Annotated in this window: 101 protein-coding genes (2 of these 101 cut by a window edge); 54 read left to right on the forward strand and 47 right to left on the reverse strand. The window is 44.2% G+C overall.

Going from position 1 to position 115,343, the window contains the following annotated elements:
• Positions 1-520, reverse strand: the 5' portion of a protein-coding gene (locus tag IHV80_RS04990; RefSeq protein ID WP_192890263.1) for a nuclear transport factor 2 family protein. Its footprint begins 497 nt before the window's first position; 520 of the gene's 1,017 nt are visible here — the first part of the coding sequence; it begins with the start codon at positions 518-520; its stop codon lies off the left edge, out of view.
• Between the two features lie 127 nt (positions 521-647).
• Positions 648-1,943 carry an MFS transporter gene (locus IHV80_RS04995; RefSeq protein ID WP_192890264.1) on the reverse strand — a complete coding sequence of 432 codons (1,296 nt, stop codon included), beginning with the start codon at positions 1,941-1,943 and terminating at the stop codon, positions 648-650.
• A gap of 348 nt (positions 1,944-2,291) precedes the next feature.
• Here IHV80_RS04995 and IHV80_RS05000 point away from each other — a divergent pair, with 348 nt between their 5' ends.
• On the forward strand, positions 2,292-3,833 hold the full coding sequence (locus tag IHV80_RS05000) for a sodium:solute symporter family transporter (protein ID WP_192890265.1): 1,542 nt from the start codon (positions 2,292-2,294) through the stop codon (positions 3,831-3,833).
• Positions 3,834-3,965: 132 nt separating this feature from the next.
• Here IHV80_RS05000 and IHV80_RS05005 read toward each other — a convergent pair whose 3' ends face one another.
• Positions 3,966-4,451 (reverse strand): Lrp/AsnC family transcriptional regulator, encoded by a 486-nt coding sequence (locus IHV80_RS05005; RefSeq protein WP_086712276.1) that lies wholly within the window; start codon positions 4,449-4,451, stop codon positions 3,966-3,968.
• Positions 4,452-4,573: 122 nt separating this feature from the next.
• Here IHV80_RS05005 and IHV80_RS05010 point away from each other — a divergent pair, with 122 nt between their 5' ends.
• Positions 4,574-5,173, forward strand: a complete 600-nt coding sequence (locus tag IHV80_RS05010) for a LysE family translocator (RefSeq protein ID WP_192890266.1) — start codon at positions 4,574-4,576, stop codon at positions 5,171-5,173.
• Between the two features lie 404 nt (positions 5,174-5,577).
• Here the strand turns inward: IHV80_RS05010 and ahpF are convergent, their stop codons facing one another.
• Together ahpF and ahpC are read right to left on the reverse strand one after the other, a co-directional pair.
• On the reverse strand, positions 5,578-7,170 hold the full coding sequence (gene ahpF / locus IHV80_RS05015) for an alkyl hydroperoxide reductase subunit F (RefSeq protein ID WP_192890267.1): 1,593 nt from the start codon (positions 7,168-7,170) through the stop codon (positions 5,578-5,580).
• 200 nt (positions 7,171-7,370) lie between these two features.
• Entirely contained in the window at positions 7,371-7,928 is a 558-nt protein-coding gene (ahpC, locus tag IHV80_RS05020) for an alkyl hydroperoxide reductase subunit C (RefSeq protein WP_016798107.1), read from the reverse strand.
• A 484-nt stretch (positions 7,929-8,412) separates the two neighbouring features.
• On the opposite strand from ahpC, the gene IHV80_RS05025 reads away from it, so the two are divergent.
• A complete protein-coding gene (locus IHV80_RS05025) occupies positions 8,413-8,904 on the forward strand; it encodes a VOC family protein (protein ID WP_029223432.1) in 492 nt (163 codons plus the stop codon).
• Between the two features lie 134 nt (positions 8,905-9,038).
• Here IHV80_RS05025 and IHV80_RS05030 read toward each other — a convergent pair whose 3' ends face one another.
• Together IHV80_RS05030 and IHV80_RS05035 are read right to left on the reverse strand one after the other, a co-directional pair.
• Positions 9,039-10,253 carry a 4Fe-4S binding protein gene (locus IHV80_RS05030; protein WP_192890268.1) on the reverse strand — a complete coding sequence of 405 codons (1,215 nt, stop codon included), beginning with the start codon at positions 10,251-10,253 and terminating at the stop codon, positions 9,039-9,041.
• 186 nt (positions 10,254-10,439) lie between these two features.
• Positions 10,440-11,336 (reverse strand): LysR family transcriptional regulator, encoded by an 897-nt coding sequence (locus IHV80_RS05035; RefSeq protein WP_192890269.1) that lies wholly within the window; start codon positions 11,334-11,336, stop codon positions 10,440-10,442.
• 219 nt (positions 11,337-11,555) lie between these two features.
• Between IHV80_RS05035 and IHV80_RS05040 the strand changes: the two genes are divergently transcribed.
• The 3 genes from IHV80_RS05040 (at position 11,556) to IHV80_RS05050 (ending at position 14,265) form a co-directional block, all read left to right on the forward strand.
• Entirely contained in the window at positions 11,556-12,266 is a 711-nt protein-coding gene (locus IHV80_RS05040) for an SDR family oxidoreductase (RefSeq protein ID WP_192890270.1), read from the forward strand.
• Between the two features lie 331 nt (positions 12,267-12,597).
• Positions 12,598-13,050: a septal ring lytic transglycosylase RlpA family protein gene (locus IHV80_RS05045; protein ID WP_192890271.1), complete on the forward strand. Its 453-nt coding sequence runs from the start codon at positions 12,598-12,600 to the stop codon at positions 13,048-13,050.
• A gap of 201 nt (positions 13,051-13,251) precedes the next feature.
• The gene (locus IHV80_RS05050; RefSeq protein WP_192890272.1) at positions 13,252-14,265 is read left to right on the forward strand and encodes a manganese-dependent inorganic pyrophosphatase; all 1,014 of its coding nucleotides are present in this window, start codon (positions 13,252-13,254) and stop codon (positions 14,263-14,265) included.
• Positions 14,266-14,487: 222 nt separating this feature from the next.
• Here the strand turns inward: IHV80_RS05050 and IHV80_RS05055 are convergent, their stop codons facing one another.
• From IHV80_RS05055 to IHV80_RS05070, 4 genes are all read right to left on the reverse strand, one after another.
• Entirely contained in the window at positions 14,488-16,089 is a 1,602-nt protein-coding gene (locus tag IHV80_RS05055; RefSeq protein WP_192890273.1) for a BCCT family transporter, read from the reverse strand.
• Positions 16,090-16,098: 9 nt separating this feature from the next.
• Positions 16,099-17,436 (reverse strand): dimethylsulfonioproprionate lyase DddP, encoded by a 1,338-nt coding sequence (dddP, locus tag IHV80_RS05060; protein ID WP_192890274.1) that lies wholly within the window; start codon positions 17,434-17,436, stop codon positions 16,099-16,101.
• 532 nt (positions 17,437-17,968) lie between these two features.
• A complete protein-coding gene (locus tag IHV80_RS05065; RefSeq protein ID WP_192890275.1) occupies positions 17,969-18,988 on the reverse strand; it encodes an aldo/keto reductase in 1,020 nt (339 codons plus the stop codon).
• A gap of 205 nt (positions 18,989-19,193) precedes the next feature.
• Positions 19,194-20,078, reverse strand: a complete 885-nt coding sequence (locus tag IHV80_RS05070) for a LysR family transcriptional regulator (RefSeq protein WP_192890276.1) — start codon at positions 20,076-20,078, stop codon at positions 19,194-19,196.
• Positions 20,079-20,295: 217 nt separating this feature from the next.
• Between IHV80_RS05070 and IHV80_RS05075 the strand changes: the two genes are divergently transcribed.
• The gene (locus IHV80_RS05075; RefSeq protein WP_192890277.1) at positions 20,296-21,801 is read left to right on the forward strand and encodes an aldehyde dehydrogenase family protein; all 1,506 of its coding nucleotides are present in this window, start codon (positions 20,296-20,298) and stop codon (positions 21,799-21,801) included.
• A 43-nt stretch (positions 21,802-21,844) separates the two neighbouring features.
• On the forward strand, positions 21,845-23,185 hold the full coding sequence (locus tag IHV80_RS05080) for a lyase family protein (protein WP_192890278.1): 1,341 nt from the start codon (positions 21,845-21,847) through the stop codon (positions 23,183-23,185).
• Positions 23,186-23,431: 246 nt separating this feature from the next.
• Here IHV80_RS05080 and IHV80_RS05085 read toward each other — a convergent pair whose 3' ends face one another.
• On the reverse strand, positions 23,432-24,679 hold the full coding sequence (locus IHV80_RS05085; RefSeq protein ID WP_192890279.1) for a lipase family alpha/beta hydrolase: 1,248 nt from the start codon (positions 24,677-24,679) through the stop codon (positions 23,432-23,434).
• A 158-nt stretch (positions 24,680-24,837) separates the two neighbouring features.
• On the reverse strand, positions 24,838-26,100 hold the full coding sequence (locus IHV80_RS05090; RefSeq protein ID WP_192890280.1) for a metal-dependent hydrolase family protein: 1,263 nt from the start codon (positions 26,098-26,100) through the stop codon (positions 24,838-24,840).
• 302 nt (positions 26,101-26,402) lie between these two features.
• Here IHV80_RS05090 and IHV80_RS05095 point away from each other — a divergent pair, with 302 nt between their 5' ends.
• Entirely contained in the window at positions 26,403-26,900 is a 498-nt protein-coding gene (locus IHV80_RS05095) for a hypothetical protein (RefSeq protein WP_192890281.1), read from the forward strand.
• Positions 26,901-27,014: 114 nt separating this feature from the next.
• Here the strand turns inward: IHV80_RS05095 and IHV80_RS05100 are convergent, their stop codons facing one another.
• From IHV80_RS05100 to IHV80_RS05120, 5 genes are all read right to left on the reverse strand, one after another.
• A complete protein-coding gene (locus IHV80_RS05100; protein ID WP_192890282.1) occupies positions 27,015-29,171 on the reverse strand; it encodes a TonB-dependent receptor in 2,157 nt (718 codons plus the stop codon).
• Positions 29,172-29,722: 551 nt separating this feature from the next.
• Positions 29,723-30,679: a GntR family transcriptional regulator gene (locus IHV80_RS05105; RefSeq protein ID WP_192890283.1), complete on the reverse strand. Its 957-nt coding sequence runs from the start codon at positions 30,677-30,679 to the stop codon at positions 29,723-29,725.
• A gap of 190 nt (positions 30,680-30,869) precedes the next feature.
• Positions 30,870-32,867, reverse strand: coding sequence for a Fe(3+)-hydroxamate ABC transporter permease FhuB (gene fhuB / locus IHV80_RS05110; RefSeq protein ID WP_192890284.1), 1,998 nt, complete (start codon positions 32,865-32,867; stop codon positions 30,870-30,872).
• Entirely contained in the window at positions 32,867-33,778 is a 912-nt protein-coding gene (locus IHV80_RS05115) for an ABC transporter substrate-binding protein (RefSeq protein WP_192890285.1), read from the reverse strand. Before IHV80_RS05115 ends, fhuB begins: the two co-directional genes overlap by 1 nt.
• A 17-nt stretch (positions 33,779-33,795) precedes the next feature.
• A complete protein-coding gene (locus IHV80_RS05120) occupies positions 33,796-34,563 on the reverse strand; it encodes an ABC transporter ATP-binding protein (protein WP_192890286.1) in 768 nt (255 codons plus the stop codon).
• Positions 34,564-34,715: 152 nt separating this feature from the next.
• Between IHV80_RS05120 and IHV80_RS05125 the strand changes: the two genes are divergently transcribed.
• The gene (locus IHV80_RS05125) at positions 34,716-35,921 is read left to right on the forward strand and encodes an MFS transporter (protein WP_192890287.1); all 1,206 of its coding nucleotides are present in this window, start codon (positions 34,716-34,718) and stop codon (positions 35,919-35,921) included.
• A 2-nt stretch (positions 35,922-35,923) separates the two neighbouring features.
• Here the strand turns inward: IHV80_RS05125 and IHV80_RS05130 are convergent, their stop codons facing one another.
• Both IHV80_RS05130 and IHV80_RS05135 read right to left on the reverse strand, forming a co-directional pair.
• Complete coding sequence (locus IHV80_RS05130; RefSeq protein ID WP_192890288.1) at positions 35,924-37,642, reverse strand: amidohydrolase; 1,719 nt, start codon at positions 37,640-37,642, stop codon at positions 35,924-35,926.
• 125 nt (positions 37,643-37,767) lie between these two features.
• Positions 37,768-37,944, reverse strand: coding sequence for a hypothetical protein (locus tag IHV80_RS05135; protein WP_192890289.1), 177 nt, complete (start codon positions 37,942-37,944; stop codon positions 37,768-37,770).
• Between the two features lie 52 nt (positions 37,945-37,996).
• Between IHV80_RS05135 and IHV80_RS05140 the strand changes: the two genes are divergently transcribed.
• Entirely contained in the window at positions 37,997-38,959 is a 963-nt protein-coding gene (locus IHV80_RS05140; RefSeq protein WP_192890290.1) for a helix-turn-helix domain-containing protein, read from the forward strand.
• Positions 38,960-39,127: 168 nt separating this feature from the next.
• Here the strand turns inward: IHV80_RS05140 and IHV80_RS05145 are convergent, their stop codons facing one another.
• On the reverse strand, positions 39,128-39,502 hold the full coding sequence (locus tag IHV80_RS05145; RefSeq protein WP_192890291.1) for a hypothetical protein: 375 nt from the start codon (positions 39,500-39,502) through the stop codon (positions 39,128-39,130).
• 83 nt (positions 39,503-39,585) lie between these two features.
• Positions 39,586-39,891 carry a monooxygenase gene (locus tag IHV80_RS05150; RefSeq protein ID WP_192890292.1) on the reverse strand — a complete coding sequence of 102 codons (306 nt, stop codon included), beginning with the start codon at positions 39,889-39,891 and terminating at the stop codon, positions 39,586-39,588.
• Positions 39,892-40,039: 148 nt separating this feature from the next.
• On the opposite strand from IHV80_RS05150, the gene IHV80_RS05155 reads away from it, so the two are divergent.
• Positions 40,040-40,930 (forward strand): LysR family transcriptional regulator, encoded by an 891-nt coding sequence (locus tag IHV80_RS05155; RefSeq protein ID WP_192890293.1) that lies wholly within the window; start codon positions 40,040-40,042, stop codon positions 40,928-40,930.
• A gap of 42 nt (positions 40,931-40,972) precedes the next feature.
• On the opposite strand, the gene IHV80_RS05160 is transcribed toward IHV80_RS05155, so the two are convergent.
• Positions 40,973-41,587: a TetR/AcrR family transcriptional regulator gene (locus IHV80_RS05160; RefSeq protein WP_192890294.1), complete on the reverse strand. Its 615-nt coding sequence runs from the start codon at positions 41,585-41,587 to the stop codon at positions 40,973-40,975.
• A 179-nt stretch (positions 41,588-41,766) separates the two neighbouring features.
• On the opposite strand from IHV80_RS05160, the gene IHV80_RS05165 reads away from it, so the two are divergent.
• The 7 genes from IHV80_RS05165 (at position 41,767) to cyoE (ending at position 51,527) form a co-directional block, all read left to right on the forward strand.
• On the forward strand, positions 41,767-42,885 hold the full coding sequence (locus IHV80_RS05165) for an efflux RND transporter periplasmic adaptor subunit (RefSeq protein WP_192890295.1): 1,119 nt from the start codon (positions 41,767-41,769) through the stop codon (positions 42,883-42,885).
• 8 nt (positions 42,886-42,893) lie between these two features.
• Positions 42,894-45,992, forward strand: a complete 3,099-nt coding sequence (locus tag IHV80_RS05170) for an efflux RND transporter permease subunit (protein WP_192890296.1) — start codon at positions 42,894-42,896, stop codon at positions 45,990-45,992.
• A gap of 743 nt (positions 45,993-46,735) precedes the next feature.
• On the forward strand, positions 46,736-47,632 hold the full coding sequence (gene cyoA, locus IHV80_RS05175; protein ID WP_080659634.1) for a ubiquinol oxidase subunit II: 897 nt from the start codon (positions 46,736-46,738) through the stop codon (positions 47,630-47,632).
• A 5-nt stretch (positions 47,633-47,637) separates the two neighbouring features.
• Entirely contained in the window at positions 47,638-49,728 is a 2,091-nt protein-coding gene (gene cyoB / locus IHV80_RS05180) for a cytochrome o ubiquinol oxidase subunit I (RefSeq protein ID WP_192890297.1), read from the forward strand.
• A complete protein-coding gene (gene cyoC, locus IHV80_RS05185) occupies positions 49,718-50,335 on the forward strand; it encodes a cytochrome o ubiquinol oxidase subunit III (RefSeq protein WP_016786087.1) in 618 nt (205 codons plus the stop codon). Before cyoB ends, cyoC begins: the two co-directional genes overlap by 11 nt.
• Positions 50,335-50,646 (forward strand): cytochrome o ubiquinol oxidase subunit IV, encoded by a 312-nt coding sequence (cyoD, locus tag IHV80_RS05190; protein WP_086712246.1) that lies wholly within the window; start codon positions 50,335-50,337, stop codon positions 50,644-50,646. The genes cyoC and cyoD overlap by 1 nt, the downstream gene beginning before the upstream one ends.
• Complete coding sequence (cyoE, locus tag IHV80_RS05195) at positions 50,607-51,527, forward strand: heme o synthase (RefSeq protein WP_192890298.1); 921 nt, start codon at positions 50,607-50,609, stop codon at positions 51,525-51,527. Before cyoD ends, cyoE begins: the two co-directional genes overlap by 40 nt.
• 76 nt (positions 51,528-51,603) lie before the next feature.
• On the opposite strand, the gene IHV80_RS05200 is transcribed toward cyoE, so the two are convergent.
• From IHV80_RS05200 to IHV80_RS05220, 5 genes are all read right to left on the reverse strand, one after another.
• Positions 51,604-52,092, reverse strand: a complete 489-nt coding sequence (locus IHV80_RS05200) for a hypothetical protein (RefSeq protein ID WP_192890299.1) — start codon at positions 52,090-52,092, stop codon at positions 51,604-51,606.
• Positions 52,093-52,247: 155 nt separating this feature from the next.
• Positions 52,248-54,224 carry an alkyl sulfatase dimerization domain-containing protein gene (locus IHV80_RS05205; protein ID WP_192890300.1) on the reverse strand — a complete coding sequence of 659 codons (1,977 nt, stop codon included), beginning with the start codon at positions 54,222-54,224 and terminating at the stop codon, positions 52,248-52,250.
• 365 nt (positions 54,225-54,589) lie between these two features.
• A complete protein-coding gene (locus IHV80_RS05210; RefSeq protein ID WP_192890301.1) occupies positions 54,590-55,579 on the reverse strand; it encodes an efflux RND transporter periplasmic adaptor subunit in 990 nt (329 codons plus the stop codon).
• Complete coding sequence (locus IHV80_RS05215) at positions 55,579-56,193, reverse strand: magnesium transporter (protein WP_192890302.1); 615 nt, start codon at positions 56,191-56,193, stop codon at positions 55,579-55,581. The genes IHV80_RS05210 and IHV80_RS05215 overlap by 1 nt, the downstream gene beginning before the upstream one ends.
• 1,049 nt (positions 56,194-57,242) lie before the next feature.
• A complete protein-coding gene (locus IHV80_RS05220) occupies positions 57,243-58,478 on the reverse strand; it encodes an OmpP1/FadL family transporter (protein WP_192890303.1) in 1,236 nt (411 codons plus the stop codon).
• 134 nt (positions 58,479-58,612) lie between these two features.
• On the opposite strand from IHV80_RS05220, the gene IHV80_RS05225 reads away from it, so the two are divergent.
• The 4 genes from IHV80_RS05225 (at position 58,613) to IHV80_RS05240 (ending at position 62,271) form a co-directional block, all read left to right on the forward strand.
• Positions 58,613-59,548, forward strand: coding sequence for a LysR family transcriptional regulator (locus tag IHV80_RS05225; RefSeq protein WP_192890304.1), 936 nt, complete (start codon positions 58,613-58,615; stop codon positions 59,546-59,548).
• Between the two features lie 256 nt (positions 59,549-59,804).
• Positions 59,805-60,182, forward strand: a complete 378-nt coding sequence (gene gloA, locus IHV80_RS05230) for a lactoylglutathione lyase (protein WP_192890305.1) — start codon at positions 59,805-59,807, stop codon at positions 60,180-60,182.
• A 14-nt stretch (positions 60,183-60,196) separates the two neighbouring features.
• Positions 60,197-61,294, forward strand: coding sequence for an alkene reductase (locus IHV80_RS05235; protein ID WP_192890306.1), 1,098 nt, complete (start codon positions 60,197-60,199; stop codon positions 61,292-61,294).
• A 110-nt stretch (positions 61,295-61,404) separates the two neighbouring features.
• Positions 61,405-62,271, forward strand: a complete 867-nt coding sequence (locus IHV80_RS05240; protein ID WP_192890307.1) for a DMT family transporter — start codon at positions 61,405-61,407, stop codon at positions 62,269-62,271.
• 70 nt (positions 62,272-62,341) lie between these two features.
• Here IHV80_RS05240 and IHV80_RS05245 read toward each other — a convergent pair whose 3' ends face one another.
• Both IHV80_RS05245 and IHV80_RS05250 read right to left on the reverse strand, forming a co-directional pair.
• Positions 62,342-62,770, reverse strand: coding sequence for a MarR family winged helix-turn-helix transcriptional regulator (locus tag IHV80_RS05245; protein ID WP_192890308.1), 429 nt, complete (start codon positions 62,768-62,770; stop codon positions 62,342-62,344).
• 17 nt (positions 62,771-62,787) lie between these two features.
• Positions 62,788-63,429, reverse strand: a complete 642-nt coding sequence (locus IHV80_RS05250; RefSeq protein WP_192890309.1) for a cytochrome b/b6 domain-containing protein — start codon at positions 63,427-63,429, stop codon at positions 62,788-62,790.
• A 143-nt stretch (positions 63,430-63,572) separates the two neighbouring features.
• On the opposite strand from IHV80_RS05250, the gene IHV80_RS05255 reads away from it, so the two are divergent.
• On the forward strand, positions 63,573-63,995 hold the full coding sequence (locus IHV80_RS05255; RefSeq protein ID WP_192890310.1) for a c-type cytochrome: 423 nt from the start codon (positions 63,573-63,575) through the stop codon (positions 63,993-63,995).
• A 100-nt stretch (positions 63,996-64,095) separates the two neighbouring features.
• On the opposite strand, the gene IHV80_RS05260 is transcribed toward IHV80_RS05255, so the two are convergent.
• From IHV80_RS05260 to IHV80_RS05280, 5 genes are all read right to left on the reverse strand, one after another.
• Positions 64,096-65,238, reverse strand: a complete 1,143-nt coding sequence (locus IHV80_RS05260; protein WP_192890311.1) for a BamA/TamA family outer membrane protein — start codon at positions 65,236-65,238, stop codon at positions 64,096-64,098.
• Between the two features lie 210 nt (positions 65,239-65,448).
• Positions 65,449-65,943, reverse strand: coding sequence for a peptidylprolyl isomerase (locus IHV80_RS05265; protein WP_192890312.1), 495 nt, complete (start codon positions 65,941-65,943; stop codon positions 65,449-65,451).
• A gap of 224 nt (positions 65,944-66,167) precedes the next feature.
• Positions 66,168-66,767: a thiol:disulfide interchange protein DsbA/DsbL gene (locus IHV80_RS05270; RefSeq protein WP_192890313.1), complete on the reverse strand. Its 600-nt coding sequence runs from the start codon at positions 66,765-66,767 to the stop codon at positions 66,168-66,170.
• An 87-nt stretch (positions 66,768-66,854) separates the two neighbouring features.
• On the reverse strand, positions 66,855-67,187 hold the full coding sequence (locus tag IHV80_RS05275; RefSeq protein ID WP_086712229.1) for a hypothetical protein: 333 nt from the start codon (positions 67,185-67,187) through the stop codon (positions 66,855-66,857).
• 100 nt (positions 67,188-67,287) lie between these two features.
• Positions 67,288-67,899, reverse strand: a complete 612-nt coding sequence (locus tag IHV80_RS05280; RefSeq protein ID WP_192890314.1) for a TetR/AcrR family transcriptional regulator — start codon at positions 67,897-67,899, stop codon at positions 67,288-67,290.
• A 250-nt stretch (positions 67,900-68,149) separates the two neighbouring features.
• On the opposite strand from IHV80_RS05280, the gene IHV80_RS05285 reads away from it, so the two are divergent.
• Entirely contained in the window at positions 68,150-69,106 is a 957-nt protein-coding gene (locus IHV80_RS05285) for a glycosyl transferase family protein (protein WP_192890315.1), read from the forward strand.
• 89 nt (positions 69,107-69,195) lie between these two features.
• Here IHV80_RS05285 and IHV80_RS05290 read toward each other — a convergent pair whose 3' ends face one another.
• On the reverse strand, positions 69,196-69,492 hold the full coding sequence (locus tag IHV80_RS05290; RefSeq protein ID WP_192890720.1) for a hypothetical protein: 297 nt from the start codon (positions 69,490-69,492) through the stop codon (positions 69,196-69,198).
• 163 nt (positions 69,493-69,655) lie between these two features.
• Entirely contained in the window at positions 69,656-69,889 is a 234-nt protein-coding gene (locus IHV80_RS05295; protein WP_102433727.1) for a hypothetical protein, read from the reverse strand.
• A 301-nt stretch (positions 69,890-70,190) separates the two neighbouring features.
• Between IHV80_RS05295 and IHV80_RS05300 the strand changes: the two genes are divergently transcribed.
• The 4 genes from IHV80_RS05300 (at position 70,191) to udp (ending at position 75,811) form a co-directional block, all read left to right on the forward strand.
• Positions 70,191-70,607, forward strand: coding sequence for a CBS domain-containing protein (locus IHV80_RS05300; RefSeq protein WP_192890316.1), 417 nt, complete (start codon positions 70,191-70,193; stop codon positions 70,605-70,607).
• A gap of 184 nt (positions 70,608-70,791) precedes the next feature.
• Positions 70,792-72,255, forward strand: a complete 1,464-nt coding sequence (locus IHV80_RS05305) for an MATE family efflux transporter (protein WP_192890317.1) — start codon at positions 70,792-70,794, stop codon at positions 72,253-72,255.
• Between the two features lie 162 nt (positions 72,256-72,417).
• Positions 72,418-74,769, forward strand: coding sequence for a zinc/cadmium/mercury/lead-transporting ATPase (locus tag IHV80_RS05310; protein WP_192890318.1), 2,352 nt, complete (start codon positions 72,418-72,420; stop codon positions 74,767-74,769).
• A gap of 283 nt (positions 74,770-75,052) precedes the next feature.
• Positions 75,053-75,811 carry a uridine phosphorylase gene (gene udp, locus IHV80_RS05315; protein WP_004736272.1) on the forward strand — a complete coding sequence of 253 codons (759 nt, stop codon included), beginning with the start codon at positions 75,053-75,055 and terminating at the stop codon, positions 75,809-75,811.
• Between the two features lie 205 nt (positions 75,812-76,016).
• Here udp and IHV80_RS05320 read toward each other — a convergent pair whose 3' ends face one another.
• Both IHV80_RS05320 and IHV80_RS05325 read right to left on the reverse strand, forming a co-directional pair.
• Positions 76,017-77,183, reverse strand: coding sequence for a DUF1887 family protein (locus IHV80_RS05320; RefSeq protein ID WP_192890319.1), 1,167 nt, complete (start codon positions 77,181-77,183; stop codon positions 76,017-76,019).
• Between the two features lie 198 nt (positions 77,184-77,381).
• Complete coding sequence (locus tag IHV80_RS05325; RefSeq protein WP_192890320.1) at positions 77,382-79,373, reverse strand: methyl-accepting chemotaxis protein; 1,992 nt, start codon at positions 79,371-79,373, stop codon at positions 77,382-77,384.
• 273 nt (positions 79,374-79,646) lie between these two features.
• Here IHV80_RS05325 and hinT point away from each other — a divergent pair, with 273 nt between their 5' ends.
• The 7 genes from hinT to IHV80_RS05360 all read left to right on the forward strand — a co-directional run bounded on the left by hinT (position 79,647) and on the right by IHV80_RS05360 (position 86,280).
• A complete protein-coding gene (hinT, locus tag IHV80_RS05330) occupies positions 79,647-79,997 on the forward strand; it encodes a purine nucleoside phosphoramidase (protein WP_004736268.1) in 351 nt (116 codons plus the stop codon).
• 260 nt (positions 79,998-80,257) lie between these two features.
• The gene (locus IHV80_RS05335) at positions 80,258-81,649 is read left to right on the forward strand and encodes a COG3014 family protein (RefSeq protein ID WP_192890321.1); all 1,392 of its coding nucleotides are present in this window, start codon (positions 80,258-80,260) and stop codon (positions 81,647-81,649) included.
• Positions 81,649-82,032, forward strand: coding sequence for a YcfL family protein (locus IHV80_RS05340; protein ID WP_102433721.1), 384 nt, complete (start codon positions 81,649-81,651; stop codon positions 82,030-82,032). The genes IHV80_RS05335 and IHV80_RS05340 overlap by 1 nt, the downstream gene beginning before the upstream one ends.
• Before the next feature lie 143 nt (positions 82,033-82,175).
• Positions 82,176-82,766: a penicillin-binding protein activator LpoB gene (gene lpoB / locus IHV80_RS05345; RefSeq protein ID WP_017107631.1), complete on the forward strand. Its 591-nt coding sequence runs from the start codon at positions 82,176-82,178 to the stop codon at positions 82,764-82,766.
• A gap of 210 nt (positions 82,767-82,976) precedes the next feature.
• Entirely contained in the window at positions 82,977-83,831 is an 855-nt protein-coding gene (locus IHV80_RS05350) for a phosphotransferase (protein WP_192890322.1), read from the forward strand.
• Positions 83,832-83,939: 108 nt separating this feature from the next.
• Positions 83,940-84,479 (forward strand): alpha/beta hydrolase YcfP, encoded by a 540-nt coding sequence (ycfP, locus tag IHV80_RS05355; RefSeq protein WP_017107632.1) that lies wholly within the window; start codon positions 83,940-83,942, stop codon positions 84,477-84,479.
• Between the two features lie 511 nt (positions 84,480-84,990).
• On the forward strand, positions 84,991-86,280 hold the full coding sequence (locus IHV80_RS05360) for an NAD(P)/FAD-dependent oxidoreductase (RefSeq protein ID WP_102433718.1): 1,290 nt from the start codon (positions 84,991-84,993) through the stop codon (positions 86,278-86,280).
• A 130-nt stretch (positions 86,281-86,410) separates the two neighbouring features.
• Here IHV80_RS05360 and IHV80_RS05365 read toward each other — a convergent pair whose 3' ends face one another.
• The 4 genes from IHV80_RS05365 to IHV80_RS05380 all read right to left on the reverse strand — a co-directional run bounded on the left by IHV80_RS05365 (position 86,411) and on the right by IHV80_RS05380 (position 91,961).
• Positions 86,411-86,956 carry a GNAT family N-acetyltransferase gene (locus IHV80_RS05365; protein WP_192890323.1) on the reverse strand — a complete coding sequence of 182 codons (546 nt, stop codon included), beginning with the start codon at positions 86,954-86,956 and terminating at the stop codon, positions 86,411-86,413.
• Positions 86,957-87,093: 137 nt separating this feature from the next.
• Positions 87,094-87,861: a peptidoglycan binding protein CsiV gene (locus IHV80_RS05370; RefSeq protein ID WP_192890324.1), complete on the reverse strand. Its 768-nt coding sequence runs from the start codon at positions 87,859-87,861 to the stop codon at positions 87,094-87,096.
• Positions 87,862-87,923: 62 nt separating this feature from the next.
• A complete protein-coding gene (gene mfd / locus IHV80_RS05375) occupies positions 87,924-91,385 on the reverse strand; it encodes a transcription-repair coupling factor (RefSeq protein ID WP_192890325.1) in 3,462 nt (1,153 codons plus the stop codon).
• Between the two features lie 6 nt (positions 91,386-91,391).
• Positions 91,392-91,961 (reverse strand): PilZ domain-containing protein, encoded by a 570-nt coding sequence (locus IHV80_RS05380; RefSeq protein ID WP_192890326.1) that lies wholly within the window; start codon positions 91,959-91,961, stop codon positions 91,392-91,394.
• A 227-nt stretch (positions 91,962-92,188) separates the two neighbouring features.
• Between IHV80_RS05380 and lolC the strand changes: the two genes are divergently transcribed.
• The 3 genes from lolC to lolE are packed head-to-tail and all read left to right on the forward strand — an operon-like array spanning position 92,189 to position 95,327.
• Positions 92,189-93,397 carry a lipoprotein-releasing ABC transporter permease subunit LolC gene (gene lolC, locus IHV80_RS05385; protein ID WP_192890327.1) on the forward strand — a complete coding sequence of 403 codons (1,209 nt, stop codon included), beginning with the start codon at positions 92,189-92,191 and terminating at the stop codon, positions 93,395-93,397.
• A complete protein-coding gene (gene lolD / locus IHV80_RS05390; protein ID WP_102278349.1) occupies positions 93,390-94,082 on the forward strand; it encodes a lipoprotein-releasing ABC transporter ATP-binding protein LolD in 693 nt (230 codons plus the stop codon). Before lolC ends, lolD begins: the two co-directional genes overlap by 8 nt.
• A complete protein-coding gene (gene lolE / locus IHV80_RS05395; RefSeq protein WP_192890328.1) occupies positions 94,083-95,327 on the forward strand; it encodes a lipoprotein-releasing ABC transporter permease subunit LolE in 1,245 nt (414 codons plus the stop codon).
• A gap of 198 nt (positions 95,328-95,525) precedes the next feature.
• Here lolE and IHV80_RS05400 read toward each other — a convergent pair whose 3' ends face one another.
• Positions 95,526-96,038: a DUF2062 domain-containing protein gene (locus IHV80_RS05400; RefSeq protein ID WP_192890329.1), complete on the reverse strand. Its 513-nt coding sequence runs from the start codon at positions 96,036-96,038 to the stop codon at positions 95,526-95,528.
• Between the two features lie 17 nt (positions 96,039-96,055).
• On the opposite strand from IHV80_RS05400, the gene IHV80_RS05405 reads away from it, so the two are divergent.
• The 11 genes from IHV80_RS05405 to pyrF all read left to right on the forward strand — a co-directional run bounded on the left by IHV80_RS05405 (position 96,056) and on the right by pyrF (position 107,586).
• Complete coding sequence (locus tag IHV80_RS05405) at positions 96,056-98,365, forward strand: DNA internalization-related competence protein ComEC/Rec2 (protein WP_192890330.1); 2,310 nt, start codon at positions 96,056-96,058, stop codon at positions 98,363-98,365.
• 31 nt (positions 98,366-98,396) lie between these two features.
• Positions 98,397-100,145, forward strand: a complete 1,749-nt coding sequence (gene msbA / locus IHV80_RS05410) for a lipid A ABC transporter ATP-binding protein/permease MsbA (protein ID WP_192890331.1) — start codon at positions 98,397-98,399, stop codon at positions 100,143-100,145.
• A 14-nt stretch (positions 100,146-100,159) separates the two neighbouring features.
• On the forward strand, positions 100,160-101,167 hold the full coding sequence (gene lpxK, locus IHV80_RS05415; protein ID WP_192890332.1) for a tetraacyldisaccharide 4'-kinase: 1,008 nt from the start codon (positions 100,160-100,162) through the stop codon (positions 101,165-101,167).
• Entirely contained in the window at positions 101,148-101,327 is a 180-nt protein-coding gene (locus IHV80_RS05420; RefSeq protein ID WP_004736429.1) for a Trm112 family protein, read from the forward strand. The genes lpxK and IHV80_RS05420 overlap by 20 nt, the downstream gene beginning before the upstream one ends.
• Positions 101,327-102,073 (forward strand): 3-deoxy-manno-octulosonate cytidylyltransferase, encoded by a 747-nt coding sequence (gene kdsB / locus IHV80_RS05425; RefSeq protein WP_017109945.1) that lies wholly within the window; start codon positions 101,327-101,329, stop codon positions 102,071-102,073. Before IHV80_RS05420 ends, kdsB begins: the two co-directional genes overlap by 1 nt.
• A 262-nt stretch (positions 102,074-102,335) precedes the next feature.
• Positions 102,336-103,016, forward strand: a complete 681-nt coding sequence (cmk, locus tag IHV80_RS05430) for a (d)CMP kinase (protein WP_017107644.1) — start codon at positions 102,336-102,338, stop codon at positions 103,014-103,016.
• Between the two features lie 106 nt (positions 103,017-103,122).
• Positions 103,123-104,793: a 30S ribosomal protein S1 gene (gene rpsA, locus IHV80_RS05435; RefSeq protein WP_017057038.1), complete on the forward strand. Its 1,671-nt coding sequence runs from the start codon at positions 103,123-103,125 to the stop codon at positions 104,791-104,793.
• Positions 104,794-104,892: 99 nt separating this feature from the next.
• On the forward strand, positions 104,893-105,177 hold the full coding sequence (ihfB, locus tag IHV80_RS05440; protein WP_010439923.1) for an integration host factor subunit beta: 285 nt from the start codon (positions 104,893-104,895) through the stop codon (positions 105,175-105,177).
• Between the two features lie 129 nt (positions 105,178-105,306).
• Positions 105,307-105,579 (forward strand): LapA family protein, encoded by a 273-nt coding sequence (locus IHV80_RS05445; RefSeq protein WP_017057039.1) that lies wholly within the window; start codon positions 105,307-105,309, stop codon positions 105,577-105,579.
• A 12-nt stretch (positions 105,580-105,591) separates the two neighbouring features.
• Positions 105,592-106,767 (forward strand): lipopolysaccharide assembly protein LapB, encoded by a 1,176-nt coding sequence (gene lapB, locus IHV80_RS05450; RefSeq protein WP_029225966.1) that lies wholly within the window; start codon positions 105,592-105,594, stop codon positions 106,765-106,767.
• 123 nt (positions 106,768-106,890) lie between these two features.
• On the forward strand, positions 106,891-107,586 hold the full coding sequence (pyrF, locus tag IHV80_RS05455) for an orotidine-5'-phosphate decarboxylase (RefSeq protein ID WP_192890333.1): 696 nt from the start codon (positions 106,891-106,893) through the stop codon (positions 107,584-107,586).
• A 106-nt stretch (positions 107,587-107,692) separates the two neighbouring features.
• Here pyrF and miaE read toward each other — a convergent pair whose 3' ends face one another.
• Together miaE and IHV80_RS05465 are read right to left on the reverse strand one after the other, a co-directional pair.
• Positions 107,693-108,487, reverse strand: a complete 795-nt coding sequence (miaE, locus tag IHV80_RS05460; RefSeq protein WP_276329587.1) for a tRNA isopentenyl-2-thiomethyl-A-37 hydroxylase MiaE — start codon at positions 108,485-108,487, stop codon at positions 107,693-107,695.
• 104 nt (positions 108,488-108,591) lie between these two features.
• A complete protein-coding gene (locus IHV80_RS05465; protein ID WP_192890334.1) occupies positions 108,592-109,356 on the reverse strand; it encodes a DNA repair protein in 765 nt (254 codons plus the stop codon).
• A 322-nt stretch (positions 109,357-109,678) separates the two neighbouring features.
• Between IHV80_RS05465 and cysB the strand changes: the two genes are divergently transcribed.
• Both cysB and IHV80_RS05475 read left to right on the forward strand, forming a co-directional pair.
• The gene (gene cysB / locus IHV80_RS05470) at positions 109,679-110,653 is read left to right on the forward strand and encodes an HTH-type transcriptional regulator CysB (protein ID WP_102433705.1); all 975 of its coding nucleotides are present in this window, start codon (positions 109,679-109,681) and stop codon (positions 110,651-110,653) included.
• A gap of 197 nt (positions 110,654-110,850) precedes the next feature.
• Entirely contained in the window at positions 110,851-112,053 is a 1,203-nt protein-coding gene (locus IHV80_RS05475; protein WP_192890335.1) for a methyltransferase, read from the forward strand.
• Between the two features lie 196 nt (positions 112,054-112,249).
• Here the strand turns inward: IHV80_RS05475 and ald are convergent, their stop codons facing one another.
• Positions 112,250-113,374, reverse strand: coding sequence for an alanine dehydrogenase (gene ald / locus IHV80_RS05480; protein WP_192890336.1), 1,125 nt, complete (start codon positions 113,372-113,374; stop codon positions 112,250-112,252).
• 156 nt (positions 113,375-113,530) lie between these two features.
• On the opposite strand from ald, the gene lrp reads away from it, so the two are divergent.
• Positions 113,531-114,025, forward strand: a complete 495-nt coding sequence (lrp, locus tag IHV80_RS05485; protein WP_004734558.1) for a leucine-responsive transcriptional regulator Lrp — start codon at positions 113,531-113,533, stop codon at positions 114,023-114,025.
• Between the two features lie 163 nt (positions 114,026-114,188).
• Positions 114,189-115,343, forward strand: the start of a protein-coding gene (locus tag IHV80_RS05490) for a DNA translocase FtsK 4TM domain-containing protein (protein ID WP_192890337.1). It continues 1,965 nt past the right edge of the window; only the first 1,155 of its 3,120 coding nucleotides appear in the window; it begins with the start codon at positions 114,189-114,191; its stop codon lies beyond the right edge, outside the window.

Consider the following 115,343-nt stretch of genomic DNA (forward strand, 5'->3'; position numbering starts at 1 on the left):
CTTCAAATAACAGACCATCGTGATTACGTGGGCCAGGGTAAACGAAGTGCTTACCAGTTGATGGTGGAAGTGGGTAGCAACCTGCTTGGTCCATCATGCCTAGAAGGTCTAGGAACAGGCCTGTCTTAGTGATCTTGCCGTCAACCACACAGTTAAATTCTGCGTAACGAACGTTCATGATCTTGCCAGTAGGGCGCATGCCTAGGTATTCAGCGTCGAACAGACCCATGAAGTGACCCATGCTCATTACCCAAATCTCATCTGGGTTAACTTCGTTGTTACCACCGATGAAGATATCTTGACGACGCTGCATGCGTGTCATTGATTTCATCATTGGAGCCCAGAATACGTCAGCCGCAGCTTGAGCGCCTTCTTGCTCGCGGAATGGGTAAACACCGCGCCACAAGTAATCTTCAGACGTGTGCGCTTTTAAAACGTCAGCAACGTTTTCGTGAGTAGCGTTTTCCATTGCGTCAAAGTAGTCACGAACAATGCGTTTAGCTTCTTGATATTTAGACATAATAATTTCTCTTTGTGTTGTCGAGCCAACATTCGGAACAGGACTCGATTTGGATATTATTACCGGCTGACTTCTCAGCCGGATTGATGTTTATTTCTTGTCTTTAGAGGTCTTCAACTAAAGGGGATTAAGCTTTTGCTGCTTCCGCTTTTTTGCTCTTGTCGAAAATGCCGCCTTTCAATGTTTCTGGTAGAGATAGCCACAGTAGACCAGCCAGAATCCATACGATTGGCGAGCCCCACATTGCTGTCGCAAGGTCTGAACGCTCTTGGATGAATACCAACACCATTGGAGCCCACATACCGATGATACGACCACCGTGGAACAAAGCTGCACCGAAGCTACGTAGGTGAGCTGGGAACAATTCAGAGAAGTAACCACCCCATACCGCAGAAGCAGACAGACCGAAGTTGTAGATAAGACCTAGGAGAGCCAGCATGTTTAGGCTGCCGATCATCACGTCGCTTGGCGCGACGAAGAATACTGAAGCCATGACACCCGCTAGGATGAAACCAAACGCGTTCACTTTACGGCCGTATTTGTCGGCGATTGCACCCCATACCCAAGCACCGAATAGAGAACCGAATGCAGAGATAGAGAAGATGATGCCGATAGTTGCACCGTCAAATTGACGAACGTCTTTTAGGTACGTTGTCACGAAGCCAGAGAAGAATTGGTAGCCGTAGAAGTTAAGACCAGCCAGTAATAAACAAGTAATCGTTAGCTTGCGGTAAGGCGCGCTTAGCATCTCACCCCAAGAACCTTTCTTCGCTGGTTTATTCGATGCTTCCGCAGCGGCTTGTTCTTCTTCACCGTAGGCGATCACTTTCTTGTCGCTAGGCAAGATAAAGATCATCAGTGCAGCGGCAACCAGAGGAGGAATACCACCTACCCACATTAGGCTCTGCCAAGGTGCGTCGATGCTAGAGATGAATGCTGCATACGCACCCATTGCCATTAGAGCAACCGAGAACATAGAAGAAGCGAATGCCGTTAACTTACCGCGAACGCTTGGTGTGAATAGGCCGATCATCAGGCTTACTGCCACTGTGAAGTAGCCACCTAAAGAAATACCGATGATGAAACGCATTGCTGCCCACATCGCGTAGTCAGTAAACATCATGTTGATGATAGTTGCGCCGCCGTTCAGTGCAGTGATGACAATAAGAGTCGATTTCTTACCAAAGTTTGATGCCACCCATGCACAGCTTAGGGCACCAATCAGTGCGCCAACCGACTGCCATGTATAGAACTGAGCGGTATCCGCCAAGTTAATACCATCATACGCATCAACGATGTAGGGGCGTACGTAGTCAATAATTACAAAGTTATAACAATAGAAAAAGTAGCCAACTAGAATTGCTAGATAAGCAGCTACCCTTTGTATCATAGGAACTTCGCTCATGTGTTTTTTAGTAGTCATGACCGATAAACCTTTATTTTTTATAGGGTGTTTATAGTTCTGATTATTGTGCAGTGGTTATTGATGTTCACCGCACCATCTTCATTTCGGGAGAGATAATAGAATTATTGTGATTATTAGATCCGTGATCAAAGTCAATTTTAAAATGAGTGCGTACCCATTTTGTGTATTTTGGTGATCTGGATCCCGTTAGATCGTGTGTTTGCGCTGATCAGGACGTTTTGAGTGTTTAATCGTCTATATTAGTGACAATACTCACAGTTACTGTGGGTTTTTGAGGGAATATATCCAATTTTGAGTACTATTGGCGGCGAATGATTTGCGAAATACAATAAACGGAATCTAAAAATGGTTACGTACTCAAGTTTTGTAGTTATTGCTATTTATGTGTTAACTACTTTATTTATCAGTTACTTAGTGAATAGTCGTTATAGCGTTGGTGGCGACTTTTCGACTGGTGGAAAACAGTTTGGCTGGTTTACGGCTGGTGTGTCGATTCTTGCAACCTACATCAGTGCGATGACGTTCGTGGGCATGCCGGGCTGGGTTTATAGTTCAGGCATGGAAGCAATGAGCGTCCATTTGAATTATCCAATAGTGATTTTTTTCGCTGTGGTTTTCTTTGTCCCAGTGTTTTATAAACTAGGCCTTACCTCGATTTATGAATACCTAGAGCACCGCTTTGGCGTTGTTGCTCGCACGATTAACTCTATCGTGTTTATTGTGGTTCAGTGTATTTCGGCAGGGGTGATTTTGTATGCGGTTGCACTGATCTTGGTACAAGTGTTGCCGGTGAGTATCTCCGAGGCAATCATCTACATTAGCTTGTTTACTGCTTTGTATACTTATGCGGGGGGGATCTCGACCGTCATATGGACAGATATGTTGCAGTCGGCAGTGCTGATCATCGGCAGCATTGCGATCTTTGCCTTATTGCTGATGAAGATTGATGCGGGTGAAGTGTTGTCTCCTGAGCATCTGAATATCATCAATCTCGATTTCGACTTGGGTGTTGATACCACATTGTGGGCTGGTGTAGTCGCCGTGAGCTTCTTACACTTAAGTGTGTACGGCACTAACCAACTGATTATTCAAAGAACGTTGGCAACTAAGAACGTAAAGACAGCACAGAAATCGATGCTGCTTTGTGGTTACGGTGCGTTCTTTATCTACCTATTTTTCTCGGTAATGGGCGTTCTATTGAGTGTCTTTTATCAAGAACAAAGTTTTGAAAACAGCAATGAAGTGATTCTCGATTTTGTGTTTAACCATACCAACCCAATCATTGTTGGTTTGGTGATTTCCGCACTATCTGCAGCAGCTATGTCGACACTGGATTCCACTTATAACTCAATGGCGACCGTAGCAACGTTCGATTTCTACAAGCGCTTTTTCCGTAAGAAAGCCTCTGATGCACATTATGAATCGGTCGCAAGAAAAATGAGTTTAGTTGCCGCTGCTTCGGTTGTTGTGCCTGCTTTGTTGGCGGTTTCTAACGAATCTGTGCTTAAGACGATTGCCAGCCTGACCTCCATTTTTGTTGGTATTCGTCTTGGCTCTTTCATCCTTGGTTTGTTCTTTAAAAAGGCAAATGAGAAAGGGGTAATTGCAGGCAGTATTGGCAGTGTGGCCGTGGTGTTTATTGCTAAATACAGTGGTATTTCTTGGCCTTGGTTTGCCTTGATTGGCACCGTGGTTTTCCTAGTGTTAGGTGTTGTTGTGAGTCGTTTCTGGGGAGAAGTAACCGAGCAACAAAATGAATTTATAGCCAAGCAAAAGCACCTGTTCGCCAAGCCGACCGCGAGTCATTACGGCTTATTGGTGTTCGCTGTTATGACCATTGCTGCTTGTACTGTTATCCCTGATTGGCTTTATGCCGCTCTTTCTTAACTCACCCTTGTGAATAGCTAAGTTAGTTAAACCAAACCAAACAAATAATCACGTTAAGCCCACTGCTTTAGACTTCAGAAATCTCTAGCAGCTGGGCTTTTTGTTTGATGTGTTTTAGGGATAGACAGCTGACTAGTCTGAAAGCGGTAGCTGATAGCTGTTTTTCAACTCTTTTACAGAGATGTTGGACTGAATCGCACTCACGCCTTTCACTCTTCTAATCGAGCTAATACGCTCAAAGTACTCTTCTAGATCTCTCGCTAACACCTGAATCATGTAATCTGCACCACCGGCAATGCAGTGACACATTGGAATCCAATCAGTGACGGCAACAAACTCTTCAAACGGCTCTGTGTTTTCAACTTCATGGTTACCCAAGGTCACAAGAGTAAAACCAGCCACATGAAAACCAAGCTTTTTTCGGTTTAGCTGCGCGGTATAGCCATCAATATAGCCCGTCTCTTCCATGCGTTTCCAACGGCGCCAGCATGGGGTTTCGCTGAGGTTCACTTTCTCTGCGAGTTTACTGTTGCTCATGCGTCCGTCTTGTTGGATATGTTCTAAGATGGCGATATCTGTGTCATCCAACACTTCTTTGGTGGATTCTTTCTGTTTCATGGGTGTTTTTGAAAAGTCTTGCTCAAATTTGCATTAATATTAGCCTATATAGCAATTTAATTCCTAGTCGAATCTGTAAACTCTCTCCGTATAAATACTTTACTTATTAGGAGTGAGAGGAAATGAGCTCTCAATTAATGCTGGCGTTCTTGCTATTTTCAACATCAATTGCAATTACACCTGGGGCAGGCAATATCGCATTACTTGGGATTTCAAGTCGTTATGGGTTTGTTGCGACTTTACCTTTTATCTCTGGGAACGCTGTTGGCATCATCATCGTACTGGCCGGTTCCAGTGTCGGTTTGGTGAGCCTATTCACCCTTTATCCAGAGCTATACAACATTTTGAAATACGCGGGTGCGGCTTATTTGTTGTTCATGGCGTGGTCGATTGCGAACATGCAAATCGAAGAAAGCACTGTCGATAATCGCTCGGGTTTCATGTCTGGCGTATTGGTGCAGGTGTTGAACCCTAAAGGTTGGATTGCTTCATTAACCGTGTTTTCACAGTTCATCACTCCGAATGCAGATTACTTGATTCAAGTAGTGACCATTATCGCGGGTATGGTGATCACGGGCGTACCGTGCATGTTGGTGTGGGCGTATTGCGGCACCATGCTTAAAAAGCTACTGCAATCACCAAAACAGATGATGTTTGTGAATCGTTGCTTGGGCGGAAGCTTAGCGATGGTGGTTGCCTTTATGCTTTATCAACCTGCATAAAAATTACAAATAAAAAAACCACTCCTAAATCCATAGGAGTGGTGTCTAAATGTCGACTAAATGGTTAACAATAATTAGTAAGTTACTAGGGCGTGTTGACCTTTCGTGGTTAAATTTTGTTCGAGATAAAAGTGTTTTAATCGCGGCGAGGGGGAAGTCGCCTAGTCATTCTAAGCAAATCTCCCTCAACAAAGAGTAAAACGCTTTTAGCCGAACCCTTCGGGCATCGTTTGCTGGTCATTTCTACTACGTTATCGGCTTCTCATGTAGGCTAGCTACACATCGACGCCTCTGCCTTGTATAAATACCCAGCAACTCGCTGCAAAAATCAGCTCGAAAGTTCAACATGCCCTAATGACTCGTAAGTTAACAAGAACGTTTTAAGGAATGTTTGCTTAAAAGATTTAAGCGGTTTCAGCCTCTTTAACCGGAGCTGAGTTACGGATTAGGTGGTCAAATGCACCTAAACTTGCTTTAGCACCTTCACCCATCGCGATGATGATCTGTTTGTAAGGCACTGTCGTTACATCACCCGCTGCGAATACACCTTTCATTGATGTTGCGCCATGAGCGTTAATTTCAATTTCACCGCGTGGTGAAAGCTCAACTTTTGAACCCTTCAACCATTCGCTGTTTGGCATCAGGCCGATTTGAACAAAGATACCCGCTAGCTCGATCTGTTTAAGTTCGTCGGTGTTGCGGTCTTTGTATTCCAGACCTGTTACACGGTTACCATCACCAATCACTTGTGTTGTTTGCGCCATCTTGATGATTTCGATGTTTGGTGTCGCGTTTGCTTTGTCGATAAGCACCTGGTCAGCACGTAACGTGTCTGCAAATTCAAGTACCGTTACATGCTCCACAATACCCGCTAGGTCTATCGCTGCTTCGATGCCTGAGTTACCGCCACCAATAACTGCTGTTTTCTTACCTTTGAATAAAGGGCCGTCACAGTGTGGGCAGTAAGCTACGCCTTTATTGCGGTACTCTTGCTCACCCGGAACGTTCATTTCACGCCAGCGTGCTCCCGTACTTGTGATGACTGTGCGAGCTCGCAGTGTTGCGCCACTCTCTAATTCAACGTGGATGTAGCCGTCTTTCGTGTCTTCAGCCGCAATGATGTTAGCCGCGCGCTGCTCAGTCATTATTTCTACACCGTACTCTTTTACGTGCTCTTCTAGGCTAGCTACTAACTTAGGGCCGGTTGTCGCTTTCACGGAGATAAAGTTTTCAATCGCCATCGTGTCCATTACCTGACCACCGAATCGGTCAGCAACTATGCCAGTGCGAATACCTTTACGTGCTGCGTAAATCGCTGCTGAAGAACCCGCAGGGCCGCCACCTACCACCAATACATCAAACGGTGCTTGTTGGTTTAGGTTTGCCGCTTTCTTTTCTGCTGCGCCTGAGTCGACTTTGTTAAGGATCTCAGCCAGTGACATACGGCCTTGACCAAATAGCTCACCGTTAATGAACACGCTCGGCACGGCCATAATATCGCGAGACTTCACTTCATCTTGGAATGCAGCGCCATCAATCATGGTCGTCTTAATCAGTGGGTTAATCGCTGACATCATGTTGAATGCCTGAACCACTTCTGGACAGTTTTGGCACGATAGTGAGATGAAAACCTCTACGTTAAGCTCTTGATCTAATTCTTTAATTTGTTTGATTACGTCAGCTTCAAGCTTGATAGGGTGACCACCGCTATGAAGCAGTGCAAGTACCAGTGATGTGAACTCGTGACCCATTGGTAAACCCGCGAAACCGATCGCAGTGCCTTTCTCTTGGTTCACTACCTGCATGATAGGGCTACGCGTGCTTGCGCTATCATCGCGAGTCACTTCAATTTTGTCGGTTAAAGACGCGATATCATTCGCTAGGTCTTGGAGTTTGTTTGCGGTATCGCTGTCATCAAGGCTCAGCACTAACTGAACATTGGTTTTTAAGTTTTCTAGGTATGCTTTTAGCTGCTGCTTCATTGCTTGATCTAACATAATCGTGCCTGCTCTTAAATTCTGTGTCTTGGTATTGACCAATACCTTCTTGCTGAAAAAGGAAAATAAAAAGGGGGCGCAAGTCGGCAAATATTGTGGTGTTGATGGTTTGAAAAGGGTGGCGCGCAACTGCCCTTTAGGAGGGAGGCCGAAGCGCGCCTGTAGAACCGTTTTATTTCTTCTTTTTAGCTAGGCTTAGATTAAATCTTGCCTACTAGGTCTAGAGATGGAGCTAGAGTCTCTTCACCTTCTTTCCATTTAGCTGGGCAAACTTCACCTGGGTTAGCGGCTACGTATTGTGCTGCTTTAACCTTGCGTAGTAAGTCTTCAGCGTCACGGCCGATACCTTCAGCAGTGATTTCCATTGCTTGGATAACGCCTTCTGGGTCGATTAGGAACGTAGCACGGTCTGCTAGGCCTTGACCTTCACGCATAACGTTGAAGTTGTTTGTGATGTTGCCTGTTTGGTCGCCTACCATGAAGTATTCGATAGTGCCGATTTTGTCAGAAGTATCGTGCCATGCTTTGTGAGAGAAGTGCGTGTCAGTTGATACTGAGTAAACTTCTACACCGCGAGATTGAAGCTCTGCGTATTTGTCTTGTAGGTCAACTAGTTCCGTTGGACATACGAAAGTGAAGTCTGCTGGGTAGAAGAAGAACACTGCCCACTTGCCTTTAACGTCTTGCTCAGTGATTTCTACGAATTCGCCATTTTTGAATGCTGTTGCGTTGAATGGTTTGATTTCTGTGTTGATCATGTTTTGACTCTCTTTCTAATTTGTAGTGTTTAACGCTATCCCGCGTCGATGGAGATATATTGCATTGGCGCCGGAAATTAGTGAAATCGGACATTTCTATAGATTCAATAGGTAATTCCTATCTTTGAAAGAAGAAAGCTATCGACAAAAGCTATCAAACGTCGGCAACACCCGATTAGAGCAGCTAAGTTCTTTAGGTCGTTCTCAATATTGGGCTTATCTCTATGAGCGTGAGCGGCTATTTATAGTTTGAGCATCTATGTATAGCGTGAACATTTATGTATAGCGTGAACATCGACGTAGACAGTGTTTCTTTAAGTGAGCTGAGATCTCCTATTAATCCATAAATAACAAAAAATTATCATTAATATAATTTATGATAATTTCAGTTAATTACACTCTCTCCCTATACTCTCTTCATCGAAACGAAATACAGAAGCTGAGCTTCGAAAAGCACAGAATAAAAAACGAATTGGAGAAAGTTATGAAAATGAATCACGTAGGTATCATGGTAGGCGACATGGACCAAGCAGTAGAGTTTTACACTAAGGCTCTAGGTTTAAGAATCGTAATGAACAACACTAAAGTGATGGAAGAGCGCGAATCAGCAATCGGACGTATGTGTATTGCCGTATTTGGCGAAGGCTTTAAAGGCTTCAACATTGCACACCTAGTGACATCAGACGGTATTGGTGTTGAGCTGTTCGAAATGAAAGATCGCCAAGAGCGTCACGAAGTTGATTTCTCTCGCCTAGGTATCTTCCACTTCTGCCTACAGCTTCCAAAAGAGCAGTTCCATTCAGCTATTAAGCGCGTTGAAGAGTTTGGCGGTAAGGTTCGTATGGACATCATGCGTTACCACCCAGAAGACGAACTAAAACAAGCGCAAATGGTTTACCTTGAAGACCCGTTTGGCAACCTATTCGAATTCTACTCGCACACATATGAAGATACATACGCGACGGATTACGAGTAATCGCGTTACTGCCTTCGACAAGGTAGAAGAACCGAAACACCCCCTAAAGAGGATTGGTAGAGATACTAATCCTCTTTTGTGTTTGGGTTATGTGTGATTGGAGGTGGATGCATTCTTAGAGCTTAGAGCTAAGATCAATAGCTGAGGTAATCCATCACTTGAATTAACTGTATGCGTATCTCATTGGTTGTTTGACTGTGCCAATAACCCAATGCAAAAGATAATAGAGGGATGCCGAACATAATCATTAGCACTAAAACGAGAAGATACTTAGATGACAATTGCCAACCATTGCGTGTTTTTAATCCAAGAGCCTGTTTATTTGGACAAGCCGCAACACAACGTAAACAAGCTTGGCATTCATCCGTTCGAATTTGTTTAGCGGTATGAATAATAATATTAGAAGGACATGCGCGAGTGCATTTGCTGCAATTCAGATTATCTTTTTCATTTAAACAATGCTTAGTGTCTCGACGAATTTTAAAGGGGCTAAGCAGGCTTGTTATCCCGAGTAGTGCACCATAAGGACAAAAGTATCGGCAAAAAGCACGTTGTCGCCATGCTGACATCAATAGAATGACGGCTAAAACACCAAGAGTAATCATTCCTGGCTCAACGAATACCCAAGCAGTTTTTACATCAGCGATTTTATGATAATTGCCATTGAGGTAATAAGTCAGGCTCGCGACAGGCATTCCTACTGAAATAAAGGTAAAGAAAGCCAACAATAAGTACTTCATCATGCGTAATGGCCAGTCGAGCCAAGCCGGTGGTAAATACGCTTTCTTCACGAACTTTAAGCGTAATTTATACAGATACTCCCCAGCGAGACCTAACGGACAAATCCAACCACAAAATGCACGCTTACAAGCAATACCAGTCACTACCACAGTCACGAGCATGACGGCACCTGCCGGGTGAGTTTGATCCCAAAACCCAACAGAGAAGATAGCCTTCAGTTGAATAGCTGCAGCAATAGGTAAGAAAGCATCCGTAACATCAGGTCGCATGAAGCTCGGAGATATTTGATGAACAAGTAGCCATGTGTGAAGGGTGTACTGGATAGCCACTAAAAATAATGAAAGTGCCATCGCGTGTTGGCTGACTTGACGCAAAACATTTGTCTTAGATGAAGCCGTGATTATGGTCGGTTTAAAGTAAAAAATCGAAGAGATGACAACCACCGCCAATGATAGGGCAATGAGCAGAGGCCAATAGGCTGCACTAAGTACAGCAATGATGACAATGCAGGAAGTTATTATGCTACCGAGCTTTTTACCGCTAGTGTAGAGAACACAAATGCTATAAATCAATGCAAGCATTAAGGTAAAGGATTCAATAAAAGTCATATAGCCACCGTTTCATTACAGAGTGGTACTATAAATCGCATGTAAGAGTATGTCTGACGATTAATGAGCTAACTTATCTATCTTTGATATGAGTTAATTTTCATCAATATTTCGCCTAACCATTTAGGGTGGTTTTTAATAACGTTAGCTGGGGTTATTAATAAAGTGAACAGAGATGATTAATAGCTAAATAGCATTTTTGAAATGCTCAGTAAGAAAATCCAAAAACACTCGAACCTTGCTTGGCACTAGCTGGCGGTTTTGATAAATCGCGTATGTGCTGGTGACATAGTTACACGGACTAAAAGTAAATTCGGGAAGTAATTGCGCCAATTTCCCCGTATTAAGTTCTTGTTCAATCGCCCATTGTGGGAGCAGAGCAATACCACCACCGTTCAATATCAATTGCTTTTGTCCGTTGACTGAATCGACTTCCATGTAATAGGAAATGTCGATTTTTTGCGGTTTGCTCTCCAATACAAACCAATCGTGCCAACCCTTATAGCCATAAACCAAGCAGTCGTGTTTTGCTAAATCTTCAACATGTTGAGGGGCTTTGTTTCTTTTTAAATAGTCAGGACTGGCACAAAGAACAAAGTTGTTTTGGACGAGCTTCTTAGCGATCAAATTCGAATCAGGCAGTCGGCCACTGCGGATAGCGATATCCACATTTTCCTCGATTAAATCGACTACTCTTTCTGTGATTTCAATTTCAACGTTTACCTCAGGAAAGGCAGCCCGAAAGATCGGAATAAGGGGCAAGATTTTGCTCTCTCCAAACGCGACGGTCGTGCTTATCTTGAGGCTTCCTCTTGGTGAGTGATGCAATGCGCTGACGGCTCGTTTTGCTTCATCAAATTCGCCTGTAATACGCTTGGAGTATTGATAGAACAATTGACCAGCCTCAGTGACGCCAACGTTGCGTGTCGAACGCTCTAACAGTCGCACATTGAGTTCCTCTTCCAATGCAGAGAGCTGTCTTGAAATAGAAGAAGGCTGAATATCAAATATCCGACTGGCTTTGGAGATGCTGCCTTGTTCAACCACACAGTTGAAATAGGCAAGACGATTGAAAAGGCTCATGTGCATTACTCATTAAACGATGGTTTTGATTCTTCCAAAGCGGAGCTTTCTGATGAATCCAGTTCATGTCTGAAGTGGAAGTGATATTAATGTCTTTACTGTTCTTTGATATTAGCTTAATTGCTTTTAAAGCAAAACTGAATTGCCTCTCGGCAGATTCAAACCTCTGGTTGTTGTCTCTATGATTCTCCACATCATCACTAACAACGAGCAATAACCATGAATACTATTAAAACAGCCACTATCGCAGCCTGCTTTTCGGTAACAGCCCAACACCTGATTGAAAAGCTCATTACGAGTGGAACCCGTGTCGTCGCTTTTGGGCGCATCGGCGATGAAGCAAGAGCAAAAAGCCTAGAAGATAAGTATTCAGGCCATCTGACCGTGTTACTTGGAGATCTTACGGATGAAGAGCAAAGCCAAGCGCTTGCTGCCAAAGCATCTGAAATCTTAGGTCATATCGATGCGCATTTTCATTGCTCTGGTATTTATACCTGGAGTCGTTGGACTGACGTGGAAGTGAGTAAAATGTCTGACTTGTGGAATGCGAACTTTATGACAGCGTTTGTCTTCGGAAGAGAAGTTTTCAAGTTAATGGAGTCGCAGGGAAGTGGTTCACTGATGTTTGTTTCTGCGCGTGATACTGCGCGTAATATACCCGCAGGTTTTGGGCCTTATATGGCGTCTAAAATGGCACTGAATGCTTTGGTCGAAAGCTTGGCTGCAGAGGGTGCATCATCCAATGTTCAAGTGAATGCGGTATTGCCGACCGTTGTTGATACTGAAGTAAATCGACAAGCACTTCCTGATGCTGACCACTCTACATGGGTAGATCCAGCTGATTTGGCAGAGTTGATGATGGAGTTGACTCAACCTAATAAAACTTATCTAAGTGGCTCGCTAATTACCGTCAACAATAAAATGCATTAACAGTAGGTTAGTAAGTTTGGATAGCGTTGTCCTATCTGTAACAAGCTAGAAACCGAAACACCCCCTAAAGAGGATTGGTAGAGATACCAATCCTTTTTTGTATTTGGATGTTTTTGGCTGAGTGGCTTACCTATATGCGCTGATTAAGAAATATACAACTCTAATTCATTGTTAAAGTTGACGTTTTGACGATAAAACCTTTCATGAATATGACGGAAGAAAACGTACTTCATGAAAACATTGTGCGTACATACCGGATGGTAGCCTTTACTGTGCAGTGACTATACTCAGCATTATATGGCGAACCAAAACACAACGAAAATAGAGAAACATGCAGAGACTAGCGCACCCAAATTATATGAAAAAATCACATATTATCTTTACCGCTCTTATTCTTATGATATTAGCCGGATGCACCTCAACGTCGGCTGTCGGCAGTTCCAAAACAACGGAATATGCCAAGTCACATGATCTTGCTGGTAAAGCTTCTTGGTATGGCGATAAATTCCATGGAAGGCTCACAGCAAGTGGTGAAACGTATAATATGAATGCGAATACTGCGGCTCATAAAACTTTGCCTTTTGGCACTATCGTGAGAGTGACCAATACAGCCAATAACAAGTCTGTCGATGTGAAAATTAATGACCGAGGCCCTTACGTAAAAGGCCGAGTTATCGATCTTTCGCACAAGGCATTTGCAAAAATCGGCAATGTTAAGCAAGGAACCGTCCCTGTCAAAATCGAGATTGTTGATGACAGCAATACCTTTAGGTACAAGCACTAACTGCCTCTAAGCCTGTACTGCTTTGTGAAACTCAAGGATTGGTAGAGATACTGATCCTTTTTTGTTTTTGGGGAACCTAACGAGATCTAAATTACATTTCGTTACTTACTGAAGTAAATCTGAAATATTACTGACACGGTTTTGAAATTTTTGATGGATAGCTTATGGGGTTCTAAAACGAATCCAAATAAGGAAATACCCGTGAAGCTAACACCTGTCGTTGCTGCCGTAATCATGTCTTTCAGTTCAGCAAGTTTTGCTTTCAGCCTGCAACAATCTGCCAATGAAAACAGTGAAGATCTCGTATGGACGGGGCACCTTAGCCCAGACAGCGACACGGTAATGTCTGCGATGCTCGCGGCTCATATCTATGGCGGTACGGCGACAGTGCCTGAGCCTATCAACCCTGAATCGACGTTCATCTTGAATTACTGTAATGCTGAATCACCACGTGTAGAGAAAGATTACTCTTCATATCGAGTGGGGCTGGTGGATTTCAACCAAGTGACTCAATTAGCACCAACCATCGATCAATCAGCTATTGTGGCTGTGGTCGATCACCATGCGATTGGTGGTTCACCGATTAATACGCCTCAAATAGTTGAGATGGATATTCGAGGCTGGGGTTCAGCTGCAACTATTCTGGCTGACAACGCGGAAAAGCTCGATGTGACCTTACCTAAACACCTTGCTTGTGTGGGTTTAGGTGCAATTCTTTCTGACACTGTGGTATTCCAATCAGCAACCACGACAGAGCATGATCGTGAATACGCAGAGAAGTTGGCGAAGGTTGCAGGCATTTCAGACATCGAAGACTTCGGTCAACAAATGTTGGTTGCTAAATCCGATCTTAGCCATCTTTCATCTGAAACCATTCTGACGCTGGATTATAAAAACTTTAAATACGGTGGCAAACAGGTGGGTATTGGCGTTGCTGAAACACTAACCGCTCAACAACTGATTGACCGTAAAGATGAGCTTTTGGCAGCAATGAAGGCATACAAAGAAGAGAACGGGCTAGACCATCTGTTCTTCTCAATCACAGACACTAAGAACAAAGAAGCGAACCTATTGTGGGTGGATGAAAATGACTATCAAGTCATCAAATCCGCTTTCAACGCTGAACCAACAAGCGACATGTTGACTCTGGAAGGCGTAACCTCTCGTAAGCGCCAGATTGGCCCTGCGGTTCAAAAGGCAATTGAGAGTTTGTAAGTATTAGAGAACTTTGGAAGGGATTGGTAGAGATACCAATCCCTTTTTTAGGACTCTAACTTGGTGTCCAATCTTTATTATGTGGATATATAGAGAAACTATGGCTGATTGGTTGCTCTCCTCACTTTCAAATATCTCTATGGAGGAACTTGAAAGTAGGAGAGCCGTGTAATCACATACAATATCTATAGTGTTGATGTTAAAGAATCTAACTCAATATGATTACTTACCACCATGGATGACTTGAGCTTTCCTATATTCAATTTCTGTTTGCTCTGCTTTTCTAATCACTTCATCCAATTCTGCACCTCGGGTCTTGGTTGCGGGTGAATAGACTTCGATATACACAGACTTCATAAACCCATAACTCATCATCGTTACCATAATGGCGAAAGGACATCCCATAATAACAAGTAGCGATTGAATGGCGGTCATGCCTCCACTCATTAATAACAAGCTAGTGATACCAGAAAATGCAATTACCCAGCCAATGCGTTGTGAAATCGGAGCGTTATCTTCATCTTTTGATGTTAGTGTATTGATAACAAGCGTGCCCGAATCAGAAGTCGTTATAAAGAATACGAAAATACTAAATAGCGCTAAGTAACTAGGTAGACTCCAATCAGATACCAACTCAAAGAACTTAAACAGTGCCGATGAGGAGTTTGTCATCACAGCCGCGCTTAGCTCCTCGACACCTTGGTTATGAATAAGGTCCAACGCACTGTTACCGAATATTGTCAGCCATGCGAAAGAAAAACCTACTGGAATAACAAGTACGCCAACTACGAACTCTCGTATTGTTCTACCACGTGAAATGCGAGCGATAAACAGTCCAGTTGGTGCAGCGAAAGCAATCCACCAAGCCCAGTAAAATAGGGTCCAACCATAAAACCAATCAGGATTGGTAAAGGCATAAGTATCAAAAGACAGTGGCACAAAGCTCGCCAAATAGTTGCCAACATTTTCTACTGTTGAGTTAAGAATGAAGGTGGTATTAGAGGCTAAGAATACATACGTCATTAGCCCAATTGCGACACAAATATTGATGAGTGACAGCGCTTTAATCCCTTTCTTTAGGCCAAGCACTAGCGAAATACATGTCATTACTCCAATGATTGTAATCAGGACAATTTGATTACCTGTGCTAATCTCGACGCCAAGTACGTAATTTAAGCCTGCGTTGATTTGCTGTACACCAAATCCTAGGGGGGTAACTATACCAACCACTGTTGCCAGTACAGCAAAGACATCAATGGCTACGCCCAATGGTCCGTTGATTCGCTCGCCAAATATTGGGTAAAACGCACTTCGCATTTCTAGTGGACGACCTTTACGATAGGCAGCGTAAGAAATAACAAGCGCTACGATAGTGTAAATAGCCCATGCATTGATTCCCCAGTGAAAGAAAGTAATGTTCATTGCATCTCTCACTGCTACATCACTCTGTGCCTCAACGATAGGAGGGTTCATGTAGTGCATTACAGGCTCGGCGACGCCGAAAAATACAAGTCCAATACCCATACCGGTACTGAATAACATTGACCCCCACGCGAACCCAGAAAATTCTGGCCTCTCATTATCTTTGCCAAGCCTTAAGTCTCCGACACGGCTACAGGCACTGAAAATCAAAATGGAGATAAATAGCGCAACGCTTGCCATATAAAACCAGGCAAACTTATGCGCTATATAGTTTTTCAGATTTGAAAACATGTCGGTGCTTGCTTCTGGAGCAAGTAAAACATAGACAAAGCACAGAGTTAAAATTAACCCAGCCCCTGCGCTTACTAATAACTTATGAGTGTTTTTAGGTACGGATGTCATGTGTTGCTCCTACTTTAATAACTCTTTTTCAAATGGGTAATTCGTTAGATTCTCAAACCCATCTTCTGTAATAATGACTTGGTCTTCCAATTTGACCCCTTCTTTACCACCAACAGCGCCTACGTATGCTTCTACACAAAGCGCCATACCTGGCTCTAATACACCATCATATCCATGGCCTTCCAGATCTTCTGGATAACGTATTGAAGGATACTCATCACACAAGCCAACGCCGTGCATCATTACTCCGTAACGTTGTGGTCGGTATTTTTCAGGAAGTAGAAGGCCTGAGCGAGTCACTTCTTCGAATGTCATACCTGGCTTTAGAATTTCCATGTTGTGTTGGATATGTTCATAGGCCACACGGTATAAATGCCTCTGTTCCTCAGTGGCTTCTACATCACCGATTAGCCATGTGCGTGATAAGTCAGCACAAAATCCGTAAGGGCCAATGAGATCAGTATCAAAAGCCAATAGCTCTCCTTCTTTAACTACACGAGGGCCACACTCTTGAAACCATGGGTTCGTACGAGGCCCTGAAGAAAGAATTCGACACTCGATCCACTCTCCGCCGCGTTTAATATTCTCAGCATGTAACACCGACCAAATGTCATTTTCAGTGACGCCAGGGACAGTTGCCTCTTGCATCTTCTTCATTGCTATCTCTGTCGATGCAATCGAGCAGCGCATCGCATTAATCTCATCGATGTTTTTAACTGCTCTCGCTAGCTCCATCACTTCTTGACCATCAAAGATTTCAAGGCCCTGTTTATCGAGTTCACGCAAGCCGACAATCTCTATCTTGTCTACGGCGATACGATTGCTCCCACCACCGTGGTGCTTAACGATGTCTGCGATCTCTTTTGCAAAGTGATAGGCGTGCTCATTGGTTCGATTTCCAGTTTCAAAGTAGAAGAACGAAGCTCCGTTACGTACTTCTTTTACAAGCGGTAGGTGTGCGGATAAATGTTCACAGTTATGGAAATCCCAAAGAATCATGTAGCCTTCTGCAGATACAAAACAGGCACGAGCATGGTTGTGGGCTATCCAAAGCTGCATGTTGGTCGAATCTGTTGCGTAACGAATATTTAGAGGGTCAAATAACAAAACTCCGGCCAAGTCACGAGCTTGAAGTTGGTCAACGATTCGCTTCAATCGATATTCTCGCATATGATGTAGATTTGGAGGTGTGAGACCTAAGTCTGCCCACTCTTGGAATGCTAGAGCGGTAGGCCCAATCTCAACTCGATCATTATCGTTCACGCTTCCATCTGGTTTTAATTGTGTAGCGCGTCGACGCGACGGATCTATTTTTCGGTTGGAGCCAAGTACAAATTGGTTTGTCATTTTATTTCCCTTAATAAACTACCGTATTTATTAGGCTCAATGTTACAACAATGTTATTGGTGAATAATGGAAATAAAGTCCCATACTTAAGAACAAAATTCACGCAATAGCGAATATCACGACTTAACAAACAGTTAGGTAAAATCGTTCTTAAATACTTATATGTCAAAAGTGATAGGCATCAATAACACGTTGTTAATCTCGTGTTGCAATTTAGCTGAATACCCCTTTAGTTATGTGATCTATGTGTGATTTATCAGTAGCGCAGGAGGGGGATATTATTTTAGGTATCAGTAAGTTAAATGAAATTTTCTAACATCAGTAAGGGTGAAGATGTTTAGAGAAAGTGGAAATTGCAGTCGAAATAACTCAGTCGTTTTTTTGACTATAGTCAGGAATAAAAGTTATAAACATTCATGGTATTTATTACTCCTGGACTAGTGGGGCGATATTTATAAATACAAAACTAGAAAGATCAAAAAATGGCACGTTACGTGCCATTTAAATACAGATTAACTTATATACCTAATTGTTATTCGGCATATATGCCTTTAGGAAGACGAGCAGAACGAGGAATACGATTGCCTGCAGTGTAGTCATTAATTATATCGGAAGGCGTGTAATTGCGTTCTAACTCAAATATATCATCTTGATCTAGATTCATCTCCAAAGCAGCTAGGGCGCTATTGAACTGTTCTGGGGTATCGGCACCAACCAACATTGAGGACACATATTGCTTTGACAGGACCCATGCTTGAGCTACCTGAGCCGGAGCAACATTGTGTCTCTCAGCGACACGAGCAACAGAAGTAGAAATATCAAATGACGCCTTGTCGTTATACATTTCAGCAGTAAAGAAATCGGTTTTATTTCGGTTAGACTGCATATCACTGGTAAGGATACCTCGAGCAAGAGGGCTGAATACCGACACCCCAATACCTTGGTCTTGGCAATACGGAATCATCTCTCTCTCTTCTTCTCGGTAGGCACAATTATATTGCAATTGCATATTTATTGGCTTCACCCAACCGTTTTGGTCACATACCTGAATAATCTTAGCAAGCTGCCATGTATACATGGTAGAAACGCCGATATAGCGAGCCTTACCTGATCGAACGATATCATTAAGAGCGCACATTGTTTCTTCAACAGGCGTATTTACATCAAAGAAGTGAAGCATATAGATGTCTACATAGTCCATCTTCATGCGTTTTAAGGATGCATCAATAGAGTTCATAATATGTTGGCGAGAATGACCTTGAGCATTGATATCATCATTCATTTGGTAGCCGACTTTAGTCGTTACAATCAGCTTATCGCGTTGTCCTATACGATTGAGTACATTGCAAACAACTTCTTCACCAGCCCCATACGAATAGAAGTCTGCAAGGTCAATAAAGTTAACGCCATGATCAATAGCATGGCGAATGATCGGCTCGCTTTCTTTCTCATCAAAGATCCAAGGTTTCCATTCCTTAGAGCCCATATTCATTGTACCAAGGCACAAACGAGACACCTTGAGGCCAGAGTTACCCAGTTGTACGTATTCCATATTCACCCCTCGCATTATGTGAAATAAATGTTTAATTTTTGTTTTATGACCTGAATATTTAGATCCAAAAACCAACAAAACACGAGTGAATATAAGTTAGGTATACATGAGTTTAGTTCTCAAAACCTTGATATGAAAATTTAAAGCTATAAAAAACAATGCATTAAATTTAAACCGTAAAATATGATTGTTTAAAAAGTTGAAGCTAAGACACGCTCAGGCATTCTTCTTTCAACCAAGAGACAAAGGCCTCGACTTTACTCGTGCCGACTTTAGGTGTCGGTACATGAATGAAGTACCCATATCGGCTGCGACACTGCAAAGGATGGAATTGAATCAGTTCTTGTTTTTTAAGTGAGTGATAGACCATGTTCAAATCAACGACCGCGAACCCTCCACCAGCGATAGCTGTATTGATTACCTGCTCTTGAGTACTCATCGAAATCCCTTTTCTATACCCTTCCGTCAGTTGAATGTTTGCTGAGTCAAGCCAGTCTTTCCATGCCGGGAGATTATGACCATGATGACGAATATGGAGCATTTTGTGAGTATGAGCCTCAATATTCATGCTCTCTGTTACTAGCTCTTGATTACAAACCGCAATGTACTTTTCTTTAAACAACAAGTTGTCTTTTGCATAGAACTCACCAACTTCATCAAAAAGGATCTCAATATCATACAGAGTACTTTGCTCTCGTTTGCTGTAGATCTGTAAGTCATATTGTGGAAATGCTTTGGCAAAGTTAACGAGATGAACACTCAACCAACGACTGGTAAAGGTGGGAGGGGCAAGAATAGCCAATCGTTGCTGAAGATTAGGGTTGCGGATAACCTCTAGCCCTTTTTCTACCTCAGAAAGAGAACGAGAAATCGTGCTAAGCACTTGCTCCCCGATTGGTGTCAATTCCAATAGACCACGAGTAGATGTACGTTTGAAAAGAGGTACCCCTAAATACTCTTCAAGCTGTTTTATCTGTTTGCTTACCGCTCCCTGCGTAACATTTAAGATGTTTGCTGCTGAGGTGAAACTCAAGTGCGTGCCCGCAACTTCAAATACTCGAACTGCATTGAGTGAGGGTAGTTGTCTCATTATCTTGCTCCTGGTCACAAATACAGCGACTTAGAACTCAACTCCTGTCACTGCGATTCACATTAACTTTCGACATAGCGCGCTTGCGTAGATTCTGCTGCATTCTAACGATTAAAACTCATATGTTAATTACTTTTATTCGGTTGTTGAAAAATTGTGACACCTGTAAGTTTTTAAGGACTGACCACAATGACAAAATGCGCTGTTTGGAGAAAATATGGAAACCCAATACAACCTTGCGATTACTACAGCCAAAGAATGGCTGAGCAAAGACAAAAAACAATTTATTGGCGGCCAATGGGTTCTTGGCAACTCAGAGAATAATTGGATGGTAACCAATCCTAGTAATAGAGATGTGTTGTGTAACATCCCTTTAGCTGATGAACAACTGGTTGAAGAGGCGGCAGCTGTTGCCTCACAAGCTCACCAATCAGGTGTATGGAGCCAAGTAAGTAGAACGGCGCGTGCCCAAGTTCTTCGCGATATTGCTCAAGTTATTCGTGACCATACTGAAGTTTTAGCGGTGCTAGAGACGCTTCCAAATGGCAAACTCTTAACAGAGTCATTAGCAGACGATATTCCAACTTGTGCTGACATCTTTGAGTATTATGCAGGTTGGACTGACAAGTTTTATGGTGAAACGTCACCTGTCGATTCTGAATACCTTAACTTTACGAATAAGGAACCGGTTGGGGTATGTGCACTTATCGCGCCTTGGAACTTCCCTCTTTATCAAGCGGCGTTGAAAATCGCTCCAGCTTTAGCGATGGGGAATACTGTCATTCTTAAACCATCCGAGTTTACACCTTTGACCTCTCTATACTTGATAGAAAAGATTGCTGAAAGCGTTGATATTCCAGACGGTATTTTAAACCTAGTTATTGCTGATGGCGCAGCTTCAAATCAGCTTACAGTTAGCAATAACGTCCAAAAAGTCTCCTTTACCGGAAGTACACCTATTGGCCGTAAAATCATTGAAAATAGCGGCCAATCAAACATGAAATCAGTCACGCTTGAGCTTGGCGGTAAGTCCCCTTGTATTTTCTTCGAGGATACCGAAAATCTAGACGCTGCGATCGACCGTGCTTTTACTGTGATGTTCTCTCACAAAGGGGAAAAATGCTCCGAACCAACGCGATTCTTAATCCAAGAAGGGATTTACGATTACGTTCTTGAGAAGCTGATTGCCAAAGCTGAAGCGGTAAAATGCGGTGACCCTCTAGACCCTGAAAGTGAACAAGGGCCTCAATGTAATGAAGTGCAGTTCAATAAAATCATGTCTTACATTGAGATCGGTAAAACAGAAGCAAAACTGGTTGCTGGGGGTGAGCGAGATACATCAAATGGTAATGATCAAGGCTACTTTGTTCGACCAACGATTTTCTCAGAAGTGCCTGAAGATGCACGAATCGCACGAGAAGAGATCTTCGGCCCGGTGCTTTCTTGCATCAAATTCAAAACCGAAGAAGATGCAATTAGGATAGCTAACAACACTGAATATGGGCTTGCGGCAGGTATATACACGTCTAATGTAACTCGTGCGCACCGAATGGTTGATAAGATTGATGCTGGCATGTTGTTTGTGAACAAATATGGTTGCTATGGACTTGCCAGCCCATTCGGCGGCTTTAAACAAAGTGGCTGGGGTAAAGAAATGGCCATTCATTCGCTATCTTCTTACACCAAAACGAAGAGTATTTGGGTCTACTACGGCGAAAGCTAATCAAATATGTTGGGCGGTTCTATCCGCCCAATTAAGGAAAATCATGCAATACAGAATCGAAGTCGATAATATTGGTGAAGTGAGAATCCCGGTGTTACTCCCTTATGGCGCTCAAACACAGCGAGCTCTAAATCTGTACCCCGTAGACAATCAAAAAACACTTGGCGACTACGCTTCACTTATCAACGCTGTTTTACGTATCAAATTAGCTTCTGCTCGTGTAAACAGGGAAATAGGACAAATGGATCCAGTGCTTTCATTGAACGTTGAAAACACCTGTCAGTCCATATTAGAAAACTACCAAAGGGAACTATTCCCCGTTCACGCATTTCATGGTGGTGGTGGGATTTCCGTTAATATGAATGTCAATGAAGTCGTCGCTAACATTGTCAATCATAGCTATTATGCCAAGCCCTACGGCTCTTATTCTCCAGCTCATCCGAATGATGCCATTAACATGAATCATTCAACGAGCGACTGCTTGCAAACCGCAAGTCACTTGGCTGCTATTGAAGCTCTTGATCGCTTAGATACAACCATTGAGCGCTTGATGTACGCGTTTGAGTATTTAATGGCGAGCCACAGCGACAGCTCTAAACTCGCTAGAACCTGTATGCAGGATGCAGTAACGATTGAGTTTAAACAATTCTGGAGTGGTTATTTAGCATCACTACGCACCTGTCAAATGCATCTTAAAGCGTGTCGCAATGACCTTCAGGCTGTTAATTTAAGCGGTAATATTATTGGTCGAAGTGGTGACTGTTCAACGGCTTATGCCGAGCGTTGTATCTCAGTACTTTCAGACGTTACCGGTATAGAGCTTCGCAAGAACGATAACTTATTCCAATCCAGCCAATCATTCGATGCTCAAATTCATTGTGTGAGTCAGGTGGAGAACTTAGCGGGCTTTATTATCAAGATAGCGAAAGACCTGCGTTTAATGTCTTCTGGCCCCGAGGGCGGTTTATCGGAAATTACGCTTCCAGCAGTACAAGCTGGCTCAAGTGCAATGCCTGGGAAAGTAAACCCTACGATTCCCGAGTTTGCCATTCAGTCTGCTATGCAAGCACAAGGGCACTGTTACTCATCTAAACAAGCACACATCCATGGAGAGTTAGATTATAACCCGTGGGGAATGCTACTGATTACCAATCTACTCGATGCCATAGATCACTTAGAAAAGGGAATCTCGGTACTCAGTGAAAAGTGTATTTTCGGAATAGAAGTGAACTCAGAGACACAATCGCGTAATGAATCCGCCTTGGTGCCGCTCGTCGTGCGGGTCAAGTCAAAAATTGGATACAAAGCGACTTTAGACCATGTTAAAGAGGCTAAAAACTCAACTGAATTGAAAGAGATGTTGCAAGAGATACTGAAGCCGTAACCTCTCCATAATCTGCATCTTTGATCCATTGTGGTTCGTGAAAAGGGAGGAACCGAATGCCGATCGTGGCACGTGTAGTTTCGTATTCAGCGCGCTCAATTCAGAAAAGCATTACGATTCACCCAAATAAAAATGGAACGCTTGAGCGTTCCATTTCCTTTATTACTACATTTCTTAAACCTGATCGCTAGCGTAAGCGCCAGTGATGCTTGATGTCGAATCACCAACTCTGTCTACCCCTAGTTATTACTCTTGCTCTGCTCTCAACCAAAAGTCGGATAGGTCTTCAAACAGGTCATCGTTGTCTAAGATGCTGGTATGGTCTTCATCATAGCCGAGGATTTGTGATGCATGCAGTTGGGCTAGGCGCGATAACTGGCTTGAGAGGTTAATGACACCATCGTTACTTTTGGTATTGAACAGCTCGCCCGAGTTATAGCCAAACGCGAGAAAATGTGGCGTGTCGTTGTCATTATTATCAGAAAACAAATCAGCGATAAACTTACCGTCGGGGTTTAAATCTATCCAAGCTGGCATCACGACAGGGGAGTATTCTATGCCTTGCTTGGCTGATGCAACGCCACCAAATGGGGAAGATATGGTGGTAATGCTGCTAACAAAATCACACAACTGCCCAATACGACACTGACGAAGACTGTTGGTGGCGATTAACCCGCCCATACTGTGCGCCACCACATGCAATTGTTGAAGTTTGTATTCAGTGACAATGGTATGCAAAAGGTTATTCAAGCCTTTCGAGTTCAAAGCCAAAGACAAACCTGAAGGGTAGTTAAATACCCATATTTGATATTTAGATTGGTCGATTTTTTCAATCAGCGGGGCAAAGTCTAACGCGGTGGCGTTAATGCCATGCACAAACAAGATAGGGATTTTATTCGGGTCGTACTCTGATAAAAAGTAGACCCCAGCATTATGCTCGAGCAAGAATGTAAGTGGCTGCCACATCCCGAGTTTGGCGTTTTTTTTGTCAAAAGGAGGATCTTCTAGGCTCACGACAGTGCCGATGTCGACCAGATCCAACTCGATCTTCAATAGTGAGGACAAGGAGCGATCAACAAAGGCGCTTGGGACTTCATTTTCATTAACTTCTAGGGATACTTCTATGGTGGATTTGTCTTGATGGTTACGAAGGTTAATGACACTGAATGCTTCGTCTGCTTGTAGGGTTAAGTCTTGATTTTTATCTTCAAAGACAAGTAGATAATGGATGTTGTTCGATAGCTGTAAGTCGATACGGTCACTAGCGATTATTCCGTCATAACCATCCACTTCGCTTTTATTGATGTCTTTGATTTGTTCAATCACCACGGCCGAACCTGAGGCGGGTTGGCTCAAAATGAGTTGGTATTGGTTGGTAATGGAGTCGATCGCATCTATCTCATGGGATAAGTTTCGAAAGTTACTGCATCCTGATAGCACTGAACTGAGTAACAGTGCTGAACTGAAAAATAGTGCAGTAAGTAATCGCCTCATTCTAATTTCATCCTTATATCAACCCGATTTATCCATAAATCAAAAACCTGTGTTTAATAGTAGCAATTAAACAGCGTTTAATAAAAAGGCAAACAAGTGACTCGAAAGTTTGCTTATCTGCCTTGGATGTTTCAGTTCCTCAGTGAAGACGTTGAACGCTAAAGCGTGTTTTTGTACACCTTACCGTCTTTCATGATCAGTTTTTGTGTCTCTGTGTTCGCCACACACGCAACACTTTCCAGTGGGTTGCCGTCGATGATCAATAGGTCGGCATACGCGCCTTCAACGATCTGACCTAACTTACCTTCTTGGTAAGGGTGTTGGTAAGTCGACATCTCGAACAAGCGTCCACAGTTTGATGTCGCCATACGAAGTGCAGTGATGGTATCGAACACTTGTTCAATTGCGCCGAGCTCATTTAATTGAGTCGCATGAACGTTGGTTTCGCCAACACAGTCGGTACCAAAGGCGATGTTTCGAATGTCGTATTTCTTAATCAATTCTGCTGACTTGAACATGGCTTTACCCACGCGCTCTGTCTTGCGGTATGTCTCTTCGTTTGGCAGTGGGATCTTACGCTCTGCAATCAATGAAGAGGTAAAGTAGGAAGGAATCACCCAAATACCTTTCTCTTTAATGATCTCCGCAATGTCGTCGTCCATGATAGTCGCATGTTCGAATGACATCACGCCCGCTTCTGCCGCTCGGCGCATCGCATCAGATGTGTGGATGTGCGCAGCGACATAAGTGCCGTAATCGGAAGCGGCATCAACCGCAGCTTTCATTTCTTCAGATGTGAATTGCAATGTATCTAGCGGGTCGAAGGTTGAAGATGCGCCACCGCCCGCCATTATCTTGATTTGTGATGCACCCATAAACAGTTGTTCACGTACTGCTTTCAATACTTCTGAACGACCATCGGCCACTTTCATTGCGCCAAGCTTCATCATTGGGGAATCTTCGTGGCCGTTAGCTAAACGTTCTTGCGCTTGGTTCTGGCGGTAATCAGAGTGACCACAGGTTTGCGAGATAGCCGCCATTGAAGGAAGAATGCGTGGGCCAGTGGCGTAACCGTTATCGATACTTTTCTTAAGGCCAAGCGTATTACCCGCCACGTCGCGAATGGTCGTAAAGCCACGCATCAGCATCTCTTCAGAAATCTTTGCTGAGCGAATCGCCACTTCTTCACGTGTCATGGTATCAATCACATTGAAAGGTGCGGATAGCGTGATATGAACGTGAGCATCAATCAAACCTGGCATTACTGTGCCACCTTGAGCATCAATGATTTCATCGGCTAGTGTTGGGTCAATCTCGCCAATTTGAGTAATCAAGTTATCTTCGATAAGAAGTGATACGTTCTCGATTAGGTTGTTATCAACACCGTTAAATACGTTCGCGTTCGTGATTAGCTTTTTCATAGTCTGCACCTTTTGGATATGAGTTCGTGTCGCTGATGGAGTCATCATATGGGGAGCGGTAATGGAAGAATGGCCATTTGGTGACACGTAATGACGAGATTTATCTTTTGGTGCTTTTCTATATTTTGAAAAATTGCTTTATAGAGGGAAATGAATTATTGGTGTGAGGAATGATCAATCGATAAAAACTAATAATTTCGAATGGAATGGTTGTGGTGTCACCAAATGGTAAGTTTTGCTCCGATTGGAACGCTAAGATGTATTTCAAATCGAGGCTACTTATCAAATCAGAGAGAGACAGAATGACTAAATTAGACAAAGTTTACGGGTTTAACACACCACAGCGTCTATTCGTAGGTTACACGTTAGCCGTGCTGGTGGACTTAGTAGTGCTTAATTTCTTTGATGAGTACTGGGACTTCGTCAATATTGAATCTTTTACTATTTCTTTGATTGCAGCGTTGTTGTTGCAGCTATTACTGAAGCTCTCTATTGGTTTAGAACATAAAATTGCTGAGCACTTCAAAAGCAAGCCCGGCACAGCACCGAAGGTTTATCGAGCAATCACAACTTATATTATTTTGGTGGGTTCTAAGTTTGTGATGCTAGAAGCAATTAACCTCCTGTTCGGCGAGAAGGTGAGCTTTACTGGCCCTTGGAATGGTGTAGTGGCGTTCTTCGCCGTGGTATTTACGATTTTGATTGCTGAAGTGCTGGTATCGAAAATCTACTTTGCTTTGGATGATAATAAAGAACAAATCGATAATGAATTAGAAGTGGCAAAAGAAGTAAAAGCATAATTGCTAGTTGATGATAGATCGGAGAGCTCTTAATCGACTTTCCAATAAAAAGGGTTGGTATTTTATTTATACCAACCCTTTTTGCTGTTAAGAAAACACAGTTTGTAACTGGATTTAGAACTTAACTTGGTAGTTTACCGTGTAAGTACGGCCGCGACCTTTGTAGTCGTACGCGGCTGAATCGTAATGTGACGAGTAGACGATTTGAGCGCGTTGACCCCAAATGGTGGTGTAGTCTTTATTCAGTAGGTTTTGAATACCGAAACCTAAGCTACCTACAGGAAGTTGGTAAGTCCCCACTAAATCAAACACGGTGTAGCCATTTAGCTCATTTTGGTCGTCATCTTCGTAGTCAAACATGGTTTGGCTTTGTACTTTTACAGATAGATCTGTGTCGTACCAACCAGCCCAAGCATTGGCTTTTGAAGTGCTCGCTTCTCCTGCTGTGAAGTCTTTCCAACCGTCATCGCCTTTCACTTCTGAAATCACGTAGTGGCCTGATGCACCGATTTGAATGTTCTCGTGCACCCAGTAAGAGGCCATAGCTTCTAAACCGTAAACTCGCTTCTTATCGTCGATTTCTTCGATAAGCAGTGTGTTCTTGTCGTATTTAACGGATTTATCGGATTGTGAATAGTACGCCGCGGTTTGCAGGTTAAAATCACCAGTATCGAGGCGGTAACCTAACTCAAAGCTGTTGGTTTTGATGCCAGACATTTTCGAGTCATTAACGTTGATGCTGTCGTTAAGTTTCCAGTGATCGCCCTCGAGGGTGTAGTCACCTTGTCCGTAGTATTTCGCAGGGTCAGCAAGATCAAAGCCTTGTGAGAAATTTGCCCATACTTGAGATTCGTTGGTGAGGTGGTAGATCGTACCGAGATTAAATAGACCAACGCTGTAATCGGTTTCACCGCCAGGTACTGCGTCGGCTGTAGTGCCGTTGCCCGCTGCAATTTTCTTCTGTTGGCTGTAGCCGACAAAATCATCAATCTTGTTCGACATGTATTGGTAGCGGAATCCACCTTCTACCGTCCAGTCATTCGTGATCGCATAATCAGATTGAACAAAGCCCGCGATAGAGCTGACCTTAACCCCAGCGTAACGGCCGACTTTCGCGTAAGTTTTGTTGATCAAGTTACCTGAATTGTTCGCAATAGTCGGATCATAAAGTGCTTGGTTGCTGTCTAGTTGGTCTTGATACGCATCGATACCATAAACAACATTGAATTTATTGAAGCTCTTAGCCAGCGCTGTTTTTAATGCAATAACATCGGTAATTTGCTGACCAGAAGATTGGAAATAAGGTGTGTAAGTTTGGTCTTCTTTACGGTACGAAGCTTCAGCAATCAACTGATGGCCAAGGAACTGCTCATCGACGTAAGAGGCGCTAAGCATAATACGTTCGGTGCCATGTTCACGGTCAGAATCAAAGCCTTTACGTACGTCAACAAAGTCGCGGCCGACAATGTACAGGCCGTAAGGTGAGTCTTGTTGGCTATCGTAATATTGAGCTAGGAAGTTGAGTTTCTTTGTGTCAGAAACGTTCACGCCTACCGTCGTTAGGAAGTCGACCGTCTTATTGAACTGTAGTGAGCCTTGAGAAATATCAGGGGTAACGATGTCGCCATTAGCGTCGAAAAAGCCTTGTGTTTCGGTGTAAACCACAGAGGTGCGCGCTTGAACTTTGTCGTTACCGCCTGAGATAGATTGCCCGACTTTGTAATCGAAATCTTCACCAGAATTAAAGCCAGTTGAGCCTCCAACAAAGGATTCAAACTCTAACTCTTCACCTTGCGCTTTTTTGGGTATGATGTTGATCACGCCGCCTGAAGCTCCTGCACCATAAATTGAAGTTGCACCAGACAGTACTTCGATTCGTTCAATGTTAAATGGGTCGATGGAGTCTAAGTGACGGCTGATTGGGCGAGATGATTGCAGTGATACGCCATCAATCATAACGAGCATCTTACGGCCACGCAGATTCTGACCATAGTTAGTACGAGCACCGCTGCTTACATCTAAAGAGGGAATGCTTGCCGATAGAATCTCGCCTAGTGATTTACCACCACGATATTCCTGTTCAATTTTATCGGAGTCGATGTACCAAACTGTACCCGGAATGTCACTGATCGCTTTAGGAGTCCGACTAGAGACAACCACCATTTTGTCTTCGGTTGTGTATTCTTGTGCTTGGGCTGTAAACACTGTGCTGGCTGCGACAATCGCTAGCGCAACAGTGGAAAGCTTGAAACTTCCTTTTTCGGTTTTCATTTTGTTCTCAATCTTGATCAATAGAAGGCTGCACAAAGACTCATATTTGTGCGGTGACTTTATTTTTTTATAGGTAATTAAGCGTTCATCTTTACTGGTCAGTAACAAATGACGCCTCTTAAATTAGAAAAGAGGTGAACGGTGGTCACTACTCATGGCCTTAAACATACTCATCTCGATATCTTCCAAGCTTGTATACGTTCGCATTCATGTCACTTAAGCGACGATCACTTCAAAACAAAAGTACGAAGCATTATCGTTAAGTTTATCAATTCTAAATAAGAATCATTATTATTGTGTTTTTGTTGCGAAAATACAATATGAAAGTGCAATTTTCTTTTATAGATTTTGAGTTAGTGGTTGGGCGAGGTTGTTAGTCGTAGAAGAAAAGTAGGGCTAGAGCCTTGTGCTGTATGTGTTGAAGTGGGTGTTAAGCCTATAATTTAACGGGTGTAAATCGTAGGTGTTATCGTGAGAATCAGGAAGAAAACGATGTTTTTGACGGTAGAGGGGCACGATAAAGGGCAGCCATGATTTGACTGCCCAAGTGATTAACTGTTTTTTGCCATAATGCTGTTGATTAAATTTTCTCGCTGCTCCATAGAGACATTCATTACGTCGTTGTAAGTGCGTTTCATGACGCGAATATCATTTTCCAGTAACTGAGCTAGCTTTGTTGACGCTACTTGGTTGTTTCCTTCAAGTACTAATTCAATGATCTCTAGGCGTCGCTGACACGATTTAATGACTGATGATTGGATGTGCATCGAAACCAGATCGGTCGCTTTACGAAGGCGATTATGTTGCTGCATTGTGCTCAGTAAAAAACGGTTCCCGGAACACGCTGCGAGTTGTTCATGAAATTCTGAACTGAGGCTAAAGAGTTGGTTGGCGTTGACAGATTCTGGGTTCGTAATGGCTTGCACATGGCGATCTCGGCAGCCTTCCAGATCGGAACCATCAAGTATCCATGTTGGTTCGAGTAGGCCTGCTGGCTCGAAAATGAGTCGACATCGATAGCTTTCAGTGTGCCTTTCTAATGTATTTAAAACACCATCAAGCTGCCATTTGTATCCCGGGCTACGGCGAAAAATACCATCGTTTTCTAGCAGGCGCAGCACGCTTTGCATCTCTCCACGGTTGGCACCATAACGTTGTTGCAGATCTTTTTCGGAAAACGAGCTATCCAACTCGCCAAAGAATAAATCCATGAGTACACGCAGGTATAACTGATCTTGGCGAGGTTGTTCGTCGCTGTCTTGACCTTCAATTTCAATGTCAGCGGCATCGGTTTGTAATACAGAACCTTTGTATGGAACGACCTTGGTAATCCCTTGGGCAGACAAATACGTTAGCACAGCTCGAATAGGGGTTCTCGATACTTCGAACTGTTGTGCTAGTGAAGATTCATTAAGGCTGCTGCCTGCTTTGGCATCGTCGGCTTTTAGGCGAGCTATGACCTTAAATAGTAGATCTTGTTGGAGTTTTGTAATTGTTGTTATGTCCATGAGGCTCATAAAAGTGCGTTTATTCTTGAAACCATGGTAAACACAAAAACAGACGAATACCACACATTGTGTTTCTGCAACCAAAAGACAATGCTGACAGGTTGTTGAGATAAATGGATTTGTAAGAAGATTAGAGAGAAACCCGCTTAAAGTGTTGCCTTTAAGCGGGGGAATATTTATCAGTGCGCGTTTATTTTCTCATTAGATACAAGAAGTAACCGCCACCAAGCAGTGAAGCGAGTAATCCAGCTGGGAATTGCCAAGGGAACCATAATGTACGACCAATCCAATCAGCACTCACCATGATGATCGCACCTAACAAAGCGGCTGTGAGCATCTGAGGGATAGCGCGATATTGGTGAAGGGAGCGAGCCATGTGCGGTGCCAATAACCCAATAAAGCTTAATGGGCCAATAACGATGGTGCAGAGCGTTGTTAGTGCGGCAACCAACAGAAGTAGCGCTAATCGAACCACTGTCGTGTTCATACCAAGGCTGCTTGTAGTCACTTCTCCCAGATTAATGATCTCAATCCAACGATGTAATGACAGGGCAACCGCACCTACGATGGCCACGCCAACCGCAAGTAAAATCACATCTTGATTGGCGACTAAGTAGGTTGAGCCAGAAAGCCAAGTGAGTAGGGACGTAGCATTCTCGTTACCGGAACTCATCGCAATGCGCAGCAAAGCATCGAGCCCTGCACTTAGTGCAATACCGGTTAGCAAGGTTTGAGTTGGGGCGAAATTGTGTTTTCTACCCATTAGCCAAACCAATGCCGTCACCGACGTTGCGCCTAGCGTGCCGAGCAGCATTTGCTCCTCTCGCCCAACTGCCGTGCCAAAGAGCGTGCCGAGAACAAGTGCAAGCGCTGCTCCTGAGCTGATCCCTAATACTTCAGGGCTGGCCATTGGGTTGTTTGAGATACGTTGAATAATTGTGCCAGCAAACGCCAGTCCAATCCCCGCTAATAACGCAACCAATACACGCGGTAGACGCAGATCGAATAGCGATGGGTTGAGTTCAACATTCCACCCGAACTGGTTTTTACCAAACGTAAGAGCAACAGTACAAACAACAATGAGTAAAAGTGACATGGTCGCCAACACTTTACGCGTATCGACTAATTTGTAGTGTTCAACGTGTTCGCTGCGGTTCTTTAAGTCCGATTGAAGTTTGGTTCGTTGTAACAACCCCAACAAAAAGGGCGCCCCAAGTAAGGCCGTCATCGCGCCGGTAGGGAGAAGTTCTCCGCCAGCACCAGAGAAGGGCTGAATAACCAAATCAACAATCAGTAGCATCAAACTACCCACTAAACCGCTGACTAAAATTTGTTTTATGAGATCTCTTACGCCAAGAAGCCTTGCGATTGCGGGTGCGACAATACCAACAAATCCAATTAAGCCGACTTCACTTACAACGGCTGCGGTGATGAATATGGCTAATGACAAGCACAGTAATTTGATTTGTTTGATGTTAACGCCAAGCGATGTCGCCACATTATCTCCGAACTGTAGCGCTGATAACGGACGTTGAAACACCAGCAGCAATAGAGTTGGGATAGAAACCAAAGGAATAAGAACTTGTACGCTCGACCAGTCGTTCTGATTTAGTACACCCGCACCCCATACAAAAATACTGGTGAGTTGTTGTTCATGTAGCATGAGTAACATGGTATTGAGGGAGCCAAAAAATAGGCTGACAACCATACCAGCAAGCACCATATGCAGTGGGGAAAACCCACGAGCAGAACTTAGGGCAAAGACCAAGCCTGTTGCAAGGCAGCCTCCAACAAAAGCTGGAATAAACCCAGGAATTGCGAGGTTGGTTGGAATCAATAAGATCCCTAATACCATACCGAGCTCTGCGCCAGCAGCTACGCCCAGTGTCGTTGGTGAGGCAATCGGGTTTCGCAATACGAACTGCATTACACACCCCGCGACGGCCAGTGCGAAACCGCAAATCAGTGCGACAGCGAGCCGAGGTAAATACGTTAGGTGGGTAATGAGGTGCTGATAGTTTGAAGAATCAAAATGAAAAAGCGTATCCCAAATCAACCCCAACCCTTGTGAGTACGGAGCGGTAATTTGCAGTAGTACGCTGATAAGCAAAACAGCCGTGATCGATAGCGCTGCTGCTTTGATATTGAGTCGTTCAGTGATGGTGTTTTCGAGCTTGATGGTAGCCATTATTTTTGGATAAGCAGTTCTGTAATGCGGTCACTGAACCTTTGAGCGGCAATAAGCCCACCGAAGGTCCAAATACTAGGAAGTTCGTAAACTGAGTCAGTACGCGTAAATTCCATCGCTTGCCAAAGAGGAGACTGAGTGAGTTGTTTACGTTCTTCCTCTTGAAGTGGGCCAAAGATCATGACGTTAGCTTTTTGATGTTCAGCGAGCCTTTCTGTGCCAGTGGTGCTAAAGCCCCAAAGGTTGGTCTGCTCTTGCCAATCATTTTTCAAACCCATTGCGCTGATGGTGGCTTGTGCTAATGAACCTTGGCTGTGAATTCGTAAGGTTTTGTCGTTGATAAAGCGAGCGAATATCAAGGGTTTCTCAGAGTTGCCAGCCGTACGCACTTTTTCGCCGTTTTCATTGAGTCGCTTGTTGGTCTCTGCGATCACTTGTTGAGCGCGTTGTTCTTTGTCGAACAGCTTGCCCAAAGATAAGGTGATGTTTGTTGCTGACTCAAGCGGCTGCTTTTTTTTACTGTAGATACTGTAAACCAATACCGGTGCGATTTTATTCAGTTGATGGTACGCCGCCACCATATGTTCACTGATTAAAATGACATCGGGTTTTAGCTCCGTCAGCAGTTCTAGGTTTGGTTCACGTCGAGATCCAACATCGGTCACGTTTGAATTCAGTTCGGGTTTCACAACCCACTGTTGATAACCTTTGGCATCTGCAATACCTTCTAACTCAACACCTAGGCTTAACACGGTTTCTGTTAGGGCCCAATCTAAAGCCACGACTTTTTTAGGCGTAGTATCGAAAGAGGCGGTACCCATTTCGTGCGTGATTTCTAATGCATGAGCACTCTTTAGAGCAAGGGCATTAAAAGCGAATAGTGCGCACAGCATTGTTATGAACGTTTTCACAACCGATTCCTTTTTATTTAAGGGATGTAACTGATAGGTTGCCCTGTTTCAGGGTGTTTAAAGAGAGCAAGCTCCATTCCGTAGATTTGCATCAGTGTTTCAGGCGTCATCAGCTCTTTAGGTGAGCCAGAAGCAATGACTTTTCCAGAATGAAGCGCAATCAAATGGTCACTGAATTTGGCGGCCATATTGACATCATGGAGTACCATAATGACGGTTAAGCCTAGTGATTGATTGAGGTCTCTGATCAAGGCCAGTAACTCATGTTGATGGGCAACATCTAAGGCTGAGGTCGGCTCATCCAGTAAAATGCATTGGCTTTGTTGAGCGAGCAGCATCGCAACCCAAGCTCTTTGTCTCTCACCACCAGAAAGCGTTGCGACGAATCGATCGGAGAATGCACTCAACCCTACTTTTTCAATCGCTTCGTCAACGATAGCGTAATCATCTTTGCTGTAACGCCCGAACGCGCCTTTCCACGGATAGCGACCAAAACAAACGAGTTCACGAACGGTCACACCGTCAGTGATTGGTGGATGCTGAGGGAGGTAGGCAACTTGGTGTGCAAATTCGAGGTTGCTGTACGATGAAAGCAACTGCTGGTTGAAGAAAACCTCACCTTCGGTTGGTGTATTTTGTCGGCTCAATAGTTTCATGAGCGTCGATTTACCGCATCCGTTATGACCTAGCAAAGTGGTAATTTTCTTTGGTTCAAACGTTAAGCTGGTTGGAGACAGGATTTTCTTACCGTCGATTTCGAACGAGGCATTGGTAAGTTTGTACATAATGAAATAGGGAGTTGAGTTATAGGCTACTAGCCGTTAATGTAACATAATGAAATTCAAATGATAATGATTCTCCAAATCAATCAATTTATCGTTACTTATGGTGTTGCCCATAATTGAGCCCTCCAACCTTTTCTAGCACCTTCAATATTATGTCTGTTATACAAAATAAAAAATTTCATTTGATGACCATTGGTCTTGCTGCCGCCCTAATGGGAATTGGGCAAAACGGCTTACTCGTTTCTCTGCCTTTTCTTGTGGAACAGTCAGCATTTAGCTTGCCTACGTGGTCGATTCTTATCGCAATAGGGAGTTTACTCTTTTTGCCGTCCGCGCCTTTTTGGGGAAGACAGAGCGACAAACATGGCCCGAAAAAAGTCGTCATTCAGGCATTGGTAGGCATGGCCGTTAGCTTTGCTTTTTTGTGTTTTTTTACGATGAATAGTGACCAAGAAAAGGCGCTAGTGTTTTGTTTGATAGGGTTGGTGGTGGCGCGAATTATTTATGGTTGTACGGTGTCTGGAATGGTGCCCGCGAGTCAACATTGGGCGATATTGTTGTGTGGTGAGAAAAACCGTTTACAGGCTATTACTTCGGTGAGTATTGGCTTAAGTACTGGTCGATTGATTGGCCCGATCATATCTATTCTTGCGTTAAAGTTTTCACCTTATGCGCCTCTGATTATCATGGTTTTATTACCATGCTTAGCGTTAATCGCAACGATGTTATTGCCAGCGCCAGAAATGAATACAGAGAAAGCGAGTAGCAAGCTTCCATCGCCTTGGTTGCCGAGTAGGGCACTATTGCCTTTTTTATCGAGTGGATTGTTGTTGTGTGCGGCAGTCGCGTTGTTGCAATACAGTTTCTCTCCATTGATTTATTCGATCACCCATTGGGCAACTGATCAATTAAGTAACGCGATTGGCATTCTATTAACCATAGGTGCCGCGTGTACTTTTGCTACTCAACTCTTGGTTATCAAAAAGGATAAACTGACGCCGCTTTTTATGTACCGTTGTGGCGCTTCTGCTTTGGTTGTCGGCTTTGTGATGTTCTTGATTCCCAGTATGTGGGCGTTTGCTGTGGCGATGGTAGTGACGGCTATTGGCGCAGCACTGCTTGTCCCAGCCTACACAGTATTTGCGACAGAAAAGCAAAATGAAGCTCCCGGCACAGCGGCAGGCTTCATTTCAATGTCTCATACTCTTGGCTATGGGGTGGCGTCGTTGCTGGCGTTTACCGCCACCCTCAACCCACTATACCCAATCTATTTTTGCCTGCTATTTTCCACGCTCATTTTTGCTACATCGATTTTGGTCTCGAATAAAAGCGGTACTCTAGGCGTTGAACAAGGCTAGTTTTAATCATTGAGCGTATAAACCACATCCCCACGCAATACGGTCATCAACACCTGTGTTTTGGCGATGCCTCTTGCTGATAAAGTGGTGATGTCACGGTCGAGAATGGCGAAGTCAGCTGACTTACCAACCTCAATAGAACCAGTGATGTCGTCGATGCCCAAGCTAGAAGCGGCATTAATAGTGTAAGCGTCAATGGCCGTGTAGATATCGGTTAGACCGGTTTTGCCCATGATTAAGCTATTAGCAATGCCCACCAATGGGTTGATGTCGTGCACATTCCAATCACTGCTCAATGTGATATTGGCATCGGTTTTGAGTATTGCGTCGAGGTTCATCATAGCTTTCGTGCGTCTCGCACCTAAGAAGGCCTTAGCCCATTCGTGATCGTGCTGTGCTACGTAGTCTGACCCGACCTGGAAGTCCGCCGAAACATCGAGTTGTTTAAAGCGTGGAACGTCCTCATCATTGATCAATTCAACGTGGGTTAGCGTGTATGGCTTTTGCGAACCTTGTTTACGTACGCTCTCGATGGCATCTAAAGATTCACGAACCGCACCGTCGCCAATCGCATGTATGTGGGCACTAAAGCCGATTTTGTCTAGGGCCGTTAACCACTGTTTCATCTGTGCTGGTGGAATGTAGTTCAAGCCATTAGGAGAGCTTGGTAAATAAGTATCTAAGTAAGGGGCGAGCGTTTTTGCCGTGCCATTGATAAAAATACCATCGCTGTATATTTTCACCTGATCGACCAGCAGTAGACGGCTTTTGTCGTCGGAATACATCTTCTCAAACACTTCTAATTGGGAGGGCATTGCCATTGATGGGTAGACCCAAGGGCGTAATGACACGCGAGCAGTCAAATCTTGGTTTTGCTCCGCTTCGAGCCAAACATCATACCAACCGCGTTTCCAGTACATTCGACCGTCACCTATGGTGGTAATGCCGTGTGCTGCCGCTTCTTCAAGTCCGTACATTAAGCCTTGGTAGCTTTGCTCAAACAGTTCGCTTTGGCTGTTCCACGCCATTTCCATAATTTGGTCGCCAGCATTATCCAATAAGATGCCATTGAGCTTGCCGCTGTCTTGGTCTTTTAAATAGGCGCCGCCTTGTGGATTTGGCGATTGCGGACTAATTCGGGCAATTTTTAGTGCTTTTGAGTTAACCCACATTGAGTGTGAAGTCTGCTCCATGATCACGACAGGTCGGTCGGGAAAAACACTATCGATGATCTCAAGTGGTGTGTATTCCGAATCGCTGTCGAGTGTCGACTCCAGAGAAAAGCCATAACCCATCAGCCAACCTCGACCATTGGTTTCGGCATTGACTTTACACGCTTCTAAGTAAGGGATTTGCTCTTCGAGTGTGGCTTCAGAATCCAGTTCGCAATTACCACCCAGTTCAGAGGCGGCTTCAAAAACATGGCTATGATTGTCAATGAAGCCCGGTAGCACAAAGGCATTCTCCAAGTCGATGACATCGGTATTCAGCCCTTTAAAAGTTTGCGCCTGTTCGCGGTCACCGATGAACATGATCTTGCCGTTATGGGTAACGATCGAGTCTGACTCTCGATGCCCGTATATCTCGGCATTAGTGAAGATTTGGTCAGCCGCTTGGTCTTGATTGGCTGCGTTGGCTTGTGCAAGAGCCGGTGATACTGCACTTAGACCTGTAATTAAGATGGCCAATGCAGTACGTGGCTGAGTGAGCTTGTTGTTCATTATTGTGTCTTCCATGTTCCACTGTGTAATAAGTATAGAAAGCGAGTGGTCAGTGTGAAACTCTACATGAATGACAAATAAAAACTGCGTTTAATCAACAAGCTGTCGTTTGAATGAGCTTTTAATTACGACTCTTGACTCAGGCTTTTACGCAGATCTTTTTTGTATTCGTCATAAGAGTTGTAGCCATAGAGTTTCCACGTGTTATCACCTTTAATATTGTGGCTGTAGGTGATTTCTCCGATCCACTGCTGACGTGTGGCGTGAATCATATCGCGAATTTTTAATAATAAAGTGTCCATAGTTGCTCTCCTGATTAAGTTCACCTGCAGTATATTTAGCGGAGAAAGCTGGATGAGTACCGTTAGGGCAATGTCCAATACTTTTCAGTCAAAGTGCTCATTTGAATGGTTTGATGGGTATACTTTCAGTATTAAAGGGTCATTGAGTGTCGTAATGAAAGGTTACTTAGAAAAGGTGCCGCAGCGGATTGGTGCGTCATGGCGGTATAAAAAAATAGTTGAAGGCAGCAAGAGTTATGGTTGGCATCGACACGAAGAATATGAGATAGCGATTCATCGTCACTTCTCGGGGCACAGTTTTATTGGCCACCACCAAAGTGATGTGTTTCATAACCATATGATCTTGGTTGGCCCAGACTTACCTCATGCCATTTATTCGGATGAGAGCACTGATGACTCACGTGTTTGCGAAACCCATGTGATTTGGTTTCGCAAAGATTGGGTCGAGCAGTTGATAGCTTGTTGCCGTGAGCTTGAACCGTTACGTACACTGCTAGAAGACTCAAAGAAAGGGCTGCAGTTTTCGCCCGATACCGCAGAAAAGGCGACGCAGTTGTTGAATAAGGTGAAGGCTCAACCTCCACACCAGCAGTTGCTCACCCTGTTTTCTCTGTTTGCGTTATTGCTTGATGATGAAGAGGTGGTGCAGTTGATTAATCCTATCTTTAATTCGGATGATGCAGATGAGATTAGCGATAAGCTAGACAAGGTGGGAGCCTTCTTACTGAACAATTTTAATCACGATATATCGGTTAATGATTTAGCTACCCATCTATACATCAGTGAGAGCAGCGTTAGGCGTCTGTTTCAAAAGCACTACAATGAGAGCTTCAGTCAACGGTTGAAGAAAATTAGGTTAAATGTGGCGTGTGATTTACTGCTGAATACTTCGCTGCCTGTGAATCTGATTATGGAAAAAGTAGGTTACGACAACCAAGCTAACTTTAATCGCCAGTTCAAATCTTATAAGCAGGTGACTCCGACTCAATATCGTGACGCAATGAAGCGCCTTTGATCTAGAGTATATTTAATCTCAGCTATTCAATTTGAACTTTCGTACAAGCTCCTATCGATTGCTTATGGCTGCTTTCAAGAAGGTTAGAGGTCACGCAAGAATAGCTACATTCGATTGAGAAAAGGCACCGGTGATCAACTCACTGTGCCTTTTTAGTTGGCTCTGATATTAGCCTTGTCGGCGAACCTGCAACACGCTCAGTACTGATAGAAACAGGAAGAACACAGGATCGCTCCAGCCAAAGCCAACAAAGATACCCGTAAAAGCAGCATACAGTGTGATGACCGCCCCTAGCATGTTAGTGATGACCAAACCTTGGATGAGCTTTTTAGCGCTAATGCCTGATTCAATATCTCGTAATAACCAAGTTATCGCTGCGATACCGCCAAGAAAGATACTGGTGTGCTGAGAGAGAAAATACGCGTACTTATCAGTGACCTCTACACCGTACATTGGCCACATGACTGTTGGTAAGAAAAACAGTGCGAGGGCAAACCCTGCGTATATGATGCCGTGTAGGCTTAAAAACGTTTTATTGCTCATTAGTATTCTCTCTATCTCGCGTCTTTCACTATGTTGCATTCATTGCACGATGACTATTTTCCACTCAGGAATATACAGCTGAATTAGCCGTTGATTGGGCCTTTGTTAATGGTAGTTAACGGCTGGTTTACGTCAAAAATCACGCCGCGAACTTCATCCACGCCCATTGCTTTTAAGCGTGCAGCATGCATTGTTAGGTAAGTTTCTGCGCTGAGTTGGTCTTCAAAAAGGTAGACACCACCACCCAGTTTTTCGGCTTGGTTTTCTGTCCAGATTTTCCAGATCATGCCTGGTTCATTGTTGATAGATTTTGCTAGGTCAACCAGTGCGTTCGACATCTCTTCACCAAATGGGCCGTTAAATTCAAAGTCGACTTGTAGTAGTTTCATGGTGTTTCTCCGTTTAACAAATTCCGCTAAAAAAATAGGTGTTTAAGACAAACAAGCCATTCTCGTTTGTTGTTGAAATTCATATTACCTGTAAAAAACAGACAGAAAAGTTCATAATATTGCCATTAACTGTCAGGATTTTAGACCAATGAGATTAAAGACTACCCTCGACCAATGGCAAACACTCTATGAGATAGACCGTGCTGGTAGTATACAGGCGGCGGCATTGCAACTGAATAAGAGCCATACCACGCTGATCTATGCGTTGAGAAAACTGGAAGATCAATTGGGCGTGTCTTTGGTTCAAGTTGAAGGACGCAGGGCGGTATTGTCGGAAGACGGCAAAGCCTTATTGCGCAGGGCGAGCAGCATGCTGGAACAGGCGCGAGAACTTGAGCTGATCAGTGAACAGTTAGCAAAGGGAGTCGAATCTGAAATCGTGGTTGCGGTTGATCATTTGTGCTGCCTTGAGCGCCTTTATAAGCCGATGGCTGCGTTTATGGCAGAGAACAACAGTACGTCGATACAAGTGGTTGAAACATCACTGTCGAAGACGACGGAAATGGTGACTCAAGAACGTGCCGATGTTGCCATCATTAATCTGCCAATTACCAACCACTCGGCCGAAGCCTTTGGGTTCACTATGATGGAACCTGTTGTCGCAAGTTCGCACCCTCTGGCTAACGCGTCATCCATATCGCTCAGTCAGTTGTCGTCGCTACCACAAATTGTGGTGAGAGATTTAGGTTCGGTTGAAAAGCTGGGAGAGAAGAAGGATGTGGGCTGGTTGAAGTCGAGCCAGCGTATTACGGTCGATAATTTCGACCATGCCTTTGGTGCGGTAGAGCAGGGCGTGGGATATTGCAGGCTGCCAAAGCATATTGTGGATAGCCGAGGAAGTGACAAGCTCACCGTGTTAAATGTGGAAAATGGCAGTGGCTATCACGTACCGCTGCATCTGACTCTGCCGAAAGGCGTGAAGACAGGTCCCGCTGCAAAACGTTTCTATGAGTTATTGCTTGCGTCTGTTTCTCATTAGCTTGGGAGCTCGTGTTATCTTGCTTTCTATCTCGCTATAGAACTAGCGAGGCTGATTTCCATTTAAGAAAAGTGCAACGCATTCGCGTGTGTAGTTGAGTCTTTCCTCATCGGATTCACCGCTATCATGGCCGAAGAACGACCAATAGGCTGATTTACCATGAAACATCAGTAGCAACTGACGAGCTGCAATGATCGGTGAGCTAGATGTCGACAGTGTGAGATCACCTGAATCTATTTTCGACTGTAGGTAATCGGCGAGTAACTTGGTGGTTTTTTGAGGGCCGGTTTCTAGATAGATAGAGGCTATTTCTGGGTGCGTGTTGGATTGGCTGACCGCGTTCTGAAAGGTTTGTCGTGACTGTTCATCAAGCAATAAATCCTGAAACTTCACACCAAATTTCACCAATTCTTCTTCCAAAGTGGCGTTCATATCAAAGGCTGAGTGGCTCAGTTCACGCTCGGCACACTTGGTTTGCATGCAAGTTTCGAAAAGCACGTCTTTGTTTTTAAAGTGAGAGTAGACCGTTTGCTTGGAAACGTTAGCTGCTTTGGCTATCTGATCCATATTGATCTTGAAGCCATATTCAGAGAAAAGTTTACTTGCTGCGGTTAAGATCTGCGATCTCTTCTGTTCACTTTTGATGATTTTCGTCACGTGCTTATCTCTCGCTACCTATTGCTAACTTGTTGTGCGCTAGCATTATGCTTTTTGTGATGGTTTTATCAATCATTAACGATGAAACTTATTTTTAACACAATCAAACTAGACAGTCTAGTTTGATTTGGTTAGTCTAAAAAAAGAACATAATTGAGTACCGCATAGGAACAGTACGTATGTATAAATTGATGAAGGGAAGCGCAGTGGCAGTAGCGTTGTCGATTCTTCTTGTTGGATGTGGTGAAAATACACAAGCCGAGGCAACATCTGACGCAGCGAGTAACACCGGAGCGAATGGTGCTGCATCGACAGTCTTGACGGTAGAAACGGTCGCCCTAGAACGCTCTCCATCATATGAAGTACAACGTGAATATGTCGGTGTGGTAAAGGCGGGACAGCAAGCTAATTTAGGCTTTGAACTGGCGGGCAAAGTAAATGAGATTCTGGTAGATGTAGGTGACACAGTCACAACGGGTCAGCCGTTGATTCGATTGGATACCCAGCTATTGGAAACCGAGTCTAGCCAACTGAAAGCGCAGGCTGAAGAAGTCAAAGCGCAGTTGAGCCTTGTGGCCGCGAACTTAAAGCGTCAGCGCTCATTGAAAGCGAAAGGCTTCAGTGCCGAAGCTGAAATTGATTCGTTAACCAGTGAACAGCGCGTGTTGCAGGCAAACTTACTGCGTATTGATGCCTCCGTAAAAGGCAATCAATTGAAGCTGGTGAAATCGACAGTGCTTGCTCCTTACTCTGGTACCATCGCCACCCGTTTTGTCTCACTCGGAGATGTGGTCAATGTGGGTAACCCAACCCTGACACTGCTCGCCTCTGAAGGGAAAGAGGCCTTCATCGGTATTCCTGCTCACCAAATGCAGAAAGTCACCTCTCTCTCTGCGCCTAGTATTCGAGTTGGGCGTACAGATTATGCAGTAGATCTATTGAATCCGGGCGCAATGGTCGACACACAGTCTCGCAGTGTGGGTTTGCGCTACCTGTTCCCTGAGCAATCTTCGGTATTGGAAGGGCAACTTGCCTACCTTAAATTTGATGAGCAGATTGATGACCCAGGTTACTGGGTGCCATTAACTGGTTTGATTGATGGTTTGCGCGGTGTGTGGAATATCTTTGTGATTGGTCAAGACAACAAGGTTGAACGCCGCAGTGTTCAGGTGTTGTTTGCCAACAATCAACAAGCGTATGTGAGTGGGGCAATTGAAGACGGTGAACAGGTGATCGCGAGTGGTTTACATCGCTTAGTTCCGGGTCAAATCGTGAAACCAGTCAGCGCAGCTGAGTAGGTAATGGTATGAAAATTATAGAGACTATTTCCAATACACGATTGCTTATCTTGATGACGGCGCTGCTGATGGTGAGCGGTATTTCGGCGTTCATGACGTTGCCACGTGCAGAAGACCCGGTGATCATCAACCGTTACGCCAACATCACAACTAGTTTTCCCGGAGCCAGCGCAGAACGTGTAGAAACCTTGGTTACTGAGGTGATTGAGAACAAGCTGCGTGAGCTGAGTGAAGTTAAACTCGTGAGCTCAACCTCAAGGCCGAGCGTGTCGATTGTCACACTAGAATTGAATGACACCATCACCGAGCCAGAACCGGTTTGGTCTCAAGCACGTGACAAACTGTCTGATATCGAATCCATTTTACCTGCGGGTGCCCATTCTCCCGATCTCGACAGTGACCATACCTACGCTTTCACCACCATTGCATCCCTGACTTGGTCTGGTGCGGGTGAACCTGACCGATTAACCCTCGGGCGTTATGCCAAAGAACTCGCTAAGCGGTTACGGACTTTGTCCGGTACTGAATTCGTTGATGAATATGGGATGCCGCAAGAAGAAATTCAGATCAGCTTGCGCACTGCTGATGCAGCAGCTCTAGGGCGTTCGAGTGCCAATATCGCTGAGTCGCTCGAAGGGGCGGATGCAAAGAACTCGGCGGGTGAACTGGTTAGTGCGTATTCTCGCTTTGGTTTAGAAATCCAGTCTGAACTGGATTCCATTGAACGCATCAAGCAAGTCCCAATTGCCACCGACAGCAATGGTCACATCATCCGTATGGAAGATATTGCTTCTGTGAAACGTGGTGAGAAAACCCCGCAAGACCAAATTGCCATTATTGATGGTGAGCCGGGTGTCATTGTTGCGGCAAGAATGCACCCTGATCTTCGTGTTGACAACTGGACGTCTCGAGCCAACGCGCTGATTGGCAAGTTTGAGCAAGAGTTACCAAGTAACGTTAAGGTGACAGTACTATTTAATCAGCAAGGTTATACCGAGACTCGTTTAGACGATTTAGGCAAGAGCTTGATGATTGGTTTCGGTCTGATTTTGATTGTGTTGTTCGTGACCTTGGGTGTTCGCGCTGCGATCTTAGTGGCAATTTCTCTGCCGCTAACCTCATTATTGACCCTGTCGATCATGAAAATGACCGGTGTGCCGATCAACCAAATGTCGGTGACAGGATTAATTGTTGCGCTCGGGATTATGGTTGATAACGCAGTGGTGATGGTTGATACCATTCAGGCGTATCGCTTGAAAGGGCAGCAACGAGCGGAAGCGACCATGAACGCATTGAAGCATTTATGGGTGCCGTTATTAGGCTCAACCTTAACTACCGTATTAGCGTTCGCCCCGATTATCTTGATGCCGGGTGCATCCGGTGAGTTTGTTGGTGGTATTGCGATTACCGTTTCTTTCTCACTAATTGGCTCTTACATTATCTCGCACACCTTAATTGCGGGCTTGGCGACCAAGCTATTGCCGAAACAACTCAGCGATGTCGATAAAAAAGGCCAACATCACTGGTATATGACCGGCTTAAGAATTCCGGCTTTGACGCGCTGGTTCTCGTCTTCTGTCCGTTTTGGTGTAACGCATCCAATCATCACTATTGCCTTGGTGTTGTTGGTTCCGTTTACTGGTTATTGGAGTATGTCTCAGCTGACTGAGCAATTCTTCCCACCATCAGACCGAGACATGTTTGAGATTCAGGTTTACATGCCACCTCAAGCCAGCATTTATGCGACTAAAAACACCTCTGAAAAAATCGACGACATCATTCATCGCTATCCAGAAGTGGAGCGCATTGATTGGCTAGTGGGCGCTAACTTCCCATCTTTCTATTACAACTTGCAGGCAAGGCAAAACAACGCGCCGTACTTCTCTCAAGCCATGGTGAAAACAGAGAACTTTGACCAAGCCAATGCGCTAATTCCACAGTTGCAAAAGGTGTTGGATGAAGAGGTTCCGGAAGCACAAATCTTGGTACGAAAGCTTAACCAAGGGCCTCCATTTACCGCGCCGGTTGAATTACGTGTCTATGGTGAAAACCTCGATACCTTAAAAGCTATTGGTGAAGATGTTCGCTTGATTTTAGCCGGTGTTCCTCATGTCACTCACACAAGGGAAACATTGCAACCGGGTACGCCAAAGGTGTGGTTGAAGGTCGATGAAGACACGGCAAAACTCAACGGTATTTCACTGAATCAGTTTGCTGGCATGTTGCAAACTACATTGACTGGTCGTGAAAGTGGCTCGGTGATTGAGGGCAGTGAGTCGGTGCCAATCCGTGTTCGTGTGGCGGATGATGCGCGTGAAAACTTAGCACATTTAAGCAATATCCGTTTACCAATCAGCTCTGCGGTCTACTCAACGGGTATTAACGTATCGACACTGGCCGAACTTGAATTAACCACAAGCCGTGGTGCGATTACCCGCAGAAATGGGCAACGTGTGAATACCATTGAGGGCTACATTGAAGCGGGAGTCTTGCCACAAACCGTGCTCAATGAATTCCAAAAACGCCTAGAAAGCTATCAGATGCCATCGGGTTATACGATTGGTTTTGGTGGTGAATCTGCCGAACGAGATAATTCAGTCAACAGCCTCATCTCGAATGTCGCAGTTGTGGTGGTATTGATGGTGTTGGTGGTGGTGATGTCGTTTAACTCGTTCCGAATGAGTAGCATCATCTTCATGGTAGCAGGACTTGCTGGTGGTCTAGGATTGTTGTCTGTTTGGATTTTCGGTTATCCGTTCGGTTTTACGGTGATCATTGCGATGCTCGGGATTGCCGGTTTAGCTATCAACGCGGCTATCGTGATTCTGACCGAATTGAAGCTAGACAAGGAGGCTTCTTCTGGGAATGTCGATGCAGTTGTTGACGCCGTTATGTCGTGTACTCGTCATATCAGTTCGACCACGATCACCACTGTTGGCGGATTTATGCCATTGATCATTGCAGGTGGTGGTTTCTGGCCTCCGTTCGCGGTCGCGATTGTTGGCGGAACCGTATTAACCACGCTTATCTCGTTCTACTTTGTGCCCGTAGTTTATCACTTGATGACTAAAAATCAGCGCAAGAAAGTCGTTACGGCAACAGCCTAATCTCTCTCTTTATGACTATTACTCCTCTCCCTTGAGGGGAGTAATACTTGCTTAAAACATATCTTAATACCCAAAAAATCGGCTTTTGATCTTCATATTCACCCGTTTTCTGCTGCACATAACTGACATTATTATCATAAAAATTAACGTGTCATTCGAATGTATGATGTGTTTCTGTCTTAAGTGATATCTTTTCTAAATACCTTAAAAATCTTATGTGAATTCATAAATTTGATGGGTGTCACACTTTGTTTAATTCACTCTTTCTAATGTAATCAGGTATTGTTGTTTCTACTGCTTGTTTACTTTTCTCTCACCTGTTTCTCTTTAATCCTTTTCCACACTTGGCTTTGCTTGTGTGGCACGCCTATATCGTGCGTCTGAATTGCATCAATTTCTCGCATCCACCTTTCATAACTGGAAGGTTAGTTTCCAAGTTTGTTTGGTGAGCTTTCAATTTCAACTCCTCATAATGCGCCAAATGTAACAATGTATTTCAAAGTGTAACAATTAAGTCATGTTTTTTGTGTGGTTTTAACCGTGCGGCAATGTTTCGACAGCGCAGCACTGCCGTTTTAACTTGGCAGTTCAACTATTCAACTGTCGACTGTTCAAAATCGTGGCTAATTCCGTTTCGCTTTGAGATGCGTCGTTTCACATGCTCAACACATAAATATTCTAATGACCATGACAACCAGTACTCGGGCGTTCGTTCTGAGGCTGGATAACCATCGAGAAAGTTAATGGAAGCTTCAAGATATAAACGCATTTTATCGAGAGCAAATCTGTCGAGGATTGGTTTGGTGGGAACCGTCCTGATGCTCGAAGGATGTAACTCCGCATTGCTCGACCCAAAAGGTAGCGTTGGCGTTCAGGAAAAGGAGCTGATTATTACGGCTCTGTTGCTGATGCTGATTGTCGTCATCCCCGTGATTCTGATGACCATCTACTTTGCCTATAGATACCGCGAAAGTAATACCACAGAAGAGTATGCACCTGACTGGGCGCACTCAACCAAGATCGAAGTGGTGGTATGGACTATTCCAATCATCATCATTGCGATTCTTGCCACCATCACTTGGCGAACAACACACGAACTGGAGCCCTCCAAGCCTTTAGAAAGTGACGTTAAACCCATGGTGATTGAAGTGGTCTCTCTGGACTGGAAATGGCTGTTCATCTATCCGGAGCAAAACATTGCGACGGTTAACTATGTTGCGTTCCCGAAAGATGTACCGGTGACGTTTAAGCTGACTTCAGACAACATTATGAACGCGTTCTTCATCCCGCGTCTTGGTTCGCAGATTTATGCGATGCCGGGAATGGTGACCAAGCTGAACTTGATTGCTAACCATGAAGGTGACTTTAAAGGTTTTGCATCGAACTACAGTGGCAAAGGGTTCTCACAGATGAAATTCACCGCATCGGCTATGCCTGATCAAGTGGCATTTTTAAACTGGGTGGAAAAAGTGAAAGCAAGTCCTGATCGTATTGAAGATTGGGAGCAGTTCCGTTCATTGGCTGCGCCGAGTGTGGCTGAACCTGTGACTTTGTTCTCCAGTATCCCACCATTTTTATTCACTGATGTCGTGACCCAGCACCCTGGTTCAATGAACTGTTTGCCGGAAACCCAAGGATAATCGTCATGTTTGGAAGATTAACTCTAGACTCAATTCCCTACCACGAACCCATTATTTTGTTCACGTTAACCATGATCGCTTTAGTGGGTGGTTTAGTGGTGTATGCGGTAACAAAAGCCGGTAAATGGCAATACCTCTGGAATGAATGGTTTACTTCAGTAGACCACAAAAAATTGGGCTTCATGTACATTGCTGTGGCAATGGTGATGTTAGTTCGTGGCTTTGCCGATGCAGTCATGATGCGTAGTCAGCAATTGCTTTCTGCAGCCGGTGAGACAGGCTATTTACCGCCACATCACTATGATCAGATCTTCACTGCCCACGGCGTGATCATGATTTTCTTCGTAGCGATGCCATTGGTTATCGGTTTGATGAACATCATCGTTCCGCTGCAAATCGGTGCCCGTGATGTTGCATTCCCTTATCTGAATAATTTGAGCTTCTGGCTGTTTGTAGTGGGTATCATCCTAACTAACATGTCACTGGGCTTAGGTGAGTTTGGCCGTACGGGTTGGTTGGCGTATCCGCCGCTTTCTGGTATTGAGGCAAGTCCGGGAGTCGGGGTCGATTATTGGATATGGGCGCTGCAAATATCCGGTGTCGGTACCACGTTAACGGGTGTGAACTTCTTCGCTACTATTTTGCGCATGCGTACTCCGTCTATGCCAATGATGAAGATGCCTGTATTCACGTGGGCATCGCTGTGTGCCAACATCCTGATCATCATCTCTTTCCCTATCCTAACGGTGACCATCGCGCTACTGACTTTGGATAGATACATCGGCACGCATTTCTTCACCAATGACCTTGGTGGCAATGTGATGATGTATGTGAACCTGATCTGGGCATGGGGACACCCTGAGGTGTACATCCTGATCTTGCCTATCTTCGGTGTGTTCTCTGAAGTGACTGCAACCTTCTCACGCAAAAAACTGTTTGGTTATACCTCGTTGGTATGGGCGACAGTGGCTATCACTATTTTAGCGTTTGTGGTTTGGCTGCATCACTTCTTCACCATGGGTTCTGGCGCCAATGTGAATGCCTTCTTCGGTATCGCCACCATGATTATCTCTATCCCAACCGGGGTGAAGATCTTCAACTGGCTATTCACCATGTACAAAGGACGCATCCGTTTTACCACGCCAATGATGTGGACAGTGGGCTTCCTAATTACCTTTACCGTTGGTGGTATGACGGGCGTATTGATGGCGGTACCGGGCGCAGATTTCATTCTGCATAACTCTGTATTCCTGATCGCGCACTTTCACAACGTAATCATCGGTGGCGTTGTCTTCGGTTGTTTTGCTGCGATTGGTTACTGGTTCCCGAAAGCGACCGGTTTCACTCTGAACGAGCTTTGGGGTAAACGCGCATTCTACTGCTGGATCATCGGTTTCTTGATGGCGTTCTTGCCGCTTTATGCTCTGGGCTTTATGGGCATGACGCGTCGTTTGAGCCAAGACATTAACCCTGAGTTCTTCCCACTACTGGCGGTTGCGGCTGCAGGTACGGGTGTGATCGCGATGGGTGTTGTGTGTCAATTCGTTCAGATCTATGTGAGTGTTCGCGACCGCGATCAGAACCGTGACCTAACGGGTGACCCATGGGGTGGACGTACATTCGAATGGGCAACGTCTTCACCACCGCCGTTCTACAACTTTGCAAAATTGCCTAAGGGCGATGAGATCGATTCGTTCTGGTATCAAAAGCAAAGTGGTGAGTTTGACCCAACTCAGGAAGAAGAATACGAACGTATTCACATGCCGAAGAACACACCGACAGGCATTTATGTGTCTGCATGGGCGTTGGCATTTGGCTTCGCAATGATCTGGTACATCTGGTGGCTAGCGGCTGCAAGCTTAGTGGGCATCGTGGTGACGTGTATTCAACACAGCTACAACGATGATGTGGATTACTACGTGGAAGTTGAAGAGATCAAAGCGATTGAAGCGGCTCGACGTGCACAGCTTGAAGAAGCGAAGAAACAGTCAGTAACAGGCAGCGATAATTCTGGTCGTGGTAACAATGCTGACGGCGACACTGACTGTGATAACAACGAAAATAAAGATGATTTGGAGACGACGTATGCAAGCTAATACTCCGTCACACACTTATGATCTTGCACACTCGCATGATCATCACCACGAAGCCGCGGGCAACAAGTTGTTTGGTTTCTGGGTTTACTTGATGAGTGACTGTGTCCTGTTTGCCACGCTTTTCGCGACTTATGCCGTACTTGAGAGTGGATCAATAGCAGGGCCTACAGGTAAAGACATCTTTGAATTGCCGTTCGTGTTTGTCGAAACAATGATGCTGCTGTTCAGTAGTATCACCTTCGGTTTTGGCATGATTGCGATGAAGCGCAAAGATGTTCTAGGACTGAAGCGATGGATCAAAGTTACTTTCGTATTGGGCTTAGCCTTTATCTGTATGGAAGTGTATGAGTTCCATCACCTGATTGCAGAAGGCTATGGCCCTCAAGAGAGTGCGTTCCTTTCTGCGTTCTTTACCTTGGTTGGCACACACGGTTTGCACGTAACGTTTGGTCTGATTTGGATGGCGGTGGCGTATCACCAACTTTCAACCAAAGGCTTGAACGACAACATGTCGATGCGTTTCCAGTGCTTGAGCTTGTTTTGGCACTTCCTAGATATTGTTTGGATTTGTGTATTTACCATCGTGTACTTAATGGGGGTAATGTAATGGAACAGCATCTAGACAGCGGTGCAACGGATTACGTGAAAGGCTTTATTGCGTCACTGATTCTAACCGTTATTCCGTTCTACATCGTGTGGGCGCATGCGCTACCAAGCGCGGAAACTTACGTGATCTTGTTCGGCTGTGCGCTGGTGCAAATCTTTGTGCATTTCAAGTACTTCTTGCACATGGAAGCGAAATCTTCCGATGGGCGTTGGAACTTGGTGTCACTGATGTTTACCGCCATTGTTGTATTGATTCTTATCGCTGGCTCGGTATGGATCATCTACAACATGAACGTCAACATGAAGTTGTAGGCAAGGGTATGCTGAAAAGATATCTGTCTATCACCAAACCGGGCATCATTTTCGGCAACCTGATTTCTGTTGCGGCGGGGTTCTTCCTCGCCGTAAAAACAGAACCAGCCAGTGCGATGTTGTTACTGACAACATTAGCCGGTGTAGGGCTTGTGATTGCATCAGGTTGTGTGGTGAACAACATCTTTGATCGAGACATCGACCAAAAGATGAAACGCACACAAAATCGAGAATTGGTTCAGGGCAACATCAATACAGATGTAGCGTTCGTCTACGCCTTGGTTTTATTGCTCGCAGGCACTGCGTTACTGTTTCAGTTCGTTAACCCGATCTCTGCAGTCATGGTGTTGCTCGGCTATGTGTTTTACGTCTTTTTCTACACCATGTGGTACAAGCGTACATCGGTTTATGGCACTTTAGTCGGCAGTATTTCAGGAGCCGTTCCGCCGTTGGTGGGTTACTTGGCGGTGACCAATTACATCAGTCTGGAAGCGGTATTGCTGTTTGTGATGTTCTGCTTATGGCAAATGCCACACTCGTATGCGATCGCGATGTTCCGCCTTCAAGACTATCGAGATGCAGGCATTCCCGTTTTACCGGTGAAAGAGGGCGTCGACAAAGCGCATAAACACATAAAAGCCTATGTAGTGGCGTTTGGCGCTGTCTCTTTGGCGTTGTTCTTACTCGGAGAAGCGGGTTATGAATACCTAGCGGTGTCGGCGGCGGTTTGCTTTATGTGGACTAAAGTGACGTTTCGCAAGGTTGATTGCCTCAACTACATTCAGTGGTCAAAGACTGTCTTCAAGGTCTCTCTGCTGGTGGTCATGAGCATCAGTGGCGTGCTGGGGTTAGAACTGATTCCACTGCCTATGCTTTTTTGATTTAAGTTTGTCGTTGAACCCTCATGTTCTGAAGTCCGAGGGTTTGACGACCTTTCATCTATCCCACTTTAAGCAATTATCCTGCAAAAATATCGCCAAGCCAATCTTCAAGCTGCTCTCGTTTATCTTGTGGGCCGTTGATTATCACTAAGCCGTTTAGTGTCGCGTGATCCCAAGATATAGTGCCAGTTGCTAGCGCATCGAAAACATCCAATTCAGTAATTAACATTAGCTCTTCTTCAGTAGGCAAAGTATCTCTGCCTGACACATCGACACCCTTCTCAAATTTCACTTGGCTGTAATGACCTTTAATCGCTTCGAATAGGTTGAACTCTATTTTGCTTGGATGGGACTTGGCAAGCGCAGCCTTGATGGCAAAGAGTCGAAAGTGATCGGGTTTATTGAGGTTGTTGAATTCATCGTCTTGTCTGGCTGTGATGACATTGCCAAATACCTCTAGTGAACCGGGCTCTGTCACTAAGCTAAATCCGGTTTCTTGGTGTAAGCCGCAAGCTAATACCAGAGAAGAACTGAGTGAAAGCAATAGAACAAAACGTTGTAGCATGTGTGAACCTTAAACGAAGTAGGGCAGTTTCCTTACTCCAACAATAGACCTAGATCGTTGATTTAAGGTTGCGAACTGTACTAACAAATAAACGATAAAGGGACCACAATGGGTCCCTAAGTTATCGACTCGCCATCCTTAGCAGCCTTTGATAATTAACGAACGATGAGCATGATCTTTTCTGGAGTCATTGGCTTATCGAAGTAGCTCATGAACTGACCGAAGCCTTTGATGTCGCCATTCGAGAACTTGAATGTACCAGACTGTAGGTTAGTACCAATCACTTGTTGAGCGTTTGGACCCGCAATCAATATTTGGTTCAGTACGGCACGAGTGGTGTCGATTTGAACGTCTGCACCTTTCACTGCTTCTTCGTGTAACTGAGCAATACCGTTACGGATTTCGATAGTGAATGCTTCGTTCGTATCAGAGAAGTTGTACGTTAGCATCATGTTTACGTCTAACGAGTTTTCTGCGATAAGCGTTGAGGTCATCATGTCGAAGATCTGCTTGCTTGGTAGCGCAGTAAGAACGTCAACAGAAGCGAAGCTGATCATGTTAGAGAAATCACGCTTGTTCTCAAGTTCAGCGGCAGCGTTAAGTGCCCAGTTACGCCAGTTGATGTTCACTTGGTCAGCAGCCCATGCTTTGTAAGCTTGTGCTTTCATTTCGCGAGCTTCCATATCTTGCTTGTTTACCGTGATTGGGTAAGAAAGAATTTCTGCTGCAAATGTGTAGTTTTCTGCCTTAATTGCTGCTTGTGCAGTAGTAAGGATGTTGTCACGACCGCCCATGATCTCTACGAATGCTTTAGCGCGTTGCTCGTAAGCCATTGGCTCTAGCTGCCATGGGTCCCCTTCGAAGAAACCGTTGTAACCTACGTAAATCTGACGCACGGCGTGTGCAACAGTACCGTAGTGCTCACCTAACCAAGGGTGCTCTGCAAGGTGCTTAGGAAGTTTAACGACTTCAACTAGCTCGTCTGGTGTCATACCTTTGTTCATGTAACGGATAGTTTGGTCATGCGTGTATTGAATCGCATCGCGGTAAGCTGTTAATACGTCAGATACCGCTTCTTTACCTTCAACAGGACGACCGTGAGAATTAATCATGATCTCAGTGTCGAACTTCCGCATTACGTCGATGCCCTTGAACCACATTGATGGGTCACGGAATTTAGTACCACGGATTGTGTGAAGGTTAGGGAAGTTCTCACCTTGAAGTACTTCAGCCGCGTGCAGGATTTTTTGCTCTGGGAAGTAAACCACTAGCTCATCTTTGGTTTCAGAAGGCACGTTCTCAATGTGCATCTTAACGCCAGCAATTTCGATTTCGATGTGGCTTTGGCTTGGTACAAGCAGGTTTGGTTCAATGAACGAGATAGCACCTTGCATGAAGCGTGGACCAAGGCCATCGTTTACTGTTCCGTGCTCGCCTTCTTCTACGTGCTTAGCACCTGTGTAAGAAGTGCGGTGACCAAATAGAGTACCTAGGTTTGAAGACCAGTTAGCCACTGCCGCGGTAAGGCCTTCTTCAGCGATGATTTTTACTTCACCTGATGCCACTTCTTCGTCAGTAACCCATGCACGAACACCAGAGATATGGTCGATGTGGTTGTGAGAGTAGATGATTGCTTTAACAGGCTTGTCTGTGATTTGACGGAACTGTTCTTTAACCGATTGAGCCATTTCTACCGACTCTCCTGGATCAACAATAATGATACCGTCAGTGCCTTCAATCATTACTGGTGTATCGAGACCAAAACCGTAACCAAGGTAAATGTTGTCATCTACTTTGATGATTGCTTGGTCCATTTTTCGGCCATGCTTAGTTAGAGTTGGATGAACGTGGTCAGATTCTTCTGTGTAAGCCAGAGAGTCACCAGTTTTAGAAACAACTTGGATACGCTCGCCTTTGCCCCAGAACATGTTTGATTTGTGTTCGAATAGAACCTCGCTCTTGTAGCGAGCATCAAGGTCAATGTTTTGGTATTGCGCAGCATTTGATGTCTGAAGTTCTTGGCCTACTTTCGATGTCGCTTCTACAACCGGTGTTGCAGATGCAAAGCCAGAAGCAAATAGAGCGCTCGCGATAGCGACAGGAAGTGCCATTTTTTTGAATGTATTAGTCATGGTAGTGACCTTATATTTGGATACAGGAATTGGATTTCTTGAGCCAAATGATAGAGGTGGGAGAGGTCGCTATCTACGAGCTAATAGGATTTCAATCTATCGAATTTACGATGTTTAATTTATTTAATGATTATATTGACGATTTAATTTGATCTAAATCAATTAGTCACTAGAGCTTGCAACAGATACAAAAATGCCCTGAAATTCAGGGCATTTTTTTAAAATTAGTCGCAGGTTCATGAGTGGCAGTTATACGAGCGAATAACAGTCACATCATTGAGTACTTAATCGTTTACCAAGAGCTAATCGTTTAGTAAGAGCTTAAGCTCTTACCAAGATCTTAAGTATTAATAGGCGGCTAGGTATTACCAAGCACCTAAGTATGACTTGTAAGATTGTAGACGAACCGTTGCTGCACCGATTACATCAATGAAGCCCCAGAACGGATGTGGCTTCTCAGCCGAGATCCAAGCCGCGCCAGTTGAACCAATTGGGATGTTGAAACCTTCTGGTTCGATAATCTCAAGTACGATAGTACGACCTAAACCATTACCGTTTCTTACCACGTGTTGACCGACGCTTTGTGGCCCCTGCAATGGAGAAATACTCGACTCACCAGTACCTGCATTAAAGCTGTGTACTTTTGCTCGGAATACATGGCCTGGGTATGCATCAACGAAGAATTCTGCGAAGTCTCCTACTTGAACATAGCCGTAAGTTTGGTCTGAGATACGCATCTCAAGGAACTTTTTACTGGTGTTGTAGAGGTGCATGTTACCCATTACAGAACCTTCAGCAATATTCACTATCGACACCTGTCCATCAAATTCAGCTCTAATGGTTTTCTTCTCTTGCGCCCAATTTACTTTTTGTAGATCGGCTTTTAACGACACAAGTTCAGCGTGCAGCACTCGAAGCTCGGAGTCGTACTTTTCTACGTCACGCATATTGAAGATTTCAGGTGACGTTTCAGCGCGCTCTAAGTCGCGATTCATTTGCTTGATCTGTTCTTCTTTCTGAACAATTGAAGATTCGATCTTGGCTTTGTCTGCGGCAGAATCGATGTCGACGAGTGTGTAAATTACGTCGCCTTCTTTCACCATTTGGTTGTGCTCAACAAGCACTTGGTCGATCTGCTGGCCAAAGATAGGTGACATCACCGCGTGTGGGGCTTTGACTGTGGTTGAATTGGTTAAATCAACGGGTGCCCACAAGCGAGAGATAACCGCTAATACCGCAAGAATCGTTACGCCACCAATGGCAGCCCATGTGTAGTTTTTGAAGTTCTTCTTAAGTGCGCCTGTCGCAAACAGTGACCATACAATTAGGATGTATGGGATCATCATCTCTTTCATTATGCGACCTCTTTATTTGTTGGAGTCTTTTCTTTTGAAGACTGAGCTTCTGAAGACTGTTCTTTTGACGATTGTTTTACTGGAGCCGGTTCTGCAGGTGTTTTTTCTGGTGATACATGGGCTACAGCAGTCTCTGTACTGGTAGCTGCGTCTTGTTTAGGTTGTACACCACGGCGAATAACATCACTCAATGATTGGCCAATATGTTTCCAATTCGCCAACGCGATAACTAAGGCAATAACCCAGAATGTTTTGCTGATGAAGAGTCCGCAAAGTGACAGTGCAAACACGATCTGTACGTGAGCGCTTTTGTGCTCTTTGGCTTTATGCACCCCCAGTTCATGTAACTGCCACATGCCGTAAACACCGGCTAATACCACAGCAATTGTCACTGAGAACAAGTAACCAGAGAAGTACTCCATCTGGAAGAAGTTCATCATCATTTCATTGGGATGGTTGTTGAACTGAGACATGTCGATGTCTTTAGAGTGGATTGTGCCTAATGGTGCAAGAGCCCATGCACCAGCAAACATCACTGCCATAAACAGGCAGAATTTAATCAAGACCATCACAATGGCCCAGATTTTCTGGAAAACGATTTTTATAAAGTTCATATCTCAACCTACATAAATAAGAAGAGAGAATTTGCAGCCTAGAAGTCTAACTTTTAATGACATCTTAAAAAGTAGATGTCTATTATGTTGGTAGATTGGTGCGCATAATAAACAAAAGTAATAGATGGTATTTAAAGTGATACTACTCAGTCCAGACAACCGATTCTCGGTATCAAGAAGCGAATATGCTTCCCTACAAACCAATTCTTATTGTTAGTCAGAAACGCAGGTTGAATGACTATGTACTGTCGAACGAAATATTAGACTCGTTCTTTTAGTTATTGTCTTCTTTACGTGTAATACCTCGGTTGTCGAGGGGCTCTTCCATGGCAATTGACATCGTGTTGTAAAACATTTGTCAGCATTCTGTTTTGGCTAAGAATTGATTTGTTAGCAGGATAATAGGAAGAGTTTTGAGCAGTATCTACCCAGAATTACGATTTGATAATATCGTAATTACGATGAGTCACTACCACTCTAAATCGGTAGGTTGAATTATTTGCTAGCGCTCAAATTCGGCTTTAAAACATTGTGAGTTAAATTGGCTTGGATCAATGAAATGACTAATAAAAGTATCAATAAGCAATTTGGCGAAATTAATCTTTTTACATGCTTCTTACAATAAAAGGAGTAATAGAAACGAATGATGGATGACATATAACTGATAATAGGTTTGTGAACACTGGGAAAATACTCTCGGACGCTTTGATATCTATATCAATGACGTGCTCAATGTTTGGGTGTGCCCACTAGAAAGTGCGTTTCTGCTTACGGTTGAGTGTTGAATTCGAAATATTGTAGCTTTAATTCCTCAAATGTATATCTCGATGACGCTGAACACAGTGTCATGATAAACGAGACAATATCGTATTGTTTATGTTCTATTGAATATGTAATCTATCCCAATCAAATACGGTATTGAATTAGGGGTGAAACATTGCATTTGAAGAGCAAACAGAGAAAGACCTAACGGATAGCTAGGTCTTGATGTGGTGTACTTGAGAGGGCATTACTAGTAGATAAACGACGAAAGGGTCGAGACTGCTGCTTTACAGGAAACGGTAGTTCGCTTGTAAACCAAAGAAGTGCGCGCTGTTGTCATAAGCGCCTTGAACATTGATAACTTGCCCCTTTGAGTAGTTAAGCTCAGGCTCGTCCAGATCGATGTAATCGTAGTAAGCGCGTAGTTCCCAGTTCTTGTTGAGCGCATAGGTGGCACCCGCGCCAATACGCTTGGTTTCGCCCACAGGAAGATCCATATATTGATGAGTTGCGTCATCCTGAGGAGAAGTCTCGTAGCTGATGCCTGTTTCTAGTCGCAACGTTGGGGTGATTTGGTAATGAGTACCTATGGCTAGGTTCCACACATCGTCAAAGTTACGATCGACAATTTGTATTGAGCTATCATTGATGTCTAGTGTGAGGTCTGTCCATGTTGATAGGTCATACCAAGTGACACTCCACAGCATATCCCATTGAGCATTGACGGCGTGCACGCCACTAACCTGGATGTTTTGAGGCATGATAAAGTCGAGCCCAACATCACGCTTGGTGTCACTAGCCGAACGTTGAAGATCCCCCTCGCCGTAATGAGAAAGTTCAGATCGGTACATAAAGCCAAAACGGTGTTGCTCGTTCGGTTGGTAAAAGGCGCTGAGAGAGTAGCCAACGGTGAAATCATCCGCGTCTGCTTTGAATAAGTGCTCAGCTCCTATCTCGCCAGAGCCGATAAAAGGATTCAACTCGCCGTTCGCAGTGAGGTATTCCGCATTGACTGAGGCGCCTAATGAAAACTGCTCATTCACTTTGTAAGATATTGACGGCATCAGTTGAACGGTCATGAACTCAACATTTTTTAATAAACGCTGCCCAGAAAAGTTATCACCATAATCGATCCCAGACCCACCTTGAGAAGCTAACGCAATACCAGCGTGAAATTTGTCGTTGATAGGGGTGACAAAGTAGAAGCTCCCTACCGGAGCCCAACCGCCAGCATCAATGTTACTGTCAAAACGCTCTGTTGGGTTTGTGTCTGAATAGTCGATGTCTGTGTAGAGCCCGGCCAGGTTGACTGTGAGTTCAGGATTTTCTAGCTGAGACATCGCGGCAGGGTTCGTCCATGCTGTTAACGCACTTTCAGCTAACGCTGCCGACCCCGCTCCAGCGGTACTTGCGTTGAGAGAACCAAGCTCAGGAAGAAGGTGCGCCGCAGCCAATGCTGGGTTTGAAAGCATCGCGTTACTCGTCATCATCGCAATAGTGATGGCAAGGTAATGTTTTTTCATGGGGAAACCTATTAAGAAACGAATTACGCGGGATGTTAGTGTCTCAATTTGGGACTTTAAACGAGGGATTCCTATTTCATTCTATCGCTTTTACGATAGCATGGTTCTCATGGTCGCCTAACGAGTAATGATATATGAGCAACGACATCCCCAACTTTAATCTACTTGCCGTGTTCTCTGCGGTGATGGAGCAGGGCAGTTTAAGCAAAGCTGCGGATCAACTCAGTACCAACCAATCGACCATCAGTACCGCGTTAGCCCGTTTAAAAAAAGAGATTGGCCAGGAGCTTTTTGTTCGTAAAGGAAGAGGTGTTGCGCCTACGTCTTATGCCCAAAGCTTGTACGAACAGATAAAAGCGCCGATCAATGAACTCAATGGCGTGTTTCAGTCGATGGCTAATTTTGATGAGCAATCCTCTGAGCGTAAGTTTGTGATTTCTGCGCCTGAGCACTTACAGTGGGTGCTGCTCAATAGTTTCGCGGCGCTTCCTAATCAAAACTTGTCGCTAGAAGTCTTTGATCAACCAGACAGTGATGATCGCATCTACGAAGATCTTTTGACTCAAGAGTTTGATGCGATGATCGATATTGTGGTGCCTGAACATCCAAGTATCGTCAGTGAAACCTTGTATGAGGGGGAGTTTGTGATCGTATGTCGAGCTGATCACCCGCGAATCCAAGGGGAAATCAGCGAAGCGCAGTTCCTGAGTGAAAAACATGCCGTATTAGACAGAACACGACGCAAAGTTCGCAGTTTGAATCACTACACGTCTTTGGATTTATCCCAGCGTAAAATCGTGTTTCATGGGCGTTCACTGTTCAGTAATATCTTGCTGTGTAGCCAATCCGATTACATTACTGTAGTGCCTTTATCTATGGCCGTGCAGTTCCAAGAAAAGTTAAGTTTGCAGCTGTTCAAGCCTCCCTTTGAATATCAGCCGATGTCTCACTACCTGATTTGGTTGAAGAAGCAGAACAGCGACCCCGCTCATAAATGGTTCAGAGAACAAGTCATCAGTACGTCAGATGCAATGTCGAAGGCGCTTAAAGATAGGCGCTTGCGGTTTTAATTGAGAATCTAACTCTGAGGGAAGCATTGGCTTCCCTTTTTTGTGTCGTTTAGTTGGTACCACCTAAAATATTGATAACAAAAAATTATCACAATGAGAATTTTTGATAATTTCATTAATTTGTGTGGGTTCAGTAATATGCCTAGTAACAGAGAAATAGGTGGCCTCAAGGTTAACCTCAACGAACACTACTTAGCTTCATACGACGAGTTAGCTTTATGCGACGAGTCTGAGATTAAAGTACGAAGGGTGAAATATGAAATTCCTACACACAATGATCCGAGTTGCTGATTTAGACAAGTCTATCGAGTTCTACACCAAGGTATTGGGTATGAAAGAGCTTGAGCGCCATGACAATAAAGATTACCGCTACACCTTAGTTTTTGTTGGTTATGAACAAGGCGGCACAACCATCGAACTGACTCATAACTGGGATACCAACGAATACAAAATGGGTAACGCTTTTGGCCATTTAGCATTGGGTGTGGAAGATATTTACGCGGCATGTGACAAGATCAAATCGTTGGGTGGCAACGTTACTCGCGAAGCGGGTCCAGTAAAAGGTGGTTCAACACACATTGCTTTTATCACTGACCCAGACGGCTACCAAATCGAACTGATTCAACTAGGTTAATCGAGGAAATGACAATGACAAACGCACTATTTCAACCAATTCAACTTGGTAACATCGAACTAAAAAACCGTATTGTTATGCCTCCGATGACTCGTTCTCGTGCAACGCAACCTGGTAACTCTGCAAACGAAATGATGGCGGCTTACTACGCTCAACGCGCTTCTGCGGGGTTGATTGTGGCAGAAGGCACACAGATTTCACCATTGGGTCAAGGTTATGCTTGGACACCGGGTATCTACTCTGAAGAGCAAATCGCGGGTTGGAAAAAAGTCACGGATGCAGTACATGAAAAAGATGGCGTTATTTTCGCTCAGCTTTGGCATGTAGGCCGTGTAACACACCCAGATAATATCGGCGGTGAACAGCCCATCTCGTCTTCTGCTATGAAAGCGGAAAATGTAAAAGTCTTCATCGATAACGGCACTGATGAGCCGGGCTTTGTTGATGTGGTTGAACCTCGTGAAATGACTAAAGAAGACATCAAAGAAGTGGTTGAGCAATATCGCCAAGCGGCATTAAATGCAATTGAAGCAGGCTTTGATGGCATTGAACTTCACGCAGCAAATGGCTACCTAATTAACCAATTCATTGACTCTGAAGCAAACAACCGTACCGATGAATACGGTGGTTCAACTGAAAACCGCTTACGTTTCCTAGGTGAAGTGGTCGAAGCTATGGTTGAGGCGATTGGTGCTGACCGTGTTGGTGTTCGTCTTGCTCCGTTTACTTCGCTAAATGGCACGGTAGATGCAACGCCAGTAGACACTTACACAGCAGCGGCAGAACTACTTAACCTATACAAGATCGTTTACCTGCATATCGCAGAAGTAGACTGGGACGACGCGCCTGAAACGCCAAAAGCATTCAAAGCCGCCGTTCGTGAAGCTTTCAAAGGTGTTCTGATTTATGCAGGTAAATACGATAGTGAACGTGGCGAGCAAGCAGTCGCTGAAGGCGTGACAGACATGGTTGGTTTTGGTCGTCCATTCGTTGCGAACCCTGATTTACCCGCTCGTATTCAAAATAGTTTCCCGCTGGCTCCACACGATCCAAACACGTTGTTTGGTGGTGCTGAAAAAGGCTTAACTGATTACCCTGAATACGCAGGCTAAAAACTGCTGCCTGAAGCAGAGGATTGAGATAGTATCTTGATCCTGTTAAGAGTTTATAAAAAGCAACCTTGCAGAGTCAGGTTGCTTTTTTGTTATTGGATCGAGTAAAAATGATGAACGTAAAAGCGATGCGTGGCGAGCTTTACCTCTTGTGTGCCACTTTGCTGGCTGGTGTTGGGTGGATTGCCTCTAAGCTGGTGGTTATGGAAATGCCAGGGCCAGTGTTCATTGGTGTGCGATTTTTCGTGGCGAGCCTGATTTTACTGCCATTCTGTATTCATCATATTCGCAAGCTATCTCTCAAGCAGATCCTGTCGCTTTGTGGTGTTGGCCTATTGTTGTCTGCCTCATTGCAGGTGTGGGTGTTTGCGGTATCGGTGACAGAAAGCTTATCGGAAGGGGCATTCATCATGAGCTTGGCCATGATCATCGCGCCGTTTGTGTCTTGGATTTTGTTTCGAGTTAAGCCTAATCGTGCGTTTTGGATGTCTTTTCCTATCGCGATTATCGGCATGCTACTGCTGACTTTGGGCAATGGTTGGAATGTTGAACAGAGTCAGGTTTACTTCTTGTTAGCTTCGATGTTGTTGTCCGTTCACTTTGTGATGAACAAGCGTGTGATAACCAATATCAAACCTATCGCATCAATCTGCGTACAGCTTTTTGTGGTGGGTATCAGTGGGATGGCGTTTGCGTCTATGACCGCTCAGCCTGAATTTGAAATCACCAAAACGCTCATCTTCTGGTTTATCGTGTCTGCTGTTATCGCGACTTCTATTCGTTACTTATTGCAAACGGTAGGGCAGCATTCCGTGAATATGGAAGTGGCGGCGCTTATCATGATTCTAGAGCCAGTATGGACACTATTACTCAGTGTCAGCATGTTGGGAGAAACGGTAGAAATGCAGAAATTGCTGGGTGGGGCAGTGATTATCGGTTCACTCTTTTGCTACATCAAATGGTCGCGAAGAAAATAAAACCCTCGTTTAGGGCGAGGGTCTATTGATGTCTAGTTTCTAAGTGCTTTCTTCAGCGTGAGCTATTGAGCTAGACAGCAGCGACCATTTTCTTCAGTAAGCCGATCATCTGTTGTTGCTCTTGTGCGTCAAGCGCTGACATCAGTTCTTCATTCAACTTAACTGGGATGGGTATTAAGACTTCTTCAAGTGCTTTACCTTTCTCTGTTAGGTAGATTCTAAAAGAGCGGCGGCTGTGTGGGTCGGCTCTACGTTCTACTAGTTCAAGCTTTTCCAACTTATCTAATGTTCGTGTTGTCGTTGAGTTTTCTACTTTAGACTTCGCGGCAATATCACGCTGGGTAACCCCTTCTTCTTCCCATAAACACATCAAGGTTGGCCACAATGCGATGCTTAAGCCGTGTTTCTTTAGCTCAAGATCGAAATCTTTGGTCGCTTTGTTGGCGATCACATTGATCATCCATCCAAAACTCTTCTGTCTATCAAACTCTTCTGGCATTCGTTAGTACCTAATTCTTATGACATAACAACTATTGCCATCGTAACTAATACCGACGCAATTAGCACCAACAACGCTTTTCTATTTGATGAAAAAGCCAATTGAGTGCCATTTCCGAAATGAGCTGTGGATAACGATTGATTTTGTTTGCCTGTGATCATAGCGAGAACCAAAGGCTTTGAGCGCAGTTTGTAGGTCAAGATCGCCAATAAATGCAGCACGACAAAAGCGATTAACATACGCGCGGTAATGGCATGAAGCGTGGCGAATAGGTCAAAGACATCGTCTGTGATGATCATTTCTGAATACGGCAATGTGTCGAAGAACCCCGCAATTGCGAGGCCAGTCATGCATTGCACGAACAACGTAGTGATCATGCCTACAACCATCCAAGCACCTAGAGGATTGTGCCCCGGTTTAGGTTGAACTCGGCCTCGTAAGTACTGCCAAGCAGAGCGAGGAGAACTAACAAATTGCGAAAATCGGCTGGTATCACTACCAATCATTCCCCAGGTCAAGCGCCACAGAATCAAACTAAACAGTGCTAACCCTAAATATATGTGTGGGCCATTGCCACTAAAGCCAGATACAGCAAGGCCAATAAACAGAGCTGCTTGCAGCCAGTGATACAGTCGAGTCGGTAGATCCCAGATTTTCATCGTTCAATTTCCTGCTTGTCGTTTTACAAAGTGAGATTAATTTACACAACAACTGTTGCGCGCGCAACTGTTGTTGTGTAAATTAAATGCATCTCATCGATTTCGATTGAAAGATCAACCGACCAATGAACAGGAATGACACTATGAAAAAACTGACTATCGCTTTACTTATCGCCGTGCCAGTGATGGCTATTGCCGCAACTGAAGCAGTGAACAATCGCCAGCAGGCTTTTAGCTCAATTGAAAAACTCAATAAACAAGTGTCTTCAGAATTAGGAAACCGAAATACAGATTGGAATAAGGTTGAGGAGTTAAGTGAGAGTTTGGTTGAGCACGGAATTGTACTGGATAATAGTTTTGCTGTGAGTGACACGGGCGGTAAGGCAACAGAAGCGGTGTGGAGTAAGCCTGAGAAATTCAATCAACTGATGCTACAGATGAACCAAGGCTTTGCTGAGTTGCAGCAAGCGAGTATTGAACAAGACCTTACCAAGGCTGAGCGTGGGTTAGATGCTGCCAACAACACATGCCGAGCATGTCATCGTACTTATCGCTCGCGTTGGTAAGTCATTTTGAGATGCCTAAAAACAACAAAGCCTGTGCGACTCGAATCGTGACAGGCTTGATACTGCAAGTAAGCTAGAGCTTGGCTTAAGTTCGGTTAAATTAAATGTTCTCACCCAAACTAAAATACGCCAGCACTTCATCTTCGTTGTTGTAGGTGAAGTCCATACGAACATTGATGCGTTCTTGGCGCATTAATCGATAACGCAACCCGAGGCCAACCATAGTCAGAAGATCACCATCATCAAAGCTATGATAAGGGTCTTTCGGATTGAGCCTTTCACCAAATACTTTACCGACACCGGTTAACCCGACCACGGCGACGTTGTTTAGAAAATTAATCGATGAGCCAGAAATAGAGTAGCGGTATTCCATTTCAAGGTTGGTCATGTGTGAGGCAATGTGATCCCCTGCGACAAAACCGCGTTGAACGTTGCGCCCTTGTCGGCCATAGGTGCTGTATGCGCTGCTTGGTGCATTTTCCGCATCGAGTAGGTATCGAGTGACCCATCGGCTTGCGATGATGTGATTATCATTGTGCGTCAAGCTGTAGAAAAAACGGTAGTCAGAAAACAGCGAAGAGTAAGTCGCATCTTCATCATTGCCTAACCAAGCCCCGTGGTTCTCATAGGTCAGTTCAAACAAGAAACCGTGATATGGATAGTAGTAGTGTTCTCTTTCATCCCATAAGAATGAAAGCTTTGCTCCTGTGTCAGCTTGGTACTCTTCGCTAAATCCTGTCAACTTTAACAACAGCTTGTCGCGGGGAGTCTCCGCTAAATAGCGAGCTGTCGAATAGTCTAAACCCATACCAAGATAGATATTGTCATACACCTTGAAGTAGAAATCGCCATCGAATGTGTATTCTTGGTGATTGGTATCAACAAGGTCTACCAGGGTTATGTTGGTACTAGAGAACCCCATCTCACCGCTAAATCTCACTGAGTCGCCTTTTAGCAATAGTTCCGCATTACCTTTGATGTAATAGCTGTCATTTTGCGTGTAAGTCAGTGTTGCTGATAAGGTCGACGCGTTCTTCGTTTCGCCATCCGCGTAGAAGTTATAGATGGGAATAACTGAGATCCCAGTATCTACACTTGGGTCATAAAAGGGGATAGCAATGACACGAAATTGGTCATCCAGTTCAGGTTCTTGTGATTCTCGTGTATCAACGTCAAAAGCAGAAACAGAGAAACTGGCAACAGAACAAGAGAAGGCGGCTGTCAGCAAAGAGTGTCGAGTCATGTATGGCGTTACGTCCAATGTATAGTGAATCGCATTCAACTTTCATAGTCGGCGAGCCGCGATAATAACACGTCATTAATACTGATTAATAGAAAGGGAATGGTAGGTAGCGGAAATATACCGTACGAAAATAAATACAACTGATGACATAGACAGTGGAAATGGTGAGAAGGGCTCTCACCATTTGAGGGTTCTTTTATTGCTTGTGATTTAGTCGTTGATGGTGACTTTTGTAATAACGATATCTTCGCACGGCACATCTTCGTGTCCCCAGCGAGTGGTCGTTGGAGCAACTGCAATCTTGTTAACCACGTCCATGCCTGCCGATACTTTACCAAATACAGCGTAACCCCAACCTGCGTTGCTGGTGGCAGTATGATCAAGAAAATCATTGTCGTCCAGGTTGATAAAGAATTGGGCTGTTGCTGAGTGTGGTGCATCAGTGCGAGCCATTGCCACTGAACCAATCACATTCTTTAGTCCACGGTTTGCTTCATTGACGATAGGTGCGTGTGTTGGTTTTTCTGTCATGTCGATGGTGTGTCCACCACCTTGAATCATAAAGCCTTCAATCACGCGGTGAAACGTGGTGCCTTCATAGAAGCCTTCTTGGCAGTATTTAAGGAAGTTTTTTGAACTTACAGGCGCTTTCTCAAGGTTAAGTTCTATCTCGATATCGCCAAAGTTAGTGGTAAGAGTAATCATAAAGTTACCTAATGTTGAAGTACTGCTGAGTCGTGAATGACCCAATATGGTTGCAGTATATGAGAAATAACGGCGGATGCCAGTGAACAGTGATTCTGACGTGTATTCAAGAGCGATCTGAGTGATTTTCTAGCGTGTCATCGCGTGCTCACTTCACATATATAGACAAGAAAGCCAGCGAACAGGTCGCTGGCTTTTGATATTTTAAAGTCTATCTATTTTGACTAAAGCGTCAGAAGGTAGTTCACCAGTTGGTTGTATTCTTCATAGCTAGTGATTTTTTCTGGTTTTACGATGTACTTGTTGTTTACCAATACACCCGGAACGCCGGTTAGTGTGCTCGCATCAAATTGTTTATCAAAACGTTTCTGCATTGAATTAACTGCAAAGCCGTTGTACGCCGCATCAAATTTCTTCGAATCCACACCGTTATCAATGAAGACCTGACGCAGTTCAGCTTCGTTTTTTGGTGTCTGTTTCATTTCATGAATTTTAGTGAACATTGCCGGAATCATGCTCTCTTCAGCATCAAGTGCAATCATGGTTGCGTACGCTTTTGCCATTGGTACTGCCATGTCGTTGCCCATAAAGGCTACGTGCACTTTTTGGAAATCTGCAGATTCAGGAAGGTCTTGTTTAAGGTACTTGATTACACCTTCAAATTTGTAACAGTGCGGGCAGTAAAACGAGAAAAATTCGGTAACGACGGGCTTGTCGGCTTTCGCTACATCAAGGATTTTATAGTGAGTGCCTTCTTCAAATTGAGCAGCGTTCACTGAAGCGCTCAAGATCAGAGCAGCAAAAAGGCTAAATAGTTTTTTCATGTGTTATTTCCTAAATTCGGATGTCATTAAGTACAGCAAATACGCTGTTTTATTGTGGTGGCAAGTATTGCCGATCGGGACAAACGATTAAGAAATAGGGGGGCGGTATGGTGCTTGAGGCGCAACAATCGCTTTATGTGAAGGTTCTTTTTCGATCAAAGCCAGAGACCCAATTTGAGTATCGAAGGACTCCGACACAATCAACGGTGGCATTTTTAGCAAACAGACCGAACCACAGCAGTGGTGCTCAATATTAGGCTGTGCATTTGAATAAGGTGTTGAGATGCTACTTGAGGGCATTGATAGGCTTTGGGATGCCACGACATTGTTACTCGCAATGCTATCCACACTGATGGTGGCCATTAACATAGCGAATAGCATAAAAGCGTGTACCCAAATTTTGCTTATCAACTTTGGCATGAATTCTTAGTCTTGGTAAACGAGTAAAGCAGGCGAATCATACATCACTCGTTTGTGCATCTCTAATCAAACCCAACAAAACTTATCCAATCTCAAACTTTTATTTGGCTTGATACTGTTTAAGGAACATTTCAACGCTCGAACTGATGATCAGTTTCTTATGTTGTGCATCTGGTGAAGGCGTATGACCGATGATTTGTGGCCAAAACGCAAATGATTTGAGCAGAGCTATAAACTGAGTTGAGGCAAATAGTGGGTCGAGTTCTATTAAGCGACCATCAGCTAATGCGGCTTTTATCCAGATAGTGAGGCCACTTTCAGCTTGGGAATATTTTTCCATAGCCTGACTTGCTAGTTCTGCATTGTGGAAGTATTCCGAAAACAGCACTCGAGATAAGTCGATAAAGCCTTCTGATTCTAAAAGCTCAAGTTCTTGATTGGCAATCGAAGCGAGTTGCTCGGCAAGTGGTTGTTCCGCTTGATATGGAAAGTGGGTCGCCGCGAGCGTTTTGCTCCAGATACTGTCGAGAATCTCATCTAGCAACAGCTCCTTACTGGAGAAATGATTGTAAACCGTGCGTTTAGAAACTTCTGCTCGGCTAGAGATCTTATCCATGCTGGTGGCTTTATAGCCATGCTCGGTAAACTCTATGATGGCAGCGGCCACGATAGATTCGCGTTTTCTTTGGCTCAGTGTTTTTTTCACAGTCATCTGGGTACTACTCATCTGTTGCGGTTAGCGTTGCTTGAGTCAATTTTACACCACGAAGTTTACTTTTAGAATGCCGGTGAGTTTCCTTTTTGAATTCCGTTCCCTTTACGGTTGCGCCAACTATAAGCTTGGCTGAGGGTAATGGATAGCTGTGAGAGTGATTGAATCGCTTTGCAACACGCTATGGGTGTCATAGAATCGGAGAAGGATTGAATTTTTATTGTTATCGACGGAAGAGAATTAACAGTCAATGAGTAGTATTTTAGAGTGTATTCGTACTGTTGGACGAGGGGAAAGAGGGCGTAAGCCTTTATCGTTCGAACAAGCCTATCGCATCATGGATGAGTATTTAAGCGGAGAGGTCGGAGACGACCAAATGGCTATGCTACTGATGTTAATTCGTGTGCAGAATGAAACCAATGAAGAGATTGCCGGCTTTGTAAAAGCATTCCAATCTCGCGTGCCTGATTTAGGTGCTGATATTGATTGGCCTTGCTACGCCGGTAAGCGTAATGATACCGCGAGTGGTAAGCCTTGGAATTTGCTGGCGGCAAAAATCCTAGCTGACAATGGTTATAAAGTGTTGATGCATGGCTATATGGATAAGCCAAGCGGTCGCACACACGCAGAGACTCATTTGGAATTAGTGGGTGTTCGCAGTGCTGAAGATCCACAAGATGCAAAACAGATACTAGAAGCGGATGGTATTGCTTATTTACCTTTGGCGAATTTCGCACCTGAAGCTCAAACCATGATCGGGTGGAAGCACCGCTATGGTCTGCGTACTCCAATCAATACTGTGGTTCGAGCACTGAACCCAGGCGGTGGCCGTTTAGGTTTACGTGGCAGTTTCCACCCGGGATTCCCACAGCTGCATGCTGAGGTAGAGCATGTGATTGGCAATAAATCTCATTCAGTCATTTCATTCAAAGGCATGAATGGTGAGTCGGAATACAACCCTAAGGTTAGCCAAACCGTGTGGATGAGCTCTCCTGATAAGGTCGAGTCGTTCTATTGGGAAGAGATGATGAACCTAGAGCTTCCACTCCCGAGTATGTGTGTACTTGGCACTCCGGCTGAAGAGATGACTTTAATGGCGAATACGGTTGTCGACAGTATGACAGCGATTCTATTTGCGGAAACTCACGATAAAACCGAGGCATACCAGAAAGCGGTACGCCTATGGCATGAGTATTGTGCTCGTTAGTAGAAAGACTCTATAACTTGTAAGAGAAGGTCAGCGTTTGCTGGCCTTTTTTGTATCGAGTGTTGCGGCTAAATGGTCAAACAGAGCCACTATTTTACTCGCATCAGTCGATGCATTTTGTCTTCGAATTTTAGCTCAATCACTTGTGAGATCTTCATCTTCTCTACACGTTCTAACATTGAAGGCTGATAGTGGCGCTTCTTCATCCATTCTAGAGGCTCGTTGAAACCATCTTCATTAATCACAAATGACTGATCGGTAATGGAGTCTTCAAAGATGTGTATTACCCAGATCCGGGACTGGAAATCCAATAGATCGCCAAAGTAGCTTCTTAGCTTAGATAAATAGTGAGCTAGATAAGTTTGAGGTGAACGAAGCGAAGTCATAGTGGGCCGTTTGGATAAGAGTACAGTAGGTAACCAAAGTCGGTAACCTTGGCTACTCGCGTTACTTGGGTTACCACTCAATAACTGCTCATAAAATACGGTATTCATGTGTCATTGACAATACTCCGCAACCTTATCGACGGTGGCATGAGTGATGAGTCTGCTATTTAACGAACAATCCGAAGTCGATCTCTTGTTCTCTTTGGTATTTGACTAGCTTCACTTTCAAGTTGTGTTTTGATGCCAGATCAATAGCTAAACTAGACATCCGTTTTATCTCGTCAGCGCAACAAGAGATCAGTGGTTTCTCTTCATTATTGATTGTTGCAACTAATGTGTTCTCGGTTCCGTCTTTTCCTGAATAGATGTACGCATACATGCTCTTGTTGTGTTGCATAAAAGGCCTAATTGTAACTTCTAAATTATTTATTTGGTGCAGGTTACAGGATTGGTTCATTCAGGCTAGTGCGCTTAAGTAAGGTTAAGAAAGAATAAGTAAGGCTTTGTAAGGGCTATTTTTTTCTTTTTTTTGACTCATAAAAACACGCTCGAGCCTTTTACCGTCTCGTTTTAGGGGCTTGTAAGGTTTTACCTATCAATAAAATTGTTGAAATCCATTTAGTAAAATCAAGATTTTAGACAACAATTAAGTTAACGAGATAGAAAAGATATATCGAAAAGTATTTAGGGAGAACGCAATGCATTCAATAAAAGTGAAAGATTATATGACGCAGCAGGTTGTGACATTCACTCCTGATATGCCGTTAAGTCTAGCGTTAGATCGAGTGATGAAGAGTCATCATATGGGTGGCCCTGTTATTGATGAAACAGAACAAGTGATTGGATTTTTATCTGAGCAAGATCTACTAGAGAAACTGGTTAAGGTGAGTTATTTCTGTCAGGACACACACGTTGTGGGTGACTGCATGTACCAAGAGGTACTGTCCGTGTCACCTGAGCTATCCATTATTGAGTTGGCTGACATGATGCAAGTAGGTAAACCAAAAGCTTACCCGGTTATCGATAATAGAAAGTTGGTTGGTATTATCACTCGAACCGATGTTTTAAGAGCAATCGGTAAGAACCTGGATGAATGTTTCAAACATCCTGTATAGTAGAGTGTTAAGAACGATTATTTTTCTCAATACCAACAATTGAAAAAGGCGCACTAGCGCCTTTTTTCTGTGTAGAGCTTTTCTGTGTAGGTCCTCTTTTGTAGACCTGTTTTTGTGAATCGGCTTTTGTCGATCTCAAGCTTATTGAGCTTTAGTTTGTGGTGTTTTAGCTTTTGGAGGTTTCATGTCAAATCAAACTGCAAAGTTTGTAGAAGGTTCAACGATGCGCCACATATTGGTGATGTCGGGAGCTGGCTCTGTCGGTTTGATGGCGTTGTTTGTCGTCGACTTACTCGACATGCTGTTTATCAGTATGCTCGGTCAAGTCGAGTTGGCGGCGGCAGTGGGCTTTGCAGGAACCTTAACTTTCTTCTCAACCTCAGTTTCGATTGGTACCTCCATCGCAATGGGAGCCTTGGTTTCTAAAGCGATTGGCTCAAAAAATAGAGACCAAGCCCGAAATTTAAGCACCAGTATAATGCTGACCGCATTCGTGATTAGCTCAACCGTTACCGCGATCATGTTTGCGCATATCCCTGAATTATTGGCCGCGATTGGAGCCAAAGGTGTGGCTGCCGAACGTGCGCAGGCCTATCTGCAAATCTTATTGCCGAGTGGTCCATTGTTAGCGTTGGCCATGGCTGCGGGTGCGGGTTTGAGAGCGGCCGGAGATGCCAAGCGTTCGATGTGGGCAACCTTGTCTGGTGGTATTGTTAACGCAATCTTAGACCCTCTCTTCATCTTTGGTTTTGGTTGGAACATTGAAGGGGCCGCGATTGCTTCTGTGATTGCCCGTTTCTCGGTTCTCTTTTTCTCTCTGTATCCGTTGATACGCAGCCATCAACTGGTGGCTCCGCCCTCGATGGTGCAGTGGCGTCTTAATATTCGACCTATTCTTGCCATTGCTATCCCTGCGATTATTACCAATACCGCCACGCCTATTGGCAATGCGATTGTCACCACGGGTATCGCTCAATACGGCGAAGATTTCGTTGCTGGCTTTGCGGTGATTGGTCGTTTGACCCCTGTGTGTTTCGCGGTGATATTTGCGCTTTCTGGTGCAGTGGGGCCAATCATCGGACAGAACTTTGGGGCTGATCGAGTCGACAGAGTGAAGGAGACGCTGAATAACTCATTGTTGGTGACCACGGTTTATACCATCGCTGTCTGTATTCTTTTGTATTTGGTTCAAGACTACATCATCCAAGGTTTCAGCCTACAAGGTGATGCGGCTATTATTGTCGCGGCTTTCTGTACCTATGTTGCTTTGACCTTCACATTCAATGGCGCACTTTTTGTTGCGAATACGTCGTTTAATAACTTAGGTAAACCGCTGTATTCAACGGCGTTGAATCTAGGCAAGGCGACATTAGGGACTCTGCCTTTTGTTTATTTAGGATCTCAGTGGTATGGCGCTCTGGGCGTATTGTACGGACAAGCGCTGGGTAACGTCGTATTTGGTCTGCTTGGTATTTTGGTACTTCGTTATCATGTTGCTGAACTGATGGCGGGATCTCAAATCGACCCAGTCGAAGACGATGTATCGATTGTTAGTTTGAACACTCAACCTTTTTGTTCGCATGATGCGGTTCTGATTGATGATGTATCAGCCAATAGAGAAGAGAGCGTGGAGCTTAAGCCGCAATAATGTATAAGCATCAATGGTTTTTGGTTAAAAATTGAAGAGATTGATATATTCCTCTTGACCTTGGAGTTACCTCCAAGGTTTATACTTATAAGGAACTTAAGGTTTGGTTGCTCATTTTACTGGCAACAGCCTTAAGGCTTTTGAGTATTAAGGAGATACATTATGTGCGCAAAACATGCAGCGTGCCGCTCAACAAAAGTGGACGTTCAACCGCAAGAGACTGGAACAACCTGTTCTAGTCCTAAAATCACCAGTATTACAGCTGCAGGCACTTCATCATCATGCTGCAGTTCTACAACGGCTTCTGCATCAGCAGATGATTGTTGTGGTTCAGACAGTGGAGAAGAAGACCGGCTGCCCTTAACTGAGTCTCTTAGCGCCCAATTTTCCAAAAGTTGGTTGGTCTCGGGAATGGACTGTCCAGCTTGTGCTCGAAAAATAGAAAAAGCGGTCAGTAACATCGAAGGTGTTATTGAAGCTAAAGTTTTATTCGCTACCGAAAAGCTTGTTGTTAAATTCGATAGTGAAAATCTTGCTGAAACCATCGAACAAGTCTCTATCAAAACAGGCTTCCCATTGACGGAAGTTGGTTCTAAGAAACAAAAACAACAACCAGAGACGTTTTGGCAAGCTTATATCCAACCAAATTGGCAGATTATCGCGATTGCAGTCTCTATGCTGATCGCTGCCTTGCTTAAAGGGTCATTGCCTCAGTTAAGCGAAGGCTTATTCACCGCCACTTGTTTGCTTGGACTTTATCCTGTAGCTAAAAAAGCCGTTCAACTTGCCCGTTCAGGTACACCTTTTGCGATAGAAACACTAATGAGTGTAGCTGCCCTTGGCGCCTTGTATCTTGGTGAAACCGCGGAAGCTGCGATGGTTCTTTTACTGTTTTTGATTGGTGAGCGCTTAGAAGCTTTTGCTTCATCAAGAGCAAGAAGTGGCGTTCAAGCGTTAATGGCATTGGTACCAGAAAACGCAACCAAGATTATCAACGGCGAGCGTGTCGAAGTTGCAGTCAGTGAACTTGTTCCTGGTGATGTGATTGAAGTGGCGGCTGGCTCTCGTTTACCTGCTGATGGTCAACTGATTACAGACGCGGCTAGCTTTGATGAAAGTGCGTTAACGGGTGAATCTGTTCCTGTTGAACATATTGAAGGCAATAGCATCATGGCTGGCGCCGTGGTCGTGGACAAAGTGGTTCGTATCACCATAACTTCAAAACAAGGTGAGAACGCGATCGACCGAATTCTTCATCTGATTGAAGAAGCAGAGTCTCGTAAAGCCCCACTAGAACGATTCCTCGATAAGTTTAGCCGTTGGTACACACCATTAATGATGGTTGTCGCGCTGTTGGTGATCATCACGCCGCCACTGTTGTTTGCTCAACCTTGGGATACGTGGGTTTATCGTGGTCTAGCCTTGTTACTGATTGCTTGTCCCTGTGCCTTGGTTATCTCGACTCCTGCAGCGATTACCTCTGGTTTGGCTGCCGCGGCGAAACGTGGTGCGCTTATTAAAGGCGGCGCAGCACTAGAGCAGCTTGGCAAAATTCAAACCATCGCTTTTGATAAGACGGGAACATTAACGGAAGGTAAGCCTCAGGTTACCGATATTCAGCCTCTGTCTGACTGGCAGCAAGACGCAATGTTACGCGTAGTCGGGGCGATTGAAGTTGGTTCTACCCATCCATTGGCGCAGTCACTGGTTGCCAAGGTCAAAGAGCTGAATATTGAAATTCCAGAATCTCAGAATAAAAAGGCGTTGATCGGCAGTGGTGTTGAAGGTGATGTTGATGGTGTTAAATACCAAGTTCTATCACCTTCTAAAGTCGGGTTTGAACTTGCTTCTGAAGTAGTGGCACAAGTTGAAGCCCTTGAAGGTGAAGGCAAGACAGTTGTGCTTGCTCTAGAGGTTACACATCAAGAAGATCTTCGAGAACAAGCGACTAACGTGATAGGTCTGATTGCTTGGCAAGATACCTTGCGTAGTGATGCGAAAGTTGCGATTGAACGACTTAACGATCTGGGCATTCAATCAATCATGCTTACTGGTGATAACCCGCGTAGTGCGGCCGCGATCAGCAGCAAAATTGGTATGCAATATAAAGCGAGCCTACTGCCAAGTGACAAGGTGACCTATGTTGAAGAGTTATCTCAACAGTCGCATGTTGCAATGGTAGGGGACGGCATCAATGATGCGCCAGCGATGAAAACCGCTAATGTGGGTATCGCGATGGGTGGGGGTACCGATGTGGCTTTGGAAACGGCTGACTCAGCACTGACCCATAACCGCTTAACGGAACTGCCTGCAATGATTGAATTGTCGCAAGCAACGATGAACAACATCCGTCAAAACGTCGCGCTTGCGCTCGGTTTGAAAGGTGTGTTCTTGGTGACAAGCTTACTGGGTATTACCGGTTTGTGGGTTGCGGTATTAGCCGATAGCGGTGCGACGGCATTGGTCACATTGAACGCATTGCGATTGCTTCGATTCAAATCTAAAGCGGATTAAGCACTTCTAGCTAATATCCAGTATTTTGATGCAAATAAACGCCTTTAGTCTTAATAAGCTAAAGGCGTTTTTTGTCTCATTAGTATGCAACGTAGGCGTATGGATTGCTTATTTATGTGATGCCAATCGGTTTTTCGTGAAACTTGAAATCTTGTTGCGATCATTGGTGTGACGTGTGTCACTTCATTTTGTAATGAGCTTGGTTAGAGTGTGTTCGTACCCCACGAATTTACTATGAGCTTAAATAAGGGTAAAAAGCCCAATAAGCCAAAAGGAGCGAACTATGTCTCAAGCTGTTTTCCATTTAGGTGTTACTGAAGCAGATCTTAACGGTGCTACTCTTGCGATCATCCCTGGTGATCCTGCTCGTGTACAAAAAATTGCAGAAGAGATGGAGAATCCAGTATTTCTTGCTAGCCATCGTGAATACACGCTTTACCGCGCAGAACTAGACGGCAAACCAGTTGTTGTATGTTCAACAGGTATCGGTGGTCCATCAACGTCTATTGCTGTAGAAGAGCTAGCTCAACTGGGTGTTCGCACTTTCCTTCGTGTCGGTACTACTGGTGCTATCCAACCACACGTAAACGTGGGCGATATGATCGTTTCTACAGGTTCTGTTCGTCTAGACGGTGCTAGCCTGCACTTTGCTCCAATGGAGTTCCCAGCAGTTGCTGACTTCGAAGTAGCAACAGCAATGAAAGCGGCAGTTGACGAATCAGGTGCAACAGTTCACATGGGTGTAACGGCATCAAGCGATACGTTCTACCCGGGTCAAGAGCGTTACGACACGTTCTCTGGTCGCGTTGTTAAGCGTTTCCAAGGTTCTATGCAAGAATGGCAAGACATGGGCGTTCTAAACTTTGAAATGGAATCTGCAACACTGCTAACTATGTGTGCAAGTTCTGGCCTGAAAGCAGGTTGTGTTGCTGGTGTAATCATCAACCGTACTCAAAAAGAGACGCCTGATCACGAAACACTAAAAGTAACAGAAGCTCGTTCAATCAAAGTGGTTGTAGAAGCTGCTCGTAAAATGCTTTAAGTCTGACTTTAGATTTTAAAATGGTCGCATCGAATGATGCGGCCATTTTTTATGGGGCAAAGAAATTAAAGGCATAGATAGTTGAAAGATGAAAATAGAGCGAAACAGATAAATGGCTGAAGAACAAAAAAGGCGAATGACTTAATCGTCATTCGCCTTTTTAGATTTACTTAAGAGCGTTCAGCTCTCAAGAGTCTATTGGTTTTTAGCACTCTAAATCTTCATCACCACCGGCTGCGGTAAACCATGCCGTTAGGTGTGTTTTCAGATCTTTCAATTCGTCAGGGCCAATCAACGCAAGGCCAAGGTCTTCTGCTCGTGTGATGTCATTATGACGAAGAGGGCGGAAGCTAACCAGCATGGCACGTGCTTGTAGGCCGCCTAACAGGTCTCTCAGGGATTCCAGCTTGTACAAGGTGTCATCGCCATCATCACGCATGCCTTTGGTCTTACATTCGATGATGTGAAGCTTATTGTTCACTACAGAGGCAACATCAAGCTCATTACGAACCTCACGCTCACCCAATTGGCGATAAACTTGAACATTCAAAGAACGGTCTTGGATGGTTGGCATATCGTCTTGGATTTGCTTCACGGTGCTGTGAACTAAGGTTTCAAGCCATTCACCATTAGAGAAGCGTCGTGCATCTTCATTGGCAAACGTCAAAATACCGTTTTGGTACGTAGCGATCTTAGCTTCAACTAAATCACTCAGTAGCATGTTGAGTTCACGGTAACCTTGTTGTTTCTCAGACAAGCCGACATCGAGTTTCTGTTCTTTACGGCAGGTTGTTGCTAGGTAGTTCAATGTTGCTAAGCCCGGACCTAACTCTAACGCGTTACTTGCCCAACGTTCGCCCAGCTCATACAGTTTCTGGTCAAGTTGGGGAGACAGCTGTACATCGCTGAATTCACCACGAGCACCAAACACCGTTAGGTAGTCGTCGATGGTAATACGGTCTTGCACTTGTGCGTCTTCTTTGCCACTTGGGTATAACCAGCACAGCTTGTCACTGTTCGGTTCAACCACGAAGATTGGCCAATGATAAGTACGAAATACTTCGTACACAGAAAGTAGGCGGTGACGAAGGCCACAACTCGCGTTGAGTTTCACTTCTTCTCCACGAGCTTTGAGGTCTTCGGCAAGGGTTTGGATAGAGGCTTTAATCGCAGATGTATTTACGAGGGTTGGAATCTCGAAAAACTCACTGGTAATGTCGCGCTTCTGCAAAACGCTGTCTAAGCGTTGGTACATACTCACTTGATTCTTGTCGCCGATAAACACGATATGAGTGCTGATCGTTCGGTTATCGAGTAGTGGAGTGATCAAGCGAATGGGGTCTTGATCGATAATGCCAACATGAACAGCCATATAAATTCCTTAATAGCGGCTCGCTCATAAAGGTGAAAGAAAAAAACGGGAAGCAGCAAGCCTTAATAATCATATAATGACAAAGATCATAAAAAACAAGGGCAACCCTTGATAAAAGTTGCCCTTGTTCAAATAGTTACCACTATTGGGTAACTATTCCCAATATTCTCACTAAATATCTATCAATTTCTCAGCTATCTATAGCTTGAACTGATGAACCAAATCACCTTGTTGATTTGCTAGAATCGTTAGGTTTTGGCTCGCTTCTGCAATCGATGACATCGCTTGGTAACTTGCATCAGCGATGTGGTTGATGTCTTCGATGTTGCGCGCGATATCGCCAGAAGTTTCACTCTGCTCAGCAGCTGCTTGAGAGATGTGTGTACTCATGTGGCTGATCTCTAGAATCAATGCTTGGATTTCTTCCATGGCACTGTTCGCACTTGAAGCTTGTTGAACCGACATGTCCATATCGCTCATACAACTTTCAATCACGTTGCTTGCGGTTTTCGAGCTTGATTGCAGGTTACTTATCATCGTCTCGATTTCAGACGTTGATTGTGTCGTCTTCTGTGCAAGCACTCGAACTTCATCGGCAACCACAGCAAAACCACGACCTTGTTCACCCGCACGTGCCGCCTCGATCGCTGCATTCAGTGCGAGGAGGTTAGTTTGCTCGGCAATCCCACGGATAACATCGAGAATAGAACCAATCTGGCTACTCATTTGTTGCAACTCACCTACAGCACCTACAGATTCGGTCAAGCGAACCTCAAGTTGGTTAATGGTGCTGATGTTGGTGTTCATGATTTGACGGCCAGATTCAGAAGCTGATTCCACTTGTTGAACCATGGTTAATGAGCTTTGTGCACTGTTTGCCACTTCTTGTACTGAATGAGACATCTCTGTCATCGCAGTCGCTACGGTTGCCGTTTGTTCGCGTTGGCTGTTCAGTTGAGCCTGCGTTTCTGTAGAAGTTTTTTGGTTGACGCTTGCAGTCTTAGTTAAGTCATCGGAAGCGTCATTCAGCTTCACCAGAATATTGCGTAGATTGTCGGCCAAGGTGTTGATGTGACGGCTCACACGGCTGAATTCGTTGTCATAACGAATATCGATACGCTGAGTCATATCGCCTTCAGTCAGGCCTTCTAATGTGCCTAGAATACGAGTTAATGGTTCTCTTACACTGTGTGCAATGTGGTAACCAATCGCGGCTGCAAATACGGTGACAACAATACCAATCGCAATCGCGTTGAATAATCCTTTGTCGTAAATACTGCTCGCGTCAGCTAAAGATGCGTTGAGTTGCTCTTCAGCAGTCACGTTGAATGAATCTAATACCGCCATCGCTTGGTCAACTTCAACGGCTAGGTTTGCGATGTTGACGTACAGTGCTTGTTTCGCTTGTAGATAGTTGTTGTGTTTGTCGAGTACACCGCCTTTCTGGCCTACGTCTTTGGTGAACTTCTGAACCGATTCATCGAAGACGTTTTTAAGCGCAGGCAGTTGTGTTGCTAAACCGCGGTATGCGTAGTTTAGATGAGTGACGGCCTTCTTATTTTGGTTTACGGCTTTTTGCACGAAGGCAACGTCAGAGCTTGCTAGCGCATCTGAAGTGATAACCTCAGCGTCTTGCAGTTTGATGAAGTAGCTTTTCGCCATTACTTTTACAGAGATGCTTTTCTGGTCGGCAACGTACTCTTTCATTCCGACTGTTAATTCAGAATGTAAGCGTTGGAAATCACGCGATGCTTTTTGTACTTGTTCTTGTGCTTCGAACATCGCCACATAGTTTGTCATCGCTTCTGCGGCTTCAGTAAAGTAGCGCTCTTCCATGGCTCTTAACTGAGTAACACGCTCAACGAGAGTGATGTTGTCTTCACTCGCGGCTTCTAATCTTCCTAACACTTTAGAGAAAGCGTCTTGTGATTCGGCAAATGTTGAACGCATTGCAGCCATACGTTCAGCGTTTTGTGTGGTTAAGAAGTCTTTGAATGACTTATCAGCAGAAAGCAATTGGACGCTTGTTTGATTTGAAAGCGCAACAAGCGGTAATGAGGTTTCTGAGACACTCTCAAAGTTTCTGTGTATCTGATTCATGCTGTTCATCATGATGGTTATCGTGACTGCGAACATGATGATGATCAGTGCGAAACCAGCGTACATACGCTTGATCACAGATCCCTTCATGGCTTTCTCCCTAAATATGCAGACCTAATGTCAGGTCAAAGTAAAACTAACAAAATTGTCAGCATTCTATTGAGCTCCACTTACGCATTTTATGACGCACACAACAAAAATAGCCCTTAGTTATAATCAACATGCCATTCTTGAGAGCTAAGGCTAGTTTTCTTTGATTTGAACGGTGTTTTTTATTAAGCTTTAAAGCGGATTTATTGTGGTTTGTTGCGGCATAGCGCATACTCAAAACATTAAAAAGTAAATGTTTTATCGGAGAAAAACATGGCTGAAGAAACCATCTTTAGTAAGATCATTAATAAAGAAATTCCTGCTGATCTGCTATACCAAGACGACTTAGTAACGGCATTCCGTGATATTAACCCTCGCGCGCCAAGCCATATCCTAATCATCCCAAACAAGCTGATTCCAACAACCAACGATGTTGAAGTCGAAGATGAAGCGATGATGGGACGTATGTTTACTGTTGCTCGCAAGTTAGCAAAAGAAGAAGGCATCGCAGAAGATGGCTACCGTCTTATCGTGAACTGTAATTCTCACGGTGGCCAAGAGGTTTACCATATTCACATGCACCTAGTTGGTGGCCGTCCGCTTGGCCCTCTTTTAATGAGCTAATTAAAAGGCTAATGCGCTAACAAAAAAGTTAATGAGCTTATTAATACAAGTTAATGAGTTAATTAACATAAACAGCCAGTTGGAAAATTTGTTGTTTGTATGCCAACTTTAAGTTTTATCTGTTGTCTGAATATCGGCATCACCTAGGCTGAGCCTAATTAAGCAGGTTAACAACTTGCCTGAGATCCTTTTAACAACACGTTTCATTTTGATAATGAGACACATAAAGTTGGCATTTTAAACATGCACGGAGACGATAAGTGAAGCAACAGTTAAGATTCGCTTCCATTGCCCTGTTATCGGCGTTGACCGCGGGTTGTGCGAGTATGTCTGCAGGCAGCCTGTTCAGTCATTACAGCGCGCAAAACAAAGATATCTATCAAGCAGTAAAATCTGGGGATTATTCAGAGGCTCAACAAGAGTTACCAGATTACGTAGCAGGCGACATCCTTGATAACTTTGAAAGAGGCAGAATTAATCTGCTGGATCAAAAGTACCCTGAGAGTAAGTCTTCGTTTGAATTGGCTGATCAGGCAGTAAAAGATCAACAAAACAAAGCTGTGATCTCTATTTCAGACAGTGCAACCAGTGTGGGTGCGTTGGCTGTGAATGATAATATTACCGAGTATGTGCCGCCTGATTACGAGTTAGGCTTTCTTCATCTTTATCTCGGTTTAAATTATCTCAAGAAGAACGATTTAGAAGGTGCGGTGATCGAAATGCGTCGCGCTAACCAAGTTCAAGAACAAGCAAAGAAGCAACGTGAAGCTGAATTAGAAAGTGCAGCCAACGATGCGAAGAAGCAGGGTTTGTCTGCCAATGTAGGTAGTATCCTCGCGAATTACCCAGACGCGGGTAAAAAGCTGCAGTCAGTACAGAACGCGTATCTGATGTTTTTATCGGGTCTGCTTTATGAAGCTTCAAACGATCTGAACAGCGCCTATGTAGACTATCGACGTGCTTTGGCTGTGATGCCAGAGAACCAAGAAATTATTGATAGAACGATGGCAACAGCCGCTCGTTTAGGAATGCGACAAGATTTAGCGACACTTGAAAAACGCTACAAACAATCTTCTAAGATTGGCAACGGTCAAGGTCGCGTGATTGTGCTTCAAGAGCAGAGCGCTGTTCAAGCTATGGACAGTTGGCGTTTAGATTTACCTATTTATGACAGTCGCGATCAAGGTGCAATATATTCTCTGGCGCTGCCATATTACCCGAGTCAAAACGTAGAGCGTTTTTCTGCCTTACGAATCAGTGGACAACCGTTACAAGAACATTTGATCACGGATGTAAACGCGATGGCTCAAAACGATTTATCTGAGCGCATGACGAGTATTGTTATTCGCCAAGCACTGCGTGTAGTCGCGAAAGATCGTATTCGTAAAGAAGCGACCCAAGGCAACGATGTCGGTAACATTCTGTTCAATGTTTGGAATACCTTTACGGAGCAACCAGACACGCGCAGCTGGCAATCTTTACCTGCAGAGATCAAGACCAGCACGTTTGTAGCAAATAGCGGTCAATATACGCTAGAAGCGGGCGCTAGAACGTATGACTTTGATATTCGAGAAGGGCAGACCACCTTGGTTTGGATTTCTCGACAAGGCAATAACGCAACAATGTGGCATAAACAGCTAGGGAGGCTGTAATGAAAAAGTGGTTAGTGAGCGTAGCAGCGGTCATCGCTCTGGCTGGTTGTGCTGATAACACAGCAGGCGTAAGGGTTGATAGCCTAACTCAAAACGTATTCTTTGGTGACAACGTGCTAGGTAGTAGACTTGTAGTTGATGATATCCGAACTGATCAAATTGATGGTCACACAAGAGGCATTGTTCGTTTAAACAGTAACTATAAAGGCGATCAACATATCCTTTATCGTTTCTACTGGTACGACGATGCTGGACTTGAGGTCAACCTAAAGCAAGGCCCTTGGAAGCAAGCGATTGTTCGTGGCTTTGAAAGTATTTCGTTGTCGGAAGTGTCGGTAAACCCGAAAGCAACTCAGTTCCGAGTTCAGTTCCGAGAGCAGTAAGCTTTGTGAGAATAGACATAGTTAAAGTGAGCTCGAGTTAATATCAATTCGATTCGGGCTACAGAAAGCGGATTCATTGATTCGCTAATATAAGAATTTAAGAGTGAGGGTAACCCCGCTCAGTGATAAGTTGAGGAAACAAAATGAAAAAGAGTGTCATTGCGCTACTAGGTTTAGCGGTTATTTTAGGCGGTTGTTCAAACAAGGTAAGCTACGGTGATGCACAAGCAGTAGAAACCACAACAATCGATTTCGGTTCAACAGATCTTCAAACGATTGCTGGCGAAATGGTCGATAGTATGATGGCTTCTGGTTCTGTTTCTTACATCACACGTGAGCAGCGTCCAATCGTATTCGTAGAACGCATCAAGAACAAAACCAGTGAGCACATCGATACTGAGTCAATCACTGACACCATCAGTACTAAAATGCTGAACTCTGGTAAGTTCCGTTTCGTTGATATGGACCGTGTAGAGTCTGTTCGTGACCAATTGAACTTCCAAAACAATGATGAGCTAGTAAATCAAAGTTCAGCAATCCAGTTCGGTAAAATGGTCGGTGCTCAGTACATGTTGTACGGCAACCTATCAAGCATCGTGAAGAAAGACGGTAGCGATGAAGACGTATACTACAAAATGACCATGCGTCTAATGGATCTTGAGTCTGGCTTAATTGAATGGGCAGATGAGACTGAAATCCGTAAGCAACAATCTAAGAGCCTACTGGGTCTTTAATTTCGCTTATTTGCCAACTATGCGCAGCCAGCTTTGACAGTGTCTAGTTTTGGCAGCGCTTAATCTTGAATACGCTTGATCTTGAGCTTGGCAGTGTATAGCTTGGTCACACGCCAATGCAGTACATGATGCACTGTTAATGAAGAGACACTGGCTTTTGGTCAGTGTCTTTTTTTGTAGGGAAATGGAAACGTTTATAAGGAATGAGCAATGGCAATTTTTTCTTGGTCTGAGGCTAAGCTTCTTGATACCAGTTTGAGTTCGTTGGATGGTTACTTTTCTGAGCCACCAGTTAGAGCGCAGACGCTGACAGGCGGTTTGACTAATCGATGTTGGAAATTGGTGTTAGCCGATGGCACTGCCTATGTTTGGCGACCAATCACACCGATTACCAAAGCGTTCCTTATCTCTCGTCATGAAGAGTATCAAGTGCTCTCTGCAATTGAGCGTCTAGGTATTGCTCCAAGTCCGATAGTGGTCAATGAGCAAGGCTTGTTGGTTGAATGGATTGCGGGTGAGACTCTTTACGAAGGCTTAGAGCTTGATGATTTGTTGAAGACGCTGATCTCGGTGCATTTGGTTAATACTGCACGATTGCCGCTCCAACCGTTCAGTTTCACAGCGCGAGTCGATCATTACTGGCTCCAACTAGATGCGATTCATAAGACTGAAATCTGCACCAAGATTTATCAAGAGTGGCGCGTGGCTCCAAGTATCCCAGGTGTTGATCTGTCTTTGTGTCATTTTGATTTAGGTGGTTATAACCTAGTGAGAAATATCGATGGGATTAAAATTATTGATTGGGAATATGCAGCGTTAGCAGATCCAAGGCTCGACTTGACCTTAACGATTGCGGTTGCTGATGTGCCAGTTATCGAAGCGGTCAATAAGTACTGCCAGCTAAGAGGGATTCATAATGTTCAGCCCTGGCTTGATGGCGTAGAGGCTTGGTTGCCGCGAAGTCGAATGATGGCCATGTTGTGGTATTTACTGGCACATCAACTCTGGGGCGATGAAAGTTATCTGCGCGAAGCTGAGTTATTGAGTCACACTTTCTGTCGCTAGGATCACGTTTAGGAAGTGAAAAATATAATTTCGTTGGTGTTCCCTTTAAAACCTTATTTTTCATGTTAGATTAATTAAAACGTACCAATATTCAACAGGGAGGTACTAATGATTATTTATCTACATGGCTTCGACTCAACTAGCCCGGGCAATCACGAAAAAATACTGCAGTTGCAATTCATTGATGATGACGTTCGTTTCATCAACTACAGTACTTTGCACCCAAAGCACGATATGCAGCATCTTCTTAAAGAAGTGCATAAAGTGATAGAACAATCTGATGATCCACATCCCATTATCTGTGGTGTTGGTTTAGGGGGTTTTTGGTCAGAGCGTATTGGTTTCTTATGTGGGATTAAGCAGGTGGTTTTCAACCCGAACCTGCAACCAGAGAACAATATGGTGGGTCGAATTGACCGTCCTGAAGAGTATGAAGATATTGCGACTAAGTGTGTCGCTCAGTATCGTATGAAAAACAAGGGACGCTGTTTGGTTGTGTTGTCTCGTGAAGATGAAATTCACGACAATACGCGAACGGAAGCTGAGCTTGGGGATTACTATGAGGTAATCTGGGATGAAAAAGAGAGTCATAAGTTTAAAAAGATCTCTCAACACCTTCAAGCAATGAAAGCGTTTAAAAACGCCTAATTCACCCCTCTATTTTATAAAAGCAGCACTTATTTTGAGTGCTGCTTTTTTACATCTGAATCCTAGAAACTGGCATTGATAAAACGGTTGTATATGTCTTATTGATGAGTTTGTGCATTTGTAGATAAGCTTTAGCAAACGTTAACTAATTTGCCCCGAATCCTCATTGAGGGTAAGGATTTTTGTTGCGGTCATCTTTTTGCTATATATAATGTTCCAAAGCAAAAAATTTTGATAAATATCAAGAAAAATTGAGAGCGAGTGATAAAACTTGCCCATTATTTGTGCTCTACCTCTCAGGTAGTCACCTTTTTATCCACGTGAGCAAAGCGACAAGCCAATATTTGGTGCTTGTAATCCCTCTAACTACTCGGTGAGCTGTCGTTATTCTTTTTCGCGGTTATCCAATTTATATCAGCCTTTGCATTCAAGGCCGAGTAGATACATAGAATTTATCGGTTGGAGTAATCGAGCCGAACCCCATTTATTCATTTTGTAGAGGATTGTCATTGTGACAAAAATTATCGTAGTAGGCGGTGGTGCTGGTGGTTTAGAACTAGCAACTAAGCTAGGCCGCACTTTAGGTCGTAAAAAACGTGCCCAGATTACTCTGGTTGACCGTAAAGCAAGCCACCTATGGAAACCATTACTTCATGAAGTAGCAACAGGTTCACTGGACGAAGGTGTTGATGCATTAAGCTACCGCGCACATGCAAAAAACCATTACTTCGATTTCCAAATGGGCAGTCTGAACGACATCGATCGTGAGCGTAAAGTGATTGCACTGAGCGAACTGAAAGATGATCACGGTGAATTGCTGATGCCAAGCCGTGAACTGGAATACGACATTCTAGTGATGGCAATTGGTTCAACGTCAAACGACTTCAATACTCCCGGCGTTCGTGACAACTGTATTTTCCTTGATAGCCCAGAACAAGCTCACCGTTTCCGTACGGAAATGAACAACCAGTTCTTGAAGCTTCACGCCAAAAACGGTCAAGGCACTGTTGATATCGCGATTGTTGGTGCTGGTGCGACAGGCGTAGAGCTTTCTGCTGAACTGCATAACGCCGTGAAAGAGCTTCGAACTTACGGTTTTGGTGATCTAGATTCAAGCAAGCTGAACGTTAACCTTGTTGAAGCGGGTGAGCGTATTCTTCCAGCTCTACCACCTCGTATTTCGAGTGCAGCTCACTCTGAGCTAACTAAGCTTGGTGTTAACGTGCGTACTAATACTATGGTGACTCAGGCTGATTCTGAAGGTCTAACGACTAAAGATGGCGATAAGATTCCAGCGCAAATCATGGTTTGGGCTGCGGGTATCAAAGCGCCAGATTTCCTGAAAGATATTGGTGGTCTTGAGACGAACCGTATTAACCAATTGGTTGTGAAAAACACACTGCAAACTACGCTTGATGACAACATCTTTGCCATCGGTGACTTGGCGCAATGTACACAAGCGGATGGTTCATTTGTTCCACCTCGTGCACAAGCTGCTCACCAAATGGCAAGCTGCGCATTCAGCAACATCATTGCTAAATTGAATGGCCGTGACCTGAAAGATTATGTCTACAAAGACAAAGGCTCGCTTGTTTCACTCAGCCGTTTCTCTACGGTAGGTAGCTTGATGGGTAACTTGACTAAAGGCTCAATGATGGTCGAAGGTCGTATTGCTCGCGTGGTTTACATCTCTTTGTATCGTATGCATCAAGTTGCGCTGCACGGCATCATCAAAACGTCGTTAATGATGTTGGTAGGTCGAATCAACCGTGTGTTACGTCCAAATTTAAAGCTGCACTAATTAATTGGTGATTTTCAGCGAATAAAAAAGAGCTCTTCGGAGCTCTTTTTTGATCGTGTCGATGACGTGCTGTTTATGGCTACTAAGAACTAAAGAACTAAAGAACTTAAGAATTTAAGAATTTAAGAACTTAAGAGGTTGGAGGTAACACGGAATAAACCACGCCGTCTTTTGGTTTGCCGTTAAAGATAAAGCGGTTCTTAGCAATGGTTTCCCGCTCTGCGCCACACTTCTCTATCAGCCTTTGGCTTGGTAGGTTTTCTGTATCGCAAACAATCTCTAAACGCGTTAGTTTGAGTTGGGCAAAGCAGAATTCAAACAAGGTCAACATCGCTTCTTTCGCGATCCCCTTTCGTTGAAATTCGTCGCCTACCCAATAGCCTAAACTTGCCATATTGAAGGTATGGTAAAGCTCATTGATTGCCACCATTCCAACCAGCTGATTACTGTGGCGTTCAAAAATACCAAACCCAAATGCGTCTGCTTTTACCCAATTTAAGCGGGTAGCCAGAATGAATTTCTCGGCTTCTACAATAGAGAACGCATCGTGGCACCAGTCTACCCAGGGAAATAAGCTAGGGGATGTTTGGATCAACCGAGAGAACTCTGGAGCGTCTGTAGCTTCAATAATTTTGAGGCTGAGGCGTTGAGTATTTATCTGAAAGTCAGGGCTCATAAGAAATACCGAATTACATGTAAGTACTGAACAAAGAGAGTCAATACAGAATAAAGATAGATAGCACTTAATAAAACGCCCTCACTAGGAGGGCGGATTGAACTATTTGTATAATTATAGCCGAATAGACAAGTAATTTACTGCGCTACACGTCGAACTTGAATCACCATGCCTAGAAGCGGGTGATCAAGGTAGTGAGTTTCTGTACTACGCATACGACGCTTTTGATCCATGCGGTAGCTCTTAAGGAACTCTTCTACCTGTACTGTCGGGGAGATCTCAGTTAAGTTGCCCACTTGAACGTTGCTCTCTGCGCCACTTACTGGTGTGTCTAACTCAATAGGCTGTTCTTTCAGAGTTACTTCACGAACGCTTGGCGCTTTTAAATCTAGCGTGGTTTCAGCGTATAGGTAATGCTGCACATAGATCTGTAGTTTACCGTCTAGTTCGTATAGTGGCTTATCAATTGTCTCTTCTTTGAACCCATCTGCAGTGCCTGCGGTGATAGCACCTTTTTCAGAGCCGTCTGCATTGAAATCTTTAGAGAAGTCTTTACCTGCTTGAATATGGAAAACAGGTGCCGAGCTCTTACCTTGGTCGCCTTGACGCCAAGCGGTATGCATCAGAACTTCAAAGCCAGCGTGCTTACGCAGTTTGTCTTTCTGAGGCGTTAACTTGTACTCTGAGTAAGGCAGCATTTGTACGCCTTTCTTTGAGCGGTATTGGGTATCTTGAAATGAACCAACGCGCTCAAGTGAAATCTTCGGCTGAGTGTTCGGCCAAGACTCGTTGACTTTTTCTGCATCAACTGCGCGCTTGAAAATGATCACTTCTATATCAAATTGTCTCTGAGCCAAACTTGGCAGTGAGACGAACAATAGTAGCAGTGGGATCAGTCTTTTCATTTTTTCTCCGTCTTCCAGCCGCTGTTACGGCTGGATAATTTATATGTGCAGTGGATTGGGTTTTATGCCGAAGGCAGCAAGTTCTGTCTGAATTCGCCCAATAAATCACTAACAAATTGAATTCGTTTCCGTCTGTCTACCAATGGTATCGTAAACTTGAACTTTGTTGGTCCTTCCATTGAAAACTTTTGCGGTTGGGATTGCAATAGTTTAACAAGGTAGGCTGGGTTTATGTCAGCATCTGGGTAGAATTCTAAGAATCCACCCTTGTCGTGAGCTTCAATTTTCTTCGCTTTAATTGACGCAGCCGCTAATTTTAGATCAGAAACTGATAATAAGTTCTTGGTTGCATCAGGAAGACTACCAAAGCGGTCGATTAGCTCAACTTTCAGCTCTGCCAGTTCATCCGTGTCACTGACGCTCGCAATACGTTTGTAGGTCGATAATCGAGTATTGATGTCTGGGATATAGTCATCTGGTAATAACGCAGGTAGACGCATTTCAATTTCAGTTTGCTCACGCAACAGGTCATCAAGAGAAGGCTCTCGACCTTCTTTCAATGCTTCTACGGCCTGTTCAAGCATTTCCATATAAAGCGTAAAACCAACCGATTGGATTTGACCACTCTGCTCATCACCCAACAGTTCACCTGCGCCACGAATCTCTAGATCGTGAGTCGCTAGGGTAAAGCCAGCGCCCAGATCTTCTAAAGAGGCAATCGCGTCTAATCGCTTGATGGCGTCTTTGCTCATCGCTTTCGGATGTGGAGTTAGCATGTAGGCGTATGCTTGATGGTGTGAACGACCCACACGACCACGTAACTGGTGCAGTTGTGCTAAACCGAGATTGTCGGCTCTGTCCATCAAGATGGTATTGGCCGTCGGAACATCGATACCTGTTTCGATGATAGTGGTACATACCAACAGATTAAAACGCTGATGGTAGAAGTCATTCATGATGCGTTCTAGTTCGCGCTCTCGCATTTGACCATGTGCGACGGTTACGCGAGCTTCTGGTATCAACTTCTGTAGAGACTCGGCTGTTTTTTCAATGGTGTCGACTTGGTTGTGTAGGAAATAAACCTGACCGCCACGCATGATTTCACGCAGTACCGCTTCTCTTACTACCGCATCGTCACTTTCGCGAACGAAGGTTTTTATCGCTAGGCGTCGTGCTGGTGGCGTTGCGATGATCGAAAGATCTCGCATGCCACTCATCGCCATATTCAGTGTTCGTGGAATCGGTGTTGCGGTTAGCGTGAGGATATCAACATCGGCTCGCATCGCTTTCACTTTTTCTTTTTGACGCACACCGAAGCGGTGCTCTTCATCGACGACTAATAAGCCAAGGTCCTTAAACTTAATGTCACTAGAAAGTAGCTTGTGGGTACCTACCAAGATATCGACTTTACCGTCAGCGACATCTTGCATGATCAATTTCTGCTCTTTAGCTGATTTGAATCGAGACAGAACCTCGACACGAATCGGCAAGTTTGCGAAACGGTCTCGGAAGTTTTCAAAGTGCTGTTGAGCAAGTAGGGTAGTCGGTACTAATACCGCGACTTGTTTGTCGTTATCGGTACACACGAACGCGGCACGCATTGCGACTTCTGTTTTACCAAAGCCCACATCACCACACACCAAGCGGTCCATGGCTTTTGCTTGGCACATATCAGACATCACAGCATTGATTGCCATCGCTTGGTCATCGGTTTCTTCAAAAGGGAAGCCCGATTTGAAGGTCGCATATTGACCGCGGTCCAATACAAATTTGTAGCCAGGTTTGAGTTCACGCTTAGCGTAAACATCAAGTAGTTCAGCGGCAACGTCACGGACTTTCTCTGCAGCGCGTTTGCGGGCTTTTTGCCATGCTTCGCCACCGAGTTTGTGCAGTGGTGCAGAATCTTCAGCACCACCTGAATAACGGCCAATCAAGTTCAGAGATGCAACGGGCACGTATAACTTGGCATCGTTTTGATACTCAAGTGTTACGTATTCGGTTTTCATGCCGCCGGCTTCAAGTGTTTGCAAGCCGATATAGCGGCCAATACCGTGGTCTATGTGGACAACTGGCTGACCCGGTTTAAGTTCCGCTAAGTGACGGATTACGGTATCGCTGTTAACGCTTTTTTTGTCTTTCTTGCGACGCTGTACAACGCGGTCGCCTAATAAATCACTTTCGCAGATAAGAGCAATGCTTTGCTCTTCCTGAATAAAACCGTGTTCAGCCGAACCTAATATGAGGCTGAACTTGTCTTTCGCTTTAATGGCCGCATCAAGGTTTTCAACTTCACTTGGTCGTACTTTAATGCCACTGAGTAATTCACTCAGGGCTTCACGACGACCTTCAGACTCAACTGAAAATACCACTTTGCCATCGAAGGCTTCCGTGAATTTTCTTAGATTCGCCAGAGGCTCTTTATTTTGATGCTGAACACTCAAGTCTGGCAGTGATACAACCGGTAAGTTGATACGACCAGCTTTTTCTTCAATCGTGTCTAAGCTCAGATTAACTTGTGGTTTTTGCTTAAAGTGAGCGAATAGCTCATCTTTTTTCAGCCACAATTGCTCTGGGTTCAACAGAGGTCTTAATGGATCAACACCACGTTGTTCGTATCGGTGAGCAACGTCGGTAAGGAAAGCATCAACAGCTGTTTCTACGTCACCAAGAACCAAGAGTTGCGCTTCATCGGCAACGTAATCGAATAAGGTTTCGGTGTGGTCAAAAAACAGCGGTTGCCAATATTCGATACCGGCAGGCCATGTACCTTTAGATACCTGCATGTAAACCGATTCTGGCTCACGGCGCGCATCGAATTGCTGACGCCAGCGAATACGGAAATCTTCGATTGCGCTTTCTGAGGTTGGAAACTCGTGTGCTGGCAGTAATCGGATCTCAGAGATGTCGTCGATAGAGCGCTGGTTTTCAGGATCGAAAGTACGGATCGTGTCGATCTCGTCATCGAAAAAGTCGATACGATATGGGTCTTTGCTGCCCATAGGGAACAAGTCGAGAATTGAACCGCGGCTCGCATATTCACCCGGGCCAAACACTTGATCAACGTAACGATAGCCCGACTTTTCAAGCTGAAGACGCAGCTTCTCTAACGAGTAGAGGTCGCCTGTTTTTACCATTAAGGTATGTTGCAACAAGAAATCACGCGGCGACTGGCGCTGAAGTAGCGTGCTAATTGGTACGATCGTGATGCCATCTTTTAACGTTGGCAGTGCATAAAGTCGCGCTATACGGTCAGAAATAATCTCTTGGTGTGGTGAGAAGCTATCGTATGGCAGTGTCTCCCAATCAGGAAATAGCGCCACTTCATGTGACGTAAACTGCTCAATTTCTGATTGAAGCTTGAGTGCGATCTGAGGATCGGGCACTGCAAGTAAAGTATGGCTGTTATGCTGCTCCGCGAGTTTAGCGATAGCAAGCGCGAGAGATGAACCAACTAGGTTACCGATGTGTTTTTTATCACCGGCGCCTTTGAGCTTAGGTAGTGTAAAAATGGATTGTTTTGTCATGTCTATTTACTTGTTATCTCGTTCTAGAGAGCGTTGACGTAAGAGCTTTTGTTGTTGATGAAGCGCAGCCTTGATCAATAAGTCTTGGTCAGTATCACGAAGATGAGCATATTTGAATTTGATTTCGAAGCCTGAATCTTTAGGTTCACTAGCGAAGACTTCCGCGTAGCAATAAATAGCGGCGGCAGGGTGTTCAATAAAGAGCTTGGCTTTAACTAAGCGACCCGTTTCGATATCTGTTTTGGAAAAACAAGAGAACTGACTCGCGCCAAATGAATACGTGTGGGTACGAAATTGTTCATCATCTTGTTGCGATAGCATAAAGCTCAACAAGAGGTTTAATTTAGAGTTCTGTGCATCCAATAAACTGATGACATTCTTCAAGTCGCTGTTTTTCAGTTCGTTGCGAGCACTGTCGGCTAATAGGTCCAATTGGCTAAACTCACTTGCCACAACAAAAGGGGCAGGGATCTCCGATTCGAACTGAATCTGAGAAGGTAAAGCGAAGTTACTGTCCATTGGCTCAATATTAGCGGTAAGGCTGTGGTGAACGGTGAAAAACTCTTGTTCTGTCATGCGTTAGTTCCTTGAAGTGATCTATTGATTATCGCTATGTGGCCGCAGTAATCAAGGTCAGTTAATTGAAAGTCTCAAATAGTTGTTTGAAAGTTGGCTATTTGACAAGGTTCTGTTTTTCAAGCCTAACTAATTGAGTTAATTCACTCTATATTTTCAATTAACCCCTACAAAGTAACGGCAATACCCGTTACATTAACCCGCATCTCCTTTAGATGGTTCAAAGTATGTTTCATCCTATTTCATTGTTTGTTGGCCTGCGTTATTTGAAAGGCCGTTCAGGTGATCGCTTTAGCCGTTTTGTTTCTTATATGTCGACGGCCGGAATCACCATTGGTGTGCTGTCTTTGGTTACTGTTTTATCGGTAATGAATGGATTCGAAGCGCAATTAAAAGACCGAATTCTTGGTGTACTTCCTCAAGCCGTTGTATACGAGCAAGGAGGCACAACGTCACTTTCTGCCCAAGCGCCTAGCTTTGCGGAGCAAATGTCGCTCAATGGTCACGTTGAACCGATTGTTCGCAGTGAAGCGGTGATCCAAAGTCCTGCTCAGTTATCTGCGGGCCTGCTAATCGGTATTGAACCCAATTCAGATGACCCTCTTCAGAATCATTTAATTGCTGGCAGACTGTCTTCACTCCAAGCTGGTCAGTATCAGCTTTTTCTTGGTCATACCTTGGCAAGAAACTTGAAAGTGTCTATGGGCGACAAAGTTCGTTTAATGGTCACAAGTGCCAGCCAATACACACCATTAGGGCGTATACCTAGCCAACGAAATTTCACTGTAGCCGGCATTTTTAATACGGGCTCGGATATTGACGCTCAGTTGATGGTCACACACATTCAAGATGCAGGGCGTTTGATGCGTTATAAGTCTGATATGATTTCAGGCTGGCGACTGTTTTTTGATGACCCATTTGAAGTCGCAGATCTATCTAATACTCCGTTACCGGAAGGTTGGGTATGGAGTGATTGGCGTGACCAGCGTGGCGAGCTTTTCCAAGCCGTTCGTATGGAAAAAAATATGATGGGCTTGATGTTGGGTCTCATCATTGGTGTTGCGGCGTTTAATATTATTTCTGCGCTGATTATGGTGGTGATGGAGAAACAATCAGAAGTCGCCATCTTAAAAACACAAGGCATGCGTGATGGCCAGGTCATGGGTATCTTTATGGTTCAAGGTGCAAGTAGCGGTGTGATCGGTGCATTATCTGGTGGCATTCTTGGCGTGATCTTAGCTTCGAACCTCAATACTATTTTAGAGGCGATGGGTGTTGCTCTGTTCTCATTTGGTGGACAGCTACCAATATTGATTAACCCAATCCAAATTGCGGTTGTTGTGGTTTTGGCTATTGCACTTAGCCTTGTTGCGACTGTTTTTCCTTCTTATCGTGCATCTTCTGTGAAACCTGCTGAGGCCCTTCGTTATGAGTAATTTTCTTCAATGTAATGATATCCGTAAAACGTACCGCGAGGGTTCGTTGGATACCGAAGTCCTCAAAGGTGTCAGCTTCGAAATAGAAAAAGGTGAGCTGGTTGCAATCATTGGTACCTCTGGTTCTGGTAAAAGTACGCTACTGCATATTTTAGGTGCATTGGATGATGCTTCCGACGGCAGCGTGAGTTTTCTCGGGCAGGACTTAGCGTCTTTGAGTTCGAATAAGCAGGCGAAGCTTCGTAATCAACACCTTGGTTTTGTATATCAATTTCATCATCTTCTTTCGGACTTTTCGGCGCTTGAAAACGTAGCGATGCCGTTGCTAATTGGTGGTGAAAAGCCCGCTAAAGCAAAAGAAGAAGCACAACGTCTGTTGGATAAAGTTGGATTAAGTCATCGTGTGGACCACCGACCTTCAGAGCTTTCTGGTGGTGAGAGACAACGTGTAGCGATTGCGCGAGCTTTAGTTAATAAGCCGGCTTTGGTGTTGGCGGATGAACCAACAGGTAACCTCGACCACAACACAGCACTGTCTATTTACGATTTAATGCGTGAATTGAACCGCGAATACGATACCGCTTTCTTGGTTGTAACCCATGATGGCGAACTTGCTGACAAGATGGACCGTCAACTGCACATGCAAGACGGTTTACTGGTTAACGTAGAAAAAGAGGAGAGCTAAGTGTTTTCTTCTTTATCTTTATTGATAGGCGGCCGATTTAGTCGGGCGAAACAACGAGACAAGATGGTTTCTTTTATCTCTTTGTCTTCGACGATCGGTATTGCAGTCGGCGTTGCGGTGATCATCATTGGTTTATCTGCGATGAATGGCTTTGAGCGTGAACTGCGGTCACGAGTACTTTCTGTTATCCCACATGGGGAATTCGAGGGAGTCAATGAACCTGTGACACGTTGGGAACATGTGATCGAACAAGCGACTCAACATGATGATGTTGTAGCGGCTGCTCCTTATGTGAAAATTACCGCGCTTGCTGAAAAGGGCAAAGAGCTAAAAGCGATTGAAGTCCGAGGTGTTGACCCACAACTTGAGCAACAAGTCTCGAGCCTATCAAGTTTTATTGATAAGCAAGCTTGGAGCGATTTTAAGGCAGGGCAACAACAGATTATCTTGGGTTCTGGTGTCGCCAATGTACTCGGCGCGAAAGTCGGTGATTACCTGACTCTGATGATCCCGACGGTGAATGGTACGGTGAAAGTTCAAGCACCTAAGCGTGTTCGAGTAAAAGTCGTTGGTTTGCTAACTCTTAATGGCCAAATAGACCACAGCTTGGCTTTAATTCCTATTGGTGATGCGCAAGTTTACGCAAACCTAGGCGAGGCAGTGACAGGGGTTTCTTTAAAAGTGACCGATGTTCTGAACGCAAACTCGATTGTCCGTGAAGTCGGCAATCAGCTTGATGTGTACGTGTACTTGCGTAGCTGGCAACAGAAGTTTGGTTTCTTGTATCGAGATATCCAGTTGGTTCGTACCATCATGTATCTAGTGATGGTGCTGGTTATTGGTGTGGCTTGTTTCAACATTGTCTCGACTCTAATGATGGCAGTAAAAGACAGAGCATCAGAGATCGCAATATTAAGAACCATGGGTGCATCGGACGGCCTTGTAAAACGCATTTTCGTTTGGCAGGGCGTATTTTCTGGCGTGTTAGGTAGTTTGGTGGGCAGTGCAATAGGCGTCTTAGTCGCGCTTAACCTAACTACGATTATCAAAGGGCTTGAGAAGCTTATTGATCACCAGTTTTTATCCGGTGATATCTATTTTGTCGACTTCTTGCCTTCGCAGCTCGATATGACGGATGTCGTTGTAGTTTCTGGTACAGCCATCGTTCTGAGCTTACTGGCCACGTGGTACCCAGCATCACGAGCGGCTAAGCTGAACCCAGCAGCGGTGCTTAGTTCGAAGTAATGCTCTAAGTAATATGTAATGGCAAGATTTGCTATATACAGCCGACACAAACAAAAAAGGATCCCTGATGGGATCCTTTTTTATTGAATTCAAACTGTATTTCTTACGACTTTGGTTACATACCAATATTGCAGAGAGCCGATGTTGTTCTGATTTCTCATAGTGTGAGTTTCAATTCACCCACATCCAACGATAATTTCAGTACCTTGCTTGTCGTTTCTTCCAGCTTCTTACGACTGAATAACGCCATAACCCGCGAATACCAAAGTAGCCAATCATCGCAGAGATAACACCACAAATTAGACAACCTAATAGGAATGGGGGGCCGATGGTACTCATTTGCGCCAAGATGAAATCCCAAGACAATTCAAAGTGGAAAGCTTGAGGCGGCACATGCATAACAAATGCGCCTACTTTATAAGCAAAGTAGAACAGCACCGGCATAGTCACGGGATTACTGATCCAAACCAGTGCGACAGACAGCGGTAGGTTAACACCACATGCAACCGCAAGGCCTGCAGACATAATCATTTGACTTGGTAAAGGGACAAACGCCATGAATAACCCAACAGCGAACGCACCGGCCGCAGAGCGACGATTAAGGCACCATAAGTTGGGGTTGTACAAAACATTGCCAAAAATTTTCAATGCTTTCTGACGCTTGATGAGCTCATGGTCAGGCATAAATCGTTTGATAAACTTTGTTGGCATAGGAGGAAGCTACTCTCTTGTTTAACACTTGGTTCTTAATTTCATTTGCTGCGACAGTTGTGTCTGCCAGCTTTTGGCCTGTGATGCCACATTGGGTTTGGGCACCATTAATGCTGTTGTTACTTTTTGCATTAATAAAGTATAGCGTTTTCCTGTGTGCAAGAGGTCCAGTAACAGCATTGATACTAGTTATCTGCCTTGGAAATGCAATCGAAATACAAACGAGTCAGTTATTTCAATCTGGCCAGAATATTACCATAAATGCTTCGGTTGTTAGCCTTTTTAGTGAAAATAGCCATGGTTTTGAAAGCGTAATAGTAGTTAGATCAATTGGCGGCGAAAAATTAATCTTTCCACAATTGATAAAATTGCGGTTGTTTACCCCTTTCAAGCTAACGCTTGGAGATAAAGTTCATCTCTCTGTGTCAATGAAACCGGTTTTTGGAAAACTCAACGAGGCCGGATTTGATTTAGAAAAATATCTGTTTAGTGAGAGGATGGTTGCTAATGCGACCTATCAAGCTGGAACAGGTTTTAGCATTCATTCTAGTACAAACTTGCGAGCTCGATGGTTTGAAAGGACTCTTACAACGATCAGTGAACTGGATAATTCTGATCTGATTGTGGCGTTGAGCTTTGGTTATAGAGAGTTCATTCAGTCACAGCGCTGGGATTTGCTTAAGAGCAGTGGGCTTGTTCACTTAATGGCGATCTCGGGATTGCACATCGGTATCGCTTTTGGAATCGGTTACCAATTGGGGAGAATCGTTAGGTTAGGGGCATCGCATTTAATTTGGCTTCCGACTGTATTTGGTCTTGGGTTCGCGTATTTTTATAGTTGGTTTGCAGGGTTTACTTTGCCAACGCTTAGGGCGTTAACCATGTGCATCATTGCGAGCTATTTCCTTTGGCGAGGTCAAAATATAAGTTTGATTCGATATGTATCCTTGAGTCTCTGTGTCGTTTTATTAATTTGGCCATTTTCGGTACTTTCGAGTAGCTTCTGGCTCTCATTTGGAGCGTTAGCAGCCGTTCTTTATATTGCTTCCAATACTCATCTTTCTTCTTACAAAAGCCCTTTACTCACAAAGCTCTTCAAGCTATTTAAAATCCAGTTAATGCTGACGTTGTTACTGGCTCCTTTTTCAATGCTGTTCTTTCAGGGGTTCAGTTTGGTATCGGTGTTGTACAACTTTTTTCTGCTGCCTTGGGTTTCGATAGTGACGATTCCTTTGCTGTTCTTAGCTATGTTTATCAGCTTAATATTTGAATCAATTTGGGCAGAGAACAATATCGTTGGTCATTTGTGGGCTCTGGTGGATTTATCGCTTATACCCGTTGTTTTCGCTCTTCCTTTCTCTGAACATTTTTGGATCACGGTTGATGATGAACTCACTGCTTTGTTCGTGTTTTTCATTTTTCTATTGGGTCTTTTTCGTCATTATTTCCATCGTAAAATGATGTTTTTCGCCAGTGCTGTATTTGTTTTGTGGTGGGAATTTGGAAAGTTGAAACCAGACGCATTGAGAGTCGATATCTTGGATGTTGGACATGGTTTGTCGGTTGTTCTTCAAAAAAACAACCGGATTGTTGTTTATGACCTTGGTAATGCGTGGCCGGGCGGTTCTGTGGTTGAGTCGCTATTGATACCTACGATAGAAAGAAGGGGAATCAAGGAGCTTGATGGGGTGATTGTTAGTCATTTTGATTCTGACCATGCTGGTGGATATCAGGCATTACTTTCTCACTATAACCCTAAATGGATACGCGCTAGCCAAAGACTTAAACCGCCAGTCTCGCCTAATAGTCAGTCTACGTTTAATGATCAAGCTTGTGTGATTGGAGAGTTTTGGCATTGGCAAGGTGTCGAATTTGAGGTGTTGTGGCCGCCCCAAAGTGTTGAGAGAGCATATAACCCTCATTCATGTGTTGTCCGCATCTATGAGCCAAGTACTGAGTTTTCGATGCTTCTTACCGGAGATATTGAATTGGTCAGTGAGTGGTTACTTGCACGCGAAGCTACGCGACTCAAAAGTGATGTAATGTTGGTTCCTCATCATGGCAGCTCAACCTCTTCCATTGCTCGATTTATCGAGGCTGTTTCTTCGCAGTTGGCGATCGCTTCATTGTCTAAAGGAAACCAGTGGGGTATGCCAAGCCAGTTTGTCGTAGAACGTTATCGAGAAGCCGGAAGTACTTGGCTAGATACGGGCGAAAGTGGACAAATAACCATCAGTGCAAGTAAGGGAGGTTGGAAATATCATACGATTAGAGAACATCAGGGGAGGCAGTGGTATAGGCAGATGCTCCGTAAGGGAGTAGAATAGATAGATTATTGTGAGAAAATTAAGCGATTCTATGTCAACAGAAACAGATGAAACCACTTGGGTCACATTTAAAAGACTTTGGACTTATATTCGACTGTATAAGGCCGGCCTTGGTGTTGCGGTTATTGCGCTTATTATAAATGCCGTCTCTGATACTTATATGATTTCATTACTAAAGCCATTACTTGATGAAGGCTTTGGTAACGCTGAATCTGACTTTTTACGCACGCTCCCTATTATTATCTTTGCCATGATGTTCATTCGTGGTGTGAGTGGCTTCGTTTCAACCTATTGCTTGAGCTGGGTCTCTGGCAATGTGGTGATGGAGATTCGTCGTAAAATTTTCAGCCATTTCATGCATATGCCTGTGTCTTTCTTTGATAAAGAGCAAACGGGCGCATTGCTGTCTCGTATTACTTATGACTCGGAGCAAGTCTCTGCTGCAACCAGCAAGGCTTTGGTTAGTATTGTTCGTGAAGGTGCCAGTATCATTGGCCTGTTGACGCTGATGTTCTGGAATAGCTGGCAGTTGTCTTTGGTGCTATTTGCTGTTGCTCCTTTTGTAGCTTGGGCAATCAGCATTGTATCGAAGCGATTCAGAAAGATTTCTAAGAACATGCAAACTAGCATGGGCCACGTGGCTTCTTCAGCAGAACAAATGTTGAAAGGTCATAAGGTGGTTTTAACTTACGGTGGTCAAGACTTAGAAAGAGGTCGTTTCGATACCGTTAGTAATCAGATGCGCCAACAAAGTATGAAGCTGGTAACGGCTCAAGCGGCGGCGAACCCAATAATTCAGATGATTGCTTCGATCGCGATTGTGGTTGTTCTTTACTTGGCTAGTGTCGATTCTATTAAAGCTGAACTAACGGCTGGTACGTTCACGGTTGTGTTCTCGGCTATGTTTGGTTTGCTCCGTCCACTGAAAGCATTGACTAACGTGACGTCTGAGTTCCAACGCGGTATGGCGGCGAGTACGACTCTATTTGGTTTGATGGATCTCGACACAGAACAAAACAAAGGTACGTTGAAACCTGAAACCGTAAGCGGTGAAGTTGCAGTAAAAGATGTGACGTTTACTTACGAGGGCGCAGAGAAACCCGCACTCGATAAGGTGAGCTTCAACATACCGAAAGGTAAGACGGTCGCGCTTGTTGGACGCTCTGGTTCTGGTAAGAGTACCATTGCCAACCTATTTACTCGTTTCTATGATGTGGACTCAGGCTCTATTGAACTTGATGGACACGACATCCGAGATTATGAGTTGAAAAATCTTCGTGAACATTTTGCTCTTGTTTCTCAAAATGTACATCTGTTCAACGATACTGTCGCCAATAATATTGCATATGCCGCTGGTGAGGTTTACTCACGCGAACAAATTGAGCATGCTGCTAAGCTTGCTCACGCCACTGAATTTATCGAAGGCATGGAAAACGGTATCGATACGATTGTTGGTGAGAACGGTGCAAGCCTATCTGGTGGACAAAGACAACGTATTGCAATTGCACGAGCGTTGTTAAGAGAAGCTCCAGTACTGATCCTAGATGAAGCAACATCGGCTTTGGATACGGAATCAGAAAGAGCCATTCAATCTGCTTTGGATGAGCTGCAAAAAGATAAAACGGTATTGGTTATTGCACACCGACTATCAACGATTGAGCAAGCTGATGAAATTTTGGTTGTAGACGATGGTCATATTGTGGAACGAGGTCCGCATGCTGAGTTAATCGCACATGACGGAGCTTATGCTCAATTACACCGAATCCAGTTTGGCGAATAAGATTAGGCTTCGTTTTGATCGAAAAAATTTGGTTTAACAATCACCCGTTAAAATACCTTCTCTGGCCATTGTTGTGGCCGTTGAGTCTGCTGTTCAAAATGATCAGCAGTCAACGTCGTGAAGCGTATCTCTCTGGGAAGAAAGAAACCTATCGCCCACCTTTGCCAGTTATCGTTGTTGGAAATATTACCGCGGGTGGCAATGGTAAAACTCCGGTGGTTATCTGGTTAGTTGAGATGCTTCAAGCCAATGGTTTCAAGCCTGGTGTGGTTTCTCGAGGGTATGGCGCGAAAGCCCCTAGTTATCCATTAGTGTTGGACGAGAACACGCCTGCTGAACATTCGGGTGATGAACCTCGATTAATTCGAAAGCGGACAGGGGCGCCAGTAGCGGTTGACCCTATACGTGCCAATGCTGTGAAGGCTTTGCTGAATCAAGGCGTTAATGTCATTATCACTGATGACGGTCTTCAGCATTATGCACTTGAGCGCGATATTGAGTTTGCAGTTATCGATGGTTCGAGACGCTTTGGTAGTGAATGTCTCATTCCTTTAGGGCCACTAAGAGAGCCGGTATCGCGCTTAGATACCGTGGATTTTTTGGTTAATAATGGTGGCAAAGCCCAAGGGCGCGAGTTCTCGATGTCTTTGCTAGCAAGCCAAGCCGTTAACCTTAAGACGGGACAGAAAGTACCAGTAGAAAAATTGCAAAAGCTGGTGGCTTTTGCAGGTATTGGTCATCCACCGCGCTTTTTTAAAACATTAGAAGATCTTGATGGTGATGTGGTTTTCACACAAGGTTTCGCCGACCATCAAGATTTTGATAAAGATGAACTTCATACCTTAGCAAAGAAAGGTATGAACATGATTATGACAGAAAAAGACGCTGTTAAATGTGAAAACTATGCGCAAGAAAACTGGTGGTATCTTCCAGTTTCTGCGCAGTTTGATGAAGATTCACAACAGCAAATTTTAAAAAGAATAAAAGAGGTTATGGAATACTATGGATCACCGTCTGCTTGAGATCGTTGCTTGCCCTGTATGTAAAGGTAAACTAACTTTTGACAAGGATAAGCAAGAGCTTGTTTGTAAAATTGACCGTCTAGCTTATCCAATCAAAGAAGGTATTCCTGTTCTTCTAGAGCCTGAAGCTCGTACCGTTTCAATGGATGAGGGTAAGTAATGTCGTTTACGGTTGTCATTCCGGCAAGATATCAATCGAGCCGTTTGCCAGGAAAACCATTGGCTGATATTGGTGGAAAGCCGATGATCCAATGGGTTTACGAACAGTCAATGAAGGCGGGTGCTGATAAAGTTATTATCGCTACCGATGACGCTCGAGTTGAGAAAGCGGCTAAAGCATTTGGTGCGACCGTTTGTATGACATCTCCGAATCACGAATCAGGTACAGAGCGTTTAGCTGAAGTGATTGAAGTGATGAACATTCCCGATGACCATATTATCGTGAATGTTCAGGGGGATGAGCCCCTTATCCCTCCTGCAATTATTAATCAGGTTGCAAATAACCTGGCGAATAGCACAGCACCAATGGCAACGCTAGGTGTAGAAATTACTCACGCTGATGAAGTGTTTAATCCTAATGCTGTGAAGGTAGTAACGGATAAAGATGGTTACGCACTGTATTTTAGCCGAGCAACGATTCCTTGGGATCGCGATGCTTACGCGAACAATGGTACGGCTGCGGAATCGCCTTTGTTACGTCATATTGGCATTTACGCTTACCGTGCGGGTTTTATCAATACTTACATCAATTGGGAACCAAGTACCCTTGAGCGTATTGAATGCCTAGAGCAACTACGAGTGCTGTGGTACGGAGAGAAAATCCATGTAGACGTTGCGGCTGAAGCGCCTGCTGCGGGTGTTGATACGCCAGAAGACTTAGAAGCCGTTCGCGCCATTATTGGTTAAGCTTCTTTGCTCTACAAAAATGCAAAATCACAGAGCCTCGCTTATGACGGGGCTTTTTTACGTCTACAGAACGTGTATGTGTGTTTTATTGAACTAAGCTAGGGGATATTGAGTCGGTTGCATTCGTTTATGCATCATCAACTCTGAATTATCTGAGAATTACCTCGCTCGACTTTCAATTTTTCTTTATAATATGCCGCCTATAAAGTAGTGGCGATCTGCTAGTACAGAATACAACTTACGACAAAACGTGGAGTAAAAGATGCCTTCTCAAAGCCCAGTGATTACGGTTGATGGACCAAGTGGTGCAGGTAAAGGTACCCTGTGTATGTTACTAGCAGACAAGCTAGGTTTTCATCTTCTAGACTCAGGTGCGATCTATCGCGTACTGGCTTTAGCGGCAATTCACCACGGTGTAGATACTGAATCGGAAGATGCTTTGGTACCGCTTGCTACTCACCTCGATGTACAGTTTATTGCTGAAGGTGACTTGGTTAAGGTTATCTTGGAAGGTGAAGATGTGTCTGGTGAACTTCGTAAAGAAGAAACTGGCATGGCAGCTTCAAAAGTAGCGGCTCTACCTCGCGTTCGTGAAGCACTACTGCGTCGTCAGCGTGCTTTTAGCGCTGCTCCTGGTTTAGTGGCAGACGGTCGTGACATGGGAACCGTTGTATTTGTTGAAGCTGAAGCGAAAATATTTTTAGATGCAAGTGCTGAAGAGCGTGCGAACCGCCGCCTTAAACAGTTGCAAGAGAAGGGGTTAGATGTTAAATTTGACGACCTTTTGAGCGAGATCCAAGAGCGAGACGACCGAGATCGTAATCGCCCAGTTGCGCCGTTACGCCCAGCTGAGGATGCGCTTGTGCTTGATTCTACCTCGATGAACATCGAACAAGTAGTAGAAAAAGCACTACACTATATTGAATCGAAACTGGCTGGGTAATTTCGCCGAGCTAGTACGAACGTTGGTCGCAAGGATGATGACCGGCGAATTTATCAACCCCATGCGGTAGGATACCCATGGACGTTTAATTATTGAAGATTAAATAATGACTGAATCTTTTGCTCAACTCTTTGAAGAGTTTCTATCTGAAACTGAATTCCAACAAGGCAGCATCGTTAAAGGTACTGTAGTAGCTATTGAGAACGGTTTCGTTCTTGTAGATGCTGGTCTTAAGTCTGAATCTGCTATCCCTGCTGAACAATTCAAGAACGCTGCTGGCGAACTTGAAGTTGAAGTTGGTGCTGAAGTAGACGTAGCTCTAGACGCTGTTGAAGATGGTTTCGGTGAGACTCAACTTTCTCGTGAGAAAGCTAAGCGTCACGAAGCTTGGATCGTACTTGAGAAAGCTTGTGAAGAAGCTGAAACTGTTGTTGGTATCATCAACGGTAAAGTTAAAGGCGGTTTCACTGTTGAACTTAACGGTATCCGTGCTTTCCTTCCAGGTTCTCTAGTAGACGTACGTCCTATCCGTGACACTGCTCACCTAGAAAACAAAGAGCTAGAGTTCAAAGTAATCAAGCTAGACCAGAAGCGTAACAACGTTGTTGTTTCTCGTCGTGCTGTTATCGAATCTGAAAACAGTGTTGAGCGTGACGAACTTCTTGAAACTCTACAAGAAGGTACTGAAGTTAAAGGTATCGTTAAGAACCTTACTGACTACGGTGCATTCGTTGATCTTGGCGGTGTTGACGGTCTTCTACATATCACAGATATGGCTTGGAAGCGTGTTAAGCACCCATCAGAGATCGTTAACGTTGGTGACGAAATCCTAGTTAAAGTTCTTAAGTTCGATCGTGAGCGCACTCGTGTTTCACTAGGTCTTAAGCAACTAGGCGAAGATCCATGGGTAGCAATCGCTAAGCGTTACCCAGAAGGTCACAAGCTTTCTGGTCGTGTTACGAACCTAACTGACTACGGCTGCTTCGTTGAAATCGAAGAAGGCGTTGAAGGTCTAGTACACGTTTCTGAAATGGATTGGACTAACAAGAACATCCACCCTTCTAAAGTTGTTAATGTTGGCGACGAAGTTGAGGTTATGGTTCTTGATATCGACGAAGAACGTCGTCGTATCTCTCTAGGTCTGAAACAGTGTAAAGCTAACCCATGGCAGTCATTTGCAGAAATGCAAGCTAAGGGCGACAAAGTTACTGGTAAGATCAAGTCTATCACTGACTTTGGTATCTTCATCGGTCTAGAAGGCGGTATCGACGGTCTTGTACACCTATCTGACATTTCTTGGAACGCTGCCGGCGAAGAAGCTGTACGTGAATACAAGAAAGGCGACGAAATCTCTGCTGTTGTTCTAGCAGTAGATGCAGAGCGTGAGCGTATTTCTCTTGGCGTTAAGCAAATGGAAAACGACCCGTTCAACGCATACGTTGCTGACAACAAGAAAGGTGTTCTTGTAAACGGTACTGTAACTGCAGTTGACGCTAAAGGCGCTACTATCGAGCTAATCGAAGGCGTTGAAGGCTACCTACGTGCTTCTGAAGTTTCTCGTGACCGTATCGAAGATGCATCTCTAATCCTAAGCGTTGGCGACAGCGTTGAAGCGAAGTTCACTGGTGTAGACCGTAAGAACCGCGTAATCAACCTATCTATCAAAGCTAAAGATGAAGCTGATGAGCAAGAAGCAATGGCTTCACTGAACAAGTCTGATGAAGGCGCGTTCGGTAACGCAATGGCAGACGCATTCAAAGCTGCTAAAGGCGAATAATTTAATTTTTCGCTAAGAAGGAGCCGTAAGGCTCCTTTTTTTTTGCTTATTTTTCCGATAGGTCTATAATTTCTAAAAAGAAAACCAACGAGGGTAACTATGACTAAGTCTGAATTGATTGAAAGACTGTGCGCTGAGCAAACGCACCTTTCTGCAAAAGAAATTGAAGACGCTGTAAAAGACATTTTAGAGCATATGGCTTCAACACTAGAAAGTGGTGACCGAATCGAAATTCGCGGTTTTGGTAGCTTTTCTCTTCACTACCGTGAGCCTCGAGTTGGACGTAATCCAAAGACTGGCGACAAGGTAGAGTTGGAAGGTAAATACGTTCCTCACTTTAAACCAGGTAAAGAGCTACGTGAACGAGTAAACTCAGGATTGTAGTCTACTTATCGGAATTAAGAAAAGCGGCATACTATAATGTATGCCGCTTTTTTATGACCATAATATGGTGGTCTGATTAGTAATTTTCCTGCATAATCGTACAGCTAACCAACCAATGAGTGATGAACTATGAAAATTATAAAAATAGTCGCCGTTATCGCACTTTTCTTAATTGCACTGGCTTTAGGCTCTCAGAACCAAACCACTGTGAACTTCAATTATCTGCTAGCACAAGGTGACTTCCACTTATCAAGCTTATTAGGTGTTGTCTTCGTTTCAGGCTTTGGCCTTGCTTGGTTAGTCTTTGGTAATATGCACATGCGATCTCAGCTGAAAATTCATCGCTTGAAAAAACAACTCAATAAGCAATCAAAGCAGGTAGCTGCTGCTACTAAAGCTTAAAGGCTGTATTTGATGTTAGAGTTACTGTTCTTACTTTTACCGATTGCAGCCGCTTATGGCTGGTATATGGGTAATCGTAACGCTCAGCAAGAAAAACAAAAGCAATCACACCAGATCTCCCGCCAGTATGTGACGGGTTTGAACCTATTGTTGTCGGACCAATCTGACAAAGCGGTCGATCACTTTATCGAACTGCTTCAAGTAGACAATGAAACCATTGATACTCACTTGGCCTTGGGTAATCTATTTCGCTCAAGAGGTGAGGTAGATCGAGCTATTCGAATTCACCAAAACCTTATCTCTCGTTCGGGGCTAACCCTCGATCAAAAAAACCTCGCACTGCAACAACTCGCAAAAGACTATATGGTCTCCGGTTTCCTCGATCGCGCTGAAAAAATCTTTGAACAGCTCGTAGAAGAACCTGATCATAAAGAGGGTGCTTTGCAACAGCTGGTCGCTATTTATCAGCAGACTCGAGAGTGGAATAAGGCGATCCATTACGGCAATATTCTCGTTAAGCTTGGTAAGAAAAAAAGAAAGATGCGCGCAACTGTTGCGCACTTTTGGTGTGAGCTAGCAATGCAAGAGCAAGCAGAGGGTAATCGTTCTAAAGCTCTTCAGCATTTTAAAAAAGCGCTCTCTGAAGACCCTAAGTGTGTTCGGGCCAGCATTGCGTTAGGTAAGTTCCATTTAGCGAATGAAGATTACCAGAAGACGATTACCTGTCTTGAGTCTGTGCTTGAACAAGATATAGATTTTATCAGTGAGGTGCTTCCAACCCTTGCTGAGTGTTACCACAAGCTTGGCCAAGAGGCTGAACTTGTTGAATTCCTAAAAGCCTGTATTCAAAAGAAAGCCGGTGTTTCAGCTGAATTGATGCTTGCTCAGTTGGTGGCTCATCACGAAGATGTTGGCTCCGCTCAAGAGTTGCTGACCAAGCAGCTGGTTAAAAACCCAACTATGAAAGGCTTCTATCGATTAATTGATTATCATCTTGCTGAAGCAGAAGAAGGTCGTGCGAAAGACAGTCTGACGACTCTTCAGTCTATGGTTGGTGAACAACTTAAAGTTAAACCTCATTACCGCTGTCGTCAGTGTGGTTTCTCGACACACTCGATGTATTGGCACTGCCCTTCATGTAAAGGGTGGGGGACGATCAAGCCTATTCGTGGGCTTGATGGTGAATAGATTTGTGGTCATTGTTAGACCAAATTAATAATTGCAGCTTTCGGGCTGCATTTTTATGACTGTTATTTGTCGCTATTACTTGTAGTGATTATTTAAAGAAAGTTAACCGCGTTAGGAGATGAAATGAACGACCAAAAAATCATTGTAGCATTGGATTATGACAATCAAGCGGATGCATTAGCCTTTGTTGATCGTATCGATCCAGCGTCTTGCCGCTTAAAAGTCGGTAAAGAGATGTTTACCCTGTTTGGCCCTGAATTCGTCCGTGAATTACATAAACGTGGTTTTTCAGTATTCTTAGACCTTAAGTTCCACGACATTCCAAACACATGTTCAAAAGCGGTACGTGCTGCCGCTGAGATGGGCGTGTGGATGGTGAACGTACATGCGAGCGGTGGCGAGCGCATGATGACGGCTTCACGCGAAATTCTAGAACCTTACGGTAAAGATCGTCCATTACTCATCGGTGTTACTGTGTTAACCAGCATGGAACAATCTGATTTGGCGGGTATTGGTTTGAACCTTCAACCACAAGAGCAAGTAATGCGCTTGGCGTCTTTGACTCAAAATTCAGGCCTAGATGGCGTTGTATGTTCTGCTCAAGAAGCTTCATTGTTGAAAGGCGAGTTGGGTAAAGAGTTCAAGCTTGTGACTCCTGGTATTCGTCCTGTAGGCGCTGACGTTGGCGACCAGAAGCGTATTATGACGCCAGTTCAAGCGATTCAAGCTGGTTCAGACTACTTAGTTATCGGTCGTCCAATTACTCAAGCTACAGACCCAGCAGCAGTACTTGCTGAAATCAACGGAACGCTAGTTTAAGAGCGATACAGCGATACGAATGAAGAAGGCCAGCAATTTGCTGGCCTTCTTATTTATTGACGAGATATAAATTGGTTCCGATGGGTTTGGCTTTTCTGTGCTGTTCTTAAATCGGAGCGCCGCTATGGAATTTGAAGTCACTGTCTTCAGAAGTGATGAGGTCGGCTTCTACCTGCGCAAAATGAGCTATACGCTCAGAGATATCTTTCCCTGCGATTTGCTCTGCGAGTTCAAGGTAATCCTGATAGTGACGAGCTTCTGAGCGAAGTAGAGAGACGTAAAACTTCTCCATGTCTTCTTCCAAGAAAGGGGCCAGTTTAGCAAAGCGTTCACAAGAGCGAGCTTCAATAAAGGCGCCGATGATCAGCTTATCAACCAGAGCGTCTGGCTCGTAAGTTTTCACTTGCTTGATTAAACCTTTAGCATAACGACCTGCTTCAATCGGTTGATACGTCACGCCTTTCTTTACCATCAATTCCATGACTTGATAAAAGTGATGCAGTTCTTCTTTAATTAGCAGCACCATTTTATCAATCAAGTCAGCACCGTAATTACAGCCTTCTTTTGCTGTGATTTGCTTAGATACGTTACTTTTACCACGTAGCGACTCCAAGTCTCCGATACGACGATAAGCAAATTGCTCGTATGGCAAAATCCACTCATTTAATTGCTTCGCGCTTTCTTTATCTACCGCATACTTACGGATAAGGAACAAAGCACTTTGAGCGGCTTTGAGCTCACAAAGCATGTGATCGCGTAGAATGATATGAAGGTTTTCAGGCTTCTTGGCTTCATCTATCCATGAATCTGGCGTTTCAGCTTTAAGAAAAGAGTGTATTGGGGCTAATAATTCTTGATACATGGTCGGGGCAAGTTTGTTGATAATGCGCGATTTTATCACAGCTCATGAGATCTCCCTATTCGGAGAAAGGAAATTCACTAGGAACAAAAAAGGCCGCCTATTTAATGTAAATGAGGCGGCCTTTTCGTGTTTGAGTTAGACGGTTACCATTTCTTCTTCTGACCGAAGAGGGCATCCATATCGTCGTCACGCTCTTTAGATTCCATTTGCTGTAAGTCTTGAGCATTTTTGTCTTGGCGTTTCTGATCAAGCTCGTTCAACATCTGCTGAAGTTTTTCTTTTGCTTGATTAGAGTACGCATCATTCTTAGTCGCTAAAGCATCAATGCCTTTGCGTAATAGCTGAATCGCCGTACCTGGTTGTCCGCGAGAAATCGAATCGTTAGCACGTTTGATTACGTTTTCAATATTGATACGAATCTGGATCGTTTCTAGACGAGCATTTTCAACTACGTAAGCTTGAGTATCAAAGCGGCCTTTATTGTGTTCGTTACGAACCGTATCGCGAAGGCGTTTAACCAATTTCAGCATCATGATTGCTTGCTTATCACTGCTCGGAACACGGAAAGTAGTACTTTCACCACCTTGGTAGTTCTCTTTTAGCTGTGTGATCTGTTGTTTTACGCTTTCGATTCGTTGCAGGAGCTGTTTATTCTTGGGATCAAGTTGATACATGTTTTCCAGTGCATCAAGGATTCGGTTATTTAAGCATATAAGAAGGTCTTGGCTAAAAGGCATGTGATGAGCATTACCAATCAACTCTTCAGTTCCGTCAATAATGGTTAGATAACGAGAAGCTTCCTGTTTCTTCGCTGTTTCTACCTTAACTTTGTATTGAAGCATGATGTTGTAGCCTAAAACCAACACCAAAAGAACGGCGACTAAGGCGATTATTAAACCAATATTCATATATTTGTGTCTGCTTGTTGTTTTCTATAGCTAACTGGAGAGGATACACGATTCCATTGTGTATCGGCACTCGTAAATTGCAATTTCTGATTATCTCTTGTTGAGCGCAATCGGCAATCAAAATTTACTAACTAATGTATGAGAATGAGGAGTCGGTTGCAAAGCGATACTGATGTTTTTGTTTGTTAACCTATAAAAACTCAATTTTTCTATCAATTTAGCGCATGAAGCGTTATAACTATTAATTATATTACACGAGACTATGACGCTCTCTTTGCAAATAAGTTAGCACATAAATGAGTAAAGGATTACGAGGTTAGATATGAAGTTACAGCAACTGAAGTACATTGTTGAGGTTCTAAACCATAACCTAAATGTGTCTGCGACCGCAGAGAGTCTATACACATCACAGCCTGGTATTAGTAAGCAAGTTAGATTACTAGAAGATGAGTTGGGTATTCAGATTTTCGAGCGTAGTGGTAAACACTTAACGCAGGTGACTCAGGCTGGCGAAGATATTATTCGTATCTCTCAAGAGATTCTCGCTCGTGTTGAAAGCATTAAAGCCGTTGCCGGTGAACACACTCACCCTGAAATGGGTACATTGAACATTTCAACGACGCACACCCAAGCTCGTTATGCTCTACCTGATGTGATTAAAGGCTTTACGGCGCGTTATCCTAAAGTGTCGCTTCACATGCACCAAGGAACGCCAAGCCAAATGTCAGAAGCGGTAGCCAAAGGCACAGCCAATTTTGCCATTGCGACCGAAGCGCTTCATTTATATCAAGACGCGATTATGTTGCCTTGTTATCACTGGAATCGTTCGATTGTTGTCACGAAAGATCACCCTCTAGCGCAAAAGCAATTAGTGTCAATTGAAGACCTTGCCGCCTATTCTCTAGTGACTTACGTCTTCGGCTTTACGGGACGCTCAGAACTCGACACAGCGTTCAATAAGGTAGGCTTGACTCCACGAGTTGTATTTACGGCCACCGATGCCGACGTTATCAAAACTTACGTCCGCATGGGGATTGGCGTAGGCGTGATTGCAAGCATGGCGATTGATCACGAGCAAGACACCGACTTGGTTGCCATTGATGCAAGCCACCTGTTTGGTGCGAGCACCACAAGTATTGGTTTTAGAAAGGGCACGTTCTTACGTTCTTACATGTTCGACTTTATGGAGCGTTTTGCACCACATCTAACTCGTCCTGTTGTTGAGCAAGCTATTTCTCTTAAATCAAATGATGAAATTGAAGAGATGTTTAAGGATATTGAGCTACCCGTTCGATAAGTCCCAATCTTGCTTAACTAGATTTCTAGACGGTCTGTTATTAATTATCAGGCCGTTTTTCGTTTTAGCTTAACCTAATGATAACGATCCCTTACAGTTTGCTAATTTTATAGCGATCCTTTTTATAGCTTCTTTCTATATGTTTCCTTTCTATTTATGCTTCTTGCCCCTACAATCCACGCATCATAGGGGGAAGCATGCATTCACGATTTACAATTCTCGACTCATTCTTGTTAGAGCACCAAGTCTATTGGCGTTCAGAGCCTTTTCACCTATGCCAAACGCAGCAACAACCATGGTCTGATGTGAATCGTTATCTTGTTGATTGGTTGGATGGTTTGAGTATCGCGAATATACAGACTCTTAAAGAACAACCGCAAAACTTGCTAGCTGAGCTTACGCGTTTCCTTCCTCAGCTAGAAACCGTTAATCAAATTATCCAGTTCAATCATACAGAGCTTGTTGGGCTTGACCTTCCGCGCGGAACTGCTGATGGTATTCCAGGTAGAAAGCTACAACAAATTGTTGCGATGGGAGAGGCTTCTCTTGAGCATCACCAAGGGCAAGAGTGGCTGGAGTGGTGCTCTGGTAAGGGTTTTCTTGGCAGAATTTTGTCTCAACAATCGAACCAAAAAGTCACCAGCTTTGAGTGGCAACAGTCACTGTGTGAAAGCGGCCAAAAGATTGCTGATTATCAGGAGCTAGAGATGATCTTTGTTCAAGGTGATGCTTTTGCTGAAAGCGCAGAGGCCGTATTTAATTCAAATCAACATGCTGTCGCTCTTCATGCTTGTGGCGACCTTCATGTCGAGTTAGTGAAAAAGTCTGTTTCACATGGGCTTCCTGCAGTGACCATTTCCCCATGTTGCTACCATCTTATTCGTGGTGAAACCTACCAAGCGATGTCATCTGTCGCGAAAAACTCTGCACTAGCATTGAGCAAGAGTGATTTAAGAATCCCACTTCAAGAAACGGTCACTGGTGGTGAAAGAGTAAAGAGACATCGTCAATTAGAGATGAGTTATCGCTTGGGCTTCAGCCAATTGCTCAAAGCCGAACTTAATACCGATGAATATATCCCAGTACCGAGCATCAAAAAATCAGAGTTATCTGAGGGTTTTAGATCCTTCTGCCTTTGGGCCTCTGAAGTGAAAGGCCTACCACTTGGTTCGGGTATAGACTTTGAATCCTATCTTTTTCAAGGCGAGACGCTTTTCTGGGAGATGGAGAAGTTGAGTTTAGTCCAACAAGTTTTTAGACGACCATTAGAGGTATGGTTAGCTTTGGATCGAGCTATCTATCTGCAAGAGCAAGGCTATGAAGCTTCTATAGAAGAGTTTTGTGAGCGCAGTGTTACTCCTCGAAACTTACTGATTCATGGTGTTAAGAGCAAACGCTAGAACAAACCTGACGAACGTGTAAGAAAGTTCGTTAACGACAGCTATCGGTCAATAGGGTTATAGATACAAAAAAAGCCAGTTCGACTTATGAGTCGTACTGGCTTTTTAGTTAGCGAGTCGTATTTTATTGAGTGTCCTTCAGAGAGATATAATTCTGAATAGGTGGCTCAGTAAATGACGAACTGGCCAAACGCAATTAGTTAAACATTGCGATAGCTTTCGCTGGCTCTACGTATTCTAGGTCAAAGCTCTCTGCAACTTCTTTACAAGTCACTTTACCGTGGATTACGTTTAGACCTTCTAGGAAACCTTCATCAGATAGAAGTGCTTCGCGGTAGCCTTTGTTCGCTAGCTTAACAATGTAAGGAAGTGTTGCATTGTTTAGTGCATATGTAGAAGTACGAGCAACGGCACCTGGCATGTTAGCAACACAGTAGTGAACTACGTCATCAACGATGTAAGTTGGATCAGCGTGAGTCGTCGCGTGTGAAGTTTCAAAACAACCACCTTGGTCGATTGCAACGTCAACAACAGCTGAACCTGGCTTCATCTTAGCGATGTGATCTTTTGTAACAAGTTTAGGAGCGGCTGCGCCTGGGATTAGTACTGCACCAATCACTAGGTCTGCTTCTAGAACATGCTTCTCAATAGCGTCTTCAGTAGAATAAACCACTTTTGCGCGACCTTGGAATTCTTCATCAAGACGACGAAGAGTATCTACGTTGCGATCTAGAATGGTTACGTCTGCGCGAAGGCCAACAGCCATACGTGCTGCGTTAGCACCAACAACGCCGCCGCCAACTACAACAACTTTCGCTGGCTCAACACCAGGAACGCCGCCAAGAAGAAGACCACAACCACCGTTAGATTTCTCTAGTGTTTGTGCACCTGCTTGAATAGACATGCGACCAGCGACTTCAGACATTGGTGCTAATAGTGGCAAGCGACCCATATTATCTGTTACAGTCTCATAGGCTACGCAGACAGCTTTGCTCTTGATTAGCTCTTCCGTTTGTGGAAAATCTGGTGCAAGGTGTAAATAGGTAAATAATATTTGCCCTTCACGAAGCATAGCTCGCTCGACAGCTTGAGGTTCTTTAACCTTTACAATCATTTCTGCTTTCGCAAAAACGTCAGCAGCAGTAGGAAGAATGGATGCGCCTACAGCGATGTAATCATCGTCTGAAAAACCGATACCAGTACCGGCATTGGTTTCTACAAAAACTTGGTGGCCGTGTGAGATTAGTTCTCTCACGCTAGCTGGGGTCATACCAACGCGGTATTCGTGGTTCTTGATTTCCTTAGGTACGCCAATGATCATCCTGACTCCTTATTTTATTTTGGTTGTTTTATCTATGTGTAGGGTAATTCTGTCGAATTAATATCTAGTATAGATAGGTTCAGATAGAATTTGATACCGAATATTAAAAAGTTGTAGTATATTTTTTTGCAAGGAAGTAATAAGGTGGAATAAAAAATGGCAGACAATTATAAGAAGCCGTCCAAGGAACTAGATCGTATTGACCGCAACATTCTTAATGAGTTGCAAAAAGACGGTCGTATCTCAAACGTAGAACTATCAAAACGAGTAGGACTTTCTCCCACTCCATGTCTTGAGCGTGTTCGTCGTTTAGAACGTCAAGGTTACATTACTGGGTACACAGCATTGCTGAACCCACAGTACCTTGATGCTTCACTTTTAGTGTTTGTTGAAATTACTTTGAACCGTGGTGCGCCAGATGTGTTCGAACAATTCAACACCGCTGTGCAGAAACTGGATGACATCCAAGAGTGTCATTTAGTGTCGGGTGATTTTGACTATCTTCTAAAAACACGTGTATCGGACATGGGTGCTTACCGTAAGTTGCTCGGTGATACGTTACTGCGTCTACCAGGCGTAAACGACACTCGTACTTACGTTGTAATGGAAGAAGTGAAACAAACTAATCAACTTGTGATTAAAACTCGTTAATCATAATTGGTGAAATGAAAGAAAGCGGACATTTGTTCCGCTTTCTTGCTTTCTGGAATTGGGTTTTTCTGTTTGATATGGTTAAATCAACAGTAGTTTCATGAAAACGAGTGGCTTGTGCCGTTCGCTATGTTTTTATCCCGTTTAATTATTAAGTTGGTTTATGTTCAAGCAGAGCAGTAATAAAGTAGAAACAATCATTAAAACGAGTGAAGAGCCTCAGTCTCCTCGTTTGAATGGTTCTCAACGTCTCAAAGAGTGCAGCCTGATTTTGGGTGTTCTCTTCTCTATTCTACTTGCCGTTGCGTTATTAACTTTTAGTCCTGCAGATCCATCATGGTCGCAAACGGCGTGGGGTGGTGACATTCAGAATGCGGGTGGCTACCTAGGTGCATGGTTAGCGGATACGCTTTTCTTTGTGTTTGGTTCACTGGCTTACCCGCTTCCTATATTAGTGACCGTGGCTGCATGGGTGTTGTTCCGAAAACGCAATGAAGACGAACAAATCGACTTCATGTTGTGGGGTTCTCGATTACTTGGCTTAACCGTCCTTATTCTTACAAGCTGTGGTCTAGCGGATATTAACTTTGACGATATCTGGTACTTTTCATCAGGTGGCGTGGTTGGTGACGTATTAACAAGTCTTGCACTTCCAACGCTTAACGTCCTTGGCAGTACACTGGTTCTTCTTTTCTTATGGGGCGCTGGCTTTACTCTATTAACGGGTATTTCTTGGCTGAGTATCGTCGAATGGTTGGGTGAATGTGCGATTAAGCTGTTTACCTCTGCTGTTAATAAAGCGCGTGGTGAAGATCAAGAGTTGCTTGAGCCACAATTAAGAGAGTCGGCAGACCGAGATTTAATCGAAGAACGTCATAAGCAGCATCAAGAACCTATTTACCGTGATGTTCCTGCTATAGAAGACAACAAAGAATCAACAGACCAAGATCAGTTTGATCCTGCACTGAGCTTCTCTGCGACCAACGATTCTTCCGATGCTGCGAATGCACTAGACAATACTGCATCGCCGAAGCGTCATTACAATATTCACATGCCAGTCGATGTGCCTGTTAAGCAAGAAGCTTCTGCCCAAGAACAGCCTCAGATTCAGCCTCAACACGTTGAGCAAGAGCCGATTCCTGCTGCACCAGTTTACCAAGCACCAGAAGAGCCTTTAGAAGAAGGTGTCGAACGCTCTAAACAGTTGAATGCGACTATTGAGCAGTTAGAAAATGCGGCTATGTATGAAGATGATCTTGCTGAGCAGGAGCAGGTTGACGCGCATGAGTCTCAGATCGCGTATCAACAATACATACAG

Source organism: Vibrio bathopelagicus (assembly GCF_014879975.1).
Taxonomy (GTDB): Bacteria; Pseudomonadota; Gammaproteobacteria; order Enterobacterales; family Vibrionaceae; genus Vibrio; species Vibrio bathopelagicus.

What these genes read in the sequence shown, in the direction of transcription:
- IHV80_RS05255 (WP_192890310.1), top strand. Translation starts at nt 63,573, where the DNA reads ATGAAAAAACTGACTATCGCTTTACTTATCGCCGTGCCAGTGATGGCT.
- IHV80_RS05220 (WP_192890303.1), bottom strand. Translation starts at nt 58,478, where the DNA reads ATGAAAAAACATTACCTTGCCATCACTATTGCGATGATGACGAGTAAC.
- IHV80_RS05285 (WP_192890315.1), top strand. Translation starts at nt 68,150, where the DNA reads ATGAGTAGTATTTTAGAGTGTATTCGTACTGTTGGACGAGGGGAAAGA.
- IHV80_RS05100 (WP_192890282.1), bottom strand. Translation starts at nt 29,171, where the DNA reads ATGAAAACCGAAAAAGGAAGTTTCAAGCTTTCCACTGTTGCGCTAGCG.
- IHV80_RS05085 (WP_192890279.1), bottom strand. Translation starts at nt 24,679, where the DNA reads ATGAGGCGATTACTTACTGCACTATTTTTCAGTTCAGCACTGTTACTC.
- IHV80_RS05225 (WP_192890304.1), top strand. Translation starts at nt 58,613, where the DNA reads ATGAGCAACGACATCCCCAACTTTAATCTACTTGCCGTGTTCTCTGCG.
- IHV80_RS05005 (WP_086712276.1), bottom strand. Translation starts at nt 4,451, where the DNA reads ATGAAACAGAAAGAATCCACCAAAGAAGTGTTGGATGACACAGATATC.
- IHV80_RS05240 (WP_192890307.1), top strand. Translation starts at nt 61,405, where the DNA reads ATGATGAACGTAAAAGCGATGCGTGGCGAGCTTTACCTCTTGTGTGCC.
- IHV80_RS04995 (WP_192890264.1), bottom strand. Translation starts at nt 1,943, where the DNA reads ATGACTACTAAAAAACACATGAGCGAAGTTCCTATGATACAAAGGGTA.
- mfd (WP_192890325.1), bottom strand. Translation starts at nt 91,385, where the DNA reads ATGACAAAACAATCCATTTTTACACTACCTAAGCTCAAAGGCGCCGGT.
- IHV80_RS05145 (WP_192890291.1), bottom strand. Translation starts at nt 39,502, where the DNA reads ATGAGCAATAAAACGTTTTTAAGCCTACACGGCATCATATACGCAGGG.
- cyoE (WP_192890298.1), top strand. Translation starts at nt 50,607, where the DNA reads ATGGATCATCTACAACATGAACGTCAACATGAAGTTGTAGGCAAGGGT.
- IHV80_RS05000 (WP_192890265.1), top strand. Translation starts at nt 2,292, where the DNA reads ATGGTTACGTACTCAAGTTTTGTAGTTATTGCTATTTATGTGTTAACT.
- IHV80_RS05210 (WP_192890301.1), bottom strand. Translation starts at nt 55,579, where the DNA reads ATGAAAGAGATGATGATCCCATACATCCTAATTGTATGGTCACTGTTT.
- lolC (WP_192890327.1), top strand. Translation starts at nt 92,189, where the DNA reads ATGTTTCATCCTATTTCATTGTTTGTTGGCCTGCGTTATTTGAAAGGC.
- IHV80_RS05130 (WP_192890288.1), bottom strand. Translation starts at nt 37,642, where the DNA reads ATGAACAACAAGCTCACTCAGCCACGTACTGCATTGGCCATCTTAATT.
- IHV80_RS05080 (WP_192890278.1), top strand. Translation starts at nt 21,845, where the DNA reads ATGCAATACAGAATCGAAGTCGATAATATTGGTGAAGTGAGAATCCCG.
- IHV80_RS05445 (WP_017057039.1), top strand. Translation starts at nt 105,307, where the DNA reads ATGAAAATTATAAAAATAGTCGCCGTTATCGCACTTTTCTTAATTGCA.
- IHV80_RS05065 (WP_192890275.1), bottom strand. Translation starts at nt 18,988, where the DNA reads ATGGAATACGTACAACTGGGTAACTCTGGCCTCAAGGTGTCTCGTTTG.
- IHV80_RS05170 (WP_192890296.1), top strand. Translation starts at nt 42,894, where the DNA reads ATGAAAATTATAGAGACTATTTCCAATACACGATTGCTTATCTTGATG.
- cmk (WP_017107644.1), top strand. Translation starts at nt 102,336, where the DNA reads ATGCCTTCTCAAAGCCCAGTGATTACGGTTGATGGACCAAGTGGTGCA.
- cyoD (WP_086712246.1), top strand. Translation starts at nt 50,335, where the DNA reads ATGGAACAGCATCTAGACAGCGGTGCAACGGATTACGTGAAAGGCTTT.
- IHV80_RS05235 (WP_192890306.1), top strand. Translation starts at nt 60,197, where the DNA reads ATGACAAACGCACTATTTCAACCAATTCAACTTGGTAACATCGAACTA.
- IHV80_RS05290 (WP_192890720.1), bottom strand. Translation starts at nt 69,492, where the DNA reads ATGACTTCGCTTCGTTCACCTCAAACTTATCTAGCTCACTATTTATCT.
- IHV80_RS05400 (WP_192890329.1), bottom strand. Translation starts at nt 96,038, where the DNA reads ATGCCAACAAAGTTTATCAAACGATTTATGCCTGACCATGAGCTCATC.
- IHV80_RS05370 (WP_192890324.1), bottom strand. Translation starts at nt 87,861, where the DNA reads ATGAAAAGACTGATCCCACTGCTACTATTGTTCGTCTCACTGCCAAGT.
- IHV80_RS05465 (WP_192890334.1), bottom strand. Translation starts at nt 109,356, where the DNA reads ATGAATATTGGTTTAATAATCGCCTTAGTCGCCGTTCTTTTGGTGTTG.
- kdsB (WP_017109945.1), top strand. Translation starts at nt 101,327, where the DNA reads ATGTCGTTTACGGTTGTCATTCCGGCAAGATATCAATCGAGCCGTTTG.
- IHV80_RS05045 (WP_192890271.1), top strand. Translation starts at nt 12,598, where the DNA reads ATGCAGAGACTAGCGCACCCAAATTATATGAAAAAATCACATATTATC.
- IHV80_RS05140 (WP_192890290.1), top strand. Translation starts at nt 37,997, where the DNA reads ATGAGTACCGTTAGGGCAATGTCCAATACTTTTCAGTCAAAGTGCTCA.
- IHV80_RS05275 (WP_086712229.1), bottom strand. Translation starts at nt 67,187, where the DNA reads ATGCCAAAGTTGATAAGCAAAATTTGGGTACACGCTTTTATGCTATTC.
- msbA (WP_192890331.1), top strand. Translation starts at nt 98,397, where the DNA reads ATGTCAACAGAAACAGATGAAACCACTTGGGTCACATTTAAAAGACTT.
- IHV80_RS05380 (WP_192890326.1), bottom strand. Translation starts at nt 91,961, where the DNA reads ATGACAGAACAAGAGTTTTTCACCGTTCACCACAGCCTTACCGCTAAT.
- IHV80_RS05120 (WP_192890286.1), bottom strand. Translation starts at nt 34,563, where the DNA reads ATGTACAAACTTACCAATGCCTCGTTCGAAATCGACGGTAAGAAAATC.
- IHV80_RS05010 (WP_192890266.1), top strand. Translation starts at nt 4,574, where the DNA reads ATGAGCTCTCAATTAATGCTGGCGTTCTTGCTATTTTCAACATCAATT.
- lrp (WP_004734558.1), top strand. Translation starts at nt 113,531, where the DNA reads ATGGCAGACAATTATAAGAAGCCGTCCAAGGAACTAGATCGTATTGAC.
- IHV80_RS05200 (WP_192890299.1), bottom strand. Translation starts at nt 52,092, where the DNA reads ATGCTACAACGTTTTGTTCTATTGCTTTCACTCAGTTCTTCTCTGGTA.
- IHV80_RS05075 (WP_192890277.1), top strand. Translation starts at nt 20,296, where the DNA reads ATGGAAACCCAATACAACCTTGCGATTACTACAGCCAAAGAATGGCTG.
- cyoA (WP_080659634.1), top strand. Translation starts at nt 46,736, where the DNA reads ATGGAAGCTTCAAGATATAAACGCATTTTATCGAGAGCAAATCTGTCG.
- IHV80_RS05320 (WP_192890319.1), bottom strand. Translation starts at nt 77,183, where the DNA reads ATGGCTGTTCATGTTGGCATTATCGATCAAGACCCCATTCGCTTGATC.
- IHV80_RS05365 (WP_192890323.1), bottom strand. Translation starts at nt 86,956, where the DNA reads ATGAGCCCTGACTTTCAGATAAATACTCAACGCCTCAGCCTCAAAATT.
- IHV80_RS05165 (WP_192890295.1), top strand. Translation starts at nt 41,767, where the DNA reads ATGTATAAATTGATGAAGGGAAGCGCAGTGGCAGTAGCGTTGTCGATT.
- cyoC (WP_016786087.1), top strand. Translation starts at nt 49,718, where the DNA reads ATGCAAGCTAATACTCCGTCACACACTTATGATCTTGCACACTCGCAT.
- IHV80_RS05150 (WP_192890292.1), bottom strand. Translation starts at nt 39,891, where the DNA reads ATGAAACTACTACAAGTCGACTTTGAATTTAACGGCCCATTTGGTGAA.
- cysB (WP_102433705.1), top strand. Translation starts at nt 109,679, where the DNA reads ATGAAGTTACAGCAACTGAAGTACATTGTTGAGGTTCTAAACCATAAC.
- IHV80_RS05055 (WP_192890273.1), bottom strand. Translation starts at nt 16,089, where the DNA reads ATGACATCCGTACCTAAAAACACTCATAAGTTATTAGTAAGCGCAGGG.
- pyrF (WP_192890333.1), top strand. Translation starts at nt 106,891, where the DNA reads ATGAACGACCAAAAAATCATTGTAGCATTGGATTATGACAATCAAGCG.
- IHV80_RS05295 (WP_102433727.1), bottom strand. Translation starts at nt 69,889, where the DNA reads ATGCAACACAACAAGAGCATGTATGCGTACATCTATTCAGGAAAAGAC.
- IHV80_RS05205 (WP_192890300.1), bottom strand. Translation starts at nt 54,224, where the DNA reads ATGACTAATACATTCAAAAAAATGGCACTTCCTGTCGCTATCGCGAGC.
- IHV80_RS05025 (WP_029223432.1), top strand. Translation starts at nt 8,413, where the DNA reads ATGAAAATGAATCACGTAGGTATCATGGTAGGCGACATGGACCAAGCA.
- ahpF (WP_192890267.1), bottom strand. Translation starts at nt 7,170, where the DNA reads ATGTTAGATCAAGCAATGAAGCAGCAGCTAAAAGCATACCTAGAAAAC.
- gloA (WP_192890305.1), top strand. Translation starts at nt 59,805, where the DNA reads ATGAAATTCCTACACACAATGATCCGAGTTGCTGATTTAGACAAGTCT.
- lolD (WP_102278349.1), top strand. Translation starts at nt 93,390, where the DNA reads ATGAGTAATTTTCTTCAATGTAATGATATCCGTAAAACGTACCGCGAG.
- fhuB (WP_192890284.1), bottom strand. Translation starts at nt 32,867, where the DNA reads ATGGCTACCATCAAGCTCGAAAACACCATCACTGAACGACTCAATATC.
- ihfB (WP_010439923.1), top strand. Translation starts at nt 104,893, where the DNA reads ATGACTAAGTCTGAATTGATTGAAAGACTGTGCGCTGAGCAAACGCAC.
- IHV80_RS05155 (WP_192890293.1), top strand. Translation starts at nt 40,040, where the DNA reads ATGAGATTAAAGACTACCCTCGACCAATGGCAAACACTCTATGAGATA.
- IHV80_RS05030 (WP_192890268.1), bottom strand. Translation starts at nt 10,253, where the DNA reads ATGACTTTTATTGAATCCTTTACCTTAATGCTTGCATTGATTTATAGC.
- IHV80_RS05300 (WP_192890316.1), top strand. Translation starts at nt 70,191, where the DNA reads ATGCATTCAATAAAAGTGAAAGATTATATGACGCAGCAGGTTGTGACA.
- IHV80_RS05260 (WP_192890311.1), bottom strand. Translation starts at nt 65,238, where the DNA reads ATGACTCGACACTCTTTGCTGACAGCCGCCTTCTCTTGTTCTGTTGCC.
- IHV80_RS05305 (WP_192890317.1), top strand. Translation starts at nt 70,792, where the DNA reads ATGTCAAATCAAACTGCAAAGTTTGTAGAAGGTTCAACGATGCGCCAC.
- IHV80_RS05070 (WP_192890276.1), bottom strand. Translation starts at nt 20,078, where the DNA reads ATGAGACAACTACCCTCACTCAATGCAGTTCGAGTATTTGAAGTTGCG.
- ahpC (WP_016798107.1), bottom strand. Translation starts at nt 7,928, where the DNA reads ATGATCAACACAGAAATCAAACCATTCAACGCAACAGCATTCAAAAAT.
- rpsA (WP_017057038.1), top strand. Translation starts at nt 103,123, where the DNA reads ATGACTGAATCTTTTGCTCAACTCTTTGAAGAGTTTCTATCTGAAACT.
- IHV80_RS05310 (WP_192890318.1), top strand. Translation starts at nt 72,418, where the DNA reads ATGTGCGCAAAACATGCAGCGTGCCGCTCAACAAAAGTGGACGTTCAA.
- IHV80_RS05265 (WP_192890312.1), bottom strand. Translation starts at nt 65,943, where the DNA reads ATGATTACTCTTACCACTAACTTTGGCGATATCGAGATAGAACTTAAC.
- IHV80_RS05105 (WP_192890283.1), bottom strand. Translation starts at nt 30,679, where the DNA reads ATGGACATAACAACAATTACAAAACTCCAACAAGATCTACTATTTAAG.
- IHV80_RS05340 (WP_102433721.1), top strand. Translation starts at nt 81,649, where the DNA reads ATGAAAAAGTGGTTAGTGAGCGTAGCAGCGGTCATCGCTCTGGCTGGT.
- IHV80_RS05350 (WP_192890322.1), top strand. Translation starts at nt 82,977, where the DNA reads ATGGCAATTTTTTCTTGGTCTGAGGCTAAGCTTCTTGATACCAGTTTG.
- IHV80_RS05270 (WP_192890313.1), bottom strand. Translation starts at nt 66,767, where the DNA reads ATGAAAAAACTATTTAGCCTTTTTGCTGCTCTGATCTTGAGCGCTTCA.
- IHV80_RS05095 (WP_192890281.1), top strand. Translation starts at nt 26,403, where the DNA reads ATGACTAAATTAGACAAAGTTTACGGGTTTAACACACCACAGCGTCTA.
- IHV80_RS05250 (WP_192890309.1), bottom strand. Translation starts at nt 63,429, where the DNA reads ATGAAAATCTGGGATCTACCGACTCGACTGTATCACTGGCTGCAAGCA.
- IHV80_RS05245 (WP_192890308.1), bottom strand. Translation starts at nt 62,770, where the DNA reads ATGCCAGAAGAGTTTGATAGACAGAAGAGTTTTGGATGGATGATCAAT.
- IHV80_RS05090 (WP_192890280.1), bottom strand. Translation starts at nt 26,100, where the DNA reads ATGAAAAAGCTAATCACGAACGCGAACGTATTTAACGGTGTTGATAAC.
- IHV80_RS05135 (WP_192890289.1), bottom strand. Translation starts at nt 37,944, where the DNA reads ATGGACACTTTATTATTAAAAATTCGCGATATGATTCACGCCACACGT.
- IHV80_RS05125 (WP_192890287.1), top strand. Translation starts at nt 34,716, where the DNA reads ATGTCTGTTATACAAAATAAAAAATTTCATTTGATGACCATTGGTCTT.
- ald (WP_192890336.1), bottom strand. Translation starts at nt 113,374, where the DNA reads ATGATCATTGGCGTACCTAAGGAAATCAAGAACCACGAATACCGCGTT.
- lpoB (WP_017107631.1), top strand. Translation starts at nt 82,176, where the DNA reads ATGAAAAAGAGTGTCATTGCGCTACTAGGTTTAGCGGTTATTTTAGGC.
- IHV80_RS05040 (WP_192890270.1), top strand. Translation starts at nt 11,556, where the DNA reads ATGAATACTATTAAAACAGCCACTATCGCAGCCTGCTTTTCGGTAACA.
- dddP (WP_192890274.1), bottom strand. Translation starts at nt 17,436, where the DNA reads ATGACAAACCAATTTGTACTTGGCTCCAACCGAAAAATAGATCCGTCG.
- lapB (WP_029225966.1), top strand. Translation starts at nt 105,592, where the DNA reads ATGTTAGAGTTACTGTTCTTACTTTTACCGATTGCAGCCGCTTATGGC.
- IHV80_RS05035 (WP_192890269.1), bottom strand. Translation starts at nt 11,336, where the DNA reads ATGAGCCTTTTCAATCGTCTTGCCTATTTCAACTGTGTGGTTGAACAA.
- IHV80_RS05475 (WP_192890335.1), top strand. Translation starts at nt 110,851, where the DNA reads ATGCATTCACGATTTACAATTCTCGACTCATTCTTGTTAGAGCACCAA.
- udp (WP_004736272.1), top strand. Translation starts at nt 75,053, where the DNA reads ATGTCTCAAGCTGTTTTCCATTTAGGTGTTACTGAAGCAGATCTTAAC.
- IHV80_RS05325 (WP_192890320.1), bottom strand. Translation starts at nt 79,373, where the DNA reads ATGAAGGGATCTGTGATCAAGCGTATGTACGCTGGTTTCGCACTGATC.
- ycfP (WP_017107632.1), top strand. Translation starts at nt 83,940, where the DNA reads ATGATTATTTATCTACATGGCTTCGACTCAACTAGCCCGGGCAATCAC.
- IHV80_RS05280 (WP_192890314.1), bottom strand. Translation starts at nt 67,899, where the DNA reads ATGACTGTGAAAAAAACACTGAGCCAAAGAAAACGCGAATCTATCGTG.
- cyoB (WP_192890297.1), top strand. Translation starts at nt 47,638, where the DNA reads ATGTTTGGAAGATTAACTCTAGACTCAATTCCCTACCACGAACCCATT.
- IHV80_RS05215 (WP_192890302.1), bottom strand. Translation starts at nt 56,193, where the DNA reads ATGAACTTTATAAAAATCGTTTTCCAGAAAATCTGGGCCATTGTGATG.
- hinT (WP_004736268.1), top strand. Translation starts at nt 79,647, where the DNA reads ATGGCTGAAGAAACCATCTTTAGTAAGATCATTAATAAAGAAATTCCT.
- IHV80_RS05420 (WP_004736429.1), top strand. Translation starts at nt 101,148, where the DNA reads ATGGATCACCGTCTGCTTGAGATCGTTGCTTGCCCTGTATGTAAAGGT.